At 34.8% G+C, this 115,343-nt stretch carries 108 protein-coding genes, 1 tRNA gene, 1 other RNA gene and 3 other annotated features (1 of these 113 only partly in view); of the genes, 85 read left to right on the forward strand and 25 right to left on the reverse strand.

Annotated elements, in window-relative coordinates:
• Positions 1–190: 190 nt before the first annotated feature.
• From BR50_RS09605 to BR50_RS09615, 3 genes are read left to right on the forward strand one after another with little or no spacing between them, the layout of a single operon-like run.
• Positions 191–613 carry a MarR family winged helix-turn-helix transcriptional regulator gene (locus tag BR50_RS09605; protein WP_034548230.1) on the forward strand — a complete coding sequence of 141 codons (423 nt, stop codon included), beginning with the start codon at positions 191–193 and terminating at the stop codon, positions 611–613.
• 31 nt (positions 614–644) lie between these two features.
• Complete coding sequence (locus tag BR50_RS09610; RefSeq protein WP_034548232.1) at positions 645–2,423, forward strand: ABC transporter ATP-binding protein; 1,779 nt, start codon at positions 645–647, stop codon at positions 2,421–2,423.
• A 4-nt stretch (positions 2,424–2,427) separates the two neighbouring features.
• A complete protein-coding gene (locus BR50_RS09615; protein WP_034549137.1) occupies positions 2,428–4,218 on the forward strand; it encodes an ABC transporter ATP-binding protein in 1,791 nt (596 codons plus the stop codon).
• Between the two features lie 317 nt (positions 4,219–4,535).
• On the opposite strand, the gene BR50_RS09620 is transcribed toward BR50_RS09615, so the two are convergent.
• From BR50_RS09620 to BR50_RS09630, 3 genes are all read right to left on the reverse strand, one after another.
• Complete coding sequence (locus BR50_RS09620) at positions 4,536–4,784, reverse strand: GlsB/YeaQ/YmgE family stress response membrane protein (protein WP_034548235.1); 249 nt, start codon at positions 4,782–4,784, stop codon at positions 4,536–4,538.
• Between the two features lie 319 nt (positions 4,785–5,103).
• The gene (locus BR50_RS09625) at positions 5,104–6,324 is read right to left on the reverse strand and encodes a toxic anion resistance protein (protein ID WP_051905785.1); all 1,221 of its coding nucleotides are present in this window, start codon (positions 6,322–6,324) and stop codon (positions 5,104–5,106) included.
• 19 nt (positions 6,325–6,343) lie between these two features.
• The gene (locus BR50_RS09630; protein WP_034548236.1) at positions 6,344–7,048 is read right to left on the reverse strand and encodes a 5-bromo-4-chloroindolyl phosphate hydrolysis family protein; all 705 of its coding nucleotides are present in this window, start codon (positions 7,046–7,048) and stop codon (positions 6,344–6,346) included.
• Positions 7,049–7,321: 273 nt separating this feature from the next.
• Here BR50_RS09630 and BR50_RS09635 point away from each other — a divergent pair, with 273 nt between their 5' ends.
• From BR50_RS09635 to BR50_RS09645, 3 genes are read left to right on the forward strand one after another with little or no spacing between them, the layout of a single operon-like run.
• Positions 7,322–7,873 (forward strand): NUDIX domain-containing protein, encoded by a 552-nt coding sequence (locus BR50_RS09635; protein ID WP_034548238.1) that lies wholly within the window; start codon positions 7,322–7,324, stop codon positions 7,871–7,873.
• Between the two features lie 19 nt (positions 7,874–7,892).
• A complete protein-coding gene (gene macP / locus BR50_RS09640) occupies positions 7,893–8,144 on the forward strand; it encodes a cell wall synthase accessory phosphoprotein MacP (protein ID WP_034548240.1) in 252 nt (83 codons plus the stop codon).
• A gap of 19 nt (positions 8,145–8,163) precedes the next feature.
• Positions 8,164–8,856 (forward strand): 5'-methylthioadenosine/adenosylhomocysteine nucleosidase, encoded by a 693-nt coding sequence (locus BR50_RS09645; protein ID WP_034549140.1) that lies wholly within the window; start codon positions 8,164–8,166, stop codon positions 8,854–8,856.
• A 62-nt stretch (positions 8,857–8,918) separates the two neighbouring features.
• Here BR50_RS09645 and BR50_RS09650 read toward each other — a convergent pair whose 3' ends face one another.
• A complete protein-coding gene (locus BR50_RS09650) occupies positions 8,919–9,413 on the reverse strand; it encodes a GNAT family N-acetyltransferase (protein ID WP_034548242.1) in 495 nt (164 codons plus the stop codon).
• A gap of 219 nt (positions 9,414–9,632) precedes the next feature.
• Between BR50_RS09650 and BR50_RS09655 the strand changes: the two genes are divergently transcribed.
• Positions 9,633–10,193 carry a GNAT family N-acetyltransferase gene (locus BR50_RS09655; RefSeq protein WP_034548244.1) on the forward strand — a complete coding sequence of 187 codons (561 nt, stop codon included), beginning with the start codon at positions 9,633–9,635 and terminating at the stop codon, positions 10,191–10,193.
• Between the two features lie 29 nt (positions 10,194–10,222).
• Here BR50_RS09655 and BR50_RS09660 read toward each other — a convergent pair whose 3' ends face one another.
• Positions 10,223–10,663, reverse strand: coding sequence for a YueI family protein (locus BR50_RS09660; protein ID WP_034548245.1), 441 nt, complete (start codon positions 10,661–10,663; stop codon positions 10,223–10,225).
• Between the two features lie 437 nt (positions 10,664–11,100).
• Here BR50_RS09660 and BR50_RS09665 point away from each other — a divergent pair, with 437 nt between their 5' ends.
• On the forward strand, positions 11,101–11,745 hold the full coding sequence (locus BR50_RS09665; RefSeq protein ID WP_034548246.1) for a YktB family protein: 645 nt from the start codon (positions 11,101–11,103) through the stop codon (positions 11,743–11,745).
• 63 nt (positions 11,746–11,808) lie between these two features.
• Here BR50_RS09665 and BR50_RS09670 read toward each other — a convergent pair whose 3' ends face one another.
• From BR50_RS09670 to BR50_RS09680, 4 genes are all read right to left on the reverse strand, one after another.
• A complete protein-coding gene (locus BR50_RS09670) occupies positions 11,809–12,273 on the reverse strand; it encodes an S-ribosylhomocysteine lyase (protein WP_034548248.1) in 465 nt (154 codons plus the stop codon).
• 122 nt (positions 12,274–12,395) lie between these two features.
• Complete coding sequence (locus BR50_RS12790; RefSeq protein WP_156097507.1) at positions 12,396–12,566, reverse strand: hypothetical protein; 171 nt, start codon at positions 12,564–12,566, stop codon at positions 12,396–12,398.
• A gap of 331 nt (positions 12,567–12,897) precedes the next feature.
• Positions 12,898–13,503 carry a 30S ribosomal protein S4 gene (gene rpsD, locus BR50_RS09675; protein WP_034548251.1) on the reverse strand — a complete coding sequence of 202 codons (606 nt, stop codon included), beginning with the start codon at positions 13,501–13,503 and terminating at the stop codon, positions 12,898–12,900.
• Between the two features lie 221 nt (positions 13,504–13,724).
• The gene (locus tag BR50_RS09680; protein ID WP_034548253.1) at positions 13,725–14,192 is read right to left on the reverse strand and encodes a GAF domain-containing protein; all 468 of its coding nucleotides are present in this window, start codon (positions 14,190–14,192) and stop codon (positions 13,725–13,727) included.
• Between the two features lie 231 nt (positions 14,193–14,423).
• On the opposite strand from BR50_RS09680, the gene BR50_RS09685 reads away from it, so the two are divergent.
• From BR50_RS09685 to BR50_RS09750, 14 genes are all read left to right on the forward strand, one after another.
• Complete coding sequence (locus BR50_RS09685) at positions 14,424–16,145, forward strand: septation ring formation regulator EzrA (RefSeq protein WP_034548256.1); 1,722 nt, start codon at positions 14,424–14,426, stop codon at positions 16,143–16,145.
• 170 nt (positions 16,146–16,315) lie between these two features.
• On the forward strand, positions 16,316–17,455 hold the full coding sequence (locus BR50_RS09690; protein ID WP_034548257.1) for a cysteine desulfurase family protein: 1,140 nt from the start codon (positions 16,316–16,318) through the stop codon (positions 17,453–17,455).
• 34 nt (positions 17,456–17,489) lie between these two features.
• Positions 17,490–18,707: a tRNA uracil 4-sulfurtransferase ThiI gene (gene thiI, locus BR50_RS09695; RefSeq protein WP_034548258.1), complete on the forward strand. Its 1,218-nt coding sequence runs from the start codon at positions 17,490–17,492 to the stop codon at positions 18,705–18,707.
• Positions 18,708–18,852: 145 nt separating this feature from the next.
• The gene (locus tag BR50_RS09700; protein WP_034548261.1) at positions 18,853–20,451 is read left to right on the forward strand and encodes an amidohydrolase; all 1,599 of its coding nucleotides are present in this window, start codon (positions 18,853–18,855) and stop codon (positions 20,449–20,451) included.
• Positions 20,452–20,603: 152 nt separating this feature from the next.
• Complete coding sequence (locus tag BR50_RS09705) at positions 20,604–21,281, forward strand: redox-sensing transcriptional repressor Rex (protein ID WP_034548263.1); 678 nt, start codon at positions 20,604–20,606, stop codon at positions 21,279–21,281.
• Positions 21,282–21,396: 115 nt separating this feature from the next.
• Positions 21,397–21,915 (forward strand): thiol peroxidase, encoded by a 519-nt coding sequence (gene tpx, locus BR50_RS09710; protein ID WP_034548266.1) that lies wholly within the window; start codon positions 21,397–21,399, stop codon positions 21,913–21,915.
• Between the two features lie 27 nt (positions 21,916–21,942).
• Positions 21,943–22,181: a binding site (T-box leader), on the forward strand.
• 75 nt (positions 22,182–22,256) lie between these two features.
• Complete coding sequence (locus BR50_RS09715; protein WP_034548269.1) at positions 22,257–24,902, forward strand: valine--tRNA ligase; 2,646 nt, start codon at positions 22,257–22,259, stop codon at positions 24,900–24,902.
• 147 nt (positions 24,903–25,049) lie between these two features.
• On the forward strand, positions 25,050–26,354 hold the full coding sequence (locus BR50_RS09720) for a bifunctional folylpolyglutamate synthase/dihydrofolate synthase (RefSeq protein WP_034548271.1): 1,305 nt from the start codon (positions 25,050–25,052) through the stop codon (positions 26,352–26,354).
• A gap of 26 nt (positions 26,355–26,380) precedes the next feature.
• Positions 26,381–27,040, forward strand: a complete 660-nt coding sequence (locus BR50_RS09725; protein ID WP_034548274.1) for an HAD family hydrolase — start codon at positions 26,381–26,383, stop codon at positions 27,038–27,040.
• Positions 27,041–27,109: 69 nt separating this feature from the next.
• Positions 27,110–27,802, forward strand: a complete 693-nt coding sequence (gene radC, locus BR50_RS09730) for a RadC family protein (protein ID WP_034548277.1) — start codon at positions 27,110–27,112, stop codon at positions 27,800–27,802.
• A gap of 157 nt (positions 27,803–27,959) precedes the next feature.
• Positions 27,960–28,160, forward strand: a complete 201-nt coding sequence (locus tag BR50_RS09735; protein ID WP_013710476.1) for a cold-shock protein — start codon at positions 27,960–27,962, stop codon at positions 28,158–28,160.
• A gap of 298 nt (positions 28,161–28,458) precedes the next feature.
• Complete coding sequence (locus BR50_RS09740; RefSeq protein WP_034548280.1) at positions 28,459–28,659, forward strand: cold-shock protein; 201 nt, start codon at positions 28,459–28,461, stop codon at positions 28,657–28,659.
• 204 nt (positions 28,660–28,863) lie between these two features.
• A complete protein-coding gene (locus tag BR50_RS09745; protein WP_034548280.1) occupies positions 28,864–29,064 on the forward strand; it encodes a cold-shock protein in 201 nt (66 codons plus the stop codon).
• Between the two features lie 215 nt (positions 29,065–29,279).
• Positions 29,280–29,480 carry a cold-shock protein gene (locus BR50_RS09750; protein WP_013710476.1) on the forward strand — a complete coding sequence of 67 codons (201 nt, stop codon included), beginning with the start codon at positions 29,280–29,282 and terminating at the stop codon, positions 29,478–29,480.
• 82 nt (positions 29,481–29,562) lie between these two features.
• On the opposite strand, the gene BR50_RS09755 is transcribed toward BR50_RS09750, so the two are convergent.
• Complete coding sequence (locus BR50_RS09755; protein ID WP_034545665.1) at positions 29,563–30,882, reverse strand: ISL3 family transposase; 1,320 nt, start codon at positions 30,880–30,882, stop codon at positions 29,563–29,565.
• A 454-nt stretch (positions 30,883–31,336) separates the two neighbouring features.
• On the opposite strand from BR50_RS09755, the gene BR50_RS09760 reads away from it, so the two are divergent.
• The 13 genes from BR50_RS09760 (at position 31,337) to BR50_RS09820 (ending at position 41,646) form a co-directional block, all read left to right on the forward strand.
• The gene (locus tag BR50_RS09760) at positions 31,337–32,350 is read left to right on the forward strand and encodes a rod shape-determining protein (protein WP_034548283.1); all 1,014 of its coding nucleotides are present in this window, start codon (positions 31,337–31,339) and stop codon (positions 32,348–32,350) included.
• A 144-nt stretch (positions 32,351–32,494) separates the two neighbouring features.
• The gene (gene mreC, locus BR50_RS09765; RefSeq protein ID WP_034548284.1) at positions 32,495–33,346 is read left to right on the forward strand and encodes a rod shape-determining protein MreC; all 852 of its coding nucleotides are present in this window, start codon (positions 32,495–32,497) and stop codon (positions 33,344–33,346) included.
• The gene (gene mreD / locus BR50_RS09770) at positions 33,347–33,865 is read left to right on the forward strand and encodes a rod shape-determining protein MreD (protein ID WP_034548286.1); all 519 of its coding nucleotides are present in this window, start codon (positions 33,347–33,349) and stop codon (positions 33,863–33,865) included.
• 12 nt (positions 33,866–33,877) lie between these two features.
• A complete protein-coding gene (locus tag BR50_RS09775) occupies positions 33,878–34,612 on the forward strand; it encodes a septum site-determining protein MinC (protein ID WP_178377446.1) in 735 nt (244 codons plus the stop codon).
• The gene (gene minD / locus BR50_RS09780) at positions 34,603–35,397 is read left to right on the forward strand and encodes a septum site-determining protein MinD (RefSeq protein WP_034548287.1); all 795 of its coding nucleotides are present in this window, start codon (positions 34,603–34,605) and stop codon (positions 35,395–35,397) included. Before BR50_RS09775 ends, minD begins: the two co-directional genes overlap by 10 nt.
• A gap of 24 nt (positions 35,398–35,421) precedes the next feature.
• Positions 35,422–35,675 (forward strand) — a binding site (T-box leader).
• Between the two features lie 95 nt (positions 35,676–35,770).
• Entirely contained in the window at positions 35,771–36,568 is a 798-nt protein-coding gene (locus tag BR50_RS09785) for an amino acid ABC transporter substrate-binding protein (protein ID WP_034548289.1), read from the forward strand.
• 110 nt (positions 36,569–36,678) lie between these two features.
• Positions 36,679–37,314, forward strand: a complete 636-nt coding sequence (locus BR50_RS09790) for an amino acid ABC transporter permease (protein WP_034548292.1) — start codon at positions 36,679–36,681, stop codon at positions 37,312–37,314.
• A 13-nt stretch (positions 37,315–37,327) separates the two neighbouring features.
• On the forward strand, positions 37,328–38,005 hold the full coding sequence (locus tag BR50_RS09795) for an amino acid ABC transporter ATP-binding protein (protein ID WP_034548294.1): 678 nt from the start codon (positions 37,328–37,330) through the stop codon (positions 38,003–38,005).
• Positions 38,006–38,114: 109 nt separating this feature from the next.
• Positions 38,115–38,186 (forward strand) — a sequence feature (ribosomal protein L21 leader region).
• A gap of 15 nt (positions 38,187–38,201) precedes the next feature.
• The gene (rplU, locus tag BR50_RS09800) at positions 38,202–38,510 is read left to right on the forward strand and encodes a 50S ribosomal protein L21 (RefSeq protein ID WP_034548296.1); all 309 of its coding nucleotides are present in this window, start codon (positions 38,202–38,204) and stop codon (positions 38,508–38,510) included.
• Between the two features lie 17 nt (positions 38,511–38,527).
• Positions 38,528–38,863: a ribosomal-processing cysteine protease Prp gene (locus BR50_RS09805; RefSeq protein ID WP_034548299.1), complete on the forward strand. Its 336-nt coding sequence runs from the start codon at positions 38,528–38,530 to the stop codon at positions 38,861–38,863.
• A 28-nt stretch (positions 38,864–38,891) separates the two neighbouring features.
• Positions 38,892–39,176, forward strand: a complete 285-nt coding sequence (gene rpmA / locus BR50_RS09810; protein WP_034548302.1) for a 50S ribosomal protein L27 — start codon at positions 38,892–38,894, stop codon at positions 39,174–39,176.
• Between the two features lie 246 nt (positions 39,177–39,422).
• Complete coding sequence (locus BR50_RS09815) at positions 39,423–40,430, forward strand: class I SAM-dependent methyltransferase (protein ID WP_034548304.1); 1,008 nt, start codon at positions 39,423–39,425, stop codon at positions 40,428–40,430.
• 25 nt (positions 40,431–40,455) lie between these two features.
• Positions 40,456–41,646: an acetate/propionate family kinase gene (locus BR50_RS09820; RefSeq protein WP_034548307.1), complete on the forward strand. Its 1,191-nt coding sequence runs from the start codon at positions 40,456–40,458 to the stop codon at positions 41,644–41,646.
• A 59-nt stretch (positions 41,647–41,705) separates the two neighbouring features.
• Here BR50_RS09820 and BR50_RS09825 read toward each other — a convergent pair whose 3' ends face one another.
• The 3 genes from BR50_RS09825 to BR50_RS09835 form a co-directional block, all read right to left on the reverse strand.
• Entirely contained in the window at positions 41,706–42,167 is a 462-nt protein-coding gene (locus BR50_RS09825; RefSeq protein ID WP_034548310.1) for a universal stress protein, read from the reverse strand.
• 831 nt (positions 42,168–42,998) lie between these two features.
• A non-coding RNA gene (gene ssrS / locus BR50_RS12655) (6S RNA) lies at positions 42,999–43,186 on the reverse strand.
• 90 nt (positions 43,187–43,276) lie between these two features.
• On the reverse strand, positions 43,277–44,563 hold the full coding sequence (locus BR50_RS09835) for a replication-associated recombination protein A (RefSeq protein WP_034548315.1): 1,287 nt from the start codon (positions 44,561–44,563) through the stop codon (positions 43,277–43,279).
• A 230-nt stretch (positions 44,564–44,793) separates the two neighbouring features.
• Between BR50_RS09835 and BR50_RS09840 the strand changes: the two genes are divergently transcribed.
• The 8 genes from BR50_RS09840 (at position 44,794) to recD2 (ending at position 55,256) form a co-directional block, all read left to right on the forward strand.
• Positions 44,794–45,918 carry a hypothetical protein gene (locus BR50_RS09840; protein WP_034548317.1) on the forward strand — a complete coding sequence of 375 codons (1,125 nt, stop codon included), beginning with the start codon at positions 44,794–44,796 and terminating at the stop codon, positions 45,916–45,918.
• An 84-nt stretch (positions 45,919–46,002) separates the two neighbouring features.
• Entirely contained in the window at positions 46,003–46,530 is a 528-nt protein-coding gene (locus BR50_RS09845; RefSeq protein ID WP_034548320.1) for a pyrophosphohydrolase domain-containing protein, read from the forward strand.
• The gene (gshAB, locus tag BR50_RS09850; protein ID WP_034548323.1) at positions 46,531–48,822 is read left to right on the forward strand and encodes a bifunctional glutamate--cysteine ligase GshA/glutathione synthetase GshB; all 2,292 of its coding nucleotides are present in this window, start codon (positions 46,531–46,533) and stop codon (positions 48,820–48,822) included.
• 88 nt (positions 48,823–48,910) lie between these two features.
• Positions 48,911–50,059 (forward strand): cysteine desulfurase family protein, encoded by a 1,149-nt coding sequence (locus tag BR50_RS09855; protein ID WP_034548326.1) that lies wholly within the window; start codon positions 48,911–48,913, stop codon positions 50,057–50,059.
• A 144-nt stretch (positions 50,060–50,203) separates the two neighbouring features.
• The gene (locus tag BR50_RS09860) at positions 50,204–50,545 is read left to right on the forward strand and encodes a cysteine desulfurase (RefSeq protein WP_034548329.1); all 342 of its coding nucleotides are present in this window, start codon (positions 50,204–50,206) and stop codon (positions 50,543–50,545) included.
• Between the two features lie 181 nt (positions 50,546–50,726).
• Positions 50,727–51,851: a tRNA 2-thiouridine(34) synthase MnmA gene (mnmA, locus tag BR50_RS09865; RefSeq protein WP_034548331.1), complete on the forward strand. Its 1,125-nt coding sequence runs from the start codon at positions 50,727–50,729 to the stop codon at positions 51,849–51,851.
• A 181-nt stretch (positions 51,852–52,032) separates the two neighbouring features.
• Entirely contained in the window at positions 52,033–52,713 is a 681-nt protein-coding gene (locus BR50_RS09870) for a tetratricopeptide repeat protein (protein WP_034548333.1), read from the forward strand.
• Positions 52,714–52,760: 47 nt separating this feature from the next.
• A complete protein-coding gene (gene recD2 / locus BR50_RS09875; RefSeq protein ID WP_034549143.1) occupies positions 52,761–55,256 on the forward strand; it encodes an SF1B family DNA helicase RecD2 in 2,496 nt (831 codons plus the stop codon).
• Positions 55,257–55,357: 101 nt separating this feature from the next.
• Here recD2 and BR50_RS09880 read toward each other — a convergent pair whose 3' ends face one another.
• Complete coding sequence (locus BR50_RS09880; protein WP_051905786.1) at positions 55,358–56,308, reverse strand: diacylglycerol/lipid kinase family protein; 951 nt, start codon at positions 56,306–56,308, stop codon at positions 55,358–55,360.
• A gap of 183 nt (positions 56,309–56,491) precedes the next feature.
• Here BR50_RS09880 and BR50_RS09885 point away from each other — a divergent pair, with 183 nt between their 5' ends.
• Both BR50_RS09885 and alaS read left to right on the forward strand, forming a co-directional pair.
• Entirely contained in the window at positions 56,492–57,367 is an 876-nt protein-coding gene (locus tag BR50_RS09885) for a YitT family protein (RefSeq protein ID WP_034548336.1), read from the forward strand.
• Positions 57,368–57,711: 344 nt separating this feature from the next.
• Positions 57,712–60,360, forward strand: a complete 2,649-nt coding sequence (gene alaS, locus BR50_RS09890; RefSeq protein WP_034548339.1) for an alanine--tRNA ligase — start codon at positions 57,712–57,714, stop codon at positions 60,358–60,360.
• A gap of 139 nt (positions 60,361–60,499) precedes the next feature.
• On the opposite strand, the gene BR50_RS09895 is transcribed toward alaS, so the two are convergent.
• Positions 60,500–61,459 carry an IS30 family transposase gene (locus BR50_RS09895; protein WP_034547073.1) on the reverse strand — a complete coding sequence of 320 codons (960 nt, stop codon included), beginning with the start codon at positions 61,457–61,459 and terminating at the stop codon, positions 60,500–60,502.
• 83 nt (positions 61,460–61,542) lie between these two features.
• Positions 61,543–62,835 carry an ISL3 family transposase gene (locus BR50_RS09900; protein ID WP_034547075.1) on the reverse strand — a complete coding sequence of 431 codons (1,293 nt, stop codon included), beginning with the start codon at positions 62,833–62,835 and terminating at the stop codon, positions 61,543–61,545.
• Between the two features lie 258 nt (positions 62,836–63,093).
• Between BR50_RS09900 and BR50_RS09905 the strand changes: the two genes are divergently transcribed.
• From BR50_RS09905 to greA, 6 genes are all read left to right on the forward strand, one after another.
• The gene (locus BR50_RS09905; RefSeq protein WP_034548343.1) at positions 63,094–63,360 is read left to right on the forward strand and encodes an IreB family regulatory phosphoprotein; all 267 of its coding nucleotides are present in this window, start codon (positions 63,094–63,096) and stop codon (positions 63,358–63,360) included.
• A complete protein-coding gene (gene ruvX, locus BR50_RS09910) occupies positions 63,360–63,782 on the forward strand; it encodes a Holliday junction resolvase RuvX (protein ID WP_034548346.1) in 423 nt (140 codons plus the stop codon). The genes BR50_RS09905 and ruvX overlap by 1 nt, the downstream gene beginning before the upstream one ends.
• 65 nt (positions 63,783–63,847) lie before the next feature.
• On the forward strand, positions 63,848–64,186 hold the full coding sequence (locus BR50_RS09915) for a DUF1292 domain-containing protein (protein ID WP_034548349.1): 339 nt from the start codon (positions 63,848–63,850) through the stop codon (positions 64,184–64,186).
• A gap of 176 nt (positions 64,187–64,362) precedes the next feature.
• Positions 64,363–65,517, forward strand: a complete 1,155-nt coding sequence (gene mltG, locus BR50_RS09920; protein WP_034548352.1) for an endolytic transglycosylase MltG — start codon at positions 64,363–64,365, stop codon at positions 65,515–65,517.
• A 74-nt stretch (positions 65,518–65,591) separates the two neighbouring features.
• Positions 65,592–66,218 carry a uridine kinase gene (gene udk / locus BR50_RS09925; protein ID WP_034548355.1) on the forward strand — a complete coding sequence of 209 codons (627 nt, stop codon included), beginning with the start codon at positions 65,592–65,594 and terminating at the stop codon, positions 66,216–66,218.
• Between the two features lie 213 nt (positions 66,219–66,431).
• Positions 66,432–66,905 (forward strand): transcription elongation factor GreA, encoded by a 474-nt coding sequence (greA, locus tag BR50_RS09930; RefSeq protein ID WP_034548358.1) that lies wholly within the window; start codon positions 66,432–66,434, stop codon positions 66,903–66,905.
• A gap of 392 nt (positions 66,906–67,297) precedes the next feature.
• On the opposite strand, the gene BR50_RS09935 is transcribed toward greA, so the two are convergent.
• Positions 67,298–68,164: an IS3 family transposase gene (locus BR50_RS09935; RefSeq protein WP_081884465.1), complete on the reverse strand. Its 867-nt coding sequence runs from the start codon at positions 68,162–68,164 to the stop codon at positions 67,298–67,300.
• Complete coding sequence (locus BR50_RS09940) at positions 68,128–68,694, reverse strand: helix-turn-helix domain-containing protein (protein ID WP_034548361.1); 567 nt, start codon at positions 68,692–68,694, stop codon at positions 68,128–68,130. Before BR50_RS09940 ends, BR50_RS09935 begins: the two co-directional genes overlap by 37 nt.
• A 217-nt stretch (positions 68,695–68,911) precedes the next feature.
• On the opposite strand from BR50_RS09940, the gene liaF reads away from it, so the two are divergent.
• From liaF to BR50_RS09965, 5 genes are all read left to right on the forward strand, one after another.
• Complete coding sequence (gene liaF / locus BR50_RS09945) at positions 68,912–69,646, forward strand: cell wall-active antibiotics response protein LiaF (RefSeq protein ID WP_034549147.1); 735 nt, start codon at positions 68,912–68,914, stop codon at positions 69,644–69,646.
• Entirely contained in the window at positions 69,643–70,728 is a 1,086-nt protein-coding gene (locus BR50_RS09950; protein WP_034548364.1) for a sensor histidine kinase, read from the forward strand. Before liaF ends, BR50_RS09950 begins: the two co-directional genes overlap by 4 nt.
• Positions 70,725–71,357, forward strand: coding sequence for a response regulator (locus tag BR50_RS09955; protein WP_034548367.1), 633 nt, complete (start codon positions 70,725–70,727; stop codon positions 71,355–71,357). Before BR50_RS09950 ends, BR50_RS09955 begins: the two co-directional genes overlap by 4 nt.
• Before the next feature lie 64 nt (positions 71,358–71,421).
• Positions 71,422–72,081 carry a potassium channel family protein gene (locus BR50_RS09960; RefSeq protein ID WP_034548370.1) on the forward strand — a complete coding sequence of 220 codons (660 nt, stop codon included), beginning with the start codon at positions 71,422–71,424 and terminating at the stop codon, positions 72,079–72,081.
• Between the two features lie 121 nt (positions 72,082–72,202).
• Positions 72,203–72,496 (forward strand): HesB/YadR/YfhF family protein, encoded by a 294-nt coding sequence (locus BR50_RS09965; protein WP_034548373.1) that lies wholly within the window; start codon positions 72,203–72,205, stop codon positions 72,494–72,496.
• A gap of 57 nt (positions 72,497–72,553) precedes the next feature.
• On the opposite strand, the gene rnjA is transcribed toward BR50_RS09965, so the two are convergent.
• Together rnjA and BR50_RS09975 are read right to left on the reverse strand one after the other, a co-directional pair.
• Positions 72,554–74,224, reverse strand: a complete 1,671-nt coding sequence (rnjA, locus tag BR50_RS09970) for a ribonuclease J1 (protein ID WP_034548376.1) — start codon at positions 74,222–74,224, stop codon at positions 72,554–72,556.
• Entirely contained in the window at positions 74,224–74,439 is a 216-nt protein-coding gene (locus BR50_RS09975) for a DNA-directed RNA polymerase subunit epsilon (RefSeq protein ID WP_034548377.1), read from the reverse strand. The genes rnjA and BR50_RS09975 overlap by 1 nt, the downstream gene beginning before the upstream one ends.
• Positions 74,440–75,059: 620 nt before the next feature.
• Between BR50_RS09975 and BR50_RS09980 the strand changes: the two genes are divergently transcribed.
• From BR50_RS09980 to BR50_RS09995, 4 genes are all read left to right on the forward strand, one after another.
• The gene (locus BR50_RS09980) at positions 75,060–76,790 is read left to right on the forward strand and encodes an ABC transporter ATP-binding protein (protein ID WP_034548378.1); all 1,731 of its coding nucleotides are present in this window, start codon (positions 75,060–75,062) and stop codon (positions 76,788–76,790) included.
• Positions 76,787–78,562 carry an ABC transporter ATP-binding protein gene (locus BR50_RS09985; RefSeq protein WP_034548380.1) on the forward strand — a complete coding sequence of 592 codons (1,776 nt, stop codon included), beginning with the start codon at positions 76,787–76,789 and terminating at the stop codon, positions 78,560–78,562. Before BR50_RS09980 ends, BR50_RS09985 begins: the two co-directional genes overlap by 4 nt.
• Before the next feature lie 135 nt (positions 78,563–78,697).
• On the forward strand, positions 78,698–79,477 hold the full coding sequence (locus BR50_RS09990; RefSeq protein WP_034548382.1) for a Cof-type HAD-IIB family hydrolase: 780 nt from the start codon (positions 78,698–78,700) through the stop codon (positions 79,475–79,477).
• A gap of 53 nt (positions 79,478–79,530) precedes the next feature.
• Positions 79,531–79,601: transfer RNA gene (locus tag BR50_RS09995), tRNA-Ala, on the forward strand.
• Positions 79,602–79,703: 102 nt separating this feature from the next.
• On the opposite strand, the gene BR50_RS10000 is transcribed toward BR50_RS09995, so the two are convergent.
• A complete protein-coding gene (locus BR50_RS10000) occupies positions 79,704–80,528 on the reverse strand; it encodes a tyrosine-type recombinase/integrase (protein WP_051905787.1) in 825 nt (274 codons plus the stop codon).
• Positions 80,529–80,855: 327 nt separating this feature from the next.
• Here BR50_RS10000 and BR50_RS10005 point away from each other — a divergent pair, with 327 nt between their 5' ends.
• From BR50_RS10005 to BR50_RS10020, 5 genes are all read left to right on the forward strand, one after another.
• Complete coding sequence (locus BR50_RS10005) at positions 80,856–81,572, forward strand: hypothetical protein (protein ID WP_051905788.1); 717 nt, start codon at positions 80,856–80,858, stop codon at positions 81,570–81,572.
• Positions 81,573–81,610: 38 nt separating this feature from the next.
• Complete coding sequence (locus BR50_RS10010; protein ID WP_034545409.1) at positions 81,611–82,570, forward strand: IS30 family transposase; 960 nt, start codon at positions 81,611–81,613, stop codon at positions 82,568–82,570.
• Positions 82,567–83,226: a hypothetical protein gene (locus BR50_RS10015; RefSeq protein ID WP_034548384.1), complete on the forward strand. Its 660-nt coding sequence runs from the start codon at positions 82,567–82,569 to the stop codon at positions 83,224–83,226. Before BR50_RS10010 ends, BR50_RS10015 begins: the two co-directional genes overlap by 4 nt.
• Before the next feature lie 41 nt (positions 83,227–83,267).
• Positions 83,268–83,414: a hypothetical protein gene (locus BR50_RS12795; protein ID WP_156097508.1), complete on the forward strand. Its 147-nt coding sequence runs from the start codon at positions 83,268–83,270 to the stop codon at positions 83,412–83,414.
• 1,344 nt (positions 83,415–84,758) lie between these two features.
• Positions 84,759–85,388, forward strand: coding sequence for a hypothetical protein (locus BR50_RS10020; RefSeq protein ID WP_034548386.1), 630 nt, complete (start codon positions 84,759–84,761; stop codon positions 85,386–85,388).
• 732 nt (positions 85,389–86,120) lie between these two features.
• Here BR50_RS10020 and BR50_RS10025 read toward each other — a convergent pair.
• Both BR50_RS10025 and def read right to left on the reverse strand, forming a co-directional pair.
• The gene (locus BR50_RS10025; protein WP_051905789.1) at positions 86,121–86,423 is read right to left on the reverse strand and encodes a hypothetical protein; all 303 of its coding nucleotides are present in this window, start codon (positions 86,421–86,423) and stop codon (positions 86,121–86,123) included.
• 167 nt (positions 86,424–86,590) lie between these two features.
• Entirely contained in the window at positions 86,591–87,154 is a 564-nt protein-coding gene (def, locus tag BR50_RS10030) for a peptide deformylase (protein ID WP_034548388.1), read from the reverse strand.
• Between the two features lie 213 nt (positions 87,155–87,367).
• On the opposite strand from def, the gene gdhA reads away from it, so the two are divergent.
• The 5 genes from gdhA (at position 87,368) to lpdA (ending at position 94,517) form a co-directional block, all read left to right on the forward strand.
• Entirely contained in the window at positions 87,368–88,714 is a 1,347-nt protein-coding gene (gene gdhA, locus BR50_RS10035; RefSeq protein WP_034548391.1) for an NADP-specific glutamate dehydrogenase, read from the forward strand.
• 549 nt (positions 88,715–89,263) lie between these two features.
• Entirely contained in the window at positions 89,264–90,373 is a 1,110-nt protein-coding gene (pdhA, locus tag BR50_RS10040; RefSeq protein ID WP_034548393.1) for a pyruvate dehydrogenase (acetyl-transferring) E1 component subunit alpha, read from the forward strand.
• A gap of 2 nt (positions 90,374–90,375) precedes the next feature.
• Positions 90,376–91,353, forward strand: a complete 978-nt coding sequence (locus tag BR50_RS10045; RefSeq protein ID WP_034548395.1) for an alpha-ketoacid dehydrogenase subunit beta — start codon at positions 90,376–90,378, stop codon at positions 91,351–91,353.
• Positions 91,354–91,481: 128 nt separating this feature from the next.
• On the forward strand, positions 91,482–93,098 hold the full coding sequence (locus BR50_RS10050) for a 2-oxo acid dehydrogenase subunit E2 (RefSeq protein WP_034548397.1): 1,617 nt from the start codon (positions 91,482–91,484) through the stop codon (positions 93,096–93,098).
• Positions 93,099–93,110: 12 nt separating this feature from the next.
• The gene (gene lpdA, locus BR50_RS10055) at positions 93,111–94,517 is read left to right on the forward strand and encodes a dihydrolipoyl dehydrogenase (RefSeq protein WP_034548398.1); all 1,407 of its coding nucleotides are present in this window, start codon (positions 93,111–93,113) and stop codon (positions 94,515–94,517) included.
• A gap of 206 nt (positions 94,518–94,723) precedes the next feature.
• Here the strand turns inward: lpdA and BR50_RS10060 are convergent, their stop codons facing one another.
• A complete protein-coding gene (locus BR50_RS10060; RefSeq protein ID WP_034546213.1) occupies positions 94,724–96,043 on the reverse strand; it encodes an ISL3 family transposase in 1,320 nt (439 codons plus the stop codon).
• A 115-nt stretch (positions 96,044–96,158) separates the two neighbouring features.
• Positions 96,159–97,480, reverse strand: a protein-coding gene (locus BR50_RS10065) for an IS3 family transposase (protein ID WP_245792780.1) whose coding sequence is annotated in 2 segments (ribosomal slippage) — positions 96,159–97,085 and positions 97,088–97,480 — 1,320 coding nt in all. Because the reading frame shifts where the segments join, the coding sequence is not laid out codon by codon here.
• Positions 97,481–97,764: 284 nt separating this feature from the next.
• On the opposite strand from BR50_RS10065, the gene BR50_RS10075 reads away from it, so the two are divergent.
• The 15 genes from BR50_RS10075 to BR50_RS10150 form a co-directional block, all read left to right on the forward strand.
• Positions 97,765–98,703: a lactate/malate family dehydrogenase gene (locus tag BR50_RS10075; protein ID WP_034548399.1), complete on the forward strand. Its 939-nt coding sequence runs from the start codon at positions 97,765–97,767 to the stop codon at positions 98,701–98,703.
• A gap of 15 nt (positions 98,704–98,718) precedes the next feature.
• On the forward strand, positions 98,719–99,000 hold the full coding sequence (locus BR50_RS10080) for a UPF0223 family protein (RefSeq protein ID WP_034548400.1): 282 nt from the start codon (positions 98,719–98,721) through the stop codon (positions 98,998–99,000).
• 68 nt (positions 99,001–99,068) lie between these two features.
• Positions 99,069–99,854, forward strand: coding sequence for an inositol monophosphatase family protein (locus tag BR50_RS10085; RefSeq protein ID WP_034548403.1), 786 nt, complete (start codon positions 99,069–99,071; stop codon positions 99,852–99,854).
• 325 nt (positions 99,855–100,179) lie between these two features.
• Positions 100,180–102,021, forward strand: coding sequence for a translational GTPase TypA (typA, locus tag BR50_RS10095; protein ID WP_034548407.1), 1,842 nt, complete (start codon positions 100,180–100,182; stop codon positions 102,019–102,021).
• Positions 102,022–102,206: 185 nt separating this feature from the next.
• Positions 102,207–103,166, forward strand: coding sequence for an IS30 family transposase (locus BR50_RS10100; RefSeq protein ID WP_034547732.1), 960 nt, complete (start codon positions 102,207–102,209; stop codon positions 103,164–103,166).
• A 172-nt stretch (positions 103,167–103,338) separates the two neighbouring features.
• A complete protein-coding gene (locus BR50_RS10105) occupies positions 103,339–104,481 on the forward strand; it encodes an FtsW/RodA/SpoVE family cell cycle protein (protein WP_034548408.1) in 1,143 nt (380 codons plus the stop codon).
• 10 nt (positions 104,482–104,491) lie between these two features.
• Positions 104,492–107,923, forward strand: coding sequence for a pyruvate carboxylase (locus BR50_RS10110; protein WP_034548410.1), 3,432 nt, complete (start codon positions 104,492–104,494; stop codon positions 107,921–107,923).
• Between the two features lie 108 nt (positions 107,924–108,031).
• Complete coding sequence (locus tag BR50_RS10115) at positions 108,032–109,204, forward strand: CAP-associated domain-containing protein (RefSeq protein ID WP_034548413.1); 1,173 nt, start codon at positions 108,032–108,034, stop codon at positions 109,202–109,204.
• A 68-nt stretch (positions 109,205–109,272) separates the two neighbouring features.
• Positions 109,273–109,599, forward strand: a complete 327-nt coding sequence (locus tag BR50_RS10120) for a YlbG family protein (RefSeq protein ID WP_034548414.1) — start codon at positions 109,273–109,275, stop codon at positions 109,597–109,599.
• An 86-nt stretch (positions 109,600–109,685) separates the two neighbouring features.
• A complete protein-coding gene (gene rsmD, locus BR50_RS10125) occupies positions 109,686–110,279 on the forward strand; it encodes a 16S rRNA (guanine(966)-N(2))-methyltransferase RsmD (protein WP_342741940.1) in 594 nt (197 codons plus the stop codon).
• Positions 110,272–110,757 carry a pantetheine-phosphate adenylyltransferase gene (coaD, locus tag BR50_RS10130; protein ID WP_034548418.1) on the forward strand — a complete coding sequence of 162 codons (486 nt, stop codon included), beginning with the start codon at positions 110,272–110,274 and terminating at the stop codon, positions 110,755–110,757. The genes rsmD and coaD overlap by 8 nt, the downstream gene beginning before the upstream one ends.
• Before the next feature lie 47 nt (positions 110,758–110,804).
• Positions 110,805–111,848 carry a SepM family pheromone-processing serine protease gene (locus BR50_RS10135; RefSeq protein WP_034548419.1) on the forward strand — a complete coding sequence of 348 codons (1,044 nt, stop codon included), beginning with the start codon at positions 110,805–110,807 and terminating at the stop codon, positions 111,846–111,848.
• Between the two features lie 257 nt (positions 111,849–112,105).
• Complete coding sequence (locus BR50_RS10140; RefSeq protein WP_034548420.1) at positions 112,106–112,816, forward strand: helix-hairpin-helix domain-containing protein; 711 nt, start codon at positions 112,106–112,108, stop codon at positions 112,814–112,816.
• Positions 112,817–112,926: 110 nt separating this feature from the next.
• Entirely contained in the window at positions 112,927–113,439 is a 513-nt protein-coding gene (locus BR50_RS10145; protein WP_034548422.1) for a ComE operon protein 2, read from the forward strand.
• A 54-nt stretch (positions 113,440–113,493) separates the two neighbouring features.
• A protein-coding gene (locus BR50_RS10150; protein ID WP_074200268.1) for a DNA internalization-related competence protein ComEC/Rec2 crosses the window boundary here: on the forward strand, positions 113,494–115,343 show its 5' portion. The gene runs 445 nt beyond the window's last position; 1,850 of the gene's 2,295 nt are visible here — the first part of the coding sequence; the start codon lies at positions 113,494–113,496; its stop codon lies off the right edge, out of view.

Here is a 115,343-nt window from a genome sequence, read left to right on the forward strand (position 1 = left end):
TAACAAGTGGCTAACTTAAACTTGAAATTTACAAAAGTTAGTTATTTTCTATTGACTTAAAATTAGTAATAAGATAATATAGTTAGCGTGCTAACGATAAATCGTTTATTGAATAGTTATTAAAATAAAGCAAAAGATAGAGGTGAGATAAATTTTTTTTGATGAAGAGTGTAATAAAAAAGAAATTGGAATGGAAATACGTAAGCTAACGAATTTTATTCATAGAAATATCGAATCTAGAAAAATTGAAGATAAAGGTTTTCCTATGACTAAGATGCATGCAATGATCCTTGGATATTTAAATAAATTCAAAGATGAAGAGATATGTCAAAAAGATATTGAGAAAAAATTTTCGATGCGTCGATCTACTACTTCAAAAATGCTGAAAAATATGGAAGAAAAGGGTTTGATTGAGCGTGTTTCCATTGAACGAGATGCAAGAGTAAAAAAATTGCAATTATCAAAAAAAGGTAAAAGTTTGGTTGAAGAAGTGAGCAAAGAATTCCAAAGAATTGAAAATTTATTGTCTGAGGGTTTGACTGAAGAAGAAATTGAACAGTTTTTTGCAACGCTTGATAAAATGCAACAGAACATGTTGAAAGACATAGATTAAGATTTATTTATAGGGATAGAGGAGAACGATCATGTTAAAAACACTTAAATATTTAAAACGAAAAGAATGGATAATGATTTTATTTAGTATCCTATTTATCGTTACTCAAGTCTATCTGGATTTGGAATTACCAGAGTATATGTCAAAAATCACTCAACTTATTCAAATACCAGGATCAGAAATGCAAGATATCTTCAAAAATGGCGGATACATGATGTTATGTGCGGTAGGTAGTTTAGCAGCATCTTTTATAACCGTGTTTTTCGTTTCAAAAGTAGCTGCCGGTCTTTCGCGTACACTAAGAGCAGAAGTATTTACAAAAGTTGAAGGATTTTCGATGGAAGAAATCAATCGTTTTTCTACGGCAAGTTTGATTACCCGTTCTTCAAATGATGTCACGCAAATACAAATGGCTATGTCACTTGGTTTGCAAGTATTAATTAAAGCCCCTATTATGGCTGTTTGGGCAATCACAAAAATTGTAGACAAATCTTGGGAGTGGACACTCTCAACAGCCGGTGCAGTAGCTCTTTTATTAGTGATCATAGGAATTGTTGTGATATTTGCTATACCTAAATTCAAGATAATTCAAAGCTTAACTGATGATTTAAATCGTGTTACACGCGAAAACTTAACTGGGTTACGCGTTATCCGTGCATATAATGCAGAAGAGTTTGAAGAAGAAAAATTTGCAAGGGCTAATATTAAATTAACTAATACAAATTTATTCATTACTAGAATTATGTCTGTTATGGGGCCAGGAATGACCCTTATTATGAGTGGATTAAGTTTATCTATTTATTGGATAGGCGCTTACTTAATCAATGACGTCCAACTACTAAATCAAACAAGTGCTTTAGAACGCATTACTTTGTTCAGTGATATGGTTGTGTTCTCTGCATATGCAGTTCAAGTAGTTATTTCATTTATGATGTTAACATTTGTATTTATCATCTTACCACGTGCTTCTGTATCAGCTGGACGTATCATGGAAGTATTGGATACAAAAGCAATGATCAGTGATGGAACATTAACCCAAGCAGCAAGTTCTCAAAAAGGAACCGTTGAATTTAAGAATGTCACTTTCCAATACCCCGACGCTGCGGAAGCGATATTAAAAAATATATCCTTTACTGCAAATAGAGGTGAAACAGTTGCTTTTATCGGGTCTACTGGTAGCGGAAAAAGTACTTTGGTCAATTTGATTCCTCGGTTCTTTGATGTAACAAAGGGCGAAATAGTGATCAATGGTCATAACATTAAAGAGTATACGCAAAAAACGCTTCGTTCTTTGATCGGCTTTGTTCCGCAAAAAGCATTCTTATTTAGTGGAACAGTTCGCTCGAATGTTAGTTATGGTGATACTGGTCACGAGGTGGCAGATGCTGACATGAAAAAGGCAATTGAAATTGCACAAAGCAAAGACTTCGTTGAAGAGATGGAAGGCAGCTATGATGCCTCAATTTCTCAATCAGGTAGCAATGTATCTGGCGGCCAACGCCAACGTTTAGCCATTTCTCGTGCTATTTCACGCAAACCAGAAATTTTAGTGTTTGATGATTCATTTTCAGCATTAGATTTTAAAACAGACCGAATTTTGCGTGCAGCTTTAAATACAGAATTAGCAGATACGACAAAACTAATCGTTGCCCAACGGATCGGTACGATTCGTGATGCAGATAAAATTATTGTTTTAGAAGAAGGCGAAATTGTTGGAATTGGTACACATCAAGAATTGATGCAAACATGTGAAGTCTATCAAGACATCGCTTATTCTCAACTTTCTAAGGAGGAATTAGCAGGTGAGTAAACAAATGAGAGCTTTATCCGATAGACCATTGGCAGGGAAAAAACCAGATAATTTCAAAGAATCTATTGGTAAATTAGCCAATTACTGCAAGATATATATTTGGTACATTGTAGTAGCAATTATTTTTGCGGTTTTCGGCACAATATTCAACTTAGTTGGTCCTAACCGCCTTAGTGAAATTACTGATATCATCACCTCAGGAATCACTGGAGAAATTGATTTAGAGAAGATAAAAAATATAGGTTTATTTCTAGCTGTGCTTTATGTTATTGGCTTTGTTTTATCTTATTTCCAAGGATTTATCATGGCAACAGTAACCCAAAAAGTGACTAAACAATTGCGTACAGATATTTCGACCAAAATAAATCGTTTGCCACTCCGGTACTTTGATAGCAATAATCATGGAGATATTTTAAGTCGCGTGACAAATGATATTGATACGATTGGTCAAACGTTAAATCAAAGTTTAGGTCAATTAGTTACGGCAATCAGTTTATTCAGTGGTTCATTGATCATGATGTTTTATACAAATGTACTAATGGCGATTTCCGCTGTTCTATCAACGGCTATAGGATTTATTTTAATGATCCTCATCATCAAACAATCACAAAAGTTTTTCAGACAACAACAAAAGAGTTTGGGTGAATTAAACGGCCATGTTGAAGAAATTTACACTGGGCATAATATCGTAAAAGCATTTAATGGTGAAGAATCAGCTATTAATGAATTTAATGAAATCAATAATACATTATTTGACAGTGCTTGGAAATCTCAATATGTTTCAGGGTTAATGATGCCCTTAATGGGCTTTATTGGGAATTTCGGATATGTAGTTGTCTGTGTAGTCGGGGCCTATCTGGCATTTAATGACTATATTACCTTTGGTGTAATTGTAGCATTCATGTTGTATATCCGTTTCTTTACACAACCGCTATCACAAATTGCACAAGCTTTTACAAGCTTACAGTCGGCTGCAGCGGCTAGTGAACGTGTTTTCGATTTATTAGAAGAAGAAGAATTAGAAGCAGAATCTGAAAAAGCAACTTCATTAGGTAAAGTTAAAGGAGATGTAACATTTAAACATGTTACATTTGGTTATGATCCGGGGAAAAAAATCATCAAAGACTTCTCATTGGAGGCTAAGGCGGGTCAAAAAATTGCTATTGTTGGTCCTACAGGTGCAGGGAAAACAACCTTAGTAAATTTATTAATGCGTTTCTATGAAGTAAACAGTGGAGAAATATATATTGATGGAATGAAAATTTCGAGTGTAACACGTGGTGCTTTGCATGAACAATTCTGTATGGTATTGCAAGAGACTTGGTTATTTGAAGGAACAGTTAGAGAAAATATTGTCTACAGTAAGCAAGGTGTAAGTGATGAAACAGTGATCAATGCTTGTAAAGCTGTCGGAGTGCATCACTTTATTCAAACCTTACCGCACGGTTATGATACTGTTCTTGATGATACAACAAGTTTGTCTGCTGGACAAAAACAATTAATGACGATTGCTCGTGCACTAGTAGCAGATGCACCATTGTTGATTTTAGATGAGGCAACAAGTTCAGTTGATACACGTACTGAACTTGTTATTCAAAATGCTATGGATCATTTAATGAGTGGAAGAACGTCTTTCGTTATTGCACATCGTTTATCGACAATTAAAAATGCAGATTTGATTATTGTTATGAAAGACGGAGATGTAGTAGAAAGTGGAAACCATGATGTTCTACTGGAAAAAAATGGTTTTTATGCTGATCTTTATAACAGTCAATTCGATCAAGAAGAAGAGTGAAATAAAAGGTAGACTCAAAAGAACGGTCAGATAGTTTGGGGGTGTGGATGAAGAAATTCATCTGCACTTTTTTATTTTAAATATAAAAGTGGAATTTTTATCCAAAATAAAGCTGCTGTACTATTCTAAAGAAGTTAGGGGTGTAATACACTAATATTGAAAGAGAGCTAAGGACGATAATAGAACCTCTGAGGCTTTTTACCTATAACTATCCTTAAACAGAGTTAAGCTATCTGAGATTAGCATTTTAAGGTATATAATGACAAAAAAACAGCCCAAGAAATTTCTTTCTTGAGCCGTTTTAGTATTAATTCTAATTAACCTTTACGTCTTCCAATAATAAGTGAGAAGATAAAAATTAAAACGATAGCTCCGATTAATGCTGGAATAATCGCAAAACCACCAATAACAGGTCCGAAGTCGCTTAATAACGAACTACCGATCCATGATCCAATAAAACCGACAATAATATTTCCGATGATACCGCCTGGTACATCTTTACCAACTATCATACCTGCGACAGCTCCTAAAATTCCACCTACAATTAATGACCAAATAAATCCCATGTTCTTTTCCTCCTTCAAAAAAATATTTTTCTTTATTACACTTATTAGTATAGTCACAAATCGTTCACATATCAAACGATATGCTCTTTTTACTAAAGACATAAAAAGTGGGTCAAATATTTTTAGTGTTGCTAGATTAGCCAGATCACTAACCCTTGAAATTTGTGAAGGAATAGGTGTTACTTGAGGCTTGAAAACCGTATGACGTTCTTTTTTTTTGGGTGGTTCTAAGTCTCTCAATAAGTAAACTCGTTAGCAAAAAAATATCTGAATAATAAAATGAAAGGTACCATTTTATCGTCCAGATATTTTTTCAGTTTCACTGTTTGTCTGTTGTAAGTTCTAATAATTTATCGCGTAAAGAAGTTTCCATGATCGATAATTCTTTTTCGGCTTCCTTCCGTTTGATTCGTCCATCTTGTTGGATCTGTAAGGTTTCTTGCAGCGTTTCAATTAAATCATTTTGTGTTTGTTGTAAGGTTTCAATGTCAATGATGCCACGTTCATTTTCTTTTGCCGTTTCAATAGAAGAAATTTTCAACATTTCAGAGTTTTTCTTCATTAAATCATTCGTTGTTTCAGATACTTGTCTTTGAGCAGTAACCGCATCTTTTTGACGAAGCAGAGTAAGAGCAATCGCAATTTGATTTTTCCATAAAGGAATAGCCATATTTATAGAAGACTGAATTTTTTCTGCTAAGGCTTGATTAGTATTTTGAATCAAACGAATCTGTGGGGCTTGCTGAATGGTCATTTGACGTGCAAGTTTTAAATCATGCGTCCGTTTTTCTAAACGATCTAAAAATTGATTTAAATCATTTACGATTTGTACATCCATTTGGTTTGTACTGGTTTCGGCTTTTTTAACAGCTTTTGGAATAAGGCTATTAAGCAACTCGTCAATTTTTAGTTCACCAGCAGCAATATAAATATTTAATGCATCAAAATAATCTTTATTCTTATTGTAGAGCTGTTCTAACATTAGATTATCGTTTAATAAACCAGCTTTTTCTTTATCTAATTTTACAGATATTTTATCTATTTGAGCACCGATTTTTTGATATTTTGCCGTCATTTCATAAATTGATTTTTTTACACGACCAAATAATTTTTTGAAAACATTGCTGTCTTCAGCCCGTAAATCTTCTGGATTAGCCTCTTGTAATCGGTACATTAGATCATTTAAGGTATCGCCAATTTCTCCGGTATCTTGGTTTTGAACATGATTCAACATGGAATGAGAAAATTCACCAAGTTTTTGTTGAGCAGCTGAACCATACATCATGACTGACTGGGCATTTGTTACATCTATTTGTTCAGCTAAAGATTTAGCTTGCTCTTGACGTTCTTTTGATAAACTATCAATTAAGCGGGGCACCTGTTCTGTTTGAATCATTTCTTTTTCTATTTGTTCTTGTTTTTGTAACACAGGAGTATTCGCCAATACATCCCCAAATGGATTAGCTAATAAATTTTCTAATTCAGAGTCGACTTCTTTAATTTCAGAAGGTTGATTTAGTGTTTCGTTTTCCTTGTCCATCTTACCATCTCCTTAAAGATTATAATTCTTCTGATTCAATTGATTGTGTATTTCCATTATCGCGTTCAATAGCTTTCTTTGCAAGTTCTACCTCAATGGCCATATCTTCAAAATCATCAGATTTAAAAAGAACATAATCTTCAACAATCAACTGACACATTTCATCGATTGTAGAGGCACTTTCGTCAAGTATATCAAAGGTAGATTTATTTTTAACTTCATGCCTGCTGATCTCCAAGTACTTCTCTGTTAGATCGGTTAAAGAGGGAAGGTGTACATATAAAAATTTATTTACTTCATGCAAACGATTAGGTTCTTCTGTGATACCTTTAAATAGAGACTTGGACAATTGAATGGTATTATTTCGTTTTTCAATTGCTTCAAGTTTAGAAATACTGTTTAAATTCTTTTCTAAACGTAATAATTTTAATTTAGCAGTATGCATAGTTTCTCTGAAAAATTGTATTTCTTCTTTTGTCATCCCTTTAGATTTATAAAAGGCTTCTTTTTCAGCAGATATTCGATTTAATTTTTTAGAAGAATCAGAATCTTCATTTAGCGATTGTTTATAAATAAAGAACGCTCCTGTTCCAAGGCTGATGACTAGTGACCAGAAAAACTCAAAATTAAAGATAAAGTAAACGACAACGAAAATTAAAATAGTGGTCATACCTATTAAAGTGTAATAAAGGATATCTCCTATATTTTTCATGTTTTTTTTCATACAATTCACTCCATTAATTTATTTTTTTTAATAATTGTTAAATTTATTTCCTTAACCTTATTTTAGCATAAATAACTGCAAAACTCCTATCAGACCTAAGAATGATTTCTTGCTAAAACTATTGAGGTGGAACTAGCAATAGATACGGATAAATTCTTTATAGTAAATTATAATGTGGATGGATAAAAATTGCAGAACATAGCCCTAATTGAAAAAAGAGAAGATGAAAGGTATGATAAGACAAAAGTATAAATCATACAAGGAGGAATTTTAATGGATTTTGAAGAAAAAACACTTTCTAGTAAGAATATTTATAAAGGGAATTTAATTGATTTTGTAGTAGATGACGTTCAATTACCTAATGGAGAAACTTCCACCAGAGAGCTGGTCAAACATCCCGGTGCAGTAGCCATTATGGCCATCACAGCCGATGAGAAAATGATTTTTGTTAAACAATACCGAAAAGCAGTTGAACAAGTACTATTAGAAATACCTGCTGGGAAAATTGATTTGACAGATAAGAGTCCTTTAGAAACTGGGAAAAGAGAGCTTGAAGAAGAAACGGGATTTCATGCGGAATCATTTGAATTAGAAACTTCTTTTTATACTTCCCCGGGCTTTGCCAATGAATTGATTTATATTTATGTGGCTCGTGGACTAACGAGAGTAGAAACTCCTCTTGCTCAAGATGAAGATGAGTTTATCGAACTGGTCTGTTTAACTTTTGATGAAGCATGGGAAGCCTATGAAAAACACTTGATTTATGATGCGAAAACAGTATATGCTCTTATTGCTTGGAAATTAAAGTTAGCCACAAAGAATTAGAAGGGATGATTTTCGCTAGATGAATTTAAAAACTAGAGCAGAGATTAGAAAAGATAACCAATTAGAAGAGAAAAAACAAAAGGAAAGAGATAAAGAACGAGAACAAGTAGAGCGCGAATACCAAAAAAAATTAGAAAAAGAAGGTATTGTTACGAAAAGCCGTAAAAGTGAAAATGATAAAATTCGTAACAGAGGGCGTAAGTTGGATAAAATCATTCTAGTTGTAACGGTGTTACTGATTATTGTTTTAGCAATTGTATTTATTTTTTAGATTAGAGAGGAATTGAATGATGAAAATTGGAATTATTGGTGCTATGCAAGAGGAAATAACGGTACTAAAGAATAGTATGAGAGATAAAAATGAGTCGGTGGAGGCAAATGCCTCGTTTACGTCGGGTAAAATTGAGCAGATCGAAGTAATTTTAGTCCAGTCCGGTATAGGCAAAGTGAACTCAGCAATTTCAGCAACCTTATTAATAGCTAAACATGAAGTAGATGCTATTATCAATACTGGATCTGCTGGAGGAATTGGCGAAGGGCTAGCTGTAGGAGATGTCGTTATTTCAACTGAACTAGCCTACCATGACGTTGATGCAACCGTTTTTGATTATGTCATTGGGCAAGTTCCACAGATGCCAGCTCGCTATCAAGCAGACAGTGTTCTCTTAGAGCAAACCAAGGAAGCAGCGAGAAAAGTAGGATTGAAAACAGTTGAGGGATTGATTGTTACGAGTGATTCTTTTGTTGCTGATAAAAAAATTGTGCAACGAATCAAACACAATTTTCCAGATGCGTTAGCCTCTGAGATGGAAGGGGCAGCGATTGCTCAAGTTTGTTACCAGTTCAATAAGCCCTTTGTTATCGTAAGAGCTATGTCTGATGTAGCAGACGAAGAAGCAGGAGTGAGTTTTGACGAATTCATCATTGAAGCAGGTAAGAAATCTGGCGAAATGGTAAAGGAGTTAGTTAAAAATTTAGTTTGATCCATTAAATCAAAAGGAAGAAACACAGTGTTTTAGCTATGTTTCTTCCTTTTGATTTACGGTCAAAAAATTTGGGAATGATTTTCTAATTGTTTATAAGCTATTTCAGTATAAACCTCATAGCCTAATTGAGGGTAAAGATTTTTTGCGATTTCATTTTGAGACCAGTAGTGAAGTTCCATCTGTGTAATGTCCTGTTCTTTTGCAAAATTATCAGCAAACTTCAAAATCACTTTGCTCAAACCTCTGCCTTGATATGCAGGCATGATCAAGACATGGTGTAAGTACAGTCGAGTGTATCCATAACGATATACCGTTTCAGGTACAGCTTCTTCTTCCAACCATAGATAAGCTGCAATTTGCTCAGGGTCTTTTTGATCATCGACCCAAAGAAAGATTTGTTGTTTTGGATTTTTAAATGTTTCTTGAAAATGATGCATGATCTCTTTCTCGTTATAAGGTTTGAAAAACTCAGGATACAGTTTTTTGTGGTGGTCTTGCATGATATTTCCTAATTTAGCCATTAATTGTGCATCTCTTGTTTCAATTACTTTCATATTAAAACCTCACTTAATTTTTTTTGGAAAAATAAAAAGATGAGACAAGCTTATCATGAGACCGAATAAAATTAAATGTATTTTTTTATTTGAGCAAATTAGTTTTCAAAAATAGAATAACAAGGTTGCTATAAGAACGAAATCATTTTAGAATAAAGAGGTAAAGTATAATTATTATGTACAGTTTATTTTAAATTAGCAGGAAAGAGGCTGTTAGCGGTGAATATATTAGAGACAGAACGCCTACTACTTATACCTTATCAATTGTCATATATTGAAGCCACACTTATTGGCGATGACAGATTAAGCGAAGTATCTGGATACCATGTTGCAGAAGAATGGCCTGGTGTAGAGTTTTTCTTTTATTTACCTTATGTATTGGAATCAGTAAAGGACGACAGAATCAAAGAAAAATGGACCCATCTAATCGTACTAAAATCTGAAAATAAAATTATAGGAGAGGTGAGCGCACAAGGCACCCCAGAACTAACGAGGGAAGCAGAATTAGGTTACGGGGTAGTAGAGGCCTACGCAGGAAAAGGGTACGCGACGGAAGGAGCGCAAGCTTTTTTAAATTGGCTGGATTCTGAAAAAATCAAGGTAGTGAGAGCCAAAACTTATTTGTATCATAAAAAATCACAACATATTTTAAAAAAGTTAGGATTTGTAAAAACAGGTGAAAGTAATTTTACGGGTGGCGAACGGGTGGCAAATTTTGAATGGAAGTCAAATCAAATTCTGTATCACGAAAATAGAACCCAAAGCGAAAAAGCTAAATGAAAAACAGTTAGCTTTTTCCGTCTTTTAGATCAAAAAAATAATTTTTTGAATAATGAAGCTTTTTCTTCTACCTCTTTTTGAGGAGCATTCTGAGGATACTTGACCGCTACATCAACTGTTTTTTCATTAACAGCATCAGTCGAAACATAAATCAAACCAAGTGGACTACGCTGAGCTCCTTCATCGGATACGATTCGAAAAGAACAATCGTTTTCTTGACTTAATTTAATATAGGGACTTAATAGATTCATATCAACTTGTCCGTTTAATAGTAATTGTTGATTTGGGTGAAGTTGAATTTCTTTCTTCAGCGATTCAAGATAGTCATTAGAGGTAAGCTGTTCAATAGTCATAGATAAGTAAACGCGTTCCCTAAGACTACCAAAATACTTGTTTCTTTCATCTGGATTCGTCTTTTTATTTCCATAGATACCTTTTGATAAATAGTCTTGAGTGTCTCTGTCAGCCATTTTAAAAGCCCCCTTTGGTAATTAATTGGCAATCAAATATAGGTCTAAATAATGTGTTAGATTGATTTTCAGTATAGCATGAACCTTTATAAAATAAAACTTTTTTCATTTGCTCAACTGTACACAAAAAAACATAAAAATTATTGCTTTTTATAAAAAAATTATATACAATCGGCATCAGTAATGAATAAAATATGCGACTGAATTAGTAATAAGGTTTTGGTTCGTTCAAACAAGTGGGATCAAGATTGTCTCTTTAGAAGTAACAGCAGACCCTTTAATCCAGTAAACAGCTGCTTTTAGGGACGAAAAAAATAGTTATTTGACGCTTGGCATTTGGTAGTTATCGGATGGTGAGATCCAGTTAACGCAATTAATAATAGATGAAATGAGAACAACTATTGAGTAATACTGGTTGTGTTCTAGGAGTGTGAGAAATGGAAAATTGTACGTTTACTGAGGCTGATTTTGCTGTGTTTGCAATTGAAGGATTAGAACCGAGAATGTCAGCTATTCGAAAACAAATCCAACCGAAGTTTCATAGGTTAGGGCAAGAATTTGCAAAAGTATTAGCTGTTGAACTAGATATAAAAAGTCTACCTGTCCATATTGCACAGCACATAAGAAGAACGAAAAATCCTCCAAAAGATACCTGGCTGGCAATTGGAGGAGACAACAGAGGTTATAAAAAATACCCTCATTTTCAATTAGGGTTGTATGAAACGCATGTCTTTATCTGGTTGGCTTTTATTGATAATCCTTTACATGAAGAAAAAATGGCTTTACAAATAATTGAAGATCCAGCTCTATTATTCAAAGTTCCTGATGATTATGTTGTTTCATGGGACCATACAAAAGAGCAAGTAGTACCAATTCATGAAGCCAATTTATTGAACGGGTTAATTCGATGGCAGACAATTAAAAAAGGAGAATTTTTAATTGGCAGACAAATTTCGGCTGAAGATCCACTCCTAATAAGTCCGGAAGAGACTCAACGATTTATACTCGATACATTTAAACAGTTATTGCCGCTGTATAGACAAGCTTACAGTGTATATGAAATAAAAGAAATCCATATTTAAGAACAATAAAAGGATCCAATACGACTTTGAGCGTATTGGATCCTTTTTTATAAGATGGAATTATTAAGCAAATACAATATGCCATTCATTGCGTTTTGCTAAGAAATCTTTGGCTAATTTTTGTGCACCCTCTAGAGTGTGATTAGCTGCCCAACCGCATTGCGTTTCGTTGCTCGCTGGAACCTCAGTAGCCACTAAGATATCCTCCATTGTTTTTTGTAACACGTCTAAAATCTCATTGTAATTCTCATGATTAATGACCGTTAGATAGAAACCTGTTTGACATCCCATAGGACCAAAGTCAATGATATAATCTGCATGGTTACGAATCAGTTCAGCCGTTAAATGCTCTAAAGAGTGGAGACTCATCATATCCATATGCTCTTTATTTGGTTGTGAAAAACGGATATCATATTTTAAAATTTTATCGCCATTCGATCCGATTTTTTTATCCGCTAGTCTAACGTAAGGTGCTTTGACTTTTGTATGATCTAAGTTGAAACTTTCTACATTCATTTTACTTGTCATAAAACAATTACTCCTCTTTTTTAACTTTATTTAAGTTGCTATTACTTAGTGTACCATTTTTAGAGAAATTCTAAAAATATTTATTTTTTGATAGATAACGAAAAAACACTGAATGTAAAATCTCAGCGTTCATCATCTTTGTTGCTATCTTTTTGCTCATTCAATTTGCGGACGATAAATTCATAATGTATAAGTGCATTAAAATCATCTTGATAATGAATAACTATTTTAGATTTATTACTTTTTAATTTGACAGAAGGACCAGTAACTTCAATTACTGTATTATTAGACACAGTATACACTCCTTTTTAGTGGAATAAATTTAATGGGTAGGGACGAATAGAAAATCTGGATAACAAAAACAAATAATTGCTAGGTTATTAATTAATAAAGCTTACCACAAAAATGGATAGATGAAAATATACTTGAACTACTTTTTCGTTTTTCTCATCAAATTCATATGAGACCTCATAACCAACTAGTTGGAGCGGTTAAGAACTATTAAATCTGAATAAATTTTATGCTCTAGAATATTATTGAAGCAGGAATGAAATAGAAAAAAACCCACAAACATTTTGGTAAATGTTTGTGGGTTTAAGAATCTGTTTATTACTCTAATTAAGATTAACGAGAGTAATATTCAACGATGATTGTTTCATCGATTTCAGCAGATAATTCATCTCTTAATGGTAAACGGTTATATGAACCTTCTAATTTTTCAACATCGAAAGTTACGTATTCAGGACGGCCAAATAATGATTCAGCAGCTGATTTAATAATTTCCATGTTTTTAGATTTTTCACGAACAGTGATAACTTGTCCAACTGAAACGCTGTATGATGGGATATCAACGCGTTTGCCATCAACAAGGATGTGGCCATGATTTACTAATTGACGTGATTGACGACGAGTAGTAGCTAAACCTAAACGGTAAACAACATTATCTAAACGTTGTTCTAAAAGGATCATGAAGTTTTCACCATGTTTACCTTCTTTGAATTTACCAGCTTTTAAGAATAAGTTACTAAATTGACGTTCGTTCAAACCAAACATATGACGTAATTTTTGTTTTTCTTGTAATTGAATACCGTATTCTGTTAATTTCTTACGGCTGTTTGGACCATGAGGACCTGGAGCGTAAGGACGGCGTTCGATTTCTTTACCTGTGCCAGAAAGTGAAATGCCTAGACGACGAGAAACTTTCCAACTTGGACCTGTATAACGTGACATAATGTAATTCCTCCAATAAATTTTTTTTTTGGAGTAAAATAATAAGTTGAAGTTCAGTATTTCGTGCAGTCCATTTTTCAATCTTCACCTTTGCAGCCATAGGTTACGCAATTGCACCATTGTTGGCAACGAACTGTTGACGTGAATACCACTCTCACGCTGCATTATTTTACACATTTGCAAGTATACGCTATAAAACATTGAAAAGTCAAGTCATACGGTTAGATACTTGAAGAATCTAACAGAATATTGACAAATTCTTCTAAATACTTTTGATCGATTTCATCAAAACGGTTAGTAATCGGAGCATCAATATCTAATACCCCAATAGCGCGACCATCTTTGACCAAAGGCACAACGATTTCAGACTGACTGGCAGCATCACAAGCGATATGTCCTGGAAATTGATTAACATCTTCAACAAAGATGCTCTCTTTTTTTACAAAGGCAGTCCCGCAGACTCCTTTTCCAAGTTGGATTCTTATACAAGCTACTTTGCCTTGGAAAGGCCCTAAGACAAGTTCGTCAGAAGCAGGCTCATATAAGTAAAATCCTGCCCAATTGATAGAAGGTAAGTTTTCAAATAATAAAGCGGCTGCGTTGCTAAAATTAGCGATGAAATTAGTTTCATCACCGATAATTGCACTCAATTGTTTAATCGTTAATGAATAAGTAGCTTTTTTTGTCATGTGAACACTCCTTTAAAATTCATGATACCACTCCGTAAAAATTAATTTTTCCTAGATTTTCCTAGATTGAGGTGTGAGAATGATTTCTTCTATGTTATAATATACAATAGGAGTTTTTATAAGTAAATCCTTATTGTTAAATCAAGTCAATCGTTACATGGATACATAAATAAAATAACTGTTTTATGAAATTAAAATGAAGTCAGCAGTAACTCAATCGGAGGTTTTAGAATGGAAATGGAAACTGTTTTAATTGTTATCATTGTACTAGCTGTTGCAGCTTATGGGACAGGTTATTTTATGAAAAAAAAGCATTATCAAACTATTAATAACTTGGAGCAACAAAAATTTGATTTAATGGATACATCAGTTGCTGAAACGATTCAAAATGTTGAAATTCTTTCTTTAACGGGTCAAACAGAGAAAAATTTTGAACAATGGAAAGATAAATGGAAACAAATTGAACTAACTGCATTTCCAGATATAGAGAATCTGCTATTTGATGCTGAACAAACGACAGACAGATTTCAGTTGATTAAAGCTGGCAAATCTGAAAGTAGAAGTAGAGAGTTGATTGAGAGTACTAAAAATAAAATAAAAGAGATTCAATTAGCGCTAAACGAATTATTGAAGAGTGAAGAGAAAAATAGCCAAGCAATTAAGAAAGTTGAAGAAATGTATCAAGGTATACGGAAAAAATTGCTGACCCAAAGCTTTTCTTTCGGTCCAGCATTAGATAAACTTGAAAAGAAACTCACATTTTTAGAATTAAGTTTTTCCAATTTTTTTGAACTAACTTCCTCTGGAGATCACATTGAAGCTGAAGAAGTATTGAAAAAGGTTAATTATGAGACAAAAGAGTTAAATGACGCTGTCACTACTATTCCTAGTTTAGTTAAAGAAATCAGCAATGAATTCCCAGCTCAAATCCAAGAATTAAAAGAAGGTTATCATGAATTAAAAGATGTGCAGCATTTTGTCTTTTTAGGAGACACACTGACATCCGATATTGCTGAAATTGAACAAGACATAGAACAAGGTGAAAAATTAATAAAACAATGTGAAACCGAAAAAGTTGAAAAGTTGAATTCAATCATTGAAGAAAAAATCAATCATTTGTATGATGTTATGGAAGCTGAAATAAGCGCTAGAGAAGCAGTAGAGAAAGAACAACCTATTTTGGCGAAACTTATTGAATTTGTGAACAAAAGAAATCAACAATTATTGATTGAAATTGATCGAGTATCTCAAAGTTACACACTTGACGATACATTCTCACAACAAACAAAAGACATGCAAGAACAAATTGAAGAAATTCAATTGAATTTTGAAACGTTTAATAATGGAATAGAAAAAAATCAAGCTGTGTATACGGTTGTAGCAGAAAGCCATGCTGAAGATAGTGAAAGATTGGCTCAAATTGAGGAGAAACAAGAAAAATTGATCAAACAACTGGCTGACTTACGCGAGGAAGAAACAGAAGTTAAAGAAAAAATTGATGATTTTGAGTTTAATATGCGAGGAATCAAACGCTACATTGAAAAGCAGCATTTACCGGGATTACCTGAAGAATATTTAGATTTGTTTTTCGTCACTACAGAGCGTATTGAAAAATTAGCGAAAGAATTAAATAAATTGAAAATCGATATGACTGAGATTAAAAAAATGTGTGAGATGTGTGAAGATGACGTTGAACTGCTTATTGATAAGACTGAAGAAATCGTGGATAGTGCAATATTAACTGAGTACATGATGCAATATGCTAACCGATACCGAAATGACCATCCTCAAATCGGAGAAGCTATTTTAGAAAGTAATGAATTATTTAATAAAGAATTTCAATATAAAGAAGCGCTTGAAATTATCTCAACGGCATTAGAAGTTGTGGAACCTGGTTCATTTAAAAAAGTTGAGAATCAATATTATGAAGAAAAAAGCAGAACTGCTAAATAACAAAGAATAAATAAATCTAATTAAAAAGAATAAAACAGAGTAGTGAAGAAAACTACTCTGTTTTATTTTGTTAAAATAAATAGACGTGCCTTGTATTGAAAAAAGTTTTTGTTATAATGAGTAAAGAATTTTCAAGTGTGGGATAACCTAAAAGAAAGTGTGACAATAAAATGATTTATTTTGATAATAGTGCAACAACTAGTATAGATAAAACTGTTTTACAAACATTCGAAAAAGTAAGTCAAACTATTAATGGTAATCCTTCCAGTTTACACCAATTAGGTAATTATGCTGACGGCCTACTTCAACAGTCTAGAAAACAAATAGCTGATTTGTTAAATGTTTCATCTGAAGAAATCTATTTTACAAGTGGAGGAACAGAAGGGGACAATTGGGCTATTAAAGGAACAGCAATTGAAAAACATCAGTTTGGAAAACATGTGATCACAACAGCTGTTGAGCATCCTGCTGTTAAAGAATCAGTTGCTCAGCTAGAGATGCTAGGATTTGAGGTTACTATTTTGCCCGTTGATCCAAATGGAAGAATATCCGTCTCTGATTTGAAAGAAGCTCTAAGGTCGGACACTATCCTAGTTTCGATAATGGCTGTAAATAACGAAGTTGGAAGTATTCAGCCTATTATTGAAATAGGAGAAGTTTTAAAAGATCATCCAGCGGTCCATTTTCATGTAGATGCTGTACAAGCAATAGGGAAAATCCCTTTACTGTTAGGCAGAGAGTCAAGAATTGATTTAGCAACTTTTTCTGCTCATAAATTTCACGGGCCTAAAGGTATGGGCTTCATATACATCAAAAAAGGAAAACAAGTCGCTCCACTTTTAAATGGCGGGGGGCAAGAATCTGGTAAACGTGGCGGTACAGAAAATGTAGCCGGCGCAGCAGCAATGGCTAAGGCTTTGCGCCTTCTGCTTGAAAAAGCAGGAGAGAAGCAAAAGAATCAAGATGAGATAAAAACTTATCTCATGGGACAGCTAGAAGCGTATAGAAGAGTTTCTGTTTTCTCACAAAAAGAAGGTGCTCCTCATATTTTATGTTTCGCTTTAAAAGGAATCAGAGGAGAAGTAATGGTTCATGCTTTTGAAAAAAAAGAAATTTATATTTCAACAACAAGTGCGTGTTCTAGCCGTAATGGTACAGCTTCTAGTACTTTAGTAGCAATGAATGTACCTGGAAAAATAGCCGCAAGTGCGGTGCGTATTAGTTTAACAGATACAAATACATTAGAAGAAGCTGAATTTTTTATGAAAGAATTTGGTCATCTATATCAACAATTCAAAGACATTAAATAAACCGGAAGAATAGCAGAGAGGAAGTAAGCAACACATGCAATACGATGAAGTGATGATACGCTATGGCGAACTGTCAACAAAGGGAAAAAATAAAAAAGTTTTTATCAACCAGTTAGCTCAAAATGTGAAACTTGCCTTGCACGATTTTGAAGAACTAAAAGTACACGGATCGCGTGACCGTATGCATTTAGAATTGAATGGTGCAAACAGTGATGCGGTATTAGGAAGATTGAATGCTATCTTTGGGATTCAAACGTACTCTCCAGTTAGACGTTTGGAAAGAGATATTGAACTTTTAAAAAAAGTTGCAGTCGAAATGATAGCAGAACTTTATACAGAAGGAAAAACATTTAAAATTACTACTAGACGTTCAGACCATGATTATGAGTTGGATACAAATGATATGAACCAACTAATTGGAGCGGAAATTTCTAGTAAAATCGAAGGTATAAAAGTTAAAATGAAAAACCCAGATATCGACTTACGATTAGAAATTAGAAATGAAGGCTTCTTCATTTCTAGTGAAACTATTTTAGGAGCAGGTGGTTTGCCTGTCGGGTCAAGCGGAAAAGGGATGCTGATGTTATCTGGCGGAATTGACTCTCCTGTAGCGGGTTACTTGACTATGAAGCGTGGCGTGAGTGTCGAAGCTGTTCATTTCAACAGCCCTCCGTATACAAGTCCGCGTGCTCTTCAAAAAGCAAAAGATCTAGCTGCTAAATTAGCTGCTTTTTCAGGTAGCGTCCACTTTATTGAAGTACCTTTTACCGAAATTCAAGAGGAAATCAAGAAAACTATTCCAGAAGATTATTTAATGGTTGTTACTCGAAGAATGATGATGAGATTGACTGATCTTATTCGTAAAGAACGCAAAGGGTTAGCAATCATTAATGGAGAGTCATTAGGTCAGGTTGCATCACAAACGCTGCATAGTATGATAGCCATCAATGACGTGACAGCTACTCCTATTATTCGACCAGTTGTTTCAATGGATAAAAACGAAATTATTGAGATTGCCCAAAAAATAGATACATTTGAGTTATCCATTCAACCGTTTGAAGATTGCTGTACAATTTTTGCACCACCATCACCTAAAACGAAGCCTAAACTAGAGAAGTCTCGTGAATTCGAAGACAGATTGGATATTGATGGGTTAATAGAAAGAGCGATGAAAGGTTTAGTAATCACAAAAATCAAGGTTGGAGATACATCAGAAGCTCAGCAAAAAGCTGGTTTTTCAGGTTTGTTATAGAAAAATTAAATAAAATACTGAAAATAAGCTGAACACATATGTTGTGGTCAGCTTATTTACCATCTCGCCTTTGTTAATTTTCGGACGCTAAATAAAGTTTAAGTGATGTATAATGAAAAAAGAGAATTAGACAGGAGGATATAAATTGAAATTATGGAAAAATGGTCTTTTTTATACAATGGAAAAAGAAGAAGAAACAGTTTCAGCTGTGATTACTGATGGTGAAAAAATTGTAGCTGCAGGTGAAGAAGAAGAGTTGAAAAAACACTACAATAAAGAAATAACTGAGGAGATCGATTTAAATGGTGAAACAGTTTTCCCTGGTTTTGTGGACAGCCATTTGCACTTGTTATGGTATGGATTAAGCCTTGCTCGCTTAAATTTAAATCAGTCAAGAAGTAAAAAAGAAAGTATCGATAAGATTCGTGAAACGGTTCAACATCTCGCCTATGATGAATGGCTATTTGTTGAAGGATATAATGAAAATGAATGGCAAGATGATCCAACTCCTATAACAAGAATAGATTTAGATGCTATTTCGACACATCATCCTTTGTTGGTCCGCAGAATCGATTATCATAATGTGGTCATTAATACAGTGTTGATCAATAAAATTGGAATCAAAGAGGGACAAATATATGATGGCGGTGGAGAAATCCAATTAAATCGAGAAGGAAAAATAACTGGAGTTTTAAAAGATGAAGCTACGAATTTAGCTATAAATGCTTTTCCAGCGACAACGCCAAAAGAACAAGAGGAGTACTTGAAATTAGCAATCGAAGATTTATGGTCAAAAGGGATAACGGGTGCTCATTCCGAAGACTTACATTATTTTAATGGATTTGAGGGAACTTTAAAAACTTTTCGTGATGTGATTAAAGAGCAAAAAAAACCTTTTCGCGTACATTTATTGATCCATCATAAGGAACTGAAAGCTTATAATCATTCTGCTAAATCTTTTTTAGATGGTGATCCATATATAGAATTAGGAGCTATGAAAATATTTTATGATGGAACTGTAGGATCTCGAACAGCATTAATGAGTCAGTCGTATGCTGGAACTGTTAACAATGGTTTGCAAATTCAAGCTGATGAAGATTTTGTTTCATTGATCAAAGCAGCACGTAAAGCTAAACTACCAGTAGCTATTCATATTTTAGGGGATAAAGCATTTGAAAAAGTGATTGCAACCCTTCGTGAGTTTCCGCCAATGTCTGGACAACTCGATCGTATGATCCATACCCCTTGGCTGAGTAAAGAACTATTAAAAAAAGCGGAAAATTTGCCGTTGATTTTTGATGTGCAACCGCAATTTATGAGCAGTGATCTGCCCTGGGCATTAGACGTTTTAGGTGAGAACCATCCGCCTTTGGTCTTTGCATGGAAGAGTATAAAAGACGCTGGGTTCCAAGTAGCTGGAAGCAGTGATGCACCAATTGAAATACCCAATCCATTTTATGGCATCCATTCAGCTGTTACAAGAACTGTTAGGGAGGCAACTAGTAAAAAACGTTATTTTCCAGAAGAAGAACTTTCAGTGTTTGAAGCTCTTTCGCTTTACACTATAGGAAGTGCAACTGCTGGATACAAAGAAAATACTAGAGGTAAAATAAAAGCTGGCTATATAAGTGATTTTACTATCTTGAAAAAAAATCCTTTTATGATTAAAAAAGAGGCATTAGATCAAATTAAGGTTTCAAAAACAGTTGTAGGTGGAATCGTAGTATTTCAAAAAAATAATTGACTATTAATAGTATTAGTTTAATTTAAGAAGACAGGCGATAAAAGCCTCCTTCTTTTTTCAAATACAATTGTGATGTTAATCACAATTGTATTGAGTTAATCATTAAAAGATGATATGATAATGAAGAAATTAAAGATCAGGGGGCAGAAATAGTGGAACTAAATACTAAAATACATCAAATTCCAAATGCTACAGCTCATAGACTGCCTATTTATTATCGTTCATTAAAAAAGCTGAATGAAACGTGTGTAGAACGTATAAAATCAAAAGAATTGAGTCAACTTACACAAATCCCCTCAGCAACGATCCGAAGAGACTTTTCTCACTTTGGTGAATTAGGAAGAAGCGGATACGGTTATGAAGTAGCTTATGTAACGGAAGTGTTTCGTGAATTATTAAATGTGAATAATGTCATTAATGTTGTGCTTGTTGGCGTTGGGAATCTTGGAAAAGCCATCTTAACAAATAATTTTAAGAAAGAAAAAAATATTACGATCAAGTGTGCTTTTGATATTCAACCATCTTTTTTTGGAGATGAAATTTCTGGTGTTCCTATTCTTTCAATGGAGAAGATGAAAGAAGTTGTCGTCAACCAACAAATCCATACGGCAATCTGTGCTGTACCCAGTGAAGTATCTCAAGAAGTGGTGGATCAATTAATTGATGCAGGCATTACATCGATATTAAATTTTGCTCCAGGAAGAATAAAAGTACCGAATAACATCCAAATGAAGTATATTGATTTTTCTAGTGAAATCTTCACAATGGTTTATCAAAATGAAGCTCTGTATCCAGTGAATTTTGAAGAAGCCGATCAACAGAATAGCTAGAGATAAGCTAAGTGAAACACTTGAATTAATGTTTGTACCCATTCTGAGGCATTGCTTTAAAAAACTATTATTCGTATACTATTCTAAGATGATAGTTAGAATAGGAGTGTTTGGTATGGAAATTAATCGAAAAGGTACATCATATAAATTGAAAGGTAATCAGCCTAAAGTTGGGGATAAAGCACCTGATTTTAAAGCTAGAAACTTAGCGGATAGTGTGGTTGAATTAAACGACTTTTTCGGAAAAGTTGTATTGATCAGCGTGATCCCAGATATTGATACCCGAGTATGCGACCTACAGGCAAAAGCGTTTAATAAAGTTGCCAGCGAATTAGATGAAGTACAGTTGATCACGATTTCTAATAACACCAAAGCACAACAAGCTGAATGGTGTGCTGGGAAAGATATCTCAATGGAAATGCTGCACGACAGTGAATTGAACTTTGGACAAGCATATGGTTTAATTATGGAAGAGCTTGGGAATTTGGCTCGTTCAGTATTTGTTATCAACCGTAAAGGCGAAATCACTTATCAAGAAATCGTTTCAGAGATGACTAGTGAACCAGATTACGATAAGCCTATCGAGGCTGCTAAAGAAGCAAGGGAACCAAATGAATCAGGCGCATTGAAATAGAACGATTTTAATGCTATTATGTAAAAATAAAAGGCAATGAACAAGAAGAGTAATTTTAGGTGCTGGCTTATTTAGAGAAGAGAACGAATGGTGAGAGTTCTTAGTCAGAATAAAATGAAAGTAGCTTGGGAGCTGACAAGGTGAAAGTAAAGTAACTTTGTTCGGAGTAACGATCCGTTAAAAATGGAACTAAGAGGTATACTTTTTATAATAGTAAAAGTATGCAATATAGGTGGTACCGCGAGTGAAAAGCATTCGTCCTAATAATAATTTATTGTTAGGATGAATGCTTTTTTTTGTTTGTTCAGATCTGTTAAGTAAAATTATAGAGGAGAGATAAGATGACTAATGAATTGAAAATGTCTACTAAATATCAACCGAATCAAGTAGAAGCTGGTCGTTATGAAAAATGGATAGAAAAAGGATTATTCAAACCAAGTGGAGATAAGACAAAAGAAGCATATTCTGTTGTTATCCCACCTCCAAATGTAACTGGTAAATTGCATCTAGGTCATGCATGGGACACAACTTTGCAAGATATTATTATTAGACAAAAAAGAATGCAGGGATTTGATACATTGTGGTTACCAGGAATGGACCACGCTGGAATTGCAACGCAAGCTAAAGTAGAAGCTAAATTAGCTGAAGAAGGTATTTCGCGTTATGATCTTGGGCGTGAAAAATTCAATGATACAGTTTGGGATTGGAAAGAAGAATACGCAAGTGTGATTCGTGAGCAGTGGGCAAAAGTTGGTATTTCAGTTGATTATAGCCGTGAACGCTTTACATTAGATGAAGGGTTATCAGAGGCAGTACGTAAAGTGTTCGTTACGATGTACAACAAGCAATTGATCTATCGTGGGGAATACATTATTAACTGGGATCCAAAAGCTAAAACAGCTCTATCAGATATTGAAGTGATCCATAAAGATGTTGAAGGTGCCTTTTATCATATGAGTTATCCTCTAGCAGATGGTAGCGGGGTAGTAGAAATTGCTACGACACGTCCTGAAACAATGTTAGGTGATACGGCGATTGCTGTTCATCCTGAAGATGAACGTTTCCAACACTTAATTGGAAAAACGGTTATGTTGCCATTGATGAATCGTGAAATACCCATCGTTGCAGATGACTATGTCGAAATGGATTTTGGTACAGGTGTAGTGAAAATTACTCCAGCTCATGATCCTAATGACTTTGAAGTTGGAAAACGTCATGATTTGCCACAAATCAATGTGATGAATGATGATGGATCAATGAATGAATTAGCTGGAAAATATGCCTCTATGGATCGTTTTGAGGCTCGTAAAGCTATTGTAAAAGATTTAGAAGCAGAAGGTCGATTGATCAAAATAGAAAAAATGGTCCACAGTGTCGGACATTCTGAACGTACAGGGGTCGTAGTTGAACCAAGACTGTCTACACAATGGTTTGTAAACATGGCTCCATTAGCTAAAGAAGCCTTAGAAAGTCAAAAGACAGAAAATAAAGTGAACTTTATACCTGAACGTTTTGAAAATACGCATACGCGTTGGATGGAAAATGTTCATGATTGGGTAATTTCGCGTCAATTGTGGTGGGGACACCGTATTCCTGCTTGGTACCATAAAACAAGCGGTGAATTGTATGTAGGGATGGAAGCCCCTGAAGACAGTGAAAACTGGGTACAAGATCCAGATGTTTTGGATACATGGTTTAGTTCAGCATTATGGCCATTCTCTACAATGGGTTGGCCTAACGAAGAAGCTGAAGATTTCAAACGGTATTTCCCTACGAACACGCTAGTAACGGGATATGATATTATCTTCTTTTGGGTCAGCCGTATGATGTTCCAAAGTATAGAATTCACTGGAAAACGACCATTTAAAAATGTGTTGATCCATGGGTTGATTCGTGACGAAGAAGGCCGTAAAATGAGTAAATCATTGGGAAATGGGATAGATCCAATGGATGTCATTGAAAAATATGGTGCAGATGCGCTACGTTGGTTCTTATCAAATGGATCCGCTCCGGGACAAGATGTTCGTTTCAGTTATGATAAAATGGATGCTTCTTGGAACTTTATCAACAAAATTTGGAATGCTAGCCGCTTTGCATTGATGAATATGGAAGACTTCACTGTAGATCAAATTGATTTAACTGGTGAAAAAACAATTGCTGACCGATGGATCTTGACGAAATTAAATGAAACCGTTGAAAAAGTAACCGATTTATTTGAGCGCTTTGAATTTGGTGAAGCAGGTCGCCATTTATACCACTTTATTTGGGATGATTTCTGTGATTGGTACATTGAAATGAGCAAAGAAGTATTGTTTGGAGAAGATGAAAAAGCGAAACAAATGACTAGAAGTATTTTAGCTTATGTATTGGATCAAACGTTACGTCTATTGCACCCAATCATGCCATTTGTTACAGAAGAGATCTGGGAAAATATTCCTCATGAAGGAGAATCACTTGTGGTAGCAGAATACCCGGTTGTCCATCCAGAACTGTCTGACGAAGCAGCAACTAAGGGTATGGATGTGTTGATGGAATTGATCCGTTCGGTTCGTAATATTCGTTCTGAGGTGAATACACCGTTGTCCAAAAAAATTGAATTATTGATCAAAACAAATGATCAAACGATCGAAAAATTCTTGAAAGACAATACATCTTATATTGAACGCTTCTGTAATCCTGAAACGTTGACGATCTCAAGTGATGTAGAATCCCCTGAAACAGCTATGTCAGCTGTAATCACAGGTGCAGAAATCTACTTGCCACTAGCTGGATTGATCAATCTTGAAGAAGAAATCGCTCGTTTAGAAAAGGAATTAGATAAATGGAGCAAAGAAGTGAAACGTGTAGAAGGAAAACTAGCAAATAAAAAATTCGTGGAAAATGCTCCTGATGCTGTAGTTGAAGCTGAAAAAGCGAAACAAGGCGAATACCTTGAAAAACAAGCTTCAGTAACTGAACGTATAAAAGTATTGAAAAATCAGCTTTAAATAATAAGGCGTTATAAAATAAAAACGAGCAAAACTAGAGGGAACTCTTAGCTTTTTGCTCGTTTTTATTGTTAACTAGTGAAAAAGACTGCAGGGTAGTTTATAATTAAATTGGATATGGAATATAAAAATAAGTGGAGGTAAATAATGTTCATTACCTATGAAGAAGCACTGAGCTGGATCCATGCTACTAGAACTTTCGGTGAGAAACCAGGGTTAAAAAGAATGGAATGGATGTCAAGCCAATTAGACCATCCTGAAAGAAAATTTAAATCGATCCATATTGCAGGAACAAACGGCAAAGGTTCTACGCTGGCTTTTTTGAGGGATATGTTTGAAGCTAATGGCCAAATAGTAGGAACGTATACATCTCCTTACATCGAAATGTTCAATGAGCGTATTAGTGTCAATGGAGATCCAATATCAGACGACGAAATTCTGCGTTTAGCGAACGCCGTTTATCCGCTTACAATAGAATTAGAAAAAACGACATTAGGTGGTCCAAGCGAATTTGAGATCATCACGATGATGATGTTGATTTATTTTGGTGAAGGACATGCAGATATAGTTCTTATTGAAGTAGGTATTGGCGGATCATATGATTCGACAAATATTATTACCCCAGTAGTTTCAATCATCACAACAATTGGATTGGATCACATGAATTTACTTGGAGATACATTGTCTGAGATTGCTGCTAACAAAGCAGGTGTCATTAAAGCAAGTGTTCCTGTGGTGATTGGTAAAATTGAAAAGGAAGCTTTGAAAGAAATTGAGGAAAAGGCTACTGAACAAGATAGTTTGTTGCTGAAATATAACCAAGATTTCTTTGTTACAAAATGGCAAACACTTCCAACGTGGGGAGAACAATTTGTATTTGAGGACGACTTCATACGGCTTAGCCCCATTCAAATAGGGATGTTAGGGCGTCATCAAGTGGAAAATGCCGCTGTAGCTATTGAAGCTTTAAGGGTCTATAGTCATGAAATAGGTTTAGCTGTAAATCACGAAAAGTTGCTTAGTGGCTTAAAACATACTTTTTGGCCCGGAAGAATGGAAAAAATAAATGATCAACCGCTTCTTATTTTGGATGGCGCTCACAATGAACATGCTATGAAAACTTTGGTTGAAACGATTAAAAAAAACTTTGCACAACAAGAGGTCTATATCATTATGGCTGCTATGCGGGATAAAGATATCCAAGGAATGGTAGATCAGTTGCAAGGTATAACGAATAGTCACTTAATTCTTACAAGTTTCGACTATCCTAGAGCAGCTGGAATAGAGGACTTAAACAAAGTGATGCTAGAAAATGGAACTGTAACAAACTATTGGCAAGAAGCGTTAGTAGAATCGCTTAATGAGATGGATGAAAATGGTGTATTGATTGTAACGGGCTCACTCTATTTCATTTCAGAGGTCAGAGAATATTTTAAAACAGCAGATAAATGAAGAACAACTAAAATTGGGGGAAGAACATGACTAAAATTGAAGCAGTTATTTTTGATATGGATGGGCTAATGTTTGATACAGAAGTATTATATTATGAAGCAAATCGAATTGTTGCAAAAAAAAATAATTTAATTTATACATGGGAATTCCATGAAAAATATATTGGGATTTCCGATGTAGAATTTCACAAAGAACTTTATTTGAACTACGAGATCAAACAAGCCGAAACATTTATCAAGGAAAGTGGTCAAGCTTTATTAGAGCATGTTGAAATTAACGGTCTACGCAAGAAAAAAGGATTGATTGAATTACTAGATTATTTAGAAAGTAAAAAAATAAAAAAAATAGTCGCTTCCAGCAGTATCAAGTCTCTTGTTTCTTTATTTTTAGAAAAAGAGAAACTAACTTCATATTTTGATGCTGTTATTGGAGGGGATGAAGTATCACGGGCAAAACCAAGTCCTGAAATATATGAAAAAGCGTGGCTAAAAACAGACGTTCCTAAAGAAAAAACGATTGTTTTAGAAGATTCACTTAATGGGATCCGTGCAAGCTATGATGCTCATATCCCAGTCATCATGGTACCAGATCTAATACTGCCGACTAGTGAAGCCAAAGAAAAGACAGTAGCGATTCTTGATGATTTAATTGCTGTAAAAACATTTATTGAACAGCAAAACAACTAAAAAATTAAATAAAATCGACTTCTTCTTTTTCGCGGATAGTAATAATGTGAAAAAGGAGGATTTTTTTTTATGACAATAAAAAGTGTGAATCTTATTAAAGAAGTACCTATTCAATCGAGACCTAGAGAAAGATTAGAGCACTATGGAGAAAAAGCTCTTGCTAATCATGAGCTGCTTGCTATTTTACTTAGAACGGGTATCAAGGGAACAAATGTCGTAACATTAGCTATGACAATGCTTAATCATTTCGAAGATCTTTATTATTTGAAAACGGCTTCTTGTCAAGAGTTAATGGCTCTTTCTGGTATTGGAAAGGTAAAAGCAATTGAATTAAAAGCAGCTATTGAATTAGGCGTCCGTATCTCACAGACCTCACAAATAAAAATTGGTCAAATCACCTCTAGTACAAAAGCGGGTGAGATGCTATTAATAGAAATGCGTGGATTACAGCAAGAACATGTAGTAGTTCTTTACTTAAATACCAAAAATGAAATCATAAAAAAAGAAACTATTTTTATTGGTGGACTTAATTCGTCGGTTGCACATCCCAGAGAGATATTTAGAGGGGCGGTAAGATATTCTGCAGCACGAATCATTGTTGGACATAACCATCCATCGGGTAATCCGGAGCCATCCGAAGCCGATATTCAGTTTACTCGTAGAATGTCAGAATGTGGCGAACTAATGGGTATTGAATTGTTGGATCATATTATTGTTGGCGAACATGAATTTATTAGTTTAAAAGAAATAGGGATTTGTTGAAAATTCATACATAAAGGTTGCTTAATTGAAATACTCATGCTACACTTACGTTGAGTTTTTGTTAGGTAGAACAAAGAAATGTTTCAGAGCATTCCGATTCGCACCGCAAGCAAGAATATCACTATATGTGCTACAAGGCACGAGGAGGAATTTCATTATGGAACAAGGTACAGTAAAATGGTTTAACGCAGAAAAAGGTTTTGGATTTATCGAACGTGAAGGAGCAGACGATGTATTCGTACATTTCTCAGCTATCCAAAGCGAAGGATTCAAATCTTTAGAAGAAGGACAAGCAGTAACTTTCGACGTTGAAGAAGGAAACCGTGGACCTCAAGCAGCAAACGTAAACAAAGCTTAATTAAAAATTAAAATTGTTTGAGAAGTTAGTCCTAGGGCTAACTTCTTTTTTTGTGAAAATAGTTAACTGGATCAAAAGACTATAAACAGATACAAGATAGGTAGATTTATAGTTTTCTTTGATTAAAAAGACATAATATGAAAAAAACTGTGATGTCAGCTTGTGTTGTATTTAAAAACATGCTATACTTACGTTGAGTTTTTGTTAGGTAGAAAATAGAATTGTTTCAGAACATTCCAATTCGCACCGCAAGCAAGAATATCATTATGTGCTATAAGGCACGAGGAGGAATTTTATTATGGAACAAGGTACAGTAAAATGGTTTAACGCAGAAAAAGGTTTTGGTTTTATCGAACGTGAAGGAGCAGAAGATGTATTCGTACATTTCTCAGCTATCCAAAGCGAAGGATTCAAATCTTTAGAAGAAGGACAAGCAGTAACTTTCGACGTTGAAGAAGGAAACCGTGGACCTCAAGCAGCAAACGTAAACAAAGCTTAATTAAAAATTAAAATTGTTTGAGAAGTTAGTCTTATGGCTAACTTCTTTTTTTGTGGTGAAATTAGCTTGTACTATACTTAATAACATGATATACTTAAGTAGAATTTTTGTTAGGTAGAACAAAGAAATGTTTCAAAGCATTCCAATTCGCACCGCAAGCAAGAATATCACTATGTGCTATCAGGCACGAGGAGGAATTTTATTATGGAACAAGGTACAGTAAAATGGTTTAACGCAGAAAAAGGTTTTGGTTTTATCGAACGTGAAGGAGCAGAAGATGTATTCGTACATTTCTCAGCTATCCAAAGCGAAGGATTTAAATCTTTAGAAGAAGGACAAGCAGTAACTTTCGACGTTGAAGAAGGAAACCGTGGACCTCAAGCAGCAAACGTAAACAAAGCTTAATTAAAAATTAAAATTGTTTGAGAAGTTAGCCTTAACGGCTAGCTTCTTTTTTTATTAAAAAACAATAGTTTCTCTTGAAATATCGAAAAATGGATGCTACAATTACTGTAATGTTTTTGTTAAGGATCACGTAGAATTGTTTTATAACAGTCTGAATCGTACCGTTAGCAAGAATATCAATATATGTGCTATAAGGCACGAGGAGGAATTTTATTATGGAACAAGGTACAGTAAAATGGTTTAACGCAGAAAAAGGTTTTGGCTTTATCGAACGTGAAGGAGCAGATGATGTATTCGTACATTTCTCAGCTATCCAAAGCGAAGGATTCAAATCTTTAGAAGAAGGACAAGCAGTAACTTTCGACGTTGAAGAAGGAAACCGTGGACCTCAAGCAGCAAACGTAAACAAAGCTTAAGCTTGTAGAAATTTAAAAACAAAAAAAGGCTCTACGTCAAATGGTGTGGATGAGCTAAATTTAGTTGGAAATAACGTCTTGTTTAAGCAGCGTGAGAGAATCTTCTCGCGCTGCTTTTTTTTGCTTTAAAACTAATCAAAATACGACATCTAAAGTTCTGAAAATTCCGATAACCATAAGCAACCCGTTTGATGACTTTTATTTTATTGATTGACCCTTCTAAAGCACCGTTAGAATAGGGATACATAAAAGTATGTTTTATCCTAGGCAAGTGTTTACGCAGGGTTTTAAGGGCAGTCTGCATAAAAGGAGATAACTCTTTAGGAGAAGCCTTAAGTACAAGGTCTTTAAACCCTTTATAGTCATTTTTTTTAGAATAATAAAGAAGATTTTGATACAAATCATACGTCGCTTTAAGAGTCTCGTCGAGCGTAAGTAGGTAGTCGATGATTTCTGTATTCGGTAAAGGTTTTTTAAAGAGTCGTTGATAGCGGTAATCCTTAAAATTTAAGTCGTCTGAATCCTTTAACAGGAGTTGCCAGTACCTTTTAAATTTTCTGTAATTCTTTAAATCTTCTGAATTAGAGGTATGGAATTGTTTCATTGTTTGAACTCTGGTTTGATTCAACGAGCGTGATATCAACTGAACGATATGGAAACGGTCAATGATCACTTTAGCATTAGGAAAGAGATCTTTAACTAATGTAAAGTAGGCCGCGTTCATGTCTACGACAATCGTTTTTACGTTCATCCTCGTCTTATAGGGATAGCGAAGAAAGTGACGGCGTAAAGCTAGTAGCAGCCGAGTTGGCAAGATATCGATTGGTTCATGTGTGTCTGCATTCGAATAAATAAAGCTCATTTTTCCTTCGACGTTTTTAACGGATTGAAATTCATCGAAAGAGAGGTGTTGCGGCAAGGATTTGAAGGTATTTTTAACAGACTGATTGAGTTGTTTCAAGACTCTGTCTACAGTGGTAGGAGAAACAAAATGCCGTTTAGACAGGTCTTTTATAGAAATAGTGTCGGCTAATTCAACCGCGATAGACTGTTTGACCCGTTTAGCGATGAAGCAACCTTCTTCAATTTCAGGAGAACGTGCAACAAAGGTAACACCGCATGCTCTACAAAGAAACCGCTGCTTCTTTAATCGAATAGACGTTGCATAATGAGTCGAACTGACCCATTTAACCCTAGAGGTTAAATACCCATTCTTTACAATAGAGTAGGCGTGGTTCTTCATCCCACAACACTCACAGTGAGTGGGTTTGTACGTTAAAGTGGCATAGAAAACTTTTGATCTGAACCCTTTGATTCGTTTCTCCTCGCAAAATTTTTCATCAAAAAAGATATTTTTATCTTTTAAATCAAGTGCAGTTCGGATACAATTATTATGAGACATATGAATTTTCCTTTCTAGTGGGTTGTCGTGACTTTATTCTAACTGGAAAATTCATTTGTTTCTATTTTTTTATAAAAAAATAGGTGCGAATGAATTTCTTCATCCACACCAAAAATTATACAGCCCAAAAAAACCTGGTGATTTTTCACCAGGTTTTTTTGTTTTTAAATAAAATATAGATTTAAAAACAACTGTCTTATTTTTAAAAGACCATTTCATTTTTATTACTTATATATAGAATTACTTAAATTTATGTTAAAATATAAAAAATACGGATGTCATAACCAGAAAAATACAGTATGATGGTTTCGGTTAGAGCATTCTATTCTTTTTTTTGCTATACTGTTTGAGTGTCTACCGTTTAGTATTAAAATGTTAAAGATACGAGAACTATGAATTTGAAAAATAAAACTTTAAATGTAAAGATCAGGTAGATTTGAGAGGATGAAATCATTTGTTTAGATTTGGTAATAAAGATATTGGAATCGATTTAGGTACTGCAAACACAAATGTGTTTGTTGCAGGAAAAGGAATTGTTTTAAGAGAACCTTCAGTAGTCGCAAAAGATACTGTCACAGGAGAAATAGTTGCAGTTGGAGAAGATGCAAGAAATATGATTGGGAGAACACCTGGTTCAATTGTTGCGATTCGTCCTATGAAAAATGGTGTTATTGCAGATTACGATACCACGGCAGCAATGATGAAATACTACATTGAAAAAGCAATAGGGAAATCAACGTCTAAACCCTTCGTCATGATCTGTGTGCCGAGTGGTGTAACAGAAGTTGAAAAAAGAGCAGTTGTAGATGCTACAAGAATGGCAGGAGCAAAGGATGCATTCATCATTGAAGAACCTTTTGCAGCAGCAATCGGAGCAGGATTACCTGTTATGGATCCTACGGGAAGTATGGTAGTAGATATTGGTGGAGGAACAACGGACGTAGCCACTATTGCACTAGGTGGCATCGTTAGTAGTCGTTCCATTCGTTTAGCAGGAGATCGCATGGATGATGTGATCATTCACTACGTACGTAAAAAATTCAACTTGCTTATAGGTGAGCGCACAGCTGAACAAATTAAAATTCAAATTGGGTGTGCCTCTGTTGAAAAAGCATCAGAATATGGGGTCATGGATATACGTGGTCGTGATTTACTAACAGGACTGCCACAAACGATTGAAATTTCAGCTGTTGATATTGCTGAGGCCATTCAAGAGGTAGTAGAAGGTATCGTTGTTGCTGTTAGGGAAACACTTGAAGAAACTTCACCTGAGATTTCAGCAGACGTCATTGATCACGGAATTGTATTGACCGGTGGTGGAGCATTACTAAAAAATATGGGAGACGTCATCGCTGAAGAAACAGATGTTCCGGTTTTTGTAGCAAATGAACCATTGGATTGTGTAGCACTTGGTACAGGTGATTCACTAAAACACATCAACATGTACAAAAAAAGAGCAAATAGATAAGCAAGCCTAAATAAGGTTATAAAGGTGCGGGAAGTTTATTTTCTTCTCGCATATTTTCATGTAAAAAAGAAATAAGTTAGGCAAGTTATTTAGGTTAACTTATGTTAAAATAAAGGAAGCCTGTAAAATTAATGAGGTGATATTTTGAATCAGTTTTTTTCAAATAAAAAACTAATCATTTTATTAGTAAGTATGATTGTTTCTTTAGGTCTGATAGCTTTTTCAATTACAGGAAGCGGAAATATTCCTATCATTCAACAGCTTACTAATGATATTACAGCAGTTGTATCTCGTGTGGTAGCAAAACCGACGAATGCAGTTGTTGATTTTTTAGAATCAGTAGATGGTCTGAAAAATACGTACGAAGAAAATCAATTGTTAAAATCAAAAATCGATAAATTGTACGAAACAGAAATGGAAATTGCAGATTTAAAACAAAACAACGAAAAACTCAAAGAGCAATTAAGTTTGATCGATACATTATCTGATTACGAATCCATTAATGGAGAAGTATTAAGTCGTAACCCTGACAGTTGGGTCGATAAAATCGTAGTCGACAAAGGAAGTCAAAATGGTATCGAATTAGACATGTCTGTGATGTCGGGCAATGGACTGATAGGGCGTGTTGTTGAAGTCAATCCTACTAGTTCTAAAATTCAATTAGTAACAACGTTAGATCAAAATAATAATCGAGTTGCTGCTTCTGTTGATACAGATGATGGAGTCATACACGGTATCGTTAATGGGTATGATGCTGAAACAAATCGGTTGATCTTGAAACAAGTTACCACCGAAGCGGAATTAAAAGAAGGTGACAAAGTTATGACTTCTGGTTTAGGAGGCATAGCTCCTAGCGCACTACTGATTGGAACAATTGATGAAGTTAAATTAGATTCTTTTGGACTGTCTCAGGAAGCCTACATCGTCCCGGCAGCAGATACAAATGATATTCGTTACGTGACATTTATTAAACGAACCGCTGAAAGTGGTGAGTAAATGATAGAGAATTGGAAAACTTCTACTTTGATTCCATTAGTTATTACCTTTTTCTTTTTGTTGGATGGTATATTGACTGTTATTTTTTCAGAGCAATTTCTTGAAGGTACGAAGGTAATGACTCCAAGACTAATCGTCTTAGTTCTTATTTTGATGTCTTTTTATATACCAAGGAGTAGGATGCTCGTATACAGTATTATTTTTGGATTGGTTTATGATAGTTATTATGTAGGGATTCTTGGTGTATATGTCCTTTTATTTCCTTTAGTTGTTTACTTAACGGAAAAAATGAAAAAAGTTCTCAATCCGAATCCTATCGTTATTGGTATGATGATCATTGTTAATTTAAGCCTAATAGAAACTTACCTTTACCTATTTTATCAAGTATTAGGTTACACAACAATTAATTGGGCAACGTTTTTGGCAGACCGATTGGGACCAACGTTGCTATTAAATTTAGTCTTATTTATTGCAGTATTTTATCCTTTGAAAAAAACTATTGAACGTATTCAAGAATAGTAGACAGTAATAATGGCAAACATTTTGGCTGAGGGAGTTGTTAAAGTGAAACAAAGTGTGACGTTAAAAGGAACTAAGGGCAGCTTTGTATTAAGCTTAGATGAAGCAGCTTCTTTTGTATCCATCATGAAAGAATTAAATGAATTACTGGAACATCTGAATAGTGAACAAAAAAGGTCTAAAGAAGTTCAAAAAGAAATTCTTTTAGAGATAAAAACAGGAAACAGACTACTGTCTCAAGAACAGCAAGAATTAATAATTGAAGAAATAAATTCCAATAGTACCTTTTTAATAAAAACAATCACTTCTAGCGTAGTGACAGTTACAAAAGCTATCGAGTGGCAAAAAACGGTCAGTTTACAAATGGAAGTTCAAACAATCAGAAGCGGACAAGTTTTGACAGCACCAGGCAATCTTCTTTTTATAGGGAAGGTCCATCCAGGCGGAATGCTTCGAGCTAAGGGAAGTATTTTTATTATTGGAGAACTGATGGGAACCGCTCATGCTGGATTTGAAGGCAACATAAATTCTGTGATCGTTGCCGACTTTCATACAAATGCTCAGATCAGAATTGCAGATAATGTGCAAATTGTAGAGAAAAAGAATGAGCATCCAGACAATGTTAGAAAAAATGAATTTGCCTTTATAAATGATTTACATATTCTGGATTTTCATTCATTAGAGCAATTAAAAAAGATACGTCCAAATCTAGATAAAGTGATAGGGGGATTAAGCGAATGGGTATAGCAATCGTTATTACATCCGGAAAAGGCGGGGTAGGTAAAACAACTTCCACTGCAAATATAGGTACAGCTCTGGCTCTTCAAGGAAAGAGAGTTTGTCTGATCGATATGGATATTGGGCTAAGAAATTTAGATGTTATTCTTGGTCTAGAAAATCGTATTATTTATGATATTGTTGATGTAGTAGAGGGTCGTACAAAATTGCATCAAGCTATTATAAAGGATAAACGTTTCAATGATAACCTTTATTTACTTCCTGCAGCTCAAAATGCAGATAAAAATGATATAAATGGACAACAAATGATTGAAATTGTATCTGAATTAAAAAAAGAATATGATTATATTTTAATTGATTGTCCGGCAGGCATTGAACAAGGTTTCCAAAATTCGATTGCAGCAGCAGATCAAGCAATCCTTGTAACAACGCCCGAAATATCTGCTATACGTGATGCAGACCGCATTATTGGCCTTTTAGAGCAGACTGAACTTGAACCGCCACGTTTAATCATTAACCGTATCCGTAAACGAATGATGCAAGATGGAGAAGTAATGGATATCGATGAAATAACCAGGCATTTATCCATTGAGTTATTAGGAATTGTTTTTGATGATGATGATGTTGTTCGTTCTTCTAATAAAGGAGACCCTATTGTTTTAAATCCAAAGAATCCAGCTTCTCAAGGATACCGCAATATCGCTCGTCGTGTTTTAGGGGAAACAGTACCTTTAATGACATTAACAAAAGAAAAACCAACTTTTTGGCAAAAAATATTTGGCAAGCGTAAATAATTGTGCTATAGTATTAAAAAATGATTAAAAGCATTGAAGAGAAAAAGTAAGTTTAGAAACTTTCTAGAGAGATTGCGGCGGTGGGAGCAATTAAGGAACTATACTGAAAACACATCTCTGAGCTGACAATTGAACGTAGCGTTACTACAAGTAAATTGATTCGGGAGTACCCGTTATAGTACTAGTGTTTAGCAGTTGTGAACGCGATGAGGTAGTTTTCTGTGAAGAGGCTACGAATAAAGGTGGAACCACGATAATTGACATCAATCGTCCTTTGATTTTCTTAATAAAAGAAAATCAAAGGATTTTTTTGTTTTTCAGGACTGCAGTCTGGAAAAAATAAACAATATGAATAAAAGGGAGAGAATATAAAATGAAAAATACACTAGCAAAGGTAGCTTTTGGTTTAGGAATGGCAACAGTATTAGTAGGATGTGGAGCAGAAGAAACAACAAAGGATTCATTTGATCAAATCAAAGAAGAAGGTACTTTAGTCGTAGGTTTGGACGATACTTTTGCTCCGATGGGCTTTCGTGATAGCAACGGGGATATTGTAGGATTCGATGTGGATCTGGCAAATGAAGTAGCTGAAAAGCTAGATGTAGAGGTTGAATTTCAACCTATTGATTGGGCTTTAAAGGAAACAGAATTAAAAAGTGGAAATATTGATGTGATATGGAATGGCTATACGATTACTGAAGAAAGAAAAAAACAAGTTGATTTTAGTTCACCCTATTTAGAAAACAGTCAAATTATTATTGTGTTAGAGGATAGTGAAATTCAAACTAAAGAAGATTTAAGTGGGAAAGTAGTTTCTGCTCAACAATCTTCAAGTGCTGTAGAAGCTATTAATGCTGATGAGTCAAATATAGTAGAAGAATTTGCAGACCAAGACGTGGTTCTATATCCTTCTAATAATGACGTTTTTAATGATTTAGCTTCTGGAAGAAGCGAAGCTATTGTTGTTGATGAAACGCTTGGACGTTACTATATGAAGCAAAATAAAGAAATTAGTTATCGTGTTCTAGAGGATAATTTTGGAGAAGAAGAATACGCAGTTGGCATGCGTAAAGAAGATGATAAATTAACAGAAGCTATTGATAATGCATTGGATGAAATGAAAGCAGATGGTACATTTGATGAAATATATGCGAAATGGTTTGCTGAGTAAAAAGGTGAAATAAAATACTGTATTAACTGAAACGAGAAGTAACTTTGGAGCAAATTAAAAGTAAATGGATCACAGAATAAATTTAAACTAAGAAAAGGGTGAATAAAGAAATGGATTTAATAGCCGAGATAACGCCTAACTTGTTAGAGGGGTTAAAGACAACCTTATTACTATTTTTAATTATCGTTATCGTAACTATCCCGTTAGGGTTTTTGGTTGCTTGTGTAAGAGTTTATGCTCCAAAATGGATATCATGGATCATACAAGTTTATATTTACATCATGAGAGGAACACCATTGCTGTTACAATTGATGGTCGTATTTTTTGGATTGCCACTTGTGGGCATAACATTTGACCGTTTTTCAGCTGCTGTTTTCACGTTTATAATAAATTATGCAGCTTATTATGCAGAAATATTTCGTGGCGGTATCTTGTCTATTCCAAAAGGTCAATTTGAAGCCCTTAAAGTATTGGGTATTGGAAAATTAAATGGATTTAGAAAAATTATTATCCCACAAGTTATGCGAGTGGTGTTGCCATCAGTAGGAAATGAAGTTATCGCATTAGTAAAAGATACATCACTTATTTATATTTTAGGGATCGGTGAATTATTGCGAGCGGGTCAAATTGCAGCCAATACTTACGCCTCACTACTTCCCTACGCAGCAGTTGGAGCCATTTATTTGATGGTCACTGGATTAGTAACTTTACTATTAAATGCTATAGAGAAGAAGTCAAACTATTAAGGAGGCGGTTGAAATGGGATTGAAAGCAACGAACTTGACGAAACAGTTCAATGGAATTGACGTTATAAGAAATTTTGATTTTACGATTGAGGCTGGAGAAATTGTTACACTCGTTGGTAAATCAGGAACAGGAAAGACTACCTTAATGCGATCATTGAATCAACTTGAAAAAGTAGATAATGGAACGATTGCAATTGATGATAATTATTTATGCCGTGAAACATCTGAGGGTAAAACAGAATATGTTTCCAGAAAAGAGCGAACAAGCTATAATAACCAAATAGGTATGGTATTTCAAGATTATCAACTGTTCCCTAATTTAACAGTTATAAAAAATTGCATTGAAGCACCGTTAGATCAAAAATTAATGACAAAAGAACAAGCAATTGAAAAAGCAGAATTGCTTTTGACACAAATGAAAATTTTAGATAAAAAAGATGAATATCCTAGTACTTTATCAGGAGGACAACAGCAGCGTGTGGCAATAGCTAGAGCGATGATGCTTAACCCTAAGATTCTTTGCTTTGATGAACCAACTTCTGCCTTAGACCGCGAATCATCTAATGAAGTAGGAAAAATGATCCAATCAATCGCTTTGTCAGGTACAGGTATCTTAATTGTCACACATGATATAGAATTTGCTAATGCATTTGGAACAAGAGTAGTATCCTCAGATGAATTTTTGCAATAAAAAGAAATTTAAAATACTGCTGTTTTAATCTTTTAAAGATTCGGCATAAAGTATGTATTGACGAAGGTAATACAATTTGGTATGATGTTAATGTTGTAAATGTGTAGCACCACAGCTACAACCGCACTGGAATGAGTTTAAGTCCATAACGGCACTCATGACGGCGAGTCTAAGTCTAATAAGGAGGTGCGAAAGAATGTACGCAATTATCAAAACAGGTGGAAAACAAATTAAAGTTGAGGTTGGCCAAGAAATCTACATTGAAAAATTGAATGTTGAAGCTGGTGAAACTGTAGTCTTTGAAGAAGTTGTCTTAATTGGTGGAGAAGAAACAAAAGTTGGAGCTCCAACTATTGTAGGAGCTACTGTTGAAGGTACTGTTGAAAAACATGGTCTTCAAAAGAAAGTTACGACTTTTATCTACAAACCTAAAAAACATAGTCACCGTAAACAAGGTCACCGTCAACCATATACAAAAGTTACTATCAACGCAATCAACGCATAAGAAAGTGGTGTTCCAATATGATTCAAGCATTCTTTAACCGTAATAACAAAGAAGACATTGTTTCCTTTGAAGTTACAGGACATGCAGAGTCTGGACCCTACGGCAGCGATATCGTATGTGCAGCTGTTTCAGCATTAGTTATTGGAACAACAAATAGCATTTCTGCTTTATCAGGCGTTTCTCCATTAGTAGAAACAAATGAAGAAGTGGAAGGCGGCTATTTATATGTTGAACTTTTAAGCGAATTAACTGAAGAACAGTCGAAAATTTCACAAATTCTTCTCGAGAGCCTGCTTCTTTCCTTAACGGGAATAGTTGAAGAGTATCCAGAATATGTCAAACTTGCACAGTAAAAAAATTATAATAGGAGGTGCAACTCATATGTTAAAAATGAATTTACAATTCTTCGCCCATAAAAAAGGTGGCGGTTCTACAACTAACGGACGCGACTCAAATTCTAAACGTTTAGGTGCTAAACGTGCAGATGGACAAACTGTTTCAGGTGGTTCAATTTTATTCCGTCAACGCGGAACTAAAATTTATCCAGGTGTTAACGTTGGAATTGGTGGAGATGATACTTTGTTTGCAAAATGTGACGGAGTTGTTCGTTTCGAACGCAAAGGCCGCGACAAAAAACAAGTTTCAGTTTATCCAGTAGCCCAATAATTTAAAATGAAAAGCTCTTCTACTCTTAGAAGAGCTTTTTTGATTATAGAGATAAAAATAGCAGTAGGAATAACCAAGATTAGCGAAGCTTAGTTTCTTTTAAGAATATACTAACTTCATGCTTGAAACCGCATAACTTATTCGTTAGAATGAAAGGGTAGCGCTTTTTTAACAGAGGCTAATTTTATTTTATATAGGGCTAATACTAAGGTAATGCAAAAGAAAAAAGGAAAGAGGTTGACCTTATTGTCTCAAAAAGAAATTGAACAATTATTTAATCAATTAGATACTTCAGCCCAACTTTTGCAAAAGGAATTAGATGTTTCTTATTTAGAGGCTCTTTCAGAAACTGGTGAAAATATTCTAGGCAATAAGATTCCTCATCAGATCGATGATGTTCCTTCGGATGAAGTAGTTGGAAAACTAACTCAAATTTACAAAGAAGTTGCGTTAGATAGTATGGAAGCTGAAGATATTCGAAAGGCAATTCAATTAGCTCTTTTGAAAGCTTCAAAGACGGATGTATTGCAGCCGAATCACCAAATGACTCCAGATGCCATTGGTTTTATTTTAAACTATTTAATTGAAAAATTGATCAGTGGTAAATTGGAAAAGGTTCGTTTACTTGATCCTGCTGTAGGAATGGGAAATCTGTTATCAACTGTTTATAACGGCTTAGTTTCAAAAAAAATATCAGTAGAAGCAGAAGGCGTCGATAATGATGATTTGCTTCTAACACTTGCATCAGTCAGTACTACTATGCAAAGGCAAAATGTCACATTGACACACCAAGATGCAATACAAGATCTCTTAATGGATCCTGTTGACGTTGTTGTGAGCGACTTGCCGGTCGGCTACTATCCATTAGATGAAAAAGCTGAAAAATTTAAAACAGCGGCAAAAAATGGTCATTCTTATGCTCATCATTTATTCATTGAGCAAAGCTTACATTATTTGAAAGATGGCGGATTTGGAATCTTTTTGGTTCCTGCTCAATTATTTGAAACAGATGAGACACCAGGACTGATGAAGATGATCCAAGAAGAAGCCTTTTTACAAGGGATGTTGAACTTGCCAAATGAATTATTTAAGACTAGGAATTCACGCAAATCAATTCTCGTGATTCAAAAAAAGGGGAATAATGTCAAACAAGCCAAACAAGTATTGTTAGCACAAATTCCGGATTTTAAAAATCAAAAGGCTATGCTTAAATTTATGCAAGAAGTGGATAGTTGGAAAAAAGAAAATATATAAAAATTTGAATTAGGAGATGGAAAATATGTCAAAAACAATTGCAATCAATGCAGGTAGTTCAAGTTTGAAATTTACCTTATATGAAATGCCAGCTGAGGAAGAAATCGCTTCAGGAATAATTGAAAGAATTGGTTTAAACAACTCGATTTTCACGACAAAATATGCCGGTGAAAAATACAAAGTTATTGAAGACATAAAAAACCATGAAATAGCTATTCAAATGGTATTAGATAAATTAATCGAACTAAAAGTTATTGCAAACTACGAAGAAATTACAGGTGTTGGACACCGTGTAGTAGCTGGTGGGGAATTGTTTAAAGATTCAGCATTGATTACTGATGAAGTATTAGCACAAATTGAAAGTTTAGCTGAATTTGCTCCATTACACAATCCAGCAAATGCTACAGGAATCAAAGCATTCAAAAAATTATTGCCAAATATTACTAGTGTAGCTGTTTTTGATACTTCATTCCATACAACAATGCCTAAAGAAAACTACTTATACAGTCTCCCGATGGAGTACTATACCGACTTTTCAGCGCGTAAATATGGAGCACACGGTACATCACATAAATATGTTTCAGAACGTGCAGCTGAAATGTTAGGCAAACCGCTTGAAGAGACTAAACTTATTACATGTCATTTGGGTAATGGCGGATCTATTACTGCTGTTAAAGGTGGAAAATCGATCGACACATCTATGGGATTCACTCCTCTAGCTGGTATCACAATGGGTACTCGTACTGGGGACATTGACGCATCACTATTACCTTTCTTAATGAACAAATTAAATATCACCGACATCAATGATATGATTTACATTTTAAATAATAAATCTGGCTTACTAGGTCTTTCTCATATTTCAAGCGATATGCGTGATGTTGAAGAAGCTGCCGAAAAAGGAAATGAAGATGCTCAAACAGCGTTAGATATTTTCTATAATCGTGTTCAAAAATATATTGGACAATATTTTGCTATCTTAAATGGTGCAGATGCAATTGTCTTTACTGCCGGAATTGGTGAAAATTCTCCAGAAACACGCCAAATTATTATTGATGGTATGAACTGGTTTGGTGCTGAGATCGATGCAGAAGCAAATAATGTTCGTGGAAAAGAACGCATCATTTCTACTCCAGAATCAAAAGTTAAAGTATTATTGATTCCTACAGATGAAGAAATTATGATTGCTCGTGATGTTGAAAGATTACGTGCCTAATTAATAAATAAAAGCAAAAAAACAACCATTATTTGGTTGTTTTTTTGCTATTTTAATAACTATTGATTTTTCTTGTTTTCCAAATCTGTCCGTACGATTAAAACGTCACAATTAGCGTGCCGAATAACGTATTCTGAAACGGAACCTATGAAAATACGTTCTACAGCATTTAAACCAGTTGCTCCCAACATGATTAAATCAATTTTTTGATCTTCAGGAACTTGTTTTGCGATCAACACTTTTGGAGATCCGTATTCAATAGAATAAGTAACATCCTGAACACGATGGTTTTTTGCGTAACGTACATACTCTTCTAAGGTGTTTCTAGCTTGTTCACTAGCTTTATCAGCCATATCACCATCGAAAGTAGAAATGCTTTGAAATGCTCGAGTATCAATAACATGTGCAAGAACTAAAGCAGCAGAATTACGAACTGCAACTTGTACAGCCTTTTTGAAAGCTGTTTCAGCCTCAGCTGAACCATCGACAGCGACTAAGATCCGATTATATTGTTGTAACATAGACATCCACTCCATTCCTCATGATAAGATAAATGAATAACTTTTTTGCTAACTTCATTGTACTCTAAATGTAACCAGTTTCAAAGAGATATGAAATAAGAGGTGGATTAAATTTTTAAGGATAGGCTATCAATGATATTACATACGTTTATTTAAATTGAAAATAAAAAAAAGCATGGTAAGCATTACAAAGAGTAAAACGCTAAAAGCCAACCAATTTGGATGAAAGAAGACGAGTATGAGAGAACCAAGCCCTCCAATGAAGAAAAGAGCACCGTATAGTTTGAAAAAAGTCATTTTTTTTGATGGAATTTCTTTACTAGTATTTGGTAAAAGTACGACAGCTTTACCAGTATAGAAAAAGTATGCTGCATAGATCAATAAGAGTGAAAAAATAAAAAATAACACAGATAATAGCATAATGAAACCTTCTTTCAATAAAAATAAGTATATGTTAAGCATACCATATATCAATTTAAAGTTAAGAAAAAGTCAAAAGAGACTTGAAAAAAAGGGGGCTGTATAATTTTTGGTGTTGATAGACTTGATCTAATGGCATTACTTACCCAAAATTTTTGTAGGAATAGGGTTGCTTGTAGACTAAAATGAAGCACTGTGGGCAAATAACGCCCAAGTGTATCATGTTTGTAAGCTGCTAAAGCAGCAACAACCATGACAAATTTTGGTTTTAGGCTTCAGGTGTTCCCTTGGCTCTCCACAAGCAAACCCGTCCATTCCAGAAGAAATTTTTTTGAAGCATCTACGCCATTTGTTGTAGAAAAAAAGCCATTCAATTAAGAATGACTTTAAAAGTTTTAAACTTTTTTTAATAAGAAATCCGATGATGCCGTTGATATGCTCAGTTAGTCTTGAACCCGCAAGTAGCAGGTGGGCTCCGCTGTCAATCTTCTAACTACCAAGTGAAAAGGCTTGTTATCCGATTGAATCAGTTTGGATCCCAAGGTAATATTAATTGTTCGGTCAACACATGTTGAGCAAAACGAGCATCTCAGAAATCTTATACTTATAGTAGCATATGCAAATGTTATTGTCAATTATTCGCCTATTATTTGTTTGTTGAAAGTTGATTAAAACAACAAAGAAAGCGGTTATTTAGAATTATTTCTCTTTTTCTTAGAATTAATAGACTCATATTGTTTTGCTAAGGTATCCTCATATTTTCCAGTGTGATTTGGAATATAATAGGATGCTTTTTTCAGTTTGTCAGGTAGATATTGCTGATTTACCCATGCACCAGGATAGCCATGTGGATAAAGGTAATTCACACCGCGTCCAAGTTTTGTTGCTCCATTATAATGAGAGTCTCTCAAATGATCTGGTACATCTCCGCTTTTGCCAGCCCGTACATCTTGTAAGGCTGCATCGATTGCTACGTAAGACGAATTTGATTTTGGAGAAAGGCATAAATCAACGACTACATTCGCTAAAGGGATCCTGGCCTCTGGAAAGCCTAATTTTTCAGCTGCTTGAACGGCAGTTACCGTTCTGGAAGCCGCCGAAGGATTAGCCAGCCCTATATCTTCGTAAGCAATGACCATTAAGCGTCTAGAAATGATGGGTAAATCGCCAGCTTCAATCAGCCTTGCCAGATAATGCATAGCCGCATTAACATCGCTTCCGCGAATTGATTTTTGTAAAGCTGAGATGACATCATAATGAGCATCTCCGTCTTTATCATGCGTCAAAGCTTTTTTTTGGATACATTCTTCTGCAATATCTAAGGTGATGTTTATCGTACCTTGCTCATTTGGAGCTGTCGATTTGATTGCCAGTTCTAAGCTGTTCAAAGAACTTCTTAAATCTCCGTTTGTAGCTCTTGAGAAGTGTAGCAATGCTTCATCTGTTATAGCTACATTTTCTTTTCCAAAGCCTTTTTCTGAGTCATTTACTGCACTCCATAAAGCATGCTGGATATCTTCATTAGAAAGAGGCTTAAGTTCGAAAATTTGTGTTCTGCTACGGATGGCAGGATTGATCGTTATATATGGATTTTCTGTGGTTGCCCCGATCAAAATGATTCGTCCATTTTCTAAGTGCGGCAATAAGAAATCTTGTTTAGGTTTATCTAAACGATGGACTTCGTCTAAAAGCAAAATAACAGTACCGCTCATTTTAGCTTCTTCCACGACAATTTGCAGGTCTTTTTTTGTATCGCTCGCAGCATTTAGAGTTCTAAAAGCAAATTTTGTTGTACCAGCAATAGCACTGGCAATACTTGTTTTACCAATTCCAGGGGGACCGTATAAAATCATCGATGAGAGCATTTTTGCTTCTACCATGCGTCGAATAATTTTTCCTTTTCCAACTAAGTGTTGCTGTCCTACAATATTATCGATATGAGTAGGCCTCATACGATAAGCTAAAGGTTGATTCATAAAGTATCCTCCCACTAACATTCTTACTGCTAGTATACCACTGTGATTAATGGGATTCTACAAGAAAGAACACTTGTTTGATTGGGGGGTCAAGTTACTTTTAGAAAGTTAGTAGAATGTTTGGTTTGGCTTTTCTCTGATTATTTGCGATAATGTTTAGGAGCTCATTTATTTTGATTAGAATTGGTTGATCGTAATTATGGTAAAGGTAGAAAGAAAGGAACTTTTTAATGAATAAAAAAAAAGAAACGGATCGTCTTACTGGCCCATCAAAAGCTAAGAATAGAAACCAACTTAACCTCTTTTTAAAAACAGGCAGAGTCATTTTAAAAAAGGTAACAGAAAATAAAAAAAGTGAAACAAAAATTCCACATACAAAGCAGCAGGTAAATGAGAAAGTGGCAATAGGATATTACTTAAAAGAACATAAAATGCTGCAACAAGCTAAGCAAGAAGCAGAAATTATTTTAATGGATGCCTTTCGGCAATCAGAAGAAATGTATCAAGAAGTTCAAAAAGATATAAAAAAGGCCAAACAGGAAGTGGAATTAAAAAAAAGACACTCCTTTGAACAATACAATAAAGAAATAATCGAAGCAAAAAAGATTACTCAAAAAGCTGAACAAAAGGCGGATAATATAATTGCCTCAACTCATCTAAAAGCAACGCAAGCAGAAGAGGAACTTTTACTAAAAAAAGCCGTTTTCCAGCAGGAAATAGATAGAGAATTAGAAAAACTAGTAAAAGAAAAAGAATGGTTTGAACTGTACCAGCAACAAGTACAAGAAACGATCGAAAGAAAAGAAAAAGCCCTTTTTCTTGAAAGTCGAAAAAAAATAGAATATGAACAAGTAGAGAAAGAAAAATTACAAAATAAAATAAATTATTTAAAAATAGTGAACGCTAAACGAAAAATAAATTCTTACCGAATTGGGTTAGCCATTTTTGGATGTGCAGTTATCTTAAGTACATTATTGTCTTTGTTTAGACAGTCGATACCCGTAGTTTCTTTTATTAATCTATGTTTAGTATTTGTGATTGCCTGCTTAGCTTTTGCATTGGTTTACATCAACTTAGCAGATGGAAAAAACGAACAAAAAATCAAACGAATCTGTTCTCAGAACGCGTCATTAATTGATAAAAATAAAGAATTCGTTGAAATAATAGATAATCTTGAAAAAGATGCAAAAAAATTGATCAAAGAAAAGATCGAACTGGAAAGAACAAAACGTCATTCACAAGATAATATTGAGTTTTTAAAAATTATGCAGGCTGATTTGAAAAATTCTGAAATGTACCGTAGAGTATTGGAATCAGAGAACGCAGCTTTAAGAAAACATCTAATCAACGTCTAATTTACTAATTTAATATAAGAAAAAATTAACTAAAAGAGTTATACTAGACTATAGAAGAAAAAATTTCAGGAGGAAAGCTGAAGCATGAGTAAATTATCACCATTTGAACAAGTTCAAGAGTTTCATGAAGTGTTTGGTAAGACGATAAAAAGAAAACCTCAGGCTTTAACTTCAGAAGAAGCTGTTACTCGGGCAAATTTTACAACGGAAGAGCTAATAGAATTTCTTTATGCCAGTGTAAAAGGTGATATCCCAAAATTCGAATCTTTAGTTTTAGAGTGGCAGAAAGCTGCTAAAGAAGCTATCGATAAAATAAAAGAGCAGCAAAAAGAAGTACACAGTCCGTTAATCGGTCAAGTAGATGCGTTGACTGATGCAAATTATTTCAATTATGGTTCTTTCGTTCTCTTGGGTATTGATCCTGATCCAATCTTCTCTATTGTGCATCAAGCAAATATGGGGAAAGTTTTTCCAGATGGTAAACCACGTTATCGAAAAACAGATGGAAAAGTAATGAAACCAGTTAGCTGGGAAAAAGAGTTTGCTCCTGAATCAAAAATTCGAACAGAAATTGAGCGACAAATAAATCAAGCAGATGAGGGAATAATATAAATGAAGACAGTTAAACAAATGATCCAAGAAACAGATTTAAACGAAGCTTTTTATCAAGCCGTTTTTGGAATTGAAAAAGAAGGATTAAGGGTTAAGTCGAATGGACAGCTTGCGCTGACGGATCACCCACATGAATTTGGGAATAGAAATTTCCATCCATATATTCAAACAGATTTTAGTGAATCGCAATTGGAATTGATTAGTCCTCCATTAGCTTCCATCAAGGAAAGTTACAATTGGATGGCGGCACTACATGACGTCGTACTTCAAACAATGCCTCTGGATGAATCAATTTGGCCGGTAAGTATGCCGATGGTCCTTCCGGATGAGTCTGTCATCCCTATTGCCAAGTTAGATAACAAAGAAGCAGTCAAGTATAGAGAAATCCTAACGCATAAATACGGCAAGAAAAAGCAAATGCTCAGTGGGGTACATTACAATTTTGAATTAGATGACCAGCTGATCGTACGATTATATGAATGCCAAACAGACTATTTAGATAAAAGCTCATTCAAATCTATGCTTTATCTGAAGTTAGCAAAAAATTTCCTGCGTTATAGATGGCTTTTAACTTATTTATTAGGTGCTTCTCCTAAAGTGGATGATTCTTTTTTTACAGATCAAGAAATACCAAAAGATTATGTTCGGAGTATCCGAAGCAGTCATTATGGATACGTCAACCAGCCAGAAGTAGCTGTTTCATTCAATTCAATTGAAGACTATGTTCACAGCTTACAAGCTATGGTAGAAAAAGGCTTTTTATCAGAAGAAAAGGAATTTTATTCAGCCGTTCGTCTTCGTGGAACGAATAATGCAGAAAAGTTATTGACTGAAGGTGTTTCTTACCTTGAACTACGCGGTTTTGACTTAAATCCTTTCGATCCGTTTGGTATGTCAAAACAAACGATAGAATTCATTCATCTTTTTTGCTTGTATATGATTTGGATGGATGAAACAGCTACTGTGGATGAAATTGAAATTGGAGAAGAAATGAGTCTAACGACGGCCATAGAAAATCCAGAACAAATTTCTAATTTCCAAGAAGAAGGTTTACAGCTATTAAAACAAATGGAAGAAATGCTTCAAGCAACAAATGGAGCTAAAGAAGCATACAACTGTATTCAAGAAGCTAAAAAACAAGTCATTGATCCTAAACTAACGGTTGCTGCTCGTATAATAAGCGGCATCGAAGAAAAAGGGTCATATATTGAATTTAGTCTAGCATTAGCTAAACAGTATAAAAAAGAAGCCGTTGAGAAGCCGTATAATTTAAGAGGATTTGAAAAGTTAGAAATGTCTACGCAACTATTAATAATGGATGCTTTTCAAAAGGGCATTCAAGTAGAAGTGTTAGATGAACAAGATCAATTTCTAAAATTAACGGTTGGCAAGCATATTGAATTCGTTAAAAATGGGAATATGACCTCTAAAGATACCTATATTGCACCACTTATCATGGAAAATAAAACAGTCACAAAGAAAATACTTGGTTCAGCAGGTTTTCATGTTCCAGCAGGGGAAGAGTATTCGACCTTGGCAGAAGGAAAAGCAGCGTTTTGGCGTTATGAACAAAAGCAAATCGTAGTCAAGCCTAAGTCAACCAATTATGGTATCGGCATCTCCATTTTTAAACAGTTGCCAAGTAGGGAAGATTATGAACAGGCTATTGAGATAGCTTTCAAAGAAGATACTGCTGTGTTGGTTGAAGAATATATACCTGGGACAGAATACCGGTTCTTTGTTTTGGATGGAAAAGTTCCAGCGATATTACTGAGAACGCCAGCTAATGTTGTTGGAGATGGTAAAAAGACCATAAAAGAATTGGTTGATAAAAAGAATGAAGATCCTTTGCGTGGTGAAGTAAAACACCATTCTCCGCTTGAAAGGATAGAATTAGGCGAAATCGAACAATTGATGCTAAAAGGACAAGGATATACAGTCGAAAGTATCCCTGAGACTGATACTGTCATTTATTTAAGAGAAAATTCAAATATTAGTACTGGTGGAGATTCCATAGATGTTACAGATGATATAGATGAAAGCTATAAGCAAGCAGCAATAGATATGTCTGAAATCATTGGTGCAAAAGTTAGTGGAATAGATTTGATCATTCCAGATCCAGCTATTTCAAGTACTAAAGAACATTTAGGGTACACAGTATTAGAAGCTAACTTTAATCCTGCAATGCATATGCATGCGTTTGTCTATAAAGGTAAAGGACGCCGCTTGACGATGGGGATTTTGAAAATGTTATTCCCAGAATTATGGGAAAAAGGTAAACTTAATAGATAAAAATAGCTTGCTTGAAAATAAATAGTTCGTAGAATTTAGAAAAAACAGGAATTATCAATTTAGACCAATTAGGGAGGGCTATATTAAGATGGAAAAAATGTATTTTGATCATGCCGCAACTAGTCCTATTCACCCAGAAGTTATTGAAGTCGTTTATGAAGCAATGAAAAATCATTATGGGAATGCATCAAGTATCCATAATTTTGGGAGAGACAGTCGTCGTATTGTTGATAATGCACGAGCAGTTTTTGCTAAAAGTATTGGAGCTAAACCGGGTGAAATTATTATTACTAGTGGTGGTACAGAATCTGATAACACTGCGATTATTGAAACAGCCTTAAAAAGACAACAAGATGGAAAACACATTATTACATCAGCTGTTGAACACCATGCTGTTTTGAAACCGATGGAATATCTAGAAAAACTGGGATTTGAAGTAACGTATTTGCCAGTAAATAAAAAAGGCCAAGTCGATCCTATGATGCTTGAAGAAGCATTAAGACCTGATACTATTTTAGTTTCTATCATGTATGCAAATAACGAAGTCGGTACCGTAATGGATATAGCTGGAATTGGCGCTGTCATTGAAAATAGTGAGTCTACAGCATACTTTCATACGGATGCTGTTCAAGCTTATGGGACAGAAGAAATCGATGTTAAAAGAGATCATATTGATTTATTGTCTATTTCAGGACATAAAATCAACGGACCTAAAGGAATTGGTTTTCTTTATGTCAATGAAGAAATCTCTCTGCCAAGCTTTATACTAGGCGGAGACCAAGAAAAAAAACGTCGAGCAGGAACAGAAAATATTCCTGCCATTGCTGGTTTACAAAAAGCAGTAGAAATCTTACAACTTCAAAGAGAAGAACGTCAAACAAGATACAATGAGTTAAGGATGCAACTCATTGAACGATTGACTCAAGCGGATATAGCATTCGAGGTAAACGAAAATTCCGGAAAGCAATTAGCCCATGTGGTTAGTTTGTGGTTCAAAAACGTATCTGCTGAACAATTGTTGATGAGCTTGGATCTAAATGGCATAGCCGTATCATCTGGTTCTGCATGTACGGCTGGAAATGTTGAACCAAGTCATGTTTTACTAGCTATGTATGGAGAAAAGAGTCCAATTGTTTCTGAAACAATTCGAATCAGTTTTGGCCTTGGAACGACTTCAGAACAGGTCGGTAATTTAGCAGCACATTTAATAAAAATCAGTTCAAGACTGAAAAAATAAACCAAAATAAAATAGATAAACTAATAGAGAGTCTGTGAAGTTTGCAGACTCTCTACTAGTTTTTGTAGAAAAAAGCATAAAAGCTATGGTATAGTAGAAATGAAAAGGGTTACGATTAAGTTAAAAGAAAAGTGAGGGAACGACATGGCATTTGAAAAAAAAGCAGCTTTACTTGGTTCCAATGAACAGTTTCAAGTAAATCCTAACGTAAAAAAATATACATTAAGAGATAATGGTTTTGAAGAAACAAAAAAAGGGAATTTTCAATTATCCCGTACGATGGATACCAATATGATAAATAATCAAGGTGTGAAATTGAAAATAGTAGTTTCAAATGAGTTAACTCAATTGAAACTATCAGTAACAACAGGTAACGGTTTGCGAACAGTAAATATCTATAGTGGAGATGCTTATAAAGAAATTCGTGAAAAAGTAGCGTTTACACTAGAAAATCTGGTGGAACGCGGCGTATTAGAAAAGGCATGATAAAATAAAAAAATTTGGTAGTCGAATAGAAAGGAGAGATGACTTACTATTGAGCATGTCTCCTTTTTGGTTTGAACAGCTTGATTTCTGACTAAAAGTTAGTATAATGATAGGGACTGGAAAAATACGACCTTCAAATCGTAAAGATTTTTCAGAATCTGTTTGAAATGATGGTGATGTAATGCAAGACAATAGCAAGACTCGTGTCGTGGTTGGCATGAGCGGTGGTGTTGACTCATCCGTTACAGCTTTAGTGTTAAAACAACAAGGCTATGACGTAGTGGGGATTTTTATGAAAAACTGGGATGACACAGATGAGTTTGGTGTTTGCACAGCGACAGAAGATTATAATGATGTTGCACTTGTAGCAAATCAAATTGGAATTCCGTATTATTCTATTAACTTTGAAAAGCAATATTGGGATAAAGTTTTTACCTACTTTTTAGAGGAATATAAAAAAGGGCGCACCCCTAATCCAGATGTTATGTGTAACAAAGAAATTAAATTTAAAGCTTTTTTAGATTATGCTGTTGAATTGGGAGCAGATTATGTAGCTACCGGCCATTACGCTCAAGTAGAACGTGATGAAAATGGTGTTACACATATGTTAAGAGGTTTAGATAATAATAAAGATCAAACCTACTTTTTAAATCAGTTATCTCAAGAGCAGTTAGCAAAAACCTTGTTTCCTCTTGGGGGCATGCAAAAACCTGAAGTGCGTAAGCTTGCTGAAGAAGCTGGCTTATCTACAGCTAATAAAAAAGATTCTACAGGTGTTTGTTTTATTGGAGAACGCGATTTTAAAAAATTCTTGATGTCTTATCTGCCGGCTCAACCGGGCAAAATGATGACGATCAATGGTGAAGAAAAAGGGCAACATGATGGATTAATGTATTACACGATTGGGCAACGCCAAGGACTAGGTATTGGTGGTGGCGGAGAATCAAGTGAGCCATGGTTTGTTGTTGGAAAAGATTTAGAATCAAACACTTTATACGTAGGGCAAGGTTTCAATCATGAATGGCTGCGAGCTACTCATTTAGACGCTTCTGATCTTCATTTTACAACGAATGAAGAAAAACCTCGTACATTCAAATGTACAGCGAAGTTCCGTTACCGACAAGCTGACATAGGTGTAACGGTTCACCTGAGCGAAGATGGAACGACAGCTACAGTTGAATTTGATGAGCCCGTACGAGCAATCACTCCAGGTCAAGCAGTTGTTTTTTACGATGGTATGGAATGTCTAGGCGGCGGTACGATTGATGCAGCTTATAATGAAACAAGAGAACTGCAATATGTTTAAAATTTAATATACTATTCAAAAAGCTAGGGTCAATTCCTAGCTTTTTGTTATACATAAGCACAACTAAGTAATTTAAATGAGGAAAATCTTGTATCAATAAAAATGGAAATCAATGACATCAGTAGAATCCTATAGAATTTTGGTGTAAAATAGATAAAGTTGCAATAAGGAGGAAATAAGTATGAATCGAAACCATGAGGCTTTTCAATTATGGGAAAAGGGCGAGTTTAATGAGGCCGTTCAGTTACTTATAGAAGAAATTAATAATGATCCTGCAAATAGCGATTGTTATTACAATTTAGCGAACATGTTTATTTTAGGAAAAAAATATGAAGATGCCAAAGCTATATTAGATACAGCAATTGAAAAGTTTCCTGAAGATCCTATTTTTATTTATGCCTTTGGAAATTTATATTATGAAATCGAGGATTATTCAACAGCGCTAAGCTATTTTAATCAAGTGATCAAATTCAATGAGACACGATTAAAAAAGGATGCTATGGTAATGATTGGACAAAATTATTTAGCATTAAATCAGACTAAAAAAGCATTAGTTTATTTTCTAAGTGCTTATGAAGAAGACAAACTAGATATAGCTTTAATTCTATTGATCGGGAATACTTTAATGCAATTAGGTTCATTTAAAGAAGCAAAAAGTTTTTTTGAATTAGGTATCGAACAAGCACCCCAGAATGATGAAGCTTGGTTTAAGTGTGGAGTAGTAGGGATGGCCTTAAAAGAAGAAGTTGATTCTCTTAAGAAGTACTTCGACAAAGCAAAGGAACTAGATCCTAAAAAATATGAGGAACGCACCAAACAATTACAAGCCATAGAGGTTATAATGAAAGATCAAAAAGAATGAATTTTTTGAACGCATAAGATAGAAAAGGTGGTGGCAGGAAAGTGGTTATGCAAGACAGTTTAGATTTATTTGCAGGAGACCCTCCCTATGTTGTAGGGCAAGTTACTGCAATCTTCTATCAAAATCCAACAAATTTCTATAAAGTAATTCTAGCACAAGTGGTCGATACAAATAGTTCCTTTACCGAAAAAGAGATTGTTATTACGGGAAGCTTTGGGCAAATTCAAGAAGATGAGACGTATCGCTTTTTTGGTCAATTGACGGACCATCCAAAATTTGGTATGCAATTTAATGCAGAACGCTACCGACAAGAGAAGCCCACTTCAGCAGAAGGCGTTATTGCCTATTTATCAAGCGACAAGTTTCCTGGAATAGGAAAAAAAACCGCTGAAACAATCGTCAAACTTTTAGGTGATGATGCAATCGATCAAATTAACGCAGATGAAACAGTTTTAGCTAAGGTTCCTGGATTGAATGACAAGAAAAAAGAAGTTATTGTTAATATGATACGTTCAAGTAATGGAATGGAAAAAATTATTATCGGGTTAAATGATTTTGGTTTTGGAAGCCGGTTAGCTTATACGATTTATCAAACGTACCAAGCAGAAACATTGGAGATCATTCAAGAAAATCCATACCAATTAATAGAAGATATTGATAATATTGGATTTAAAAAAGCGGATGTTATTGCAGAAAATTTAGGCTTTGCTGCAGATTCTCCAGGACGTATCCAAGCGGCTATTTTATTTTCAGTAAACGAGTTGTGTCTCGGTGAGGGCAATACGTATACATTAGCGGAGCCGTTATTAAATGAGACTGTAAAAGTTTTAGAAGAAAGCCGGGCGTTCATTATTGAACCGGATTTAGTAGCAAAAGAGTTATTAAATTTGATTGAAGAAAATAAATTAATTGAAGATAACCATAAAATATATATTAAATCACTGTATGCTGCTGAATGGGGAATTGCAACATCGGTAAAACGTTTAATGAAAAACAGCGAAAAAATTCAGTATCCAGCCCATAACATCCAAAAAGAAATTCGGAAAATGGAAAAAAGATTGGGCATCCAGTATGGGAATTCACAAACCGAAGCTATTGAAGAAGCTGTTGTTTCACCATTATTCATTTTGACCGGAGGACCAGGAACTGGTAAAACAACCGTATTAAATGGTATCGTGACCATGTTTGCAGAACTGAACGGCTTATCACTAGAAATAGATGATTACCAAGATAAGATTTTCCCTATTCTTTTAGCAGCCCCAACAGGACGCGCTGCTAAAAGGATGAATGAATCTACTGGGTTGCCTAGCAGCACGATTCATCGGCTTTTAGGGTTAAATGGCCAAGAAAAACCAACAGCGGAGCTCTCTGATAGAGAATTAGAAGGTGGATTGTTGATCGTAGATGAGATGTCGATGGTGGATACATGGCTTGCTAATCAATTGTTAAGAGCTGTACCACAAAATATGCAAGTTATATTTGTAGGAGATAAAGATCAATTACCTTCCGTTGGTCCAGGTCAGGTATTACACGACATGATCAAAGCAAAACAAATTCCTAGCAGAGAGTTGACCGAAATTTATCGACAAGATGATGGTTCTTCCATTATTTCTTTAGCTCATGCAATAAAAAAAGGGAAATTGCCTACTGATTTCACTGAGAATAAAAAAGATCGTTCATTTTTTCAATGCAATACTTATCAAATTGAACCTGTTATTCGTCGAGTGGTAGAAAAAGCTAAAGAAAAAGGGTTTACTGCCCAAGATATTCAAGTTTTGGCACCGATGTACAGAGGTCCAGCTGGGATAGATGCGTTAAATAAAATGATGCAGGAAATCTTTAATCCCAATCCTTCAGGCAAACGAAAAGAAGTTAAATTTAATGAAAAAAGTTACCGTATTGGGGATAAAGTACTACAGTTAGTAAATTATCCAGAAATGAACGTGTTTAATGGAGATATGGGAGAAATTGTTGGGATCAAGCTAGCCAAGGAAACAGATGATAAAGTAGATGAGATCGTGATCCAATTTGATGCTAATGAAGTTGTCTATAAACGCAATGAATGGATGAAAATCACTTTAGCTTATTGTTGTTCTATCCATAAATCTCAAGGATCAGAGTTTAAAATGGTTATTTTACCAATGGTGCAAAATTATCATCGTATGTTGAGACGCGATTTACTTTACACTGCGATCACAAGAAGCAGCGAACTGCTCATTTTATGTGGTGAGCCTTATGCTTTTGAGGAATGTGTAGCAAAATCCTCAGCGACCAGGTTAACAACATTGACAGAACGTCTATTAGAAGGTGAAAAACAACAAATTGAATTAGTTGTAAAACCAGTCTCTAATAAAGAAAAAACAGCAATTGAAGCTAAAGAAATACAAATAGCTGACGTTACCGTTGAGAAGGAATCACCTAACAAAAAAATTGAAGCGATTGATGCAAACGAGCAAAAAAATTATCGTCTGACAATCGATATGATCCAATCTAATGCAGTTGATCCAATGATCGGTATGGAAGGCATTGTACCGAGTTTATAAAAAATTATACAAAATAAAAAAACTTCAGAAGATCGATCTTTTGAAGTTTTTTTATTTTGTATAATCGTAATTAATGAAGCGTTATAAATGTCTAATATCGGTTAAATCCAAAAATATCGTGGACTAGTTTTGAGTTGGAAATCAATGGGTTGATAAACTAATTCCTCACCATCTGCGTTGGAGTCAATCGTATAAGTAGTTTTAAGCGAGATAGTTTCAGCTTGATAATAATAGACATCTTTATGATCTAAATGTTTTCCTCCAAAGATCATTAAAGTAAAAAGGTAAAGAAGATTAAAAAAAGAACGTTTAGGTAGAATAATTAAATCTAGTTTCCCATCTAATTGAGATGCTTTTGGTGAAACGGGTATACCGCCGCCAAAATAAGGGTGGCTATTTATAATAACTAAAAAAGCATCTTCAAATAGTTTTATTTTTTCATCCGCAGTAATGGTTAAGGGAAAAGCAGCTTGTTTAAAAAAAACTTGAATCAAACTAGCAAAATAAACAAGAGAACCTAAACTTAGCTTGTTCAAAAGAACTTTTGATGGCGAATGGTTTGCTTTTTTAACCACTGCGGCATCGAAGCCTATGCCAACATTATTTGCAGCAAATCCTTTAATCTGTTGGTTGTGATCATAATATTGAATGATATCTAATTTTTTTGCATGTTTGGCAGTTAAAATTTGTTCTAAAGCCTTCACAGGATCTTTTGAGATACCCGCTCCACGTGCAAAATCATTGCCAGAACCTGCTGGGATAAATCCTACCGGAATATGGGCAAACTGTTCTCCTAAACCTGTAAGAACTTCATGCAAAGTGCCGTCTCCGCCAATAACAATGATCAGGTGAGTTAAAGGTAGATTTTGGCTGATATCTTGAGCTAAAGATTTAGTTAATTCTATCGTGTGGCCAGGATAAGTTGATTTATGTAATTGGAAGGGCAAATTCTTATCTGCTAGCAGTTTTCTGATTTTTTTGGCAACTTTTTTTCCTTTTCCAGAACCTGAAAGTTCATTTATTATGAGGTGATATTTTTCTATAGTAGACATGAATACTCCTTTAAACTGCTATTTTCTATTAGTGTTCATTTCTTATTATAGAACAAATGAAAATTAAATTTTCATAAAATTTATGAGAAAAAAATAAAACTATGCCTTAATCCAGTTTGAAGTGTTAGAATAAACAAGGATTTTGTTTCGAGATGTTTCAGGACTTAGGAAGGAAGAACGTTTATGAAGAAAAAAGTATTATCAAATAAATACGCATTAGGAGCACTTGATATTCTTTATATCATTGTCGGCTCATTTATCGCTGCTGTTGCATTTAACGTTTTTCTGCTGCCGAATGTAATTGTTTCAGGTGGTATCAGTGGGGTTAGTACCATTACAAGTAGTGTATTCAGTTGGGATCCGTCTGTCGTGCAACTGGCTTTTAATATACCGTTGCTTTTAATTTGTTTTATCTTTTTAGGAAAAGAGGCAGGCTATAAAACTATTTTAGGAAGTTTGATTTTGCCGGCATTTATCGGCATGCTTAATTTTATGGAACCCTGGACAGATGCTCCTTTACTGGCAGCTTTATTTGGCGGAGTCGTAACAGGTATTGGGTTAGGTATTGTATTCAGAGCAAAAGCGTCAACTGGTGGGACAAGCATCATAGCTCAAATCATTCATGAGCACTTAAGATTACCTTTAGGGATGAGTGTAGCCATAATAGACGGATTAGTGATCGTATGTGCCTTGCTCGTTTTTGATAGTGAGGTTGTTATGTATTCCATTATATCCCTTTTCGTTATTAGTCGCACGATAGACGTTGTTCAAGTAGGATTTAATCATTCTAAGACTGTCATGATCATTTCTGAATATCCAGTTGAAGTGAAACAAGCAATTTTTAATACGATCAATCGTGGGGTAACCAACCTAGGTATTAAAGGTGGATATGGAAATTCGGATAGAGAAATGTTGATGTGTGTTGTTGCAGAACAAGAATTTACGCTTTTAAAAGATGCGATTTTAGATGTAGACGAAAATGCCTTTGTAGTTGTGATGAGTGCAAGTGAAGTATGGGGTCGTGGATTTACTTTAGCTAAAGAAAAAAAAATTATTTAGAAGTTATCAGTAAAAATAGTACTATAATTTATTGACAATTGAGACGTATTCTCCTATAATTTAGACGTACTGAGGATAAATTAATGTAATCACTTGTTTAAAGAAAAGTTTTCCAAGGCTGAGAGAAAGCTAACAATATTATAGAAATGCTCCCTTAATAAAATAGTAGAAATACTATCGTTTCTCACGTTATCGAGACTTAAGAGGTAATGAACTGTCGAATGGCATCATTGCAAACAAGGTGGTACCGCGAATTTTTCGTCCTTGTCTGGCAATGCTGTTGTTGGACTTTTTTTGTACTTATTTTTACAACTACCAGATTTAAATTTGAAAGGAAGAATATGATGAAAAAATTACCAAGTAACGAAGTTCGTCAATTATTTTTAGATTTTTTTGAATCAAAAGGACACAAAGTTGAGCCAAGTGCGTCACTAGTTCCTTTTGAAGATCCAACATTACTATGGATAAATTCCGGAGTAGCAACACTGAAAAAATATTTTGATGGATCTGTGGTTCCCGAAAATCCTAGAATTACAAATGCACAAAAAAGTATTCGTACTAATGATATTGAAAATGTTGGGAAAACGGCTCGCCACCATACGTTATTTGAAATGCTTGGAAATTTTTCGATCGGTGAGTATTTTAAAGAAGAAGCAATCGAGTGGGCATGGGAATTTTTAACAGGAGAGAAGTGGTTAGATTTAGATCCTGAAAAATTATATGTGACCGTTTATCCTGAAGATAAAGAAGCTAAAAAGATTTGGCAAGAAAAAATCGGTTTAACTAGTGACCATATAGTAGAAGTGGCCGACAATTTTTGGGATATCGGTGCCGGTCCAAGCGGTCCAGATTCTGAAATTTTTTATGATCGTGGTGAAGCATTTAATGACTTGGCTGAAAATGATCCGGAAAATTATCCAGGAGGAGAAAATGAACGTTGGTTGGAAATTTGGAATTTAGTTTTCTCTGAATTCAATCACAAACCTGATGGTACTTATGAACCATTACCCAATAAAAATATTGATACAGGTATGGGATTGGAACGTGTCGTCTCTATTTTACAAGGTGCACCAACAAACTTTGAAACGGACTTATTTATGCCAATCATCGAAAAAGTGCAGTCATTGAGCAAAACTAAAAAATATGGCGAAAATGCAACAGATGATATTTCATTTAAAGTTATTGCAGATCATGTTCGCGCTGTAAGCTTTGCTATCGGTGATGGTGCTTTGCCTTCTAATGAAGGACGCGGGTATGTATTGCGTCGCTTATTGCGTCGTGCTGTCATGCATGGTAAAAAATTAGGTATCGATGAAGCCTTTATGTTTAAACTGGTTCCTATTGTCGGAAACATAATGAACAGCCATTATCCTGAAATTCTGGGACAAGAAGAATTTATCGTTAAAGTCATCAAAAATGAAGAAGAACGATTCCATGAAACAATCAATGATGGATTAACTATTTTAAATGAGCGAATCAGCGAATTAAAAACAAAAGGTGAAAAAAGAATTGCAGGATCTGACATTTTCAAATTGTATGATACTTATGGATTTCCAGTTGAATTGACGGAAGAATTTGCACATGAGGAAGGTCTTGAAGTGGACCATGAAGGATTCGAAATAGAAATGACAGCTCAAAGAGATCGTGCTCGTGCAGCTCGTGGCACTGGAAAATCAATGGGTGTTCAAACAAAATTATTCTCAGATTTAAAAGAAGAGAGTCGGTTTGTAGGGTACGATAAAACAGCTGAAATCGGCACTTTAACAGTTATTGCAACGGATGAAGAACTCGTAAAGGCAGCACAACCAGGGGAACACGTCCGCTTAATTTTTGACCAAACGCCATTTTACGCTGAAATGGGTGGGCAAATTGCCGATAAAGGTGTGGTCAAAGACACTGCAGGTAATATTGTAGCAAATGTACTAGATGTTAAGAGAGCTCCAGCAGGGCAACCATTGCATGTAGTAGAAGTACTTGAGACGCTAACGGTTGGAAAAACCTACAAGCTAGAAGTTGATAAAGTTTTAAGAAATAAAATAACTAGAAATCACACGGCTACTCATTTATTGCATCAGTCATTAAAAGATATTTTAGGCGAACATGCAAATCAAGCAGGTTCATCAGTAACTCAGAATTATTTACGTTTTGACTTTACACATTTTGGTCAAATCACACGAAAAGAATTAGATGAAATGGAACAAATCGTAAATGAAAAAATATGGGAATCTATCCCAGTCGTTACAGTAGAAACAAATATCGCTAAAGCTAAAGAAATGGGTGCAATGGCATTATTCGGCGAAAAATATGGTGATTTAGTCCGTGTTGTAAATGTCGGCGACTATTCGATAGAATTATGTGGTGGTGTTCATGTCAATAATACGAGTGAAATCGGCATCTTTAAGATTATTTCTGAATCAGGAATAGGGGCTGGCGTTCGTAGAATTGAAGCTGTAACTAGTGAAGCTGCTTATAAGTTGCTGCAAATAGAACAAAGAATTTTGAACGAAGTAGCTGAATTAGTAAAAGCTCAACAAACACAAGATGTTTCTCTAAAAGTGCAACAATTGCAAAGTGAATTAAAAGAGGTTCAAAAAGAAAATGAATCAGTACAAGCAAAACTAGCAAATGACCAAGCTGGCGATATCTTCAATAATATACAAGAAATTAATGGTGTAACAATTGTCGCTGCTGAAGTTGATGTGAAAGATATGAATCAACTGCGTCAATTAGCAGATCAATGGAAAAATAAAGCAATTTCAAATGTTTTAGCATTAGGTTTTTCAAATGAAGGAAAAGTTAATTTGTTGACGGCTATTGATCCTGAAACAATCAAAAAAGGATTTAAAGCTGGCGATCTGATCAAAACGATTGCTCCGCTCGTTGGCGGTGGAGGTGGTGGACGTCCTGATATGGCTCAAGCAGGCGGCAAGAATCCAGCAGGTTTAAAAGATGCATTAGCTAAAGTTCCAGAATGGGTCAATGAAAAGAAATAAGCTTACTGAAGATGGAAAGATCTAGATAAAAGTGGCTCTACGTCAAATGGTGTGGATGAGCTAAATTTAGTTGGAAATAACGTCTTGTTTAAGCAGCGTGAGAGAATCTTCTCGCGCTGCTTTTTTTTGCTCTGATTTGTCAAATTAAGCTAGACAAAATATCTTCACTCATGTAACTCAAAAATACTTCCAATGGTGTTTGATACTTCAATGATTTTCTTGGAATATTATTTCTCTTGTCTGCAACGGAGGAAACAAACGATTGGTCGACTTGATTAAAGTCCATTTCTTTTGGTAAGCCATCTTTTCGTAGCAAACCATTCGAATTTTCATTCAAAGCGCGTTGTGAAGGTGTTCCAGGATCTGCGAAATAAATAGCAACATCATGTTGGTTGCATATTGATTTCCAGTTAGAAAATTCTTTTCCACAATCAAACGTTATGGAGTGGAATAAATTTCTTGGAATGACTTGAAACCAGCGATTCATAGCTAGTTCAATATCACTGGCCTTGCGTCCCTTGGGTTTCAAGGTAATAATGACTTTCGACAAACGTTCCACTAACGTTATGACCGCACTTTTATGTTGGACACCTACAATGGTGTCACCTTCTATATGGCCAAATTCTTTATTGAATTGAGGGTAGTCTTTCTCTCTTTCTGCGATATTCCGCTTGAAAGCTTGTTTTCCTCGACGTTCTTTATGACCATTTGGCTTTCTTTTACCCTTCATTGGGAGTGTCGTTTCATCAAAGATTTTTTCTTTGAATTGGCGGTAAAGGGTACGGACAGAACACTTAATGGGCTCTTCCGCCCGACCGATAATGACATCAGGAGTCCAACCTTGAGCGACTTTATCTTTAATGTAGGCCTGTTGTTGCTTTGGGAGAACGATTCTGTGACGCCCACAATGTTTTTTATTTTCCTTATACTGTTGGTAATACTCAAGGGCCGTATGGCCTTCTTTTAAGAAGTTAATGACGGCATAAATGGGTGTACGAGTTCGGTTTAAATAGATGGCTATTTTGGCAACTGAGATATTTTGGTGGTAATAAGATTCTATCATCACTAGCTCATCCGTGGTAAGATGTGTGTAGGTCATTCGTGATCACTCCTATGTCTTCTTTTGTCGGAAATACATTTTGAGTGTACCACGAATGGCTTTTTTATTTGTCTAGCTTAATTTTACAATCGGCGTGCTTTAAAACTAATCAAAATACGACATCTAAAGTTCTGAAAATTCCGATAACCATAAGCAACCCGTTTGATGACTTTTATTTTATTGATTGACCCTTCTAAAGCACCGTTAGAATAGGGATACATAAAAGTATGTTTTATCCTAGGCAAGTGTTTACGCAGGGTTTTAAGGGCAGTCTGCATAAAAGGAGATAACTCTTTAGGAGAAGCCTTAAGTACAAGGTTTTTAAACCCTTTATAGTCATTTTTTTTAGAATAATAAAGAAGATTTTGATACAAATCATACGTCGCTTTAAGAGTCTCGTCGAGCGTAAGTAGGTAGTCGATGATTTCTGTATTCGGTAAAGGTTTTTTAAAGAGTCGTTGATAGCGGTAATCCTTAAAATTTAAGTCGTCTGAATCCTTTAACAGGAGTTGCCAGTACCTTTTAAATTTTCTGTAATTCTTTAAATCTTCTGAATTAGAGGTATGGAATTGTTTCATTGTTTGAACTCTGGTTTGATTCAACGAGCGTGATATCAACTGAACGATATGGAAACGGTCAATGATCACTTTAGCATTAGGAAAGAGATCTTTAACTAATGTAAAGTAGGCCGCGTTCATGTCTACGACAATCGTTTTTACGTTCATCCTCGTCTTATAGGGATAGCGAAGAAAGTGACGGCGTAAAGCTAGTAGCAGCCGAGTTGGCAAGATATCGATTGGTTCATGTGTGTCTGCATTCGAATAAATAAAGCTCATTTTTCCTTCGACGTTTTTAACGGATTGAAATTCATCGAAAGAGAGGTGTTGCGGCAAGGATTTGAAGGTATTTTTAACAGACTGATTGAGTTGTTTCAAGACTCTGTCTACAGTGGTAGGAGAAACAAAATGCCGTTTAGACAGGTCTTTTATAGAAATAGTGTCGGCTAATTCAACCGCGATAGACTGTTTGACCCGTTTAGCGATGAAGCAACCTTCTTCAATTTCAGGAGAACGTGCAACAAAGGTAACACCGCATGCTCTACAAAGAAACCGCTGCTTCTTTAATCGAATAGACGTTGCATAATGAGTCGAACTGACCCATTTAACCCTAGAGGTTAAATACCCATTCTTTACAATAGAGTAGGCGTGGTTCTTCATCCCACAACACTCACAGTGAGTGGGTTTGTACGTTAAAGTGGCATAGAAAACTTTTGATCTGAACCCTTTGATTCGTTTCTCCTCGCAAAATTTTTCATCAAAAAAGATATTTTTATCTTTTAAATCAAGTGCAGTTCGGATACAATTATTATGAGACATATGAATTTTCCTTTCTAGTGGGTTGTCGTGACTTTATTCTAACTGGAAAATTCATTTGTTTCTATTTTTTTATAAAAAAATAGGTGCGAATGAATTTCTTCATCCACACCAAAAATTATACAGCCATAAAAGTCTAGGTCTTTTTTTTTTTTTTTTTTGGAAATAAAAAAATCTAATCTTCATTTCTGATAATCATTGTAGTTTGAAGTGCTTTCTTGTAAAATAAGAGTAGACGTTACAGAAATTGAGGTGTAGGCCATGAGTTCAACAGATGAAACAGTACGTTTTAATGTTGGTGACAACAGTGAAAAAAGTGTCAAAGAAACTTTGGAATTAGTTTATGATGCTTTAGAAGAAAAGGGATACAATCCGATCAATCAAATCGTTGGCTACTTGCTTTCAGGAGATCCTGCTTATATTCCACGTCATAAAGATGCTCGGAATCTAATCAGACGCCATGAACGTGATGAAATCGTTGAAGAGATTGTAAAGACTTATTTGAAAGAGAGTGGACCTAAAGCTTAATGAGAACAATGGGATTAGATGTCGGTTCCAAGACTGTTGGTGTAGCAGTTAGTGATCCATTTGGCTGGACAGCACAGGGAATTGAAATCGTTAAAATTAATGAAATACAAGAAGAATATGGGGTAGATCGTATTGGCGAATTGATCAACAGTTATGAAGTTACAAAAGTAGTGATCGGTTTACCTAAAAATATGAATAATTCTATCGGTCCCCGAGCAGAAGCTTCTCTACGGTATGCCGAATTGATCAAAGAAACGTTTAAATTACCGGTAATTTTGCAAGATGAGCGGTTAACGACTGTTCAAGCTGAAAGAATGCTCATAGAAGAAGGCAATACGTCTAGGGCTAAGAGAAAAAAAGTGATCGATAAGTTGGCTGCAGTTATAATTCTTCAAAATTATTTGAATCAAAATCAAAACTAGTAATTCAATAGATAGTGCGCTAAAATAGTAAAGAAACGTATTTCATATTAAAGGAGTGTTGACCAATGTCACATGACCACAATCACGACCATAATAACGATTATGAACATGACCACGATCATGAACATGACCACGATCATGAACATATTACCCTAGTAGATGAACAAGGTAATGAACAATTATACGAAATTTTATTTACATTCGATTCAGATGACTATGGCAAATCTTATGTTTTTGTTTACCCTGCTGGTGCTAGTGAAGGAGAAGAAGTTGAACTTGAAGTTTACTCATTCATTGAAACAGACACAGGAGAACAAGGCGAATTAAAACCAATTGAAACTGAAGAAGAATGGGATATGGTTGAAGAAGTATTAAATACATTCTTAGCAGATGAAGAAGAATAGTCTGGCTATTTAAACTGTATAACAATAAGTAAGATATATGAAAAGCTGACAAATTTAATTTGTTAGCTTTTTTTTGTTCTCATAAACTATGATATCATGTATAATGATACAAGTTAGTGTCATAGTTGAAACGAAACAATCAAGGAAAACCTTGGTATAGTTAGGAGGGTCGCTTCTTGTCAAAAAGAAAAAAGAACAACCAGATAAAAAATCAAAAAGAAGAAAAAATCAATTTTACTGGTGAAGCAAGTGAAAGACAAAAAGAAAAAACCCTAGTTAAGAAAATAGTCCTTAGCATTATAGCCGCATTTATTCTACTGTTAGTCCTTTTTGGTGTAATAGGGTATCAATATGTTACCACATCCTTAGAACCGCTAGATAGAGAGAATAAAACGGAATTAGTAGTCGAGATTCCAACAGGTTCTAGTTCTAAAGATATTGCACGAATTTTACAAGATAAGGGTGTCATTAAAAGTGCCATTGTATTTAGTTATTATATTCGTTTAAATAATGAAACAGGATTTCAAGCTGGAGACTATGAGTTTTCGCCGTCGATGTCTCTTGATTCAATTATTGACCAACTTCAAAAAGGTGGAACAATTGCCGAATATGAAGGAACTAAAATATTAGTTAAAGAAGGTACTACGATCGATCAAATTGGTGATGATATTGCAGGGAATACAGAATACAGCAAAAAAGACTTCTTAGCTGTTATTCAAAATAAAGTCTTTCTGAAAGAAATGGAAACAAAATTTCCTGAATTATTAACTTCCGCTTTAAAAGCTGAAGATACTAGATACACTTTAGAGGGCTATTTATTTCCTGCAACTTATGACTTTCCTGAAGAAATGCCGATAGAAGAATTGGTTGAAAATATGATTAGTAAAATGGATGAAGTTATGCAAGAATTTTATCCTGAAATAACAGAGTCAAAAAAAACAGTACATGATATTTTAACGTTATCCTCATTAGTTGAACGTGAAGGGTCTACATCAGAAGATCGCAAATTAATTGCTGGAGTTTTTTATAATCGTTTAGATATCGCTATGCCTTTACAAACCGATGTTGCTGTTCTTTATGCATTGGAAGAACATAAAGAATATGTAACAAATAATGATGTTACGGTCGAGTCTCCTTATAATTTATACAAGCATCCAGGTTTTGGCCCGGGACCTGTTAACAACCCTAGTGCTGATGCAATAAATGCAACCGTCGAACCTACCGAATCAAAGTATCTTTATTTCTTAGCAGATTTAGAAACTGAAAAAGTGTACTATTCCGAAACTTATCAGCAACATCTTGAGTATCAAGCAGAATATATTAATCAATAAAGAGATTTTAATGAATGAAAAAAAGGCATTGAATCAAATGATTCAATGCTTTTCACAAGAAAAGAGGAATAAGTATGACGAACAAAAAAAGACCAATAGTGATTGGTGTTACTGGTGGATCGGGTAGTGGGAAAACTAGTGTGAGTCGTGCAATCTACAATCAATTTGCAGGTCATTCTATTTTAATGCTGGAACAAGATTTTTATTATAAAGATCAAAATGAATTATCATTCGATGAGCGTTTAAAAACAAATTATGACCACCCATTTGCATTTGATACAGATTTACTTATTAAGCACTTAGAAGATTTAATCGATTATAAATCGATCAAAAAACCGGTTTATGATTATGCTGCACATACAAGAAGCAAAGATATTATTATACAAGAACCTAAAGAAGTTATCATACTTGAAGGCATCTTAATTCTAGAGGATGTACGATTAAGAAAATTAATGGATATAAAAGTATATGTAGATACAGATGACGACATACGAATTATTCGACGTATCAAGCGGGATATAGAAGAACGAGGCCGGACGTTGAATTCAGTTATTGATCAGTACTTAAACGTAGTAAAACCTATGCATCATCAATTCGTGGAACCTTCTAAAAAATATGCAGATATCATCATTCCAGAAGGTGAAACTAATCAAGTGGCTATCGATTTGATGACAACTAAAATTAGAAGTATATTAGTTTGAAAAATGATTTTACCAAACAATTAAGTTTTTTAAAATAACTAAATAACAATAAAAAGATGATAGTCAAATTAAAAATTTGAGTGAATTAGACCTTTTTGTTTACAAACGAAAGACAACATGGTATCTTGTCAATGTTGAAAATATAATTACGCTTTCAACTAAAATAATGAAAGCAAGAATCAGATATGATTCTAAAAAGGAGACCGTATTTAAATGATTGAGAAAGTATATCCAATGACCTTAGAAGGCAAAAAAAAGTTAGAAGAAGAATTAGAGTATCTTAAAACAGTTAAACGAAAAGATATCGTAGAAAGAATTAAAATCGCTCGTAGCTTTGGAGATTTATCTGAAAATTCTGAATATGAGTCAGCAAAGGATGAGCAAGCTTTTGTTGAAGGAAGAGTGACCACCATCGAGAATATGTTGCGTTTTTCTGAGATTATTGATAACTCAAAAACGGCATCAGATGAAGTTTCATTAGGCAGAAAAGTAAGCTTCATTGAGTTACCTAATGGAGACGAAGAAGAATACACGATTGTTGGTAGTGCCGAAGCTGATCCATTTAAAGGCTTGATTTCGAATGACTCACCGATTGCAAAAGCCTTAATGGGCAAAAAAGTAGGCAGTGAAGTAACCTTTTCTACGCCAGGTGGAGACATGTTAGTCAAAATCACAGAAATCAGCTAGATGAATTATTTTTTTTAATGAAGAAGCTGGGACATAAATCCAAGCCTCATCGCATATCTAACTATTGATCCTAAAGGGACTTCTAAAAGTTGCATCGTCGATAAATTTCTTGAGGAGTAAGATCTGCTTGCAGCCATATAAAGGACCTAATGCGAATGACAAAGCTTTAACGCTTTAGCAATTAAGTAAGCTTCGTTTGGAGCTTGAAAGTCTGAATCCTCTCTTGTAGGCTTCAGACGGTTCAATGGTTCTGCACAAGAAAATCCGTTATTCCAGAAAAAATTTCTTTTAAAGGATCAACACCATTTTGTAAACAACCAATATATAACAAAAGAAGAGTCTGTTCATCAGTTTCCTGATAAGGTGCTGACCCCTAAAAGTTAGAGTTTTTATTATTCAGCTGATTGGCTGGTTTGAATTCGGTATTCTACCGGACTTAAGCCAGCCAATTTTGCTTTTGATCGAACATGATTATACCATTCGATATATTCTTCAATTCTTGATTTCAATTCCTCATAACTGACTAATTTCTCCCCATGATACATTTCTTGTTTTAGGATGCCGAAGAAATTTTCTATTGCCGCATTATCTGCACAAGTCGCCTTGCGAGACATACTCTGAAAAACGTTATTTTTCTTTAGTGTTTTGACCCAATGATTATGCTGATACTGCCAACCTTGATCAGAATGAAGAGTGGTACGAACCGTGGCGTATTCTTTAAGCATGCCGATGGCTTCTTCTAAAGGTTTCATCACTAAGTCCAGGATAGGTCGTTTATTTATTCCATAAGCTATCACTTCACTATTAAATAGATCTAGAATAGGACTAAGGTAGAGCTTTTCTCCGCCTGTACATTTAAACTCTGTCACGTCGGTGACGAGCTTCTGTAAAGTGATGGATGTAGAGAAGCGTCTATTTAACTTATTCTTGGCAATAGTGCCTACTTTTCCTTTATAAGAGTTATATTTCCGAGATTTTCTAATAAATTTAACACACTTCAAACCCATTTCTTTCATGAGACGATAAACTTTCTTGTGATTGACACTATAACCTAGTTTCTTCAGTTCATTTGTAATGCGTTTGTATCCAAATCGCTCTTTGAACTGAAAGAAAAGTTGTTCAATCTGTTCTTTTAGTCGCTGATTACTATCTATTTTTTTTAATTGCTTTACGTAATAGTGATAGGTTGACTCTGGAATACCCACCACCAGAAGGATATCTTTTAGTTTGAATCCTTCTTCTTTAAGTTCGTATGCCACTGCTGCTTGTGCTTTTCGAGAAAGACGTCGGGATTCTTCTGAAAAGCTTTCAACTTTTTTAAATAGGCATTCTCCAATTGCAGTAGTTCAATTTCTCGTTCTAATTCTTGTCTAGAACAATCTGCTGATGTGCCTGGTTTCAGTTGCTGTTTTTTTGGTTTTTTAGTCATTGAAGGACGCCCCTTTGGGTGTGGTTTTAGGCCTTCAATTCCCTTGCCTTGGAAAGCTTGATTCCAATTTGCGATAAGGGAAGGATTATTCATGCCGAAGGTAATGGCTGTATCTGAATAAGAAGTGCCTGTCTGTTTTATAAAGTGTAATACATCTACCTTAAATTGAACAGAGTAAGCTGCTTTCGTCTGTTTCCTTTTTAAACCGTCCAAACCAAGTTTTCGGTATGCCTTTACCCAATTATTAAGGGGAGTTGTAGAGGAAAGAGCATATTTCTTCGCTAGTAATTGAAAGCCCAAAGGGCCGTTTAGATACTCTTGAACAACTTGTAACTTAAATTCTTCACTATATTTTGTCATAAAAACAACCCCCAAAAGTTTAGATTTCACTCTAACTTTTGGGGGTCGCTACCTAAACAGACCCTTTTTCTTATTCTCAGCTTGTTATGTCTTAGCCACCTTATTTTTTGAATATACGTCTTTAGTCTTAGCTGGAGTTCATGCTAAAGAACATTACATTATAGATTAAAAAAGGTATACTGAACAAAAGAAGGTGTACATGGGGGGCTTAATAGACATGAAGAATAATTGGAGATGGTTCTTAGTAATTGAATCACTTTTAGTAATAGTAGCATTATACCAACTTATTAATAATCTATTCATATTAGGGCTCTTTGCTATTGGGTGCTGGTTAATATATTTAGGTCGAAAACACCAAGAAAGGAAAAAAAGGGCCTATTTAGTTATTGGAATTTTTTCGACAGTTTTTGCTTTAATGTCTCTCGGTGGTTTTTGGTATATGTCAATAGTGGCCATTATTTTCTTTTATATGAATTATGGGAAATTATTTTCTGGAATGGACACGTTTAATTTTCAACAAGCACCCTGGAATGAAAAAGAAATTATCGTTGTAGAGACGACAGACCGCTTACCCAAAAATGCTAAACGGTTTAAAAGAAATTGGTTTGGTAATGAAAGGATAGGGAGTTCGATTTACGAATGGGACGATATTAATTTTTCGATTTTCATGGGCGATACGATCATTGATTTAGGCAATACCATTTTACCTAAAACGGAAAGTCATATTGTTATCCGAAAAGGATTCGGGAAAACACGTATTTTAGTACCAACTGGAATAGGTTTAATGGTAGAACATAGCGCTATTAAAGGTAAAATTTTATTTGAGGAACAATGTTATATCTTGGAAAATGAATCCATTAAAATGTATAGTAATCATTATGAAAACCAAGCTAGAACTTTAAAAATAATAACAAATGTATTAGTAGGAGATTTAGAGGTGATCACAATATGAAACAAAAAGCAATCAGATCACTTTTTTTTACTAGTAGTATACTTGTTTTTCTCTTACTTTTTATTACGATGGCTAGCTATAGTTATGCAGCTTCTCCACAAAGCTGGTATTTAGATATCTTCACGGCACGTTTTATATATATCCCTTTTATTTGGTATTTATTGGCTACCTCAGTAGCGATTGGTCTAGCCGTAACATTGGGTGCGTATTATGTGAATAAACGTCAGTGGCAGCAAATTGAGGAGACACTTCAGACTCTTGTTAAAGGAGATTATTCAAAGAATCTATTTGATCAACTGCTTGATAAAAATAATGATGACTATTTTCTCTCAGATGAATTAAAAAGAACACTCGTTGATATTCGAGAAAAATTGATTGCATTAGCAAATGAAGTTCAAATAAATAGCAATAAAACATCTAACTCAATAAATGGACAGACTAAAGAGGAAATATTAGTGTCTGAGCGTCATAGATTAGCCCGTGAGCTTCATGACTCTGTCAGTCAACAACTCTTTGCTGCTATGATGATGTTGTCTGCTTTGAATGAACAAATGGATGGATCAAATGAAACTTTACAAAGACAGGTAAAATTGATAGAATCCATTGTGAATGAAGCTCAATCAGAAATGCGAGCCCTTCTGCTTCATTTAAGACCGGTCAATTTAGAAGGCAAGTCATTAAAAAAAGGAATTGAACAACTTTTAAATGAAATGAGCACAAAAATCCAAATTGAATTAAAATGGGATATCGAAGATGTTTCGTTGATGAATGGAATAGAAGATCATCTTTTCCGTATAGTTCAAGAGCTCCTTTCTAATACATTACGTCATTCAAAAGCAAAAGGATTAGAAGTTTATCTTCATGTCATTGATCAATCTGTGCTGTTAAGAGTGATAGATGATGGAATTGGATTTAATACTACTGAGAACAAAGCTGGAAATTATGGTTTGCAGAATATTAATGAACGTGTAATCGGTATGGGAGGAACCTGTAAAATCATTAGCTTTAAAAATAAGGGAACAAGTGTGGAAATAAAGATACCGATTATGGACACGATTGAAAAAGGGGGAGTTATGGTATGATTAAAGTATTATTAGTTGATGATCATGAAATGGTTCGGTTAGGGGTCTCATCCTATTTGTCTATCCAAACTGATATAGAGGTCATAGGAGAAGCAGAAAACGGAAAAATCGGCTATGAGAAAGCTATGGAGTTACGTCCAGATGTTATATTGATGGATCTAGTAATGGATGTGATGGATGGGATCGAGTCAACAAAAGCAATCATGAAAGATTGGCCGGAAGCGAAAATAGTTATTGTGACAAGTTTTATTGATGATGAAAAAGTTTATCCTGCACTGGAAGCAGGAGCCGCTAGCTATATCCTGAAAACTTCTACAGCGAGTACGATTGCTAATGCAATACGGTCTACATATAATGGTGAAATCATTCTTGAACCTGAGGTGACAGGTAAAATGATGGAACGTCTGACAAAAAAACAACCGCACCAATTACATGATGATCTAACGAATCGTGAACATGAGATTCTAATGTTGATTGCTCAAGGTTATTCCAATCAGGAAATTGCAGATGCACTTTTTATCACTCTCAAAACAGTTAAAACGCATGTTTCAAATATTTTAGCTAAACTAGAAGTAGAAGATAGAACACAAGCGACTATATATGCGTTTAAGCATCACCTTATTGAATAAAGTAAAATAAAAATTAAATAAAATGGATTTTAAAAAATAGAGTAAAAGAAAAGCTGGTGATGAGATGAAGAAAAATTTTGCGATTATTGGGTTAGGGCGTTTTGGTGGCAGCATTTGCCGGACGCTAGTTGAAAGCGGACATGATGTATTGGCAATCGATTCTAATGAAGATAGAGTAAATGAATACATGAATATTGCTACACATGCAGTATTAGCAAACGCTCAAGATGAAAATGTTTTGCGTTCATTAGGTATTCGAAATTTTGACCATGTTATAATAGCAATTGGTGAAGATATACAAGCAAGCATATTGACTACACTAATGATCAAAGAAATGGGTAACCCATATATCACAGCTAAGGCACAAAACGAGTACCACGGAAAAGTGCTAGAAAAAATAGGCGCAGATTACGTCGTCCATCCTGAAAGAGATATGGGGATCCGAATTGGACATCATTTGGTTTCAAGAAATGTAGTAGATTATTTGGAGTTATCAGATAAGTATTCATTAGTTGAACTTAAAGTAACAAATCCAAAATTCTTTAATAAAACGCTTTTTGAATTAGATTTTAGACAGCGCTTTGGGCTGAATGTTATCGGCATTCGAAGAGGGCAAGAGATGATTATTTCCCCTGCTGCTGATGCTGTCATCAAGGTGGATGATACATTAATGATTGTTGGTGGCAACAAAGAAATCAATTGGCTAGAAAACCAAATGCCTTAAGAGCAACTTATTTAAAGTAGGTCCAAAAGATACCTCTGGATCTGTTATTGTGTTAATATTAATGAGTATTATAAGTTAATATGAAAGGAGGATTCACAGAGAAATTTCTGTGAGACTTACTATGAAAATAAGTATAATTGAAAGTGCACAAGAGTGGTTTGAAAATGAGGTTGGTCTTGAAAAAGGTGCTGGAGTGAGATTTTCGGGAAAAGTATATGGAAAGACGGAAGTTCATGAAGGATTTTCAGTTGGAATGGAAGTTGCCCAACCTGATGATGTTCTGGCTAAAACAGTTGTAAATGGTATAACCTATTTCATTGATAAACACGATGAATGGTTTTTTAGCGGGTATGATTTGCAAGTTAGTTTTGATAAAGAACGTGATGAACCTATTTATCACTTTATTGAACAATAGAAAAAAGGCCGTATACAGAACTCTTAAAAGAGTCTGTATACGGTCTTTTTTATTTGATTAAACAGGCATAATAACTGGTAAAATCATAGGGTGTCTTTCAGTACGTTCATACAAGAAAGGTTTTAAACTCTCAATAATGGTGTTTTTTAAGGATTGTTCGGTTATTTTGTCATTTGCTAAACTTTTATTTAGGCTCTTTGTCATGACTTGTTGTGCGTCATTGATCAATTCTCCTGATTCACGCATATAAATAAAACCACGAGAAAGAATATCAGGACCAGCTAGCACTTCTTTAGACTTATAATCGATCGTTACGACGACGACGACTAAACCTTCTTGAGATAGAAGTTTACGGTCTCGTAAAACGACGTTTCCAATATCGCCGATACCTTTTCCATCAACATAAACATCTCCAGCTTCGAAGTGTCCAGCGTCTCTGGCAGAATCAGCTGTTAAAGCAACAACATCTCCATTATCCAAGATGAAAGAATTTTCTTTTGGAATTCCAACCAATTCAGCAAGCCCAGCATGTATTTTTTGCATTCTGTATTCGCCATGGACAGGAATAAAGTATTTAGGTTTCATTAAACGAAGCATCAATTTTTGTTCTTGTTGGCTACCATGTCCAGATGTATGAACATTATTTACTTTTCCGTGAATAACATTTGCACCAGCTTCAGATAGTAAATTGATAACACGATTTACACTTGAAGTATTGCCTGGAATAGGAGAACTAGAAAAAATAACTGTATCACCAGGTTGAATAGAGATCTGGCGATGAGTACCGTTAGCGATACGGCTTAGGGCAGCCATTGGTTCGCCTTGTGATCCAGTACATAAAATAATACTTTCACTTGCCGGAAGGCGGTTGATTTCTCTTGATTCGACAAATGTTTCTTCTGGAGCAGTAATATAACCTAATTGACGGCCTGTTGCAACAGATGATTCCATGCTACGGCCAAATACAGATATTTTTCTTTTTGTTTTAATGGCTGCATTCGCAACTTGTTGCAAACGTGAAATGTTTGAAGCAAAAGTAGCGAATATAATACGTCCTTCTACTTTCTGTATGATACTTGTGATAGACTCTCCAACTACTTGTTCAGATTTTGTGAAAGTAGGGATTTCAGCATTTGTACTATCTGACATTAGAGCTAATACACCTTCATCGCCTATTTTAGCCATTCTGTGCAAATTAGCCGGTTTACCAACTGGGGTGAAATCAAACTTGAAATCTCCAGTTAATACAATATTGCCGGGTGGAGTCTTGACAACAATACCAAAAGATTCGGGAATACTGTGAGTCGTTCTGAAAAAACTTATACTTGTTTTACGAAATTTAATAACGTCATCTTCACCAATTTCATGTAATTCAGTATCACGTAATAAGCCGTGTTCTGTTAATTTGTTGCGAATCAAAGCTGAAGCGAGTGGTCCAGCATAGATTGGAATATTGGCTTGTTTTAGTAAAAAAGGAATTCCACCGATATGATCCTCATGGCCATGCGTAATCACTAAAGCTTTTACTTTATGAATATTTTGTACAATATAACTATAATCAGGAATGACATAGTCGATTCCTAATAAATCGTCTTCAGGAAATTTAATACCAGCGTCAACAATGATTATTTCATCTTGAAATTGAACACCATACGTATTTTTACCAATTTCCCCTAAACCCCCAATGGCAAAGACAGCTGCTTCATTATTTTTTATAGAAGGTTTCATTAGTTGAACTCCACTAGTTTGAAGTCTGCACTAGTCTTTTCATATTCAAGATATTTTCCATCGATTTGTTGAACAAATTCAATATTATAGGGGGTGTTTTGTTCAACTAATTCACGTGCTGCAACTTCACTTTCTGCTTCTAAATAAAGTGCCTCAGTATCTTCTCTTTTGGGGTTTCTTAATTTTGTTTCTTGATAATTGACTTTAAAAATCATCTATTTCTCTCCTCTTTAAACCTTCTTTAGTTTTTTTAAAGAACGTTTATCTATTTTTTTATAAAACTATTGGTGAAGTGTTTTGTATTACGAAAAAATCAATCTATGAAATATCCTCATAGGTGATTAAAAGAAAACCACGTCAGTTTAATTCCTTAACATGAATGTAAAGCCACAAGAAAAAATTCTGATTTATTCTTTTATTCAGTTTAGTATTTTTCCCGAACTAGTGGTTGTGGTAAGTACACAACAGCTAACCTTATTTTAACATAATTCATTAATTAAGTATAGAAAGTTAGTTTTGATGTAAACAGTGAGTTTGACAAAAGGGTGAATAGCTCCAAATAAGCATACTTCATGGCATAGATGCTGCATCAGCTTTTTATGAACTTGATGTAGAGTAGATATGCGAATATATAAATACAGATAAATATTATTCATCATCTATTAAAAAACCTATAGAAGTTGCTGATTTAAAATCATAAAATATGCTATAGTATAATAGATATTTTTCGGCACAGTTATTTTGTAAATTAAAGATAAAATTTAGCTTCATACATAGATAAACGAAGGAAATTGAAAACGATAAACGGTTTATTTAAAGATAAGGAGATGGGAAAATGGAGTTAATGTGGAGGTACACTGTAAAATATAAAAAGTTAGTATTTTTAAATTTTTTATATGTTTTTGGTTTTATTTTAATTGAACTGGGCTTGCCAACTTTATTAGCCCAATTGATCAATAAAGGTTTAATGTTTAATGATTATGATGTAGTTGCCTATTATGGAACATGGATGATTGTTATTTCTATTATCGGTTTGATTGGATTGATTGGTTTGGCTTACACTGTAAGCAAGATCACTACAAGGATCGTTCGTGATATCCGTAATGATATTTTTGAGAAAGTTCAATCATTTTCACACAAAGAATACAATGAATTTGGTGTTTCATCTTTAGTAACACGTACAACGAATGATGCTTTTCAAATTATGGTATTTATGCAGATGGTGCTTAGAATAGGAATGATGACACCACTTATGTTCATTGCTAGTTTTATTATGATTATTCGAACAAGTCCATCGTTATCCTATGTCGTACTGATTGCTGTACCATTTTTAATAGGAATTGTATATTTTATCGGGAAACGTTCAGCACCATTATCGAATAAACAACAAATAAATTTAGATGAAATCAATTTGAACTTACGAGAAAATTTGACTGGTTTAAGAGTTATCCGTGCATTTGTGAAAGAAAAATTTCAAGAGAGCCGATTTTACCAAGTGAATGACAGCTATATGATCGTTTCTAAAAAATTATTTAAACTGATGGCTTTAGCAATGCCTACTTTTTCTATCATATTTAACTGTATCTTCGTAGTTGTTATTTGGTTAGGGGCCATAGAAATCAACAATGGCGATCTTCAAGTTGGTAGTTTAATAGCTTTTATTGAATACATCTTTCATGCGCTCTTTTCTTTTATGATGTTTGCTAACATCTTTACAATGTACCCAAGAGCTGCCGTATCAGCTAGGCGAATTGAAGAAGTCTTAAATACAGAACCTTCAATAACAGAGAATGAGAATGGGGTAACTGAAACAGAAACACATGGATACTTAACGTTTGAAAATGTGACATTCGCATATCCTGGAGATACAGAAGAACCTGTTATAAAAAATGTTAGTTTCACTGTGAAGCCTGGTGAAACAGCTGCTTTTATTGGAAGTACAGGTAGTGGCAAATCGAGTTTGATCCAACTTATTCCGCGATTCTACGATGTTACAAAAGGCCGCATCTTAGTAGACGGTGTAGATGTTAGAGAGTACAAATTAAGTGCACTGCGTCAAAAAATTGGCTACATTCCTCAAAAAGCTTTGTTATTTACTGGGACGATCACTGACAATATGCTCTATGGGAAATCGGATGCTGATATTGAAGAAATTGAAGAAGCTTCAGATATTTCACAATCAAAAGATTTTATTTTAAGGAAACCAAATAAATTTGACGAATTTTTGTCTGAAGGCGGAAGCAATATGTCTGGCGGACAAAAACAACGACTGTCAATTGCACGTGCAATCATAAAAAAACCGGATATTTATGTTTTTGATGATAGCTTTTCTGCATTGGATTACCAAACAGATTCAAAACTTAGAGCCCGCTTAAAATTAGAAACCAAAAAGGCTGCTGTTTTAATTGTTGCACAGCGAGTAGGTACAATTATGCATGCAGATAATATCATTGTTTTAAATAAAGGCATTGTGGTTGCTCAAGGAACACATGAAGAACTATTAAAAAAATCAGATGTTTATTATGATATTGCCTCATCGCAGTTGTCTAAGGAGGAGTTAGCATGAGTCATATGAAAGATTCTGTACGTCGAATTTGGCAATATGTTAAACCCTATAAAACTGGTTTTCTATCTGCCATAGCATTAACGATCGTCTGTATGATAGTTAATGCTTTGCAACCTTATATAATAGGACTAGCTATGACTGAGTTAGCAAATAATGTTGCTGATATGCTGAATAACGTACCAAATGCAGCCGTTAATTTTTCATATCTTCGAAATATCGTCATTATTATTTTAGTGATGGCAGGTATTTATCAAATCACATTGTATCTATCTTCATATATCATGACTAATGTGGTCCAAAATACAATGCGCGATTTAAGAAATGAAATTGAAGAAAAAATAAACCGTCTTCCAGTATCTTACTTTGATCGAAATCAGCAAGGAAATATTTTGAGTCGTGTAACAAATGATGTCGATTCAATCAGTAATGCGCTGCAACAAAGTCTTATTCAAATGGTTAATTCATTTATGGGAATCGTATTTGCTATAACGATGATGCTCTATATTTCTGTTCCATTAGCTTTGGTTATTATGGCTACGATCCCACTATCTTTTATCATTTCCAAAGCGATCATTAAAAAATCGCAGCCGTATTTTAGAGGGCAACAAGAATCTTTAGGAGCGATGAATGGGCATGTCCAAGAAAGTTTTAGCGGATTTACTGAAATTAAACTTTACGGCAAAGAAAAAGATAAATTAGAAGAATTTAAAGGAATCAATGAAAATTTAAATAACTATGGTTTTAAAGCGGCGTTTATTTCTGGTATTATGAACCCTTTAGTAGGCTTCGTATCCAATATGGCTTATTTTGGTATTGCTTTAGGTGGAGGGTTTTTGGTTATTATGGGAAGTTTATCTTTGGGTAATTTACAAGCTTTCACACAGTATATTTGGCAAGTCAATCAGCCTATTTCTCAAATCACACAACTTTCTGGGGTCATACAAAGTGCAGCAGCGGCTATTGATCGCGTATTTGAAATTTTGGATGAACCAGAAGAACCAATTAATAAAATAGAATACCCATTACCGGCTACTGTAGAAGGATATGTAGATTTTGAACATGTATCTTTCGGATATGATAAAGGAAAGCCGCTTATTACTGATTTAAATGTAACGGTAAAAAAAGGTCAGACGGTCGCCGTTGTTGGTCCAACAGGGGCAGGTAAAACGACATTGATCAATTTATTGATGCGTTTTTATGATGTTGATCAAGGGGCAATCAAAATTGACGGTATCGATACGAAATCAATGTCCAGACAAGATGTTCGTTCTTTATTTGGAATGGTTTTGCAAGACGCGTGGGTCTACAGCGGGACGATTGCTGGAAATATTCGTTTTGGTAAGCTTGATGCAACAGATGAAGAAGTCATCGAAGCGGCTAAGACAGCGAATGTGGATCACTTTATTCGTACGTTGCCAGATGGTTATAATATGAAATTAAATAAAGAAACATCCAACGTATCATTAGGGCAGAAACAACTCCTAACGATTGCACGTGCTATTATTTCTGACCCGAAAATATTGATATTGGATGAAGCGACCAGCTCAGTAGACACACGATTAGAAAGCTTAATCCAAAAAGCCATGAAAAAAGTTATGGAAGGCCGGACAAGTTTCGTCATTGCCCATCGCCTATCCACGATCCGAGATTCTGATTTGATTTTAGTCATGGATCAAGGTGAAATCATTGAACAAGGAACACATGAGGAGCTGCTTGAAAAAGGAGCATTTTATGCGAATTTATATAACAGCCAATTTAGTGAAAAAGAGTAAAATAAACGAATAAAAAAATCATGAAGGTTCGGTAATACTGAATCTTCGTGATTTTTTATTTTTCAGTCTAGCAGTCTAGGGCATTAAAGGGTACAATTACTTTAGAAGTATGAATAAGAGGGGGAAAACTTAAACATGCAAAAGAAAATGATTTTTTTTGATATCGACGGCACTTTAGTAAATAATCAGAAACTTATTCCAGATAGTACTAAATTAGCTATTAAAATGCTTAAAGAAAATGGTCATGAAGTGGCAATTGCTACCGGAAGAAATTTATTTATGGCTCAAAATATAATCGATGAATTAGAAATCAGTCATTATATTGTTTGCAACGGAGCAGCAGGATACTTACATAAGGAACAAGTTTACGAGAACCCGTTGGATCCGGTTCAACTAGAGAAACTCATTAAAGTAGCGGATTTAAATAACCATCAAATCATCTATGAAACTCCTGCTAAATTAAGAAGAAGAAATGAATTAGCTAATGTTAGGATAACAACGGCAATGAAGTCTGTCGGTTATGGCGTTCCTAAGTTTGATCAAGATTTCTATCAACACAATTCACTAGTTCAATGGTTACTTTTTTACCGAGAAGATGAAAAGTATCTTTATGAGAGTAATCAATTTTCAAAATTCCGCTTTGTGCGCTGGCATGATTCTGGAGTTGATGTTCTACCTCATGATGGTTCAAAAGCTAATACTGTCTTAAGAGTAGCATTAGAAAATGGCTATGATGTAGAAAATACTATTGCATTCGGAGATGGTCTGAATGATTTAGAAATGATCGAAAAAGTCGGTACCGGAGTGGCTATGGGAAATGCTTTGGAAAGTGTTAAATTAAGAGCAGATAAAGTGACAAAAAGTTGTAATGAAGATGGAATTTATATTGCATTGAAAGAACTTAATTTGATATAATGTTAGGAGTATAACTCAGCTGTGAGAGCGATCAACTGACAGCGTTCTACTCTGGGGTCTTGGTATAATGGGATTACGACTGGCTGGCAGCCAGTTAATACGGGTTCAATTCCCGTAGACTCCATACTGTAATTTATAACAAGTCGTTAAAACGTTGATACAACAGTATCTTTAAGACGTTTTAACGACTGTTTTTTTCATTTCACGACTAATTCCACGTCTATTGTTAGAAATCTAAATAGTTTGCGAACTTTTCAGCAGTGTTTTCTTTAGCCTTTTTAGATACATGTGCGTAGATGTTCATGGTGGTATGAATATCTGAATGACCTAGTCTGTCTTGTACTTCTTTAATTGTAGCACCAGCTTCAAATAGTATTGAACAATGGCTATGTCTGAGCCCATGAGTTGTGATTCTCTTTAGTCCGTATTTTTCTATAATACGATCAAGGTATTTTCCAACTTTAGGTGGCTGCATAATGGTATTTTTAGTGCTAGGAAAAATTAATTGAGTAGGGCTTAATGTATTGAAACCTAACTTCAAGTAATCTTCTTTTTGTGTTTTTTTCCAAGATTTAAGAATAGCCATTGTTTGAGCATCCATTGAAATACTACGGACAGAAGTTTTTGTCTTAGGAGTTTGTATGATTAAAACGTTATTTAATCCGAATGTCACAGTTTTATTTATTTTAATGTAGTTCTCTGTAAAATTGATATCACGCCATTGCAGGGCTAAAATTTCGCCTTTACGTGCACCAGAGAATGCTAACGTTCTAAATAGTGCAAGTTGTAAAGGGTCATCATCTTTTTTTAAACAATCGAAGAAATGAGTTAGTTCTTCTTTATCATAAAAATTTAAAACCTTATCTTCTTGTACGTTTACTTTCTTAATTGGTATACTAATCTTTTTAACAGGATTTTTCTCTAATATGCCAATTGTGATAGCATAATCAAATATGCGTGAAGCATAGTTGCTTATAGCTTTATACTTTTGAACACTCTTATACCACTTATTTATAGCTTCTTGACAGAATACTACCGTGATCTTATCCATGTATAAGTGGCCATACAATGACAATTAAGAATTAAGGAAGTAACTGCTTAGCAATGCCCTTAGTTGGATCACTTAACCATGATTTTATTTAAAATTGCTTTAAAGCACTTCTAAGAAGCAATGTATATATAGCATATGTAACAGAGTATTCAATTATCTATAAGTGGTGAATATATAGTCTGAAAAGAGATTGGGCAGTTAATTTTCTCTTTTCTAATATAAGTCATAACTTATTAAATAGGATAAAGTTTCTCTTAATTTAGAAGCCTTCTTTTACTTTATAGTTATAAATAGATATAAAAGAATAAAAATTAGGGAGTGACAAATATGTACAATGTTTATATTGATGAAAAGGGTCCTCAAGAAAGCTTTAGGATATCAGAACCATTTGATTTTGAAAATAAACTGAAGTATGCAGATGATAAGATGCATTCGTACGTTGCAAATATCTGCTCCATACCATCTTCTAATATGTCGAAAGTTGAAGCAGCTTATATAGAACTAGAAAACAAATACATGACTACTCGTCCAAAGCTAAAACTAGACGAATTAAAAGGAAAAACTATTTTAAAAGGGAATTTTAAATTCGGAGTAGCAAGTATGAAGGTAAATGAGCTTGATTTTTATAACTCCTTACTTACTATGTTGAAAAAATATCGTGTTCAAAATTTATTTTTTAGCATCAGTAAAATGTCTGTCATTGTTAGTGCCAGACTGAGTGACTGGATTTTAGAACTTGATTCTAAAAGATTTATAGATTCTGCAATTCGAGTACAGTACACACTTGCTAAGTACGCTAATAATGAAGCGAACGAAAATGTCATTAACAAATTGCTAAATAAATTCGAAGGGACTAAAGACTTGCTTAACGCTATAAAATCACACATGCAAGAAATAGTCGATAAAAATGTAAATAATAAAAGAATGGAAAGCCAGGTAAATGAGTACAAATACATAATTCAAATAATAAGAAAATACAATTATATAACGTCGATTGTAAGATTAAGCTATACAAATAAAAAAGCCATTCGTGATACACTCTAATTGTATTTCCAACCACAGAAAACAAGGAGTGATCACGAATGACCTATACCCATATTACCATGGATGAACTAGTGATGATAGAAGCTTATTACCACCAAGGTGTTCCAGTTGCTAAAATAGCTACTTACTTGAATCGTACTCGTACACCGATTAATAATGTTATCAGGTTCTTCAAAGCAGGACACACAGCTTTCGACCATTACCTACGGTATAAAAAAAACAAGAAACAGTGTGGACGCAAAAAAATTGATTTACCAAAAGAACAACAGCTTTATATCAAGGGAAAAGTAGCTGAGGGCTGGACGCCGGATGTCATTATTGGCCGTAAAGAAATGACAATAGACTGTTCCGTACGAACACTTTATAGGCAGTTTAAAGAAAGAATATTCGATGAAGTTACACTCCCGATGAAAGGGAAAAGAAAACCTAACGGACATCAAGAACGTAGAGGTAGACAAGCTTATAAACGAAATATCTCTGAAAGAATAATAGACTATCCCACATTTAAAGAAGAGTTTGGTCATATCGAAGGAGATACCATTGTAGGTGTTCACCACAAAAGTGCGGTTATTACTCTAGTAGAGATTTTATCAAAAGCTATCATTACCTTAAAGCCCAAAGGGCGTAAAGCCTGCGACATTGAGAATGCCATGAATCAATGGTTCCAAGCCATACCAAAAAATTTATTCAAATCCATTACGTTTGATTGCGGAAAGGAGTTTTCCAACTGGAAATCTTTGTGCAACCAACATGATGTCGCTATTTACTTCGCTGATCCTGGAACGCCTTCACAACGAGCTTTAAATGAGAATTCTAATGGACTTCTTCGAAAAGATGGATTGCCAAAAAAAATGGATTTCAACGAAGTTGACCAGACTTTCGTATCATCTGTTGCACACAAACGAAATAACATTCCAAGGAAGTCACTAAATTACCAAACACCGTTGGAAGTTTTTATGAGTTATATGGATGAAGATAGTTTGTATAGCTTAATTTGACAAATCAGATAAATAATAATCCTTCAGATAACTATAATTTTGATTGGAGAAAAGTAACATTCGCAATAGATTTGTGGCAGACAGAACAAATAGTTGAAAGTGAAGATAAACCAAACTACAATTTATTTTTAGATGAAGGTATAAAAAAAGAATATTTTGAAGATTTAAATTTTGAGTTAATCGAAGAAGAATGTGATTCCAGTCAATATGTGGGGATACGAATAGCAGATGTCTTAGTTGTTTTAATAGGAAACTTACTTAACAACTTAAGAATAAATGTTATGCATGATAATTCTGCTCCTGATCTTTTAAAAAGAGTACCAATAGAGCATTATCAGTTAGATGATAAGCAATTTACTTTAATGAAAACCATGTATGAATTTATATATAATGATGATAACAAATATGGATTAATTAATGATACGTATTTTGATGAAAGTGTAAATATGGAGAGTTTTATCGTATACATAAATAGGTATAAAAATTTTAAAGAATACAATGATTTTAAAGGAAATCATTCGGAGGAGCATTTCAAAATATATCAAAAAATATTTAATATAAAGTTCAGCGAAGCATATGAGAACGAAAAAAAAATTCGAAACTCTTTCGGAAAATATAAAAAAGCAATTGAAGAAAAAATTGTTCGCCCATTGTAGACTCTATAAGGCACCTAATTAATGACAGAAATGTGTCGAAAATGGAACAATGCAAAGGCTCGATTAGAACAATAAGACTAGTCAATGAAATTAGTATCTTTGAAGAAGATTTTGCAGGAAAAGTATTAGAAAGTATTGAAGTAGAAGGCAAGATTCACAGCCGATTGATTTCAAAGAAACGTAAGTAAATAGAATGATTTAAAATGAGGGATAGCTTTTAACCAGTAATATGGTTGGAGGTTATTTTTTTTTGCGGTTATAAAAGTAAAACATGACTGTTAAAAGCTTCTAGCAATCCTTTTGCCTATACTTATGTCATTAAGCTTTTGAAACACGCTTAGAATGCGTTTCTCACACATTAAAATACTAGTATGAAAGGGTTTTAAGCAGATGTGGGAACAAGGTTGCTGAAATAAATAATAAGTAACACCTGCATAGAATATAATTTTATGTTTTTGGCAGTCAGTCGATAAATATCATAGCTATATTAGAAACACAATCCGACCATCTTTAATAATTGTGTAGATAAATGGCATGGTAAAATCAAGAAAATGACCATCGTTTATAGTTGTCATGGATCAAATTAAAACAACTCAATAGTAACGCAACAGGCGACTTCTAAACGTTTCATCTATAGTGTTAGAAATAACGGTATTTAATCAATAGGGTAAAATTCCAGGTGGTTTCATATCCAGAATAACTATATAAATGGCTGAATTGCAGTACGTTCTATAACTTATATTTTACTCTTTCCATGATATGATTAAAGCTATCAATCTATCAGGCATACCAACGATTACAAGGGATTTAATAGGCTAGTTGTCTGTTTATCCACGTAAGACAGTAACAGTCTTAGAGTGCACTAATTTAGCTTTAAAAGCTATACATAAATTCATTAAGCTATACAATATTTATTGTTTTACTATTATTCAACAAGCTTTATAAAATGGCATATAAATAGCTGAATCAGTTGTAAATATAACAATCGAATCAGATGCCGAAATAATAAAACAATCCGTTATAAATATAGCAACGAAGTAGTAAAAGTGGTAACTAATCAATGAAGCAGACAGCCGATAAAGTGACCATTTCAATGGATATTTACAACTAACTAATTTAAAGTGATAAAAACACGAACAATTATGCTGCTTTAATTACTGATGTTTTTTTAGTAAAATATACTATAATCTAAAAAATCAGTCAATCAAACTGAAATAATGAGCGTGTAAGAGTAGTTAGAATAAGCGTGGATAAACATGCTTAAACAACGGCTAAAGGCTTTAAAAACTTAATGTGAGCTTTTAAACCATGTAACAGTAATAGTTTTCCAACCATTCAAAAGATAGCTATTAAATAAATGGTTTTAATTATGAAACAAGTTTTTTTATTTCTAACTTAGAATTTCTTTAGTTTTAATTTTAATTATGGAGAAACTACTATCCATTTTTGATAAAAGAATGTTATATTACGAATGTTATAAATTGATAGAAATACTATGATATACTGATATTAAAAAAATAGGAGGATTGAACATGGCGGCATTTATGATCGTTTGGATGATTATTTGTTTTCTTATTTATGGAGTTGTTGTAACCATAGTTTCAAATGTTAAAAAGAAAAAAGAACGAGAAATTCAAGAAAAAATAGAAAAAGAAGAGAATAAGAAAAGAATATATTTAGAGTCTATAAAACCAGTTGATAGATTTACCATTGAATTTGATGAAGTATCTACCAATGAAGATGTAGTAAACAAAAAGGTATCAACAATCATAAAAGCTGGATCAGGCTATGAACCATATTTTGGATACAAAAATGATACTATTGAAGAAATGAATGGAGAGAAAATTTTTAAATATATAGCCTTTTGTCATTCGGGAGATGATTTAGAAATAGATACTATCGAATCTGGAGAAGTGATCTCTGCAAAAGTATTATTAAAAGGTAATTTAATTGGAGTAGTTCCTCAAGAAAACATTGAGTCTTTGCAGAAGTCCATGTATACATACCCGTTTCATAATGTACGAATATTACTAACAGGTGGACCTTATAAATTTTTTGATTATGTTAAAGATAAAATAGTCACTGTTAAAGATCCGTTTGGTTATAAAGTAGAAATAACTTTTTATAAAAATGATCCTACAGTTGAATTCGAGTCACTTTAAAATAGTAGACAAAATAAAAAGCCACTCCATTGAGCAGCTTTAAACCTTGTAGCCACGTTCTCCGTGGAATATTTCACGTCTACTTCTACTTGCACGTCTATTTGTTTCTAAACGGTTGTGACTGATTAGTAAGTTAAATAGTTTCTTCTATCATATAGCCTTATATTTGTTAGTGTTTAAAATCGGTTAAATACCACTATTCTAAACTCGTAGATTCCATACTGTAATTTATGATAAGTCGCTAAAACGTGGATAAAACAGTATCTTTAAGACGTTTTAACGACTTATTTTATTTTTATTAATAACCTTTATCTCTGCAGATGGTTGCCGGAGTTATTGAGAAAAGCATATTAAATTTTGATTCATAGACGAGAAGCTGGAAGAAGCTACTGATCATATGTGTAAATTTGCTAGAATAAATCAAGCCTATAATTTTTAGTGTTGATAAAGCAATTAAATTACTCACCTTTCTCTTTAGGCTTCAGGCGTTCCCATGGCTCTCCACAAGCAAATCCGTTATTCCAAAAGAAATTTTGGTTTGAAGCATCCACGCCATTTGACGTAGAATCAATAAATAAGACAAGCGCCTCTGGATCAGTAATCAATTCTCGAAAAGAGGTTGAAATCTATGAAATGTCTGATTATTCTTCATTAATGAGCAAAAGCTCCTATCTCAATTAAGAGTTAGGAGCTTTTTTATGTAAAACTAGTTTATTTAGGCTAGATACTAGTTTAACGAGTTTGTCCAAATGAAATTAATGTACTGTTTATTAATAATGTTTGCATTCTGATTCCTTTATGGTTAGCTGAGATCAAATAAGCAGTTCCTACCATATTTTCAGAAAAACCTTCTTCAACAACAAAATGATTTGCTCTAATGTCCAAGAAATAGCTGTCATCTGCAACAAGCATGTAAACATTTTGAGCATGAAATGAATTGATTTCAAAGATATCATCTGTAGACAGTTTTTCAATTGGTGTAGCATCAACTACTTTGTTCAAAGTCATTAAGTATTCTTTCATTACTTCATTCATATCTTGACCCCCTTGTGTTTCTATTTTAATAATACCACAATTATATTTTTAAAATAAGATAGGTGGACTCAAATAAAAAATCCCCTTTAATTTGATGTAACACCCAAAAACTGTTTTTTTAGCTTTTAAAGGTTACATCTTTTAAAGAGAATAGTGTTTTTCTACTGTTACGAAAGAATCTTCACATCATCGTCGATTTTAAAAGGCTGATCCACATTGATATGATCGTAAAACATGATCCCGTTGATATGATCGATTTCATGTTGAATAACAATTGCTTGATAGTTTTTTAAACGCATTTTATGAGCATTGCCCTCTAAGTCAAAGTAAGTAATTGTGATCCGACTGTGACGAGGGACATAACCTGGGACTTCACGATCAACAGATAAGCAACCCTCTCCTTCAGTTAAACAAGCACTCTGAACAGAATGGCTGATAATTTTTGGGTTGACCATAACAGTACTGATGATTGGTTCGTCGGTTTCTTCTTCGATACCTGGGATATGAACAGCAATCATGCGCTTTGAAATATCTAATTGCGGTGCTGCAAGGCCCACTCCAGCTCTTAAGTTGTACTCTTCAGCAATTTCTGGGTCTTGGCTATTTTTAAGAAACTGCAGCATATCTTTTCCTAATTGTTTTTCTTCATCACTGATCGGTAAAGTTAGTTCTTTAGCCACCATTCTTAAAGTAGGATGGCCTTCTTTGATAATGTCTTTCATCGTAATCATAAATGTTCACTCCTAATGATATTTCATATAGTAACTTTCTAAATAAGAAAAATTAGTTATCTATTTCTTCTTATTTATTTTATCAGTAAACTCACCAATTTGCACGAGGTATAAAAATACTAAATAAAACTTTTTTTTGTATATAGATTATGAGATAATGGTGAGCATGAAATAGAAATTAGTTTTAAATCGAAATTTTGAGGAGATTAAAATATGGTAGATGCAAAAAATTACATTAATGAGGTCTATGCTAAAGTTTCAAAACGGGACCCAGACCAACCGGAATATTTACAAGCAGTAAAAGAATTTTTTGGGACCATCGAACCAGTCTTCGCAGCACAACCAGAATTAATTGAAAAGAATATATTAGAACGTTTAGTAGAACCAGAAAGAATTATTCAATTTAGAGTTCCTTGGGCAGATGATCAAGGTGCAGTGAATGTAAACCGTGGTTACAGAGTTCAATACAATTCTGCTATAGGACCTTATAAAGGAGGACTACGTTTCCACCCATCAGTTACGCAAAGTATTGTGAAATTTTTAGGATTTGAGCAAATTTTTAAAAATAGTTTGACGGGATTGCCAATTGGTGGCGGTAAAGGCGGCAGCGACTTTGATCCTAAGGGTAAATCCGATGATGAAGTTATGCGTTTTTGCCAAAGCTTCATGACAGAACTGCAACGACACATAGGACCAGATATCGACGTTCCAGCTGGTGATATCGGTGTAGGAGCACGTGAAATCGGCTTTTTATTTGGACAATATAAAAAATTAAATGGCTTTCAAGCAGGAATCTTGACTGGAAAACCAATTTTCTTAGGTGGTAGTTTAGCACGAACAGAAGCAACTGGTTATGGACTAGTTTACTTCACTAAAGAAATGTTAGATGATATCGGCAAATCTTTCAAAAATCAAAAAGTAGTTGTTTCAGGTAGCGGAAATGTAGCAATCTATGCGATTGAGAAAGTTCAAGAATTTGGCGGGACCGTTATTGCTTGTTCGGACTCTGATGGCTATATTTACGATGCTGAAGGAATTGATTTAGATATTGTTAAGAAAGTTAAAGAGGTCGGAAGAAGCAGAATTTCAGAATACCTTAATGATCGTCCAAATGCAGTATACGAAACCGGAAGTATCTGGGATTTAGAAAAAAAATATACTATCGCACTTCCATGTGCTACTCAAAATGAAATTAATGGACCAACAGCCCGAAAAATGATTAGCCAAGGAGTATGGGCCGTCGCTGAAGGGGCAAACATGCCATGTAATTTAGAAGCAATTAAAGAATTCCAAAAAGCCGGCATTGTTTATGGACCAGCAAAAGCTGCTAATGCAGGAGGAGTAGCTGTCTCAGCTTTAGAAATGAGTCAAAATAGCCAAAGACTAAATTGGACATTTGAAGAAGTTGATGAAGAATTGAAAAAAATTATGAAAAACATCTATAAAGAAATAAGAGATACAGCTAAGTCATATGATTTAAATGGTGATTTTGTAGCAGGAGCTAATATTGCTGGTTTCACAAAAGTTGCAAAAGCTATGATGAGTCAAGGCGTTATTTAAGATTAAAAAGAGAATCCATTGATTTGGGTTCTCTTTTTTAGGTTTTTTGAAAACAATATTGTTTTTATCGGTCGTATTTTGCTTTTTTATAAAATAAAAATGTGATTTTAGGAAGAAAAAGACAGAAAAAGTAAAAGTCAGCTAATTCTAATCAAAAAATAATTTTTTTGTGAAATAGATCTTATTCAAAAAAAAGAAAACACATTTAATTTAAATTAGTACAGTTTTGAATAAATTATATAACAGTTAAAGAAAGAGAAATAGAGTTTTTTCACAAAAAAAAATTATAAAAAAAAGTGCTATATAACAAAGAATTTTTAAAATGGTTAGTGAATAACTTCACACTCAGGAACGCCGTCATAGATAAAAATAGGGTGAATTTAAGTACGTTAGTTGCTTTTAAAAGGTTTGATGTAGAGTTTACTTGCATCTAATTTGAAAGCGTGTTAAATTTAAAGTGTAAAAAATTCTGAGTAATACAGTTTTAGAGGTGTACAAAACAGAATTTTAAAAAAACAATATGGTTATAGAGAGAGGAATGGGTTATACATGGTTAACAAAAAACAACCAGTAGATTTTGAAGCATTGTTAAGCACCATTGATGCGGCTTTCCCAATGGTACAAATCTTAGATAAGGACGGTAAAGTTGTAAACAAAGACATCATGCCTGATTTATCTGACGATCAACTAGTTGAAATAATGGAAAAAATGGTTTGGTCTAGAATCTTACATGAACGTTCAATGGCTTTAGCTCGTCAAGGACGCTTAGGTTTCTACGCTCCAACAGCTGGGCAAGAAGCTTCTCAATTAGCTAGTCATTATGCATTCGTAAAAGAAGATGTATTATTACCAGGATACCGTGATATTCCTCAACTTATCCAACACGGATTGCCAGTTTCAAAAGCATTTTTATGGTCTCGTGGGCATTCTTTAGGGAATGAATACCCTGAAGATTTAAATGCTTTACCACCGCAGATCATTATTGGTGCTCAAATCATCCAAGCAATGGGTGTGGGTATTGGTTTGAAAAAACGTGGCAAACAAAACGTGGCATTCACTTATACTGGTGATGGCGGTTCATCTCAAGGAGATTTCTACGAAGGATTGAACTATGCTGGTGCTTACAAAGCTCCTGTAGTATTCTTTATTCAAAATAATGGTTATGCGATCTCAACACCTCGCCATAAACAAACAGCTGCTACAACGTTAGCTCAAAAAGCTGTTGCTGCAGGAATTCCAGGAATTCAAGTAGATGGTATGGATGCTTTAGCTGTGTATGCTGTTACTAAACAAGCAAGAGATTGGGCAGTAGCTGGAAACGGTCCTGTATTAATTGAAACGATCACTTCTCGTTTTGGTCCTCACTCTACATCAGGGGATGACCCAACACGTTACCGTGACCAAGAAAGTTTTGATTATTGGGAACAACGTGATCCGTTGATTCGTTATCGTAATTTCTTAACTGAAAAAGGCTTATGGTCAGAAGAAAAAGAAAATCAATTAATTGAAAAAACTAAAGAAGAAATTAAAGCATCTGTTACAGAAGCAGATCAAGCACCAAAACAAAAAGTTTCCGATTTCTTGAAAAATATGTACGAAACACCAACTCAAGTTATCGCTGAACAAATTGCAACTTTCGAAGCAAAGGAGAGTAAATAAACATGGCACAAAAAACAATGATCGAAGCGATTACTGAAGCGCTTGACCAAGAAATGGAACGCGATCAAGATATTTTGATTTTCGGTGAAGATGTAGGTAAAAATGGCGGTGTGTTCCGTGCAACTGCTGGTCTTCAAGAAAAATACGGCGAAGAACGTGTTTCAGATACACCCCTTTCTGAATCAGCCATTGGTGGATTAGCTATTGGGCTTGCTTTAGAAGGTTTCCGTCCTGTTCCAGAAATTCAGTTTATTGGATTCTTATTTGAAGTATTAGACTCGATCGTAGGACAAGCAGCACGTACTCGTTACCGTATGAGTAGTACTCGTAACATGCCTATTACTATTCGCACACCATTTGGTGGTGGCGTTCATACTCCGGAAATGCACTCAGATAACCTTGAAGGTCTACTTACTCAATCTCCAGGTATCAAAGTAGTAGTTCCATCAAACCCATATGATGCAAAGGGCTTATTGACCTCTGCTTTACGCGACAATGATCCAGTTGTCTTCATGGAACACATGAAACTATATCGTTCATTCCGTGATGAAGTTCCGGAAGAATCTTACACTGTTCCTCTTGGAAAAGCAGCTATTACTCGCGAAGGTACAGATGTTTCTGTTATCACTTACGGAGCTATGGTTCGCGAAGCAATCAAAGCAGCTGACGAACTTGAAAAAGAAGGAATCTCTGTTGAAATTGTTGACTTAAGAACTATTTCTCCTTTAGATATTGAAACAATTATAGCTTCTGTTGAAAAAACTGGGCGCGTTGTAGTTGTTCAAGAAGCACAACGTCAAGCTGGTGTTGGGGCTATGGTTATGTCAGAAATCTCTGAACGTGCTATCCTTTCATTAAAAGCTCCAATCGGGCGTGTTGCTGCACCTGATACAGTTTTCCCATTTGGTTTAGCAGAAAATTCTTGGTTGCCAAATGCAACTGATATTGCTGAAAAAGTAAAAGCAACTTATAATTTCTAATCTATTCAAAGTGAAATAGCAAATACAATGATTTTACAAAAATTATTGTATTTGTTTCTTCTTATGTGTTAAAAACTGAGAACCATTTCCAGAAAGAATAGCTAATTAAAGAAGGGAAGATATAAAAAATGGCATTTAAATTTAAATTACCAGATGTTGGCGAAGGAATGGCAGAAGGCGAAATCGTAAAATGGTTAGTAGCTGAAGGCGATACAGTTGAAGAAGAAGATTCAATCGTAGAAATCCAAAACGACAAATCTGTAGAAGAAATTGCATCACCTGTTTCAGGAACAATCAAAAAAATCATGGTTGAAGAAGGAACCGTAGCAACAGTTGGACAAGTTATTGTTGAAATCGATGCTCCAGGACATGAAGAGGATGAAGAAGAATCAATTCCAGCTACTTCACCAGCAGCTCCAGCAGCGACTCCAGCGGCAGCAACTCCTGCAACGCCAAAAGCTTCATCAGGAACTTCTTTCTACCAATTCAAAATGCCAGATGTTGGCGAAGGAATGGCAGAAGGCGAAATCGTAAAATGGTTAGTAGCCGTCGGCGATACAGTTAATGAAGAAGATTCTGTTGCAGAAATCCAAAACGATAAATCTGTAGAAGAAATTGCAACACCTGTTTCAGGAACAATCAAAAAAATATTAGTTGAAGAAGGAACAGTTGCTTTGGTAGGTCAAGCATTATTAGAAATTGACTCTCCAGGACATAACACTGAAGGTACAGCACCCGTTGCTGAACCAGCAGCAGCTCCAGCAGCAGCAGGTTCTACTGTAGCGCCTGCTTCAAACGAAAATGTTCTAGCAATGCCATCAGTTCGTCAATTTGCTCGTGAAAACGATGTAGATATTACTCAAGTTGCTGCAACTGGAAAAAATGGTCGTACAACAAAAGAAGATATTGAAAACTTCATGAGTACTGGCGGAAAAGCACCCGCAGCTGCACCAACTGAAAAAGTATCTGAAGCTAAAGCTAAGGCTCCAGCAGCTAAGAAAGAAGCAGCACCAGCTAAAGCGTTCAAATCTAATCAAGCTGAACTTGAAACTCGTGAAGCAATGACTCCAATGCGTAAAGCTATCGCTAAAGCAATGGTGAACAGCAAAGCAACCGCTCCACATGTGACTTTGTTTGATGAAGTAGATTCAACTAAATTGATGGCTCACCGTAAACACTTTAAAGATATTGCAGCTGGCAAAGGCGTTAAATTAACATTCTTGCCGTATGTTGTTAAAGCTATCGTTTCAGTATTGCGTAAATATCCTGCAATGAATGCTTCAATTGACGATTCAACTAACGAAGTTGTTTACAAACATTACTTCAACATTGGTATCGCTACAGATACTGATCGCGGATTATTCGTACCAGTTATCAAAGATGCTGATGCTAAGAGTATTTTCTCTATTGCTGGTGAAATTACTGAACTTTCCGGCAAAGCTACAGAAGGTAAATTAGCACCTAATGAAATGAGCAATGGTTCAATCTCAATCAGTAATATCGGTTCAATCGGTGGCGGCTGGTTTACTCCAGTAATCAACTATCCTGAAGTTGCTATTTTAGGTGTTGGTCGTATCGCTAAAAAAGCAATTGTTAATGCAGATGACGAAATTGTTGTAGCACCAGTTATGCAACTGTCATTAAGTTTTGACCACCGTATCATTGATGGAGCAACTGCACAAAAAGCAATGAACGAATTAAAAGCATTGCTTGCTGATCCAGAATTATTATTAATGGAAGGGTAAGGTGGATTTAAAATGGTAGTAGGAGATTTCGCAATAGAGTTAGACACAGTTGTTATCGGTTCTGGTCCAGGAGGATATGTAGCAGCCATTCGCGCTGCCCAAATGGGACAAAAAGTAGCAATCATAGAAAAAGAATATATAGGTGGAGTTTGTTTAAACGTTGGATGTATTCCTTCGAAAGCATTAATCAGTGCTGGTCACCACTATCAAGAAGCTTTGGACTCATCTGTTTTCGGAGTAACCGCTGAAAATGTAGTTTTAGATTTTGCTAAAACTCAAGAATGGAAAAACAATAAAGTCGTATCAACTCTAACAAAGGGTGTTGAAGGCCTATTGAAAAAAAATAAAGTAGAGATTCTTCGTGGTGAAGCTTACTTCAATGATGAACATACTTTACGTGTAATGACTGAAGTAGCTGCTCAAACGTATTCATTTAAAAATGCAATCGTTGCAACTGGTAGCCGTCCTATCGAAATTAAAGGATTTAAATTCGGTAAACGTGTAATTGACTCAACTGGTGGATTAGCTTTACCAGAGGTTCCCAAAAAACTTATTGTTGTTGGTGGCGGTTATATCGGAAGTGAATTAGCTGGAGCTTACGCAAACTTAGGAGCTGAAGTAACAATTCTTGAATTTGCGCCATCTATTTTACCAACATTTGAAAAAGATATGGTCAAATTAGTAAAAGATAACTTTGAAAAGAAAAATGTTACGATCGAAAACGGTGCTATGGCTAAACAAGCTGTTGAAACTGAAAACGGCGTTTCTGTCACTTATGAAGTTAAAGGCGAAGAAAAGACAATTGAAGCTGATTATGTAATGGTAACAGTTGGTCGTCGTCCAAATACTGATGAAATGGGCTTGGAATTAGCTGGTATTGAACTTAATGACCGTGGTTTAGTTAAAGTTGATGCACAAGGTCGTACAAATGTTAAAAACATTTATGCAATCGGAGATATTACTCCAGGAGCAGCTTTAGCTCATAAAGCTAGCTATGAAGCAAAAATTGCTGCAGAAGCAATTTCTGGTAAAAAAGTAGCAATCGATTATAGAGCTATGCCTGCTGTTGCATTTACAGATCCTGAATTAGCTGTTGTAGGGTTAACTGCTGCAGATGCTAAGGAAAAAGGATTAGATGTAAAAACATCTAAATTCCCATTAGCTGGAAATGGCCGCGCATTGTCATTAAATGCTACAGAAGGTTTTGTTCGCCTAGTTACAACTAAAGCTGATGGTGTTCTTGTAGGAGCACAAATCGCTGGTGTTAGTGCTAGTGATGTTATTGCTGAACTTGCTTTGGCAGTTGAATCTGGAATGGTTGCAGAAGATATTGCTTCAACTATTCATGCTCACCCATCTTTAGCTGAAGTTTCTATGGATGCTGCTGAGTTAGCATTAGGTTTACCAATTCATATGTAATAAAAAAAGCTACGCTATTTGGTAGTCATCTTAATTGTTCCAGTTAGGATGTGTCCGTACTGAAAAAGAGCTTCTCATTCTAAACGGATTGAAATGGACCCTGTGTCAAGGACATTTTAAAAAAGAGACCTCATGAAACACTCAATAAAAGGGCTCTACGTCAAATGGTGTGGATGAGCTAAATTTAGTTGGAAATAACGTCTTGTTTAAGCAGCGTGAGAGAATCTTCTCGCGCTGCTTTTTTTTGCTTTAAAACTAATCAAAATACGACATCTAAAGTTCTGAAAATTCCGATAACCATAAGCAACCCGTTTGATGACTTTTATTTTATTGATTGACCCTTCTAAAGCACCGTTAGAATAGGGATACATAAAAGTATGTTTTATCCTAGGCAAGTGTTTACGCAGGGTTTTAAGGGCAGTCTGCATAAAAGGAGATAACTCTTTAGGAGAAGCCTTAAGTACAAGGTTTTTAAACCCTTTATAGTCATTTTTTTTAGAATAATAAAGAAGATTTTGATACAAATCATACGTCGCTTTAAGAGTCTCGTCGAGCGTAAGTAGGTAGTCGATGATTTCTGTATTCGGTAAAGGTTTTTTAAAGAGTCGTTGATAGCGGTAATCCTTAAAATTTAAGTCGTCTGAATCCTTTAACAGGAGTTGCCAGTACCTTTTAAATTTTCTGTAATTCTTTAAATCTTCTGAATTAGAGGTATGGAATTGTTTCATTGTTTGAACTCTGGTTTGATTCAACGAGCGTGATATCAACTGAACGATATGGAAACGGTCAATGATCACTTTAGCATTAGGAAAGAGATCTTTAACTAATGTAAAGTAGGCCGCGTTCATGTCTACGACAATCGTTTTTACGTTCATCCTCGTCTTATAGGGATAGCGAAGAAAGTGACGGCGTAAAGCTAGTAGCAGCCGAGTTGGCAAGATATCGATTGGTTCATGTGTGTCTGCATTCGAATAAATAAAGCTCATTTTTCCTTCGACGTTTTTAACGGATTGAAATTCATCGAAAGAGAGGTGTTGCGGCAAGGATTTGAAGGTATTTTTAACAGACTGATTGAGTTGTTTCAAGACTCTGTCTACAGTGGTAGGAGAAACAAAATGCCGTTTAGACAGGTCTTTTATAGAAATAGTGTCGGCTAATTCAACCGCGATAGACTGTTTGACCCGTTTAGCGATGAAGCAACCTTCTTCAATTTCAGGAGAACGTGCAACAAAGGTAACACCGCATGCTCTACAAAGAAACCGCTGCTTCTTTAATCGAATAGACGTTGCATAATGAGTCGAACTGACCCATTTAACCCTAGAGGTTAAATACCCATTCTTTACAATAGAGTAGGCGTGGTTCTTCATCCCACAACACTCACAGTGAGTGGGTTTGTACGTTAAAGTGGCATAGAAAACTTTTGATCTGAACCCTTTGATTCGTTTCTCCTCGCAAAATTTTTCATCAAAAAAGATATTTTTATCTTTTAAATCAAGTGCAGTTCGGATACAATTATTATGAGACATATGAATTTTCCTTTCTAGTGGGTTGTCGTGACTTTATTCTAACTGGAAAATTCATTTGTTTCTATTTTTTTATAAAAAAATAGGTGCGAATGAATTTCTTCATCCACACCAAAAATTATACAGCCAATAAAAGCTGCTCCCTGTAATGAACAGGGGGCAGTTTTTTCAGATTCCATTGTCCACGTTCATTGTTGTAATAGTCCATATAATCAGTCACAATTGCTCGAAGTTCTTCCAAATTCCCACAATCTTTATACTCTATTTCATCTTTCAAATGTCCAAAGAACGACTCTTGTGGAGCGTTATCCCAACAGTTCCCTCTTCTGGACATGGATTGCCCTAACTGATTATCAGCCAATTTCTTATGGAATTTAGGGCTGGTGTAATGGACTCCCTGATCTGAATGGATAAAGGCATCTTTATGTAGCGTTGTGCTATGGGCACTCATTAATAAATCAACCGTTGTTAATGAAAGATCAAGTTTTAAACTGTCAGACACATAGTGAGCTAGAATTTCTTTCGTTGTTCCATCTTTTACAGTTGATAAATAACCTATAAACCCGCCGGTTCCAGGTAAATAAGTGATATCTGTTAATAAAACTTTATGGGCTATTCCTTGATCAAACTGACGTTTCAACTTGTTCTCAACAGTGCTGTGTTCTTTGGTGGCTTTTGCCATTCTTTTATAGGGGTTTGCTTTACGAATAGGACAGAAGATATTAAATTTCCTCATCAGGCGCTGTACTTTTTTACGATTGACGGTAATGCCCAGAACGTTTAGGAAGTACATTACGATACTTCGAGAACCTTTCTCGTAACCACGGTAGTTATAAGCTTCTTCAATTTGAGTTCTCCAGACTTGATCTTCCTCATCACGTGCATTTCTACTGTCTAAACTTTTAACATAATTGTAGTAACCTGAACGAGAAACACCCAACGCTTTACAGGCATCTATGAGGGTTCCTGTATAGGAACCCTTGGTTTTCATTTCATGGATCCTTGAAAAGATTCTGCTAATCTTTTCGCTGTTTTCTGGCCTCCTTTCGCTCCATTCTGATTTTTTAACAAGTCATTTTCTTGTCCTAATAATAGGATTTTGGCCTGTAACTTTTCAATTTGTTGTTCAAGTGTTAATGGTGTTTTTCGAGGTCTGCCTGAACAATCTTGTCGTGTATCTTTCAATGCCAAAACACCATTATCACGGTATCTTTTTCGCCATTTACCAGCGAATGATCTTATCCTACTTTTACCAATCATTTCCGGATCAAATCCAGCTTCAATAAATAGTTGCTTAGCCGTTTTTGAACCCAATGATTCTGAAACAAAGTAGCGTTTAAACTCATCGGAATAAGTAATACTTTTCTCCGATACATTTTTAACGTATGGGTTTGCTTTTAAAATTTGAATTTGTTCTGGTGTAAATGTTAATTTTGACATTTATCCGCTCCTTTCTGCACGAAGTGCAAGTATTAACCTATTCTTCTTTATATCAGTATACAAAAATAGACCCTATAGAGAGCACCTTTTTTTGGTGTCCATTCTATAGGGTCCATTTTAGAATGAGAAGCTCTTTTTAATTTTGAAAAAATACTGATAAATGCAACATAATAATAGCCACTTGAACGATCCATTTTGTTATACTAGGGTTGTCAAGGTGTTAGTAAATAAAGTAATGAATAAAAAAAAAGAAGTAAGCATGCACGACACTTGGGGGAAAACAAATGAAAAGCGAAAAAAAAATAATAGTAGTCGGATCTGATGACTTGGCCTATCAGATTTGTTTATTGAGTATGGCCACTTTACAGTTAAAAGAAGTCTATTTGATTCCATCCTCAACTCAGCAAGACAATAAAATAGATGATTTGCAGTATGCTTCCAAATTGTTTTCTATGAGCAATCTAAAAATCGGTACTGAAAAAGATTATGCAGATGCTGAAATTTTAATTTTGACTGCTAGAGAGCCAAAACTTGAAAATGAACAGGAATCAGATTATATTAGGAGAAATATTTTATTGGTACGAAAAATCGTTAATCAAGCTATGGCTTCAGGGTTCATGGGACTAATTTTAGTTGCTAATGAGTTGAATGATTTATTTACATACTTAGTATGGAAATTTTCCGGTTTGCCCAAATATAAAATTTTTGGGATAGGGACTTATATCGATACGATCTATTTCCAAAAACTATTGAGTGAAACATTGGATGTTTCTTTTTGCGATGTTAAAGGTTATATTATTGGAGGAAGGGATCCGCTGCATAAATCTGCAGCTTGGAGTCGTTCAAGCATTGGGGGGAATTCATTGTTGGGATTAATGATGGATCCAAATACCGCTACTAGCCAAGAGAATATATTTGAAATTGAAGAGAAGCTGAGTAAACAGGACCAAATAAATGAAAATAGTGATTTAACGGTAACGACGGCGACAGCAGTACTCAAACTCGTACAATATATTATAACAGATGAAAAAGCTGTTGTTCCACTCGTCCATCTTATGGATATAGAAGAAATAAAAGATATACCTTTATCGATACCTGTTTTATTGGGAGAAAATGGAGTCAGGCAAATTAGTGGATTGAACTTTTCTGAAACAGAGCAAAAAAAATTATTGATGATTGCAAAAGAGATCAGGAGTCAGTTAGACTGGATAGAACAAGGGTAAAATATGGAGGATGAAATGGAAAAAAATTATAGTTATCCAATTGATTATGATTGGACAAAAGAACAAATGGAAGATGTAGTAAATGTTTGGCGTATGGTAGAATTAGCTTATGAAAAAGAAATTGATCGAGAAGAATTTTTAATGAAGTATAAGAAGTTTAAAAAAGTTATTCCTGCTATCGGTGAAGAGAAGAGATGGGGAAATAAATTTGAAGCACTTTCAGATTACTCTCTCTATCGTGTAGTAAAAGAAGCCAAAACAACGACTAAAAAAAAGATCCACTTGGGCGAAAGATAAGCTATTTATAAATGATTCTTTTCCTGATAAGTTACATCAAAATTATTTTTGAAAGGAAGTGAATTCTTTTGGATCGGTTTACAGAAAGAGATCAATTAATAAGAAAATGGATTTATGCTGCTGCTGCGACAATAAAAGAATCATTCGATGATGAATTAGATATCGAACGAAAATCAAATCGAAATGATCTAGTTACAAATATGGATAAAGCTATCGAAAAGCAGTTCATTGAAAAAATCCAACACTTTTTCCCTGGAGAACGTATCTTAGGAGAAGAAGGGCTTGGAGATGAGATTTCTCTTTTAGATGGCGTAGTGTGGATCATAGACCCCATCGATGGAACCTTGAATTTTGTTAAACAGCAGGATGATTTTGCCATTATGATAGCTATTTATGAAGATGGCAAAGGTCAATTAGGATATATTTATGATGTTATGCAAGATAAATTATATTCTGCTCGAACTGGTAAGGGAGCTTACTGCAATAAAAGACTGCTTCCTACTATTGAAGATAGACCTTTAAAAGAAGGTCTGGTGGCTATTAGCAGTGCTCTCATGTCAAAAGAAGAAGGGCTAGCTAGAACGGTTGGCAGAGCGAGTTCTGGCGTTCGTTTAATTGGTTCTGCAGGTATTGAAACAGCTCATGTTGCTTCAGGAAGATTGATTGGTTACTTGGCAGCAACTTTAGCTCCTTGGGATATTGCTGCAGGCAAAATAATTGCTGAAGAAGTTGGATTGATCTATACAAAGCTAAATGGAGATAAGGTTGATTTGTTACAAAAAACCCCTGTGCTAGTTGCTTCTCCTACAGCTCATAAAGAAATTATCGAACTTTTGAAAAGCCAAAAAATATAGAATAATTAGAAAAAATTTACTCAGCTACTCAATTTATGTGGATAATCACCTACTAAATGTAGATGTGAAACATGTAATAAATAAATCGCTTTCAATAAAAAAATACCTTTATCTTCTCTTTTTTCTTTCCAAATGCTTCTATAAGTGTTAGAATAGATAAGTTGATAGTTGTCTTCATAAGTTTTCAATGCGTTTTCATCAAATAATTGCAAAAAAACTTATGGATAGTTCAAGTGCAAAAAAAAAGGTATTGGACAAATTTTTATTCGTAGATAGCGATTCAGTAGCATTGAAATAACTAGAAGAATCTTGGAGGAATACATTAATGAAAAGAAGAGAAAATCTTAGAAATATAGCTATTATTGCCCATGTCGACCACGGTAAAACAACCCTAGTTGATGAATTACTAAAGCAATCAGATACATTAGAAGGACATAGTCAATTATCAGAACGTGCAATGGATTCAAATGCATTAGAGCAAGAACGTGGAATCACGATCTTAGCTAAAAATACTGCTGTTAGATACCAAAATACTAATATCAATATCTTGGATACACCAGGACATGCTGACTTTGGTGGAGAAGTTGAACGTATCATGAAAATGGTAGATGGAGTTATTTTAGTTGTCGATTCTTATGAAGGAACAATGCCACAAACACGATTCGTATTGAAAAAAGCTTTGGAGCAAAATTGTGTTCCTATTGTTGTTGTAAACAAAATTGATAAAGATTCAGCTCGTCCAGCAGAAGTAGTTGACGAAGTATTAGAATTATTTATTGAATTAGGTGCTAATGATGATCAATTAGACTTTCCAGTTATCTATGCTTCAGCAATGAATGGAACATCTAGTTTATCAGATGATAAAAATGATCAAGAACCAACAATGAACTATATATTTGATACGATTCTTTCAGAAATCCCTGCTCCAATCGATAACTCTGACGAACCTTTACAATTCCAAGTATCATTATTAGATTACAATGATTATGTTGGACGTATTGGTATCGGACGTGTATTCCGTGGAACAATTAAAGTTGGAGATGCTGTAACTTTAAGTAAATTAGATGGTTCAACTAAAAACTTCCGTGTAACAAAACTTTTAGGATTCTTTGGTTTAGATCGTGTTGAGATCCAAGAAGCTAAAGCAGGAGATTTAATTGCTGTTTCGGGTATGGAAGATATCTTTGTTGGAGAAACCGTAACACCAGTGGATCACGTTGATCCATTACCAATTCTTCACATCGACGAACCAACATTGCAAATGACTTTCTTAGTAAACAATTCTCCTTTCGCGGGTCGCGAAGGTAAATGGGTGACTTCACGTAAAATTGAAGAACGCTTAATGTCTGAATTGCATACGGATGTTTCATTACGTATTGAAAATACTGATTCTCCAGATGCCTGGATCGTTTCAGGACGTGGAGAATTACATTTGGCAATTCTTATCGAAAACATGCGTCGCGAAGGTTATGAATTGCAAGTTTCTCGTCCAGAAGTTATCTTGAGAGACTTTAATGGTGTTCAATGTGAACCATTTGAATTAGTTCAAATCGATACTCCTGAAGAATACATGGGTTCAATTATTGAATCTCTAAGTGCTCGTAAGGGAGAAATGAAAGATATGGTCAATAACGGGAATGGTCAAGTTAAATTGACTTTCCTAGCTCCAGCCCGTGGATTGATCGGTTATTCTACAGAATTCCTTTCAATGACTCGTGGATATGGAATTATGAACCATACATTTGATCAATACTTGCCACGTTTGAAAACTAAAATTGGTGGACGTCGTAATGGGGCATTAGTTTCAACTGAAACTGGTAAAACAACAACTTATGGTATCATGGGTGTTGAAGATCGTGGAGTAATCTTTATCGAACCAGGTACTGAAATTTATGAAGGTATGATCGTTGGAGAAAACGCTCGTGATAATGATATTACTGTAAATATCACGAAAGCTAAACAAAAAACTAACGTTCGTTCTGCTAATAAAGACCAAACTAACGTAATTAAAGCACCTCGTCATTTAACACTTGAAGAATCATTAGAATTTATAACAGATGATGAGTATTGTGAAATCACTCCTGAAAGTGTTCGTTTACGTAAACAAGTATTAAACAAAAGTGAACGTGAAAGATCAGCTAAGAAAAACAAATCTTCACAAATCTAAATCTAAAATTAAAAAGACAGATTTCCAAAAATGTGTAAATCATTTTTGGAAATCTGTCTTTTTTTATAGAAAGCCTTCATTAAATAAGTTACGTCGATTGTAAGATTAAGCTATACAAATAAAAAAGCCATTCGTGATACACTCTAATTGTATTTCCAACCACAGAAAACAAGGAGTGATCACGAATGACCTATACCCATATTACCATGGATGAACTAGTGATGATAGAAGCTTATTACCACCAAGGTGTTCCAGTTGCTAAAATAGCTACTTACTTGAATCGTACTCGTACACCGATTAATAATGTTATCAGGTTCTTCAAAGCAGGACACACAGCTTTCGACCATTACCTACGGTATAAAAAAAACAAGAAACAGTGTGGACGCAAAAAAATTGATTTACCAAAAGAACAACAGCTTTATATCAAGCGAAAAGTAGCTGAGGGCTGGACGCCGGATGTCATTATTGGCCGTAAAGAAATGACAATAGACTGTTCCGTACGAACACTTTATAGGCAGTTTAAAGAAAGAATATTCGATGAAGTTACACTCCCGATGAAAGGGAAAAGAAAACCTAACGGACATCAAGAACGTAGAGGTAGACAAGCTTATAAACGAAATATCTCTGAAAGAATAATAGACTATCCCACATTTAAAGAAGAGTTTGGTCATATCGAAGGAGATACCATTGTAGGTGTTCACCACAAAAGTGCGGTTATTACTCTAGTAGAGATTTTATCAAAAGCTATCATTACCTTAAAGCCCAAAGGGCGTAAAGCCTGCGACATTGAGAATGCCATGAATCAATGGTTCCAAGCCATACCAAAAAATTTATTCAAATCCATTACGTTTGATTGCGGAAAGGAGTTTTCCAACTGGAAATCTTTGTGCAACCAACATGATGTCGCTATTTACTTCGCTGATCCTGGAACGCCTTCACAACGAGCTTTAAATGAGAATTCTAATGGACTTCTTCGAAAAGATGGATTGCCAAAAAAAATGGATTTCAACGAAGTTGACCAGACTTTCGTATCATCTGTTGCACACAAACGAAATAACATTCCAAGGAAGTCACTAAATTACCAAACACCGTTGGAAGTTTTTATGAGTTATATGGATGAAGATAGTTTGTATAGCTTAATTTGACAAATCAGATTATTAAATTAAATTACCACCCTTTGTTATTGTTGGATAGATATTTTGTTGCTATAATAACAGTGTTGCGAAAATAATCATTAGTTTAAGAAGACTAAATAATTTGTCAACACGAATAAAATTAGAGAATAAAGGAGGCTAAAGGCTTCTTCTAGCCGTAAATATGAAAAAATTCAAATACCTAGATTATTATATCTTTATTCCTTATTTAGTTTTATCCATAATAGGGATCTTAATGGTCTACAGCGCTAGTAGTTATATTGCCATTAGCCAGTACGATGACTCCCAACGTTATTTTATCAGACAAGCATTTTTTGTCTTTCTGGGTTTAGTCACTAGTATGGTTGTTTTTTTATTCAAATATAAATTATTGAAAAATAAACGCTTTTTAATAGTTGCTAGTGGTTTGGTCGCACTACTGCTTCTTTACTTGTTCTTTTTTGGGAAAGTCACAAATGGAGCAAAAGGGTGGATATTTATTTTGGGTTTTGGGTTCCAACCGGCTGAGTTTGCAAAAATAGTCGTTATTTGGTATTTTGCTTATATTTTTTCAAAGAAGCAAAATCAGTTAGTGCATAATTTTAAGGAGACCGTTACTCCACCATTAACACTTTTCGGATTTTATTTGTTATTGATTCTCTTGCAACCTGATGTAGGTGGAGCTGCCATATTACTTGTTACTGGAACTATTATGATTTTAGCAAGTGGCGTTTCAACAAAATTAGCAGCAGCTGTTGGAACAATAGGAATCGCTTTAATAGGGGGCATACTTGCTCTTGTACGTACGTTTGGCATGAGTTTGCCATTAATAGAAAAATACCAATACGATCGTTTCTTAGCTTTTTGGGATCCGTTTGCTGTTTCTGAAAGTGCGGGACTTCAATTAGTAAATTCATATTATGCTTTAAGACGTGGAGGACTCTTCGGAGTAGGAATCGGAGAGAGCATCCAGAAAACGGGTTATCTTCCTGAGCCGTATACAGACTTTATCATGTCTATAATTGGTGAAGAGATGGGATTGCTCGGTATACTGGTCATTGTTGGTTTATTTGGTCTATTGATTTTACGGATCTATTTAGTCGGCATTAGAGCAAAAGATTCATTTGGAGCGTTGATTTGTATAGGGATCGCAACTATGTTATTAGTCCAAGGACTTGTTAATCTGGGCGGAGTTATAGGTTTGATGCCTATAACTGGAGTAACCTTTCCTTTTATCAGCTACGGAGGATCAAGTACGATCGTGCTGACTATTTCTATTGGCTTAGTTTTAAATGTTAGCGCAGCGGATAAAAAAAACGATAATTAGGAGTGACATAATGAAAAAAGTATTAGTAGCAAATCGTGGTGAAATTGCCATTCGTATTTTTCGAGCATTAACAGAGTTAGCTATTGAAACGGTGGCAGTGTATGCACAAGAAGATGAAGGTTCTGTTCATCGTTTTAAAGCGGATGAAGCTTATTTGGTTGGAAAAGGTAAAAAGCCGATTGATGCTTATTTAGATATAGAAGACTTAATTCGTATTGCCAAAGACTCAGAAGTGGATGCCATTCATCCAGGATACGGTTTTTTATCTGAAAATATTGACTTTGCTAGACGTTGTGAAGAAGAAAATATTATTTTTATTGGACCTAAACTTCATCACTTAGATATTTTTGGGGATAAAATTAAGGCTAAAGAAGCGGCAATTGCTGCCGGTATTCAATCTATTCCAGGATCTGACGGACCAGTCGCTGACTTAGAAGGCGTTAAAGCATTCGGAAATAAATACGGCTACCCAATTATCATCAAGGCTGCACTTGGTGGAGGCGGACGTGGAATGCGGGTTGCCAACAGTGAAGCAGATGTAAAAGATAGTTTTGAACGAGCAAGAAGTGAAGCTAAGGCAGCATTCGGTAGTGGTGAGATTTACGTTGAGCGTTATATACAAGATCCCAAGCATATAGAAGTCCAAATTTTAGGTGATGCGCATGGGAATATCGTGCATTTATATGAAAGAGACTGTTCTGTTCAACGACGCCATCAAAAAGTTGTTGAAGTCGCTCCTTGTGTGTCTATCTCAGAGAAGTTAAGAATGGAAATGTGTCATTCAGCTGTGCAATTAATGGAACACGTAGGTTATGTGAATGCCGGAACAGTTGAATTTCTATTAGAAGGGGACAACTTTTACTTTATCGAAGTTAATCCTCGCGTACAAGTTGAACATACCATTACTGAAATGATTACAGGAATAGATATTGTTCAAGCCCAAATCCTTATCGCTCAGGGCAAAGATTTGCATAAAGATATTCGAATACCACAACAAAAAGATATCCCGTTGATTGGAGCAGCAATCCAATGCCGTATCACAACGGAAGACCCGATGAATAATTTCTTGCCAGACACTGGTAAAATCAATACGTATCGTTCACCAGGTGGATTTGGTATTCGTCTTGATGCTGGAAATGGCTTCCAAGGTAGTGTTGTGACACCTTTCTTTGATTCGCTATTAGTTAAGGCTTGTGTTCAAGCATCGACTTTTGAATTAGCTGTCCAAAAAATGGGACGCGCATTAAAAGAATTTCGTATTCGAGGTGTGAAAACAAATATTCCGTTTATGCAAAACGTTATCTCTCATCCTGTTTTTCTATCAGGTGAAGCTAAAACAACTTTCATTGATACGACACCTGAATTGTTTGAATTCTCAAAAGTTAGAGATCGCGGAAACAAAATGATGCAGTATGTTGGAAATATTACTGTTAATGGATTTCCTGGGATTGAGAAAAGGGACAAAAAATTCTTTACGCCAGCAAGAAAACCTGCAAAATTACTGACTTTAGAAAATGGGTATGAAAGTGCAAAAAATATATTAGATAAAAATGGTCCAGAAGCAGTCGTAGAATGGATCAAAAACAAACAAGAAGTATTGCTGACAGATACAACATTTAGAGATGCACATCAAAGCTTATTGGCTACTCGTGTGAGAACGCAAGACTTTTTGAACATCGCTGAAGAAACCCAAAAAGGCATTCCACAATTATTTTCTTCAGAGATGTGGGGAGGGGCAACATTTGATGTAGCTTATCGCTTCTTAAATGAAGATCCATGGGAAAGGCTGGCAAAATTGCGCAATAAAATGCCAGATACTTTACTGCAAATGTTATTCAGAGGATCAAATGCGGTCGGATACCAAAATTATCCCGATAATGTCATTGAAGCTTTTATCCAACAAGCAGCCCAAAATGGTATTGATGTATTCCGTATTTTTGACAGCCTAAATTGGATCCAACAAATGGAAAAAAGTATTCAAAGTGTGCGCGACAATGGAAAGATCGCTGAAGCAGCAATCTGTTATACCGGGGATATTAACGATCCCACAAGAGATAAATATACAATAGAATACTATAAAGATATGGCAAGAGAATTAGAAAATCAAGGTGCTCATATAATTGCAGTAAAAGATATGTCTGGGATATTAATGCCCCAAGCGGCATATCGATTAATTAGTGAATTAAAAGCGACAGTAAATGTACCAATTCATTTACACACACATGATACCAGTGGAAATGGAATATTCACCTATGCTGCTGCAGTAAAAGCAGGTGTGGATATCGTAGACGTCGCTATGAGCGCTATGAGTGGTGCAACTAGCCAACCAAGCATGAATAGCTTGTATTATGCCTTAGTAAATGCAGATAGAGCTCCAGATATTTCAATCGAAAACGTTCAACAAATCAATCATTATTGGGAAGATATTCGTTCACATTACAGCGATTTTGAAGTAGGGATCAGTGCGCCCTCGACTGAAGTCTATCAACATGAGATGCCCGGTGGACAATATACTAATTTACAACAACAATCTAAAGCAGTAGGCTTAGTAGAACAATGGGATGAAGTTAAAACAATGTATGCAACAGTTAACCAAATGTTTGGCGATATCGTTAAAGTAACACCTTCATCAAAAGTCGTTGGTGATATGGCTTTATTTATGGTTCAAAATAAGTTATCAGAAGAAGATGTTTATGAAAAAGGCATGTCTATTGATTTCCCTGAATCTGTTATTAGTTTCTTCATGGGAGACCTAGGACAACCTACTGGTGGTTTTCCTGAAAAACTACAACGCATTGTACTAAAAGATAAGAAACCAATTACTGTTCGCCCTGGTAGTCTAGCTAAACCAGTTGATTTTAACGAAGCCAAAAAAGAACTAGCTGAAAAAATACAAACAGAGCCAACCCAAGAAGATGTGCTCAGTTATATTATGTACCCACAGGTCTTTTTAGATTACCGTAAAAATCTTGAAAGTTTTGGTGAAGTAACATTACTGGATACGATGACCTTTTTCCATGGTATGCGAACTGGGGAATCTATCGAAGTTCAGATTGAAAAAGGGAAAACATTGATCATAAAGTTAAATCAAATTGGAGAACCAAATTCTGAAGGGATGCGTATCCTATATTTCGATTTAAATGGTCAAGGAAGAGAAGTAGTCGTAAAAGATCATAGTATCACAAGTACAAAATTGGTTCGGAAAAAAGCGGAACCTACAAATAAAGAACATATTGGTGCAACAATGCCAGGTTCTGTTCTTGAAGTACTGGTCAAAAAAGGGGATCGAGTGATCCAAGGTCAGCCAATTATTATAACGGAAGCCATGAAAATGGAAACGACCATTAAAGCAAATATAGAAGGAATTATTGATCAAATTTACGTTGAGGACAACGATGTTATTGAAACGGGAGATTTATTGATTGAAATCAAAGCCAAATAGATTTTAAATAGTGAAGAATCGGACTAAGAAAGAGCTTATTTAAATAAGAAATATAGCAAGAATAGTAGTCTAGAATTCTTTAGCTACCAAATTGAGGAGGCTAAATGAGTGAAGACATTTTTAAGAGCTATGCCGCTGGTTTTTATTATGCTTCTTATTGTTTACTGGTTACCGGAAGTTATTTCAAAAAATCCAACGGATATTATCACACCAAAAGAAGAAAGTGAATCCATTCAATCCGAATCTTTTGACTATCAAACAACTGATTTAGAACCGGAACAGCTTCCCGTTTTAGGGTTAGGCGGTTATATAGGTAAAAATGTTGAAAGTTTCACAGAAAATTTTGGGGATCCAAAACGAATAGATCCAACGATATATGGTGATGAACAGTGGATATTTGGAGAACATGAAACAGATTATATCCAATTAGGCGTTAAAAATGGAGTAATAACAGATTTATTTGCATTGGGATCTGATTTAAATGTTGCTCCCTTCGAAATTGGTATGTCTATTACAGAAGTATTTCAAATTGCTAGTTTTTATCCAACTTATTCTGTTGAGAGTCAAGATAAACAAGTAACTTTAGAATTAACAGAAAGCGACTTGAATTATCGTCCTTTGATTGCTTTTGATAACCAAACATTCGCAGTATTGATGATGGATCGTTCAACGAACCAGATTACTGCTGTTCGTTATTTAGATGCTTCGTCCTTGCTTCGTTTAGGAGTGTATGATGATGGTTCTGTAGTAAATGATGATGATTCTATAGATATAGATGAAGCCAATCAAAAAGCAATCAGCGAAGCCAACAAAAAGCAGGTATACGAGATATTAAATATATTGCGCCAAAGGTATGAACTTTCTGTATTAAACGCGAGTGAAGCTCTATCTGAAGCAGCTCAAACTATCTTTATAGATCAAGAGATGCAACTTACTCTTGATGGGGATGCACAATTGGAAGAAGAAGGCAGCTTTGCTGAAACTAGCGGTTTATCCTCTACTGAAACATATATCCTTGATGATAGGTCTAGATACGTTGAAGATAATACAAATCAAGAGTTCCAACCTCTCACGAGTGAGCAAATAGAACATACTTTACAAAAAACGAATTTAGAACTAGATGAGGTGCGTATTTTGTATTCCAATCAGAAAACCGATATGACTTGGTTAGTAACGAATTGGCTCACACTTGAGATTGAACGGAAATTTCTAATGGATGCTAGAATGACAGAGATTGGGGTAGCCTATCGCGGTAATGATATCTTACTTATTCTTCATTAAGATTTAAAAAAAGATTTAAAAAATTTCAACACATTAGGCAAAGGTCAACAACAAAAAGGAGGAAAGACATGGAGTTAACTACAAATGAAAGACAAGGAATCATAGTTTGGGTATATAGTTTAAGGCATTTTAAAACACTTAAACGTTTTGGGTTGATTCATTATGCTTCCCGACGGATGAAATATGTTGTTATGTACATCAATCAATCCGATGTAGAAATGACGCAAAAAAAATTAAACGAACTACATTTCGTTCGAAAAGTAGAACTGTCGTATAGACCTTTTATTAATTTAGATTTTAAAGATTTCTTTGGAAAAGAAAAAAAAAGTTCTAATAAAGAACATTCTAATAAAGAAGATATTGAAGAAAACAAATCTAGCGAGGCTGTCTTTTAATCACAAATGCTGAATAAGTCGGTATATTATCGGCTTGTTTAGCATTTAGTATTATGGAAGCTGTTTCTGTTTATAGCGTAAACTAGATAACGAAAGGAAGATTAAAAATGCGAATTATTACAGGTGAATACGGAGGCAGAAAATTAAAAGCTGTTCCTGGAAACAATACAAGACCAACGACAGATAAAGTAAAAGAATCTATTTTTAACATCATAGGACCGTATTTTGACGGAGGAGCTTGTTTGGATTTATTTGCTGGGAGCGGAGGTTTAGCAATCGAAGCTGTTTCTCGAGGTATGGATAAAGCTGTATTGATTGATCAAGATCCTTTAGCTATTAAAACAATCAAAGAAAATATAAACGTAACAAAAGAACCTGGAAAATTTGATGTCTATCGAAATGATGCTAATCGTGCTATAGATCTACTAAAAGGCAATAAAAAATTCGATCTTTTATTTTTAGATCCCCCATATGCTAAGCAAGAAATTGAAAAACAAATCGAAAAAATAATAGATTCTGGTTTATTAAATGATGAAGCCATTATCATTTGTGAGGTAGATAAGCGTACTCACTTAAAAGAAAAAATTGGAGCAGCAACAGCCTACAGAAATGAAATTTATGGAGCAAGTCAAATCGTCATGTATGAATATGTTAGTAATACGGAGGAGACAAATGAATAGAATAGCTCTGTTTCCAGGAAGTTTTGACCCATTTACTAATGGACATTTAGATACTGTAGAAAGAGCTTCAAAGTTATTTGATCAAGTCGTAATAGCCGTTTCGACTAATACGTCGAAGAATGCTCTATTTTCTTTAGAAGAAAAAATGACTTTTATAAAAAATGCAGTAGAACATATTGAAAATATAAGTGTAACAGAGCATAGTGGTGGGCTGACTGTTGATTTAGCAAAAAGAATAGGTGCAGTAACTTTGTTAAGAGGGTTACGGAACAATGCCGATTTCGAGTACGAATCAACTATTGCGGCAATGAATAAAGTTCAACATCAGGAAATAGAAACGATATTTTTAATGTCAAATGAAAAATATCGTTTCTTAAGTTCAAGCTTGATCAAAGAAGTAGCGATGTTCGGAGGAGATGTTTCCAGTCTCGTCCCAATAGGTGTTAATGAAGCCATAAAAAGAAAGTATAAAAAGTGAAAATGATTAATTAGTGAGTAAATTTATGCACACAAAGGATGAATGAAATGAACAACAAAGAAAGAAAAAATCGTAAGAGTCTCTTTATTGTGTTGATTGTGTTCATTCTTGCTGGAATGTTTATGCCTATACCGTATTATATAGAAGGACCTGGTTCGGCTGTTCACTTAAATGAATTGGTAGAGGTCAACAACGAAAAAGATCAAGAAGAAGGTCATTTTATGTTGACCACTGTTGCTATTCGAAGAGCTACTCCTCTGACATATTTTATGAAGTACATGCCTTTTCATGAAGGACTGACTAAAGAAAAACTTTTTGGTACGGGTACTTCTGATGCAGAGTATACAAATCTACAAAATTATTACATGACCAGTTCAATTAATTCGGCTGTTGAAATGGCGTATGATGCAGCTGGAAAAAGCTATCAATTGACGTATAATGGCGTTTATATCATGTCCGTCTTAGAAGGTTCTAATTTTGACGGGAAGTTAGAAATCGGGGATACGATTCTTTCTCTTGATGGACAGTCTTTTGATAGTTCAGTTGAATTTATCGAATACGTGCAACAACAAAAGGTTGGTCAAATAATCGAAGTAGCCTATGAGCGTAACGGCGAAAAACAAACGACTTCCGATAAACTAATGGAAATGAAAGAAACTAAAAAAGCAGGTCTAGGTATCTCTTTAGTAGATAATACCTCAATTAAAACCGATATTCCGGTAGCTATAAATGCTGGAGAAATTGGTGGTCCATCTGCCGGCTTTATGTTTGCTCTACAGATTTATACGCAATTGGTCGACAAAGATCTGCGTGAGGGGAACGAAATTGCTGGTACTGGAACGATAGAATCAGATGGGACGATTGGCCGGATCGGTGGGATCGATAAAAAGGTTGTTGCGGCTAGTGATGAAGGAGCAACAATATTTTTTGCTCCAGACGACACTATTGATCCAGTAATACAAGATAATTATCCTGAAATGACCTCTAATTATCAAGAAGCACTTAAAGCGGCAAAAGAAATTGATACAGAAATGAAAATTATACCTGTTAAAACATTCCAAGATGCAATTGATTATTTAGAAAAATTATAGTCGGTTAAATGCAACAAATAGATTCTAGAATAGGAAAGAGGGTTAGGACAAAAATGTCTTAGCCCTTTTTTGCTGATAAAAAAAGAATAGATTTTTGTTTATTTGCCAATAAATGGCGTAGTGCCTTTTAACCAATGATCTTCCAACCTATTTGACCATATTAAAAACGCAAAAATCAATTAAAGTGATTGGTTAAATGAAAAAAATATTTTTTACGTATATTAGATTTAGAAGAACTCAAAAAGGAGTTTAAGGAGATGTTGAAAACTGGCAAAGAGTGGTTAATTAAGCAACGTTTATTTATTGAAATAGGTATGCTTGGCTGCCTGATCCTCAGTATAGTGGGCATCAGTTTTCTGTTTTTTAAAGATGCAAATTCAGTAAAAGAACCCTCAACTATGATGAGTTATTTGGAAAGTGAAAATCAGAGTCAGAGTTCAATAGAACTGAATCAAATAGATCAAAGTTCAACAAGCCAAACAGAAAAAATTTATGTGGACGTCAAAGGTGCAGTTTACCTTCCAGGAGTGTATGAAGTGACAAATGATATGCGCCTAATTGATGCCGTTAATTTAGCTGGAGGTTTTAGTGATAAGGCTGATCAAAAACCAGTAAACTTGTCGTTAAAATTAACAGACCAGATGGTTATATTTATTCCGGAGATCGGAGAAGTTGGAGCAGAGGAAACAGTCCAAGAAACTTCCGCACCTTCACTGGAAGCAAACATTGTTACAGTAACTGAAAATACAGAGGAAATGACAAATTCTGCAAAAGTGAACATCAACCTTGCAGACGCAATTCAGTTGCAGCAACTATCGGGGATAGGAGAGAAAAAAGCAGAACAAATTGTGAGTTATAGACAAGAAAATGGTTCTTTTCAGACAATTGAAGACTTGAAAAATGTGTCCGGCATTGGTGAAAAAACTTTTGAAGCATTAAAAGCGAGCGTGACAGTGGGCAATGATTAAAGAACGCAACGGTTAAAAATGAAGTGTTGAAAGTCTTAACGGCCTTTTGTATACTTGAGAAAATAGGTAAAATAAAAAAATTAAACAGATAAATTAGTAGGAGGATGAATATGGCGGAACGCATACCTTGGGATCAATATTTTATGTCTCAAAGCTTATTGTTGTCTTTACGAAGTACATGTACTCGTTTAACTGTCGGAGCAACAATTGTAAGAGAAAAAAGGATCATTGCAGGAGGCTACAATGGGTCGGTCAGCGGAGATGTACACTGCATAGATGAAGGCTGTTATGTAGTTGATGGTCATTGTCTGCGAACTATTCATGCTGAAATGAATGCGATTCTTCAATGTGCAAAATTTGGAGCACAAACTCAAGGTGCTGAAATATATGTTACTCATTTTCCTTGCTTGCAGTGCACAAAAATGATTATCCAAGCCGGTATAACAAAAATAAATTATTTAGAAGATTACCATAACAACGCTTATGCAGTGAAGTTGATTGAACAAGCCCATGTTCAATGTCAAAAAGTCGCACTTCCAAAAGATTTTTTCCAACAACTAGATTTCAATACCAATATCCAAGCTAGTTTAAGCCGTAGTGATGGACACACACCTATTCAATAGTTGAAAGGATATGTCCTTTTTCCAGCCATTTCCTGTTTATTGTGTACTATTATTATGTTAACGACTCATTGGTTAAGGTTTTTATTGCTCTTTTTTTGGCTGATTCGATTAGTATGTACACGTAAAAAAAATATAATTGTTTATTCTTGTTTACTAATGATTGTGACAATTTTTTTTGTAGGATTAGAAAAAGATAACAACCAAACGAACCTTCTAGCAGAGGAACAATCATTTTTGATTGAACTTGATCCAAATAAGTTGAAGATCGATGGAGATCAACTTCAATTTTATGGTAGAGTTAAAGAATCTGGAGAAAAGGTAAATCTTTCTGAAAAAATCGTTGTTTTTTATCGCCTATCTACTGAAGCAGAAAAAAACAGTTGGGAGAAGCAACGAAAAGTAGAGGATTTTATAGTGACGGGTTCATTAAGTAAGCCTGAAAAAAATAGAAACTTAAATCAATTTGATTACCAAAGTTATTTGCACCAAAATAAAATTCATTGGACATTACAGGCTGAAACAATCGACACTCGTTCTGAAATCCAGAAAAATTTTTTTTTTGATAAACTGAATTTAAAAAACATAAGACAGGCTATTTTAGCTCATATTGAAAAAGAAACAACAGTTATGGTTTCAAGTTATATCAAAACACTTCTATTTGCCGACACTAGTTCTATTGACGATCAAGTGATGAATGGGTATAAACAAATTGGCATTATTCATTTGTTGAGTATTTCTGGTCTGCACATCCAATTTTTCATAGCAGGATTAACGTATATTCTCTGGCGGATTGGTGTTACTCGAGAGAAAACGTATTTATTTTTATTATTTTTTCTACCCATATATGGAAGTTTAACTTACTGGGGAACAAGTATATTTAGAGCTATTGTGATGAGTTTGATCAGTCAAACTAGTTCACGCCTTGGCAAACCTATTTCAGGTCTTGATGCATGGTCATGGACGTTAATTATCGGTCTTTGGATAGATCCTTATCAAATTTTTTCTATCGGCTTTCAATTGAGCTATTTACTGAGTTTAACATTGATTCTATTTTCAAACTCTTTATTTAATCAATCAAAATTCAATAGTGTAAATAGTTTGTGTATTTCTTTTATTTTGACTCTTATTTCGATTCCAATTCTCAGTTTTCATTTCTTTGAATTTTCATGGCTAGGAATGTTTACAAATTTGATTTTTGTTCCTTTGTTTACTTGGATCATTATGCCTTTGATCATTGTACTTTTTATTAGTTCCTATCCGCTGTCAGGAACGCAATGCTTTCATTTTCTTATAAGTGTAACAGAAGGTTTGTTGAGGATAATTGAATGGTTGGTTTTAAAAATCAAGCTCTTCCCATATGGGACTTTCGTTACAGGGAAAGTTCCCACTGGTCTATTCATTTTGGTAATAGTCGTACTGATTATTTTTCTTATAGCATTGGAAGAGCAAAAAAAAATAAAACGGTCAATTATTTTGCTGACCCTTGTTTTTACTGTTTTTATTTATTACCAAAAATATAATCCTTTTGGAGAAGTTCTCTTAATAGATGTCGGTCAAGGAGATGCTATTTTAATCAAGGAGCCTTTTGGGGCTGGTGTCTATTTGATTGACACAGGTGGGACAATAGCATTTGAAAAAGAAGAATGGCAAATAAGAAAGAATCAGTCAACTGTGGCAAGCCGTGTTTTGATACCTATTATCAAGTCTTTAGGTTTAACACAATTAGATCAAGTTTTTATTACGCACGGTGACGAAGATCATATGGGTGAATTAAAAGAATTAGCTCAGAATATTGAAGTGAAAGAACTGATTTTTCCTGTAGGTACAACAAAAAAACAGTTATTTCATGATGTAGCACAAACGTTAGAAAGAAATGAAACACAACTAAGGGCAATTACGGCTGA

This window comes from Carnobacterium alterfunditum DSM 5972 (assembly GCF_000744115.1).
Classification (GTDB): Bacteria; Bacillota; Bacilli; order Lactobacillales; family Carnobacteriaceae; genus Carnobacterium_B; species Carnobacterium_B alterfunditum.

Bases quoted from the DNA above. Each gene is read 5' to 3' on its own strand.
- BR50_RS09605 (WP_034548230.1), top strand. From the start codon at position 191: ATGGAAATACGTAAGCTAACGAATTTTATTCATAGAAATATCGAATCT.
- BR50_RS09610 (WP_034548232.1), top strand. From the start codon at position 645: ATGTTAAAAACACTTAAATATTTAAAACGAAAAGAATGGATAATGATT.
- BR50_RS09615 (WP_034549137.1), top strand. From the start codon at position 2,428: ATGAGAGCTTTATCCGATAGACCATTGGCAGGGAAAAAACCAGATAAT.
- BR50_RS09620 (WP_034548235.1), bottom strand. From the start codon at position 4,784: ATGGGATTTATTTGGTCATTAATTGTAGGTGGAATTTTAGGAGCTGTC.
- BR50_RS09625 (WP_051905785.1), bottom strand. From the start codon at position 6,324: ATGGACAAGGAAAACGAAACACTAAATCAACCTTCTGAAATTAAAGAA.
- BR50_RS09630 (WP_034548236.1), bottom strand. From the start codon at position 7,048: ATGAAAAAAAACATGAAAAATATAGGAGATATCCTTTATTACACTTTA.
- BR50_RS09635 (WP_034548238.1), top strand. From the start codon at position 7,322: ATGGATTTTGAAGAAAAAACACTTTCTAGTAAGAATATTTATAAAGGG.
- macP (WP_034548240.1), top strand. From the start codon at position 7,893: ATGAATTTAAAAACTAGAGCAGAGATTAGAAAAGATAACCAATTAGAA.
- BR50_RS09645 (WP_034549140.1), top strand. From the start codon at position 8,164: ATGAAAATTGGAATTATTGGTGCTATGCAAGAGGAAATAACGGTACTA.
- BR50_RS09650 (WP_034548242.1), bottom strand. From the start codon at position 9,413: ATGAAAGTAATTGAAACAAGAGATGCACAATTAATGGCTAAATTAGGA.
- BR50_RS09660 (WP_034548245.1), bottom strand. From the start codon at position 10,663: ATGGCTGACAGAGACACTCAAGACTATTTATCAAAAGGTATCTATGGA.
- BR50_RS09665 (WP_034548246.1), top strand. From the start codon at position 11,101: ATGGAAAATTGTACGTTTACTGAGGCTGATTTTGCTGTGTTTGCAATT.
- BR50_RS09670 (WP_034548248.1), bottom strand. From the start codon at position 12,273: ATGACAAGTAAAATGAATGTAGAAAGTTTCAACTTAGATCATACAAAA.
- rpsD (WP_034548251.1), bottom strand. From the start codon at position 13,503: ATGTCACGTTATACAGGTCCAAGTTGGAAAGTTTCTCGTCGTCTAGGC.
- BR50_RS09680 (WP_034548253.1), bottom strand. From the start codon at position 14,192: ATGACAAAAAAAGCTACTTATTCATTAACGATTAAACAATTGAGTGCA.
- BR50_RS09685 (WP_034548256.1), top strand. From the start codon at position 14,424: ATGGAAATGGAAACTGTTTTAATTGTTATCATTGTACTAGCTGTTGCA.
- BR50_RS09690 (WP_034548257.1), top strand. From the start codon at position 16,316: ATGATTTATTTTGATAATAGTGCAACAACTAGTATAGATAAAACTGTT.
- thiI (WP_034548258.1), top strand. From the start codon at position 17,490: ATGCAATACGATGAAGTGATGATACGCTATGGCGAACTGTCAACAAAG.
- tpx (WP_034548266.1), top strand. From the start codon at position 21,397: ATGGAAATTAATCGAAAAGGTACATCATATAAATTGAAAGGTAATCAG.
- BR50_RS09715 (WP_034548269.1), top strand. From the start codon at position 22,257: ATGACTAATGAATTGAAAATGTCTACTAAATATCAACCGAATCAAGTA.
- BR50_RS09720 (WP_034548271.1), top strand. From the start codon at position 25,050: ATGTTCATTACCTATGAAGAAGCACTGAGCTGGATCCATGCTACTAGA.
- BR50_RS09725 (WP_034548274.1), top strand. From the start codon at position 26,381: ATGACTAAAATTGAAGCAGTTATTTTTGATATGGATGGGCTAATGTTT.
- radC (WP_034548277.1), top strand. From the start codon at position 27,110: ATGACAATAAAAAGTGTGAATCTTATTAAAGAAGTACCTATTCAATCG.
- BR50_RS09735 (WP_013710476.1), top strand. From the start codon at position 27,960: ATGGAACAAGGTACAGTAAAATGGTTTAACGCAGAAAAAGGTTTTGGA.
- BR50_RS09740 (WP_034548280.1), top strand. From the start codon at position 28,459: ATGGAACAAGGTACAGTAAAATGGTTTAACGCAGAAAAAGGTTTTGGT.
- BR50_RS09745 (WP_034548280.1), top strand. From the start codon at position 28,864: ATGGAACAAGGTACAGTAAAATGGTTTAACGCAGAAAAAGGTTTTGGT.
- BR50_RS09750 (WP_013710476.1), top strand. From the start codon at position 29,280: ATGGAACAAGGTACAGTAAAATGGTTTAACGCAGAAAAAGGTTTTGGC.
- BR50_RS09755 (WP_034545665.1), bottom strand. From the start codon at position 30,882: ATGTCTCATAATAATTGTATCCGAACTGCACTTGATTTAAAAGATAAA.
- mreD (WP_034548286.1), top strand. From the start codon at position 33,347: ATGATAGAGAATTGGAAAACTTCTACTTTGATTCCATTAGTTATTACC.
- BR50_RS09775 (WP_178377446.1), top strand. From the start codon at position 33,878: ATGGCAAACATTTTGGCTGAGGGAGTTGTTAAAGTGAAACAAAGTGTG.
- minD (WP_034548287.1), top strand. From the start codon at position 34,603: ATGGGTATAGCAATCGTTATTACATCCGGAAAAGGCGGGGTAGGTAAA.
- BR50_RS09785 (WP_034548289.1), top strand. From the start codon at position 35,771: ATGAAAAATACACTAGCAAAGGTAGCTTTTGGTTTAGGAATGGCAACA.
- BR50_RS09790 (WP_034548292.1), top strand. From the start codon at position 36,679: ATGGATTTAATAGCCGAGATAACGCCTAACTTGTTAGAGGGGTTAAAG.
- BR50_RS09795 (WP_034548294.1), top strand. From the start codon at position 37,328: ATGGGATTGAAAGCAACGAACTTGACGAAACAGTTCAATGGAATTGAC.
- rplU (WP_034548296.1), top strand. From the start codon at position 38,202: ATGTACGCAATTATCAAAACAGGTGGAAAACAAATTAAAGTTGAGGTT.
- BR50_RS09805 (WP_034548299.1), top strand. From the start codon at position 38,528: ATGATTCAAGCATTCTTTAACCGTAATAACAAAGAAGACATTGTTTCC.
- rpmA (WP_034548302.1), top strand. From the start codon at position 38,892: ATGTTAAAAATGAATTTACAATTCTTCGCCCATAAAAAAGGTGGCGGT.
- BR50_RS09820 (WP_034548307.1), top strand. From the start codon at position 40,456: ATGTCAAAAACAATTGCAATCAATGCAGGTAGTTCAAGTTTGAAATTT.
- BR50_RS09825 (WP_034548310.1), bottom strand. From the start codon at position 42,167: ATGTTACAACAATATAATCGGATCTTAGTCGCTGTCGATGGTTCAGCT.
- BR50_RS09835 (WP_034548315.1), bottom strand. From the start codon at position 44,563: ATGAATCAACCTTTAGCTTATCGTATGAGGCCTACTCATATCGATAAT.
- BR50_RS09840 (WP_034548317.1), top strand. From the start codon at position 44,794: ATGAATAAAAAAAAAGAAACGGATCGTCTTACTGGCCCATCAAAAGCT.
- BR50_RS09845 (WP_034548320.1), top strand. From the start codon at position 46,003: ATGAGTAAATTATCACCATTTGAACAAGTTCAAGAGTTTCATGAAGTG.
- gshAB (WP_034548323.1), top strand. From the start codon at position 46,531: ATGAAGACAGTTAAACAAATGATCCAAGAAACAGATTTAAACGAAGCT.
- BR50_RS09855 (WP_034548326.1), top strand. From the start codon at position 48,911: ATGGAAAAAATGTATTTTGATCATGCCGCAACTAGTCCTATTCACCCA.
- BR50_RS09860 (WP_034548329.1), top strand. From the start codon at position 50,204: ATGGCATTTGAAAAAAAAGCAGCTTTACTTGGTTCCAATGAACAGTTT.
- mnmA (WP_034548331.1), top strand. From the start codon at position 50,727: ATGCAAGACAATAGCAAGACTCGTGTCGTGGTTGGCATGAGCGGTGGT.
- BR50_RS09870 (WP_034548333.1), top strand. From the start codon at position 52,033: ATGAATCGAAACCATGAGGCTTTTCAATTATGGGAAAAGGGCGAGTTT.
- recD2 (WP_034549143.1), top strand. From the start codon at position 52,761: ATGCAAGACAGTTTAGATTTATTTGCAGGAGACCCTCCCTATGTTGTA.
- BR50_RS09880 (WP_051905786.1), bottom strand. From the start codon at position 56,308: ATGTCTACTATAGAAAAATATCACCTCATAATAAATGAACTTTCAGGT.
- BR50_RS09885 (WP_034548336.1), top strand. From the start codon at position 56,492: ATGAAGAAAAAAGTATTATCAAATAAATACGCATTAGGAGCACTTGAT.
- alaS (WP_034548339.1), top strand. From the start codon at position 57,712: ATGAAAAAATTACCAAGTAACGAAGTTCGTCAATTATTTTTAGATTTT.
- BR50_RS09895 (WP_034547073.1), bottom strand. From the start codon at position 61,459: ATGACCTACACACATCTTACCACGGATGAGCTAGTGATGATAGAATCT.
- BR50_RS09900 (WP_034547075.1), bottom strand. From the start codon at position 62,835: ATGTCTCATAATAATTGTATCCGAACTGCACTTGATTTAAAAGATAAA.
- BR50_RS09905 (WP_034548343.1), top strand. From the start codon at position 63,094: ATGAGTTCAACAGATGAAACAGTACGTTTTAATGTTGGTGACAACAGT.
- ruvX (WP_034548346.1), top strand. From the start codon at position 63,360: ATGAGAACAATGGGATTAGATGTCGGTTCCAAGACTGTTGGTGTAGCA.
- BR50_RS09915 (WP_034548349.1), top strand. From the start codon at position 63,848: ATGTCACATGACCACAATCACGACCATAATAACGATTATGAACATGAC.
- udk (WP_034548355.1), top strand. From the start codon at position 65,592: ATGACGAACAAAAAAAGACCAATAGTGATTGGTGTTACTGGTGGATCG.
- greA (WP_034548358.1), top strand. From the start codon at position 66,432: ATGATTGAGAAAGTATATCCAATGACCTTAGAAGGCAAAAAAAAGTTA.
- BR50_RS09940 (WP_034548361.1), bottom strand. From the start codon at position 68,694: ATGACAAAATATAGTGAAGAATTTAAGTTACAAGTTGTTCAAGAGTAT.
- liaF (WP_034549147.1), top strand. From the start codon at position 68,912: ATGAAGAATAATTGGAGATGGTTCTTAGTAATTGAATCACTTTTAGTA.
- BR50_RS09950 (WP_034548364.1), top strand. From the start codon at position 69,643: ATGAAACAAAAAGCAATCAGATCACTTTTTTTTACTAGTAGTATACTT.
- BR50_RS09955 (WP_034548367.1), top strand. From the start codon at position 70,725: ATGATTAAAGTATTATTAGTTGATGATCATGAAATGGTTCGGTTAGGG.
- BR50_RS09960 (WP_034548370.1), top strand. From the start codon at position 71,422: ATGAAGAAAAATTTTGCGATTATTGGGTTAGGGCGTTTTGGTGGCAGC.
- BR50_RS09965 (WP_034548373.1), top strand. From the start codon at position 72,203: ATGAAAATAAGTATAATTGAAAGTGCACAAGAGTGGTTTGAAAATGAG.
- rnjA (WP_034548376.1), bottom strand. From the start codon at position 74,224: ATGAAACCTTCTATAAAAAATAATGAAGCAGCTGTCTTTGCCATTGGG.
- BR50_RS09975 (WP_034548377.1), bottom strand. From the start codon at position 74,439: ATGATTTTTAAAGTCAATTATCAAGAAACAAAATTAAGAAACCCCAAA.
- BR50_RS09980 (WP_034548378.1), top strand. From the start codon at position 75,060: ATGGAGTTAATGTGGAGGTACACTGTAAAATATAAAAAGTTAGTATTT.
- BR50_RS09985 (WP_034548380.1), top strand. From the start codon at position 76,787: ATGAGTCATATGAAAGATTCTGTACGTCGAATTTGGCAATATGTTAAA.
- BR50_RS09990 (WP_034548382.1), top strand. From the start codon at position 78,698: ATGCAAAAGAAAATGATTTTTTTTGATATCGACGGCACTTTAGTAAAT.
- BR50_RS10000 (WP_051905787.1), bottom strand. From the start codon at position 80,528: ATGGATAAGATCACGGTAGTATTCTGTCAAGAAGCTATAAATAAGTGG.
- BR50_RS10005 (WP_051905788.1), top strand. From the start codon at position 80,856: ATGTACAATGTTTATATTGATGAAAAGGGTCCTCAAGAAAGCTTTAGG.
- BR50_RS10010 (WP_034545409.1), top strand. From the start codon at position 81,611: ATGACCTATACCCATATTACCATGGATGAACTAGTGATGATAGAAGCT.
- BR50_RS12795 (WP_156097508.1), top strand. From the start codon at position 83,268: ATGGAACAATGCAAAGGCTCGATTAGAACAATAAGACTAGTCAATGAA.
- BR50_RS10020 (WP_034548386.1), top strand. From the start codon at position 84,759: ATGGCGGCATTTATGATCGTTTGGATGATTATTTGTTTTCTTATTTAT.
- BR50_RS10025 (WP_051905789.1), bottom strand. From the start codon at position 86,423: ATGAATGAAGTAATGAAAGAATACTTAATGACTTTGAACAAAGTAGTT.
- def (WP_034548388.1), bottom strand. From the start codon at position 87,154: ATGATTACGATGAAAGACATTATCAAAGAAGGCCATCCTACTTTAAGA.
- gdhA (WP_034548391.1), top strand. From the start codon at position 87,368: ATGGTAGATGCAAAAAATTACATTAATGAGGTCTATGCTAAAGTTTCA.
- pdhA (WP_034548393.1), top strand. From the start codon at position 89,264: ATGGTTAACAAAAAACAACCAGTAGATTTTGAAGCATTGTTAAGCACC.
- BR50_RS10045 (WP_034548395.1), top strand. From the start codon at position 90,376: ATGGCACAAAAAACAATGATCGAAGCGATTACTGAAGCGCTTGACCAA.
- BR50_RS10050 (WP_034548397.1), top strand. From the start codon at position 91,482: ATGGCATTTAAATTTAAATTACCAGATGTTGGCGAAGGAATGGCAGAA.
- lpdA (WP_034548398.1), top strand. From the start codon at position 93,111: ATGGTAGTAGGAGATTTCGCAATAGAGTTAGACACAGTTGTTATCGGT.
- BR50_RS10060 (WP_034546213.1), bottom strand. From the start codon at position 96,043: ATGTCTCATAATAATTGTATCCGAACTGCACTTGATTTAAAAGATAAA.
- BR50_RS10075 (WP_034548399.1), top strand. From the start codon at position 97,765: ATGAAAAGCGAAAAAAAAATAATAGTAGTCGGATCTGATGACTTGGCC.
- BR50_RS10080 (WP_034548400.1), top strand. From the start codon at position 98,719: ATGGAAAAAAATTATAGTTATCCAATTGATTATGATTGGACAAAAGAA.
- typA (WP_034548407.1), top strand. From the start codon at position 100,180: ATGAAAAGAAGAGAAAATCTTAGAAATATAGCTATTATTGCCCATGTC.
- BR50_RS10100 (WP_034547732.1), top strand. From the start codon at position 102,207: ATGACCTATACCCATATTACCATGGATGAACTAGTGATGATAGAAGCT.
- BR50_RS10105 (WP_034548408.1), top strand. From the start codon at position 103,339: ATGAAAAAATTCAAATACCTAGATTATTATATCTTTATTCCTTATTTA.
- BR50_RS10110 (WP_034548410.1), top strand. From the start codon at position 104,492: ATGAAAAAAGTATTAGTAGCAAATCGTGGTGAAATTGCCATTCGTATT.
- BR50_RS10120 (WP_034548414.1), top strand. From the start codon at position 109,273: ATGGAGTTAACTACAAATGAAAGACAAGGAATCATAGTTTGGGTATAT.
- coaD (WP_034548418.1), top strand. From the start codon at position 110,272: ATGAATAGAATAGCTCTGTTTCCAGGAAGTTTTGACCCATTTACTAAT.
- BR50_RS10135 (WP_034548419.1), top strand. From the start codon at position 110,805: ATGAACAACAAAGAAAGAAAAAATCGTAAGAGTCTCTTTATTGTGTTG.
- BR50_RS10140 (WP_034548420.1), top strand. From the start codon at position 112,106: ATGTTGAAAACTGGCAAAGAGTGGTTAATTAAGCAACGTTTATTTATT.
- BR50_RS10145 (WP_034548422.1), top strand. From the start codon at position 112,927: ATGGCGGAACGCATACCTTGGGATCAATATTTTATGTCTCAAAGCTTA.